This window comes from Streptomyces sp. NPDC101219 (assembly GCF_044767675.1).
Taxonomy (GTDB): Bacteria; Actinomycetota; Actinomycetes; order Streptomycetales; family Streptomycetaceae; genus Streptomyces.
On record NZ_JBIWOK010000002.1, the window covers coordinates 113,179 to 226,172 of the forward strand.

104 protein-coding genes (2 of these 104 only partly in view) are annotated in these 112,994 nt (G+C 73.1%); 49 read left to right on the forward strand and 55 right to left on the reverse strand.

What is annotated here, in order from left to right:
• The 3 genes from ACIRPP_RS03780 to ilvA all read right to left on the reverse strand — a co-directional run.
• On the reverse strand, positions 1-801 hold the 5' portion of the coding sequence (locus tag ACIRPP_RS03780) for an ABC transporter permease (RefSeq protein WP_403637749.1). 60 nt of this gene lie to the left of the window's left edge; 801 of the gene's 861 nt are visible here — the first part of the coding sequence; the start codon lies at positions 799-801; the stop codon falls past the left edge of the window.
• Positions 798-1,811 carry an ATP-binding cassette domain-containing protein gene (locus tag ACIRPP_RS03785; protein WP_403637751.1) on the reverse strand — a complete coding sequence of 338 codons (1,014 nt, stop codon included), beginning with the start codon at positions 1,809-1,811 and terminating at the stop codon, positions 798-800. Before ACIRPP_RS03785 ends, ACIRPP_RS03780 begins: the two co-directional genes overlap by 4 nt.
• Before the next feature lie 185 nt (positions 1,812-1,996).
• Positions 1,997-3,226, reverse strand: a complete 1,230-nt coding sequence (gene ilvA, locus ACIRPP_RS03790; RefSeq protein WP_403637753.1) for a threonine ammonia-lyase — start codon at positions 3,224-3,226, stop codon at positions 1,997-1,999.
• A gap of 164 nt (positions 3,227-3,390) precedes the next feature.
• Between ilvA and ACIRPP_RS03795 the strand changes: the two genes are divergently transcribed.
• The 3 genes from ACIRPP_RS03795 (at position 3,391) to ACIRPP_RS03805 (ending at position 4,848) form a co-directional block, all read left to right on the forward strand.
• Positions 3,391-3,897 carry a MarR family winged helix-turn-helix transcriptional regulator gene (locus ACIRPP_RS03795; RefSeq protein WP_403638312.1) on the forward strand — a complete coding sequence of 169 codons (507 nt, stop codon included), beginning with the start codon at positions 3,391-3,393 and terminating at the stop codon, positions 3,895-3,897.
• A gap of 158 nt (positions 3,898-4,055) precedes the next feature.
• A complete protein-coding gene (locus ACIRPP_RS03800) occupies positions 4,056-4,556 on the forward strand; it encodes a sigma factor-like helix-turn-helix DNA-binding protein (RefSeq protein WP_403637755.1) in 501 nt (166 codons plus the stop codon).
• 43 nt (positions 4,557-4,599) lie between these two features.
• Positions 4,600-4,848, forward strand: a complete 249-nt coding sequence (locus ACIRPP_RS03805; protein ID WP_192230991.1) for a hypothetical protein — start codon at positions 4,600-4,602, stop codon at positions 4,846-4,848.
• A 24-nt stretch (positions 4,849-4,872) separates the two neighbouring features.
• Here the strand turns inward: ACIRPP_RS03805 and ACIRPP_RS03810 are convergent, their stop codons facing one another.
• The gene (locus tag ACIRPP_RS03810) at positions 4,873-6,030 is read right to left on the reverse strand and encodes a cystathionine gamma-synthase (RefSeq protein ID WP_403637757.1); all 1,158 of its coding nucleotides are present in this window, start codon (positions 6,028-6,030) and stop codon (positions 4,873-4,875) included.
• A 139-nt stretch (positions 6,031-6,169) separates the two neighbouring features.
• On the opposite strand from ACIRPP_RS03810, the gene ACIRPP_RS03815 reads away from it, so the two are divergent.
• Entirely contained in the window at positions 6,170-7,288 is a 1,119-nt protein-coding gene (locus tag ACIRPP_RS03815) for a hypothetical protein (protein ID WP_403637759.1), read from the forward strand.
• A 112-nt stretch (positions 7,289-7,400) separates the two neighbouring features.
• Here ACIRPP_RS03815 and ACIRPP_RS03820 read toward each other — a convergent pair whose 3' ends face one another.
• Entirely contained in the window at positions 7,401-10,658 is a 3,258-nt protein-coding gene (locus tag ACIRPP_RS03820) for a S8 family peptidase (RefSeq protein ID WP_403638314.1), read from the reverse strand.
• A 395-nt stretch (positions 10,659-11,053) separates the two neighbouring features.
• Here ACIRPP_RS03820 and ACIRPP_RS03825 point away from each other — a divergent pair, with 395 nt between their 5' ends.
• From ACIRPP_RS03825 to ACIRPP_RS03845, 5 genes are all read left to right on the forward strand, one after another.
• Positions 11,054-11,572, forward strand: coding sequence for a hypothetical protein (locus tag ACIRPP_RS03825; RefSeq protein WP_403637761.1), 519 nt, complete (start codon positions 11,054-11,056; stop codon positions 11,570-11,572).
• Complete coding sequence (locus ACIRPP_RS03830) at positions 11,542-12,966, forward strand: hypothetical protein (protein WP_403637763.1); 1,425 nt, start codon at positions 11,542-11,544, stop codon at positions 12,964-12,966. The genes ACIRPP_RS03825 and ACIRPP_RS03830 overlap by 31 nt, the downstream gene beginning before the upstream one ends.
• A complete protein-coding gene (locus tag ACIRPP_RS03835) occupies positions 12,963-14,399 on the forward strand; it encodes a VWA domain-containing protein (RefSeq protein WP_403637764.1) in 1,437 nt (478 codons plus the stop codon). The genes ACIRPP_RS03830 and ACIRPP_RS03835 overlap by 4 nt, the downstream gene beginning before the upstream one ends.
• Positions 14,400-14,558: 159 nt before the next feature.
• Entirely contained in the window at positions 14,559-15,680 is a 1,122-nt protein-coding gene (locus tag ACIRPP_RS03840; RefSeq protein ID WP_164343232.1) for an AAA family ATPase, read from the forward strand.
• Positions 15,677-18,673 carry a hypothetical protein gene (locus tag ACIRPP_RS03845; RefSeq protein WP_403637767.1) on the forward strand — a complete coding sequence of 999 codons (2,997 nt, stop codon included), beginning with the start codon at positions 15,677-15,679 and terminating at the stop codon, positions 18,671-18,673. Before ACIRPP_RS03840 ends, ACIRPP_RS03845 begins: the two co-directional genes overlap by 4 nt.
• A gap of 126 nt (positions 18,674-18,799) precedes the next feature.
• On the opposite strand, the gene ACIRPP_RS03850 is transcribed toward ACIRPP_RS03845, so the two are convergent.
• Positions 18,800-20,047 carry an Ig-like domain-containing protein gene (locus ACIRPP_RS03850; protein ID WP_403637769.1) on the reverse strand — a complete coding sequence of 416 codons (1,248 nt, stop codon included), beginning with the start codon at positions 20,045-20,047 and terminating at the stop codon, positions 18,800-18,802.
• Between the two features lie 243 nt (positions 20,048-20,290).
• On the reverse strand, positions 20,291-20,803 hold the full coding sequence (locus ACIRPP_RS03855) for a hypothetical protein (protein WP_403637771.1): 513 nt from the start codon (positions 20,801-20,803) through the stop codon (positions 20,291-20,293).
• A gap of 109 nt (positions 20,804-20,912) precedes the next feature.
• Between ACIRPP_RS03855 and ACIRPP_RS03860 the strand changes: the two genes are divergently transcribed.
• Positions 20,913-21,239 (forward strand): LAETG motif-containing sortase-dependent surface protein, encoded by a 327-nt coding sequence (locus ACIRPP_RS03860; protein ID WP_343239607.1) that lies wholly within the window; start codon positions 20,913-20,915, stop codon positions 21,237-21,239.
• Between the two features lie 50 nt (positions 21,240-21,289).
• Here ACIRPP_RS03860 and hutH read toward each other — a convergent pair whose 3' ends face one another.
• From hutH to ACIRPP_RS03875, 3 genes are all read right to left on the reverse strand, one after another.
• Complete coding sequence (hutH, locus tag ACIRPP_RS03865; protein ID WP_403638316.1) at positions 21,290-22,843, reverse strand: histidine ammonia-lyase; 1,554 nt, start codon at positions 22,841-22,843, stop codon at positions 21,290-21,292.
• A 64-nt stretch (positions 22,844-22,907) separates the two neighbouring features.
• Positions 22,908-24,083, reverse strand: coding sequence for a diguanylate cyclase domain-containing protein (locus ACIRPP_RS03870; RefSeq protein ID WP_403637773.1), 1,176 nt, complete (start codon positions 24,081-24,083; stop codon positions 22,908-22,910).
• Between the two features lie 93 nt (positions 24,084-24,176).
• Positions 24,177-24,977, reverse strand: a complete 801-nt coding sequence (locus tag ACIRPP_RS03875; RefSeq protein ID WP_403637775.1) for an enoyl-CoA hydratase/isomerase family protein — start codon at positions 24,975-24,977, stop codon at positions 24,177-24,179.
• 215 nt (positions 24,978-25,192) lie between these two features.
• On the opposite strand from ACIRPP_RS03875, the gene ACIRPP_RS03880 reads away from it, so the two are divergent.
• A complete protein-coding gene (locus ACIRPP_RS03880) occupies positions 25,193-25,867 on the forward strand; it encodes a hypothetical protein (RefSeq protein ID WP_403637777.1) in 675 nt (224 codons plus the stop codon).
• 188 nt (positions 25,868-26,055) lie between these two features.
• Here ACIRPP_RS03880 and ACIRPP_RS03885 read toward each other — a convergent pair whose 3' ends face one another.
• Entirely contained in the window at positions 26,056-27,162 is a 1,107-nt protein-coding gene (locus ACIRPP_RS03885; protein WP_403637779.1) for an adenylate/guanylate cyclase domain-containing protein, read from the reverse strand.
• A 226-nt stretch (positions 27,163-27,388) separates the two neighbouring features.
• Positions 27,389-28,264: a biotin--[acetyl-CoA-carboxylase] ligase gene (locus ACIRPP_RS03890; protein WP_403637781.1), complete on the reverse strand. Its 876-nt coding sequence runs from the start codon at positions 28,262-28,264 to the stop codon at positions 27,389-27,391.
• Between the two features lie 110 nt (positions 28,265-28,374).
• Between ACIRPP_RS03890 and ACIRPP_RS03895 the strand changes: the two genes are divergently transcribed.
• The 4 genes from ACIRPP_RS03895 (at position 28,375) to ACIRPP_RS03910 (ending at position 31,153) form a co-directional block, all read left to right on the forward strand.
• Positions 28,375-29,964, forward strand: coding sequence for an acyl-CoA carboxylase subunit beta (locus ACIRPP_RS03895; RefSeq protein ID WP_164335253.1), 1,590 nt, complete (start codon positions 28,375-28,377; stop codon positions 29,962-29,964).
• Positions 29,965-29,993: 29 nt separating this feature from the next.
• A complete protein-coding gene (locus ACIRPP_RS03900) occupies positions 29,994-30,203 on the forward strand; it encodes an acyl-CoA carboxylase subunit epsilon (RefSeq protein WP_164438429.1) in 210 nt (69 codons plus the stop codon).
• 124 nt (positions 30,204-30,327) lie between these two features.
• Positions 30,328-30,456, forward strand: coding sequence for a morphogenic membrane protein MmpB (mmpB, locus tag ACIRPP_RS03905; protein WP_263867756.1), 129 nt, complete (start codon positions 30,328-30,330; stop codon positions 30,454-30,456).
• Between the two features lie 76 nt (positions 30,457-30,532).
• Positions 30,533-31,153: a nucleoside triphosphate pyrophosphatase gene (locus ACIRPP_RS03910; protein WP_403637784.1), complete on the forward strand. Its 621-nt coding sequence runs from the start codon at positions 30,533-30,535 to the stop codon at positions 31,151-31,153.
• A gap of 154 nt (positions 31,154-31,307) precedes the next feature.
• Here ACIRPP_RS03910 and ACIRPP_RS03915 read toward each other — a convergent pair whose 3' ends face one another.
• Complete coding sequence (locus ACIRPP_RS03915; RefSeq protein ID WP_403637786.1) at positions 31,308-31,805, reverse strand: hypothetical protein; 498 nt, start codon at positions 31,803-31,805, stop codon at positions 31,308-31,310.
• A gap of 365 nt (positions 31,806-32,170) precedes the next feature.
• Between ACIRPP_RS03915 and ACIRPP_RS03920 the strand changes: the two genes are divergently transcribed.
• Positions 32,171-33,943, forward strand: a complete 1,773-nt coding sequence (locus ACIRPP_RS03920; protein WP_403637788.1) for an acetyl/propionyl/methylcrotonyl-CoA carboxylase subunit alpha — start codon at positions 32,171-32,173, stop codon at positions 33,941-33,943.
• A 247-nt stretch (positions 33,944-34,190) separates the two neighbouring features.
• On the opposite strand, the gene ACIRPP_RS03925 is transcribed toward ACIRPP_RS03920, so the two are convergent.
• Positions 34,191-35,102: a DeoR/GlpR family DNA-binding transcription regulator gene (locus ACIRPP_RS03925; RefSeq protein ID WP_382557231.1), complete on the reverse strand. Its 912-nt coding sequence runs from the start codon at positions 35,100-35,102 to the stop codon at positions 34,191-34,193.
• A gap of 215 nt (positions 35,103-35,317) precedes the next feature.
• Positions 35,318-36,766, reverse strand: coding sequence for an NAD(P)H-quinone dehydrogenase (locus tag ACIRPP_RS03930; protein WP_403637791.1), 1,449 nt, complete (start codon positions 36,764-36,766; stop codon positions 35,318-35,320).
• Between the two features lie 97 nt (positions 36,767-36,863).
• Between ACIRPP_RS03930 and ACIRPP_RS03935 the strand changes: the two genes are divergently transcribed.
• The 3 genes from ACIRPP_RS03935 (at position 36,864) to ACIRPP_RS03945 (ending at position 40,018) form a co-directional block, all read left to right on the forward strand.
• Positions 36,864-37,301: a gamma-glutamylcyclotransferase gene (locus ACIRPP_RS03935; protein WP_164336437.1), complete on the forward strand. Its 438-nt coding sequence runs from the start codon at positions 36,864-36,866 to the stop codon at positions 37,299-37,301.
• A gap of 92 nt (positions 37,302-37,393) precedes the next feature.
• Entirely contained in the window at positions 37,394-38,218 is an 825-nt protein-coding gene (locus ACIRPP_RS03940; RefSeq protein ID WP_403637793.1) for a purine-nucleoside phosphorylase, read from the forward strand.
• Positions 38,219-38,386: 168 nt separating this feature from the next.
• The gene (locus tag ACIRPP_RS03945) at positions 38,387-40,018 is read left to right on the forward strand and encodes a phospho-sugar mutase (RefSeq protein ID WP_403637795.1); all 1,632 of its coding nucleotides are present in this window, start codon (positions 38,387-38,389) and stop codon (positions 40,016-40,018) included.
• A 150-nt stretch (positions 40,019-40,168) separates the two neighbouring features.
• On the opposite strand, the gene ACIRPP_RS03950 is transcribed toward ACIRPP_RS03945, so the two are convergent.
• Positions 40,169-40,894: a PH domain-containing protein gene (locus tag ACIRPP_RS03950; protein WP_403637797.1), complete on the reverse strand. Its 726-nt coding sequence runs from the start codon at positions 40,892-40,894 to the stop codon at positions 40,169-40,171.
• A 262-nt stretch (positions 40,895-41,156) separates the two neighbouring features.
• Here ACIRPP_RS03950 and deoC point away from each other — a divergent pair, with 262 nt between their 5' ends.
• From deoC to ACIRPP_RS03965, 3 genes are read left to right on the forward strand one after another with little or no spacing between them, the layout of a single operon-like run.
• The gene (deoC, locus tag ACIRPP_RS03955; protein ID WP_403638318.1) at positions 41,157-42,110 is read left to right on the forward strand and encodes a deoxyribose-phosphate aldolase; all 954 of its coding nucleotides are present in this window, start codon (positions 41,157-41,159) and stop codon (positions 42,108-42,110) included.
• 5 nt (positions 42,111-42,115) lie between these two features.
• A complete protein-coding gene (locus ACIRPP_RS03960) occupies positions 42,116-43,552 on the forward strand; it encodes an aldehyde dehydrogenase family protein (protein ID WP_403637799.1) in 1,437 nt (478 codons plus the stop codon).
• Positions 43,545-44,435 (forward strand): aldehyde dehydrogenase family protein, encoded by an 891-nt coding sequence (locus tag ACIRPP_RS03965; protein WP_403637801.1) that lies wholly within the window; start codon positions 43,545-43,547, stop codon positions 44,433-44,435. Before ACIRPP_RS03960 ends, ACIRPP_RS03965 begins: the two co-directional genes overlap by 8 nt.
• Before the next feature lie 89 nt (positions 44,436-44,524).
• Here ACIRPP_RS03965 and ACIRPP_RS03970 read toward each other — a convergent pair whose 3' ends face one another.
• The gene (locus ACIRPP_RS03970; RefSeq protein WP_403637803.1) at positions 44,525-44,929 is read right to left on the reverse strand and encodes a hypothetical protein; all 405 of its coding nucleotides are present in this window, start codon (positions 44,927-44,929) and stop codon (positions 44,525-44,527) included.
• Between the two features lie 70 nt (positions 44,930-44,999).
• Between ACIRPP_RS03970 and ACIRPP_RS03975 the strand changes: the two genes are divergently transcribed.
• A complete protein-coding gene (locus ACIRPP_RS03975; protein ID WP_403637805.1) occupies positions 45,000-45,728 on the forward strand; it encodes a uridine kinase in 729 nt (242 codons plus the stop codon).
• A gap of 286 nt (positions 45,729-46,014) precedes the next feature.
• Here ACIRPP_RS03975 and ACIRPP_RS03980 read toward each other — a convergent pair whose 3' ends face one another.
• Positions 46,015-46,752: a SigE family RNA polymerase sigma factor gene (locus tag ACIRPP_RS03980; protein WP_164336453.1), complete on the reverse strand. Its 738-nt coding sequence runs from the start codon at positions 46,750-46,752 to the stop codon at positions 46,015-46,017.
• Between the two features lie 241 nt (positions 46,753-46,993).
• Between ACIRPP_RS03980 and afsQ1 the strand changes: the two genes are divergently transcribed.
• The 5 genes from afsQ1 (at position 46,994) to ACIRPP_RS04005 (ending at position 50,884) form a co-directional block, all read left to right on the forward strand.
• Positions 46,994-47,671, forward strand: coding sequence for a two-component system response regulator AfsQ1 (gene afsQ1, locus ACIRPP_RS03985; protein ID WP_024883374.1), 678 nt, complete (start codon positions 46,994-46,996; stop codon positions 47,669-47,671).
• The gene (locus tag ACIRPP_RS03990; RefSeq protein WP_403637807.1) at positions 47,668-49,344 is read left to right on the forward strand and encodes an ATP-binding protein; all 1,677 of its coding nucleotides are present in this window, start codon (positions 47,668-47,670) and stop codon (positions 49,342-49,344) included. The genes afsQ1 and ACIRPP_RS03990 overlap by 4 nt, the downstream gene beginning before the upstream one ends.
• Positions 49,341-49,955: a hypothetical protein gene (locus ACIRPP_RS03995; protein WP_403637809.1), complete on the forward strand. Its 615-nt coding sequence runs from the start codon at positions 49,341-49,343 to the stop codon at positions 49,953-49,955. Before ACIRPP_RS03990 ends, ACIRPP_RS03995 begins: the two co-directional genes overlap by 4 nt.
• A 91-nt stretch (positions 49,956-50,046) precedes the next feature.
• Positions 50,047-50,625 (forward strand): VanZ family protein, encoded by a 579-nt coding sequence (locus tag ACIRPP_RS04000; RefSeq protein WP_403637811.1) that lies wholly within the window; start codon positions 50,047-50,049, stop codon positions 50,623-50,625.
• A gap of 58 nt (positions 50,626-50,683) precedes the next feature.
• Positions 50,684-50,884, forward strand: coding sequence for a PspC domain-containing protein (locus ACIRPP_RS04005; RefSeq protein WP_403637813.1), 201 nt, complete (start codon positions 50,684-50,686; stop codon positions 50,882-50,884).
• A 117-nt stretch (positions 50,885-51,001) separates the two neighbouring features.
• On the opposite strand, the gene ACIRPP_RS04010 is transcribed toward ACIRPP_RS04005, so the two are convergent.
• Positions 51,002-51,355, reverse strand: coding sequence for an ATP-binding protein (locus ACIRPP_RS04010; protein ID WP_403637815.1), 354 nt, complete (start codon positions 51,353-51,355; stop codon positions 51,002-51,004).
• 138 nt (positions 51,356-51,493) lie between these two features.
• A complete protein-coding gene (locus ACIRPP_RS04015) occupies positions 51,494-52,651 on the reverse strand; it encodes an adenosine deaminase (protein WP_403637817.1) in 1,158 nt (385 codons plus the stop codon).
• Between the two features lie 112 nt (positions 52,652-52,763).
• Here ACIRPP_RS04015 and ACIRPP_RS04020 point away from each other — a divergent pair, with 112 nt between their 5' ends.
• A complete protein-coding gene (locus ACIRPP_RS04020) occupies positions 52,764-53,525 on the forward strand; it encodes an alpha/beta hydrolase (protein ID WP_403637819.1) in 762 nt (253 codons plus the stop codon).
• 611 nt (positions 53,526-54,136) lie between these two features.
• Here the strand turns inward: ACIRPP_RS04020 and ACIRPP_RS04025 are convergent.
• On the reverse strand, positions 54,137-55,090 hold the full coding sequence (locus ACIRPP_RS04025; protein ID WP_403637821.1) for a LysR family transcriptional regulator: 954 nt from the start codon (positions 55,088-55,090) through the stop codon (positions 54,137-54,139).
• A 63-nt stretch (positions 55,091-55,153) separates the two neighbouring features.
• On the opposite strand from ACIRPP_RS04025, the gene ACIRPP_RS04030 reads away from it, so the two are divergent.
• A complete protein-coding gene (locus ACIRPP_RS04030; RefSeq protein WP_403637822.1) occupies positions 55,154-56,437 on the forward strand; it encodes an MFS transporter in 1,284 nt (427 codons plus the stop codon).
• A 139-nt stretch (positions 56,438-56,576) separates the two neighbouring features.
• The gene (locus ACIRPP_RS04035; RefSeq protein ID WP_403637824.1) at positions 56,577-57,593 is read left to right on the forward strand and encodes a sigma-70 family RNA polymerase sigma factor; all 1,017 of its coding nucleotides are present in this window, start codon (positions 56,577-56,579) and stop codon (positions 57,591-57,593) included.
• Here the strand turns inward: ACIRPP_RS04035 and ACIRPP_RS04040 are convergent.
• The gene (locus tag ACIRPP_RS04040) at positions 57,477-57,869 is read right to left on the reverse strand and encodes an STAS domain-containing protein (RefSeq protein ID WP_164333613.1); all 393 of its coding nucleotides are present in this window, start codon (positions 57,867-57,869) and stop codon (positions 57,477-57,479) included. The two genes, ACIRPP_RS04035 and ACIRPP_RS04040, sit on opposite strands and share 117 nt — an antisense overlap.
• A gap of 138 nt (positions 57,870-58,007) precedes the next feature.
• Here ACIRPP_RS04040 and ACIRPP_RS04045 point away from each other — a divergent pair, with 138 nt between their 5' ends.
• Positions 58,008-58,928 carry an AEC family transporter gene (locus ACIRPP_RS04045; RefSeq protein WP_403637826.1) on the forward strand — a complete coding sequence of 307 codons (921 nt, stop codon included), beginning with the start codon at positions 58,008-58,010 and terminating at the stop codon, positions 58,926-58,928.
• Positions 58,929-58,983: 55 nt separating this feature from the next.
• Here ACIRPP_RS04045 and ACIRPP_RS04050 read toward each other — a convergent pair whose 3' ends face one another.
• The 10 genes from ACIRPP_RS04050 to ACIRPP_RS04095 form a co-directional block, all read right to left on the reverse strand.
• Positions 58,984-61,068, reverse strand: a complete 2,085-nt coding sequence (locus ACIRPP_RS04050; protein WP_403637828.1) for a HelD family protein — start codon at positions 61,066-61,068, stop codon at positions 58,984-58,986.
• Between the two features lie 32 nt (positions 61,069-61,100).
• Positions 61,101-61,751, reverse strand: coding sequence for a TetR/AcrR family transcriptional regulator (locus ACIRPP_RS04055; RefSeq protein WP_403637830.1), 651 nt, complete (start codon positions 61,749-61,751; stop codon positions 61,101-61,103).
• A gap of 79 nt (positions 61,752-61,830) precedes the next feature.
• On the reverse strand, positions 61,831-62,415 hold the full coding sequence (locus ACIRPP_RS04060) for a Uma2 family endonuclease (RefSeq protein WP_403637832.1): 585 nt from the start codon (positions 62,413-62,415) through the stop codon (positions 61,831-61,833).
• Positions 62,416-62,509: 94 nt separating this feature from the next.
• Positions 62,510-63,787, reverse strand: coding sequence for a thymidine phosphorylase (locus tag ACIRPP_RS04065; RefSeq protein ID WP_403638320.1), 1,278 nt, complete (start codon positions 63,785-63,787; stop codon positions 62,510-62,512).
• 88 nt (positions 63,788-63,875) lie between these two features.
• Positions 63,876-64,280 (reverse strand): cytidine deaminase, encoded by a 405-nt coding sequence (locus ACIRPP_RS04070; RefSeq protein WP_164349309.1) that lies wholly within the window; start codon positions 64,278-64,280, stop codon positions 63,876-63,878.
• A complete protein-coding gene (locus ACIRPP_RS04075; protein WP_403637834.1) occupies positions 64,277-65,551 on the reverse strand; it encodes an ABC transporter permease in 1,275 nt (424 codons plus the stop codon). The genes ACIRPP_RS04070 and ACIRPP_RS04075 overlap by 4 nt, the downstream gene beginning before the upstream one ends.
• Positions 65,548-66,669 (reverse strand): ABC transporter permease, encoded by a 1,122-nt coding sequence (locus ACIRPP_RS04080; protein ID WP_403637836.1) that lies wholly within the window; start codon positions 66,667-66,669, stop codon positions 65,548-65,550. The genes ACIRPP_RS04075 and ACIRPP_RS04080 overlap by 4 nt, the downstream gene beginning before the upstream one ends.
• Entirely contained in the window at positions 66,669-68,282 is a 1,614-nt protein-coding gene (locus ACIRPP_RS04085) for an ABC transporter ATP-binding protein (RefSeq protein WP_403638322.1), read from the reverse strand. Before ACIRPP_RS04085 ends, ACIRPP_RS04080 begins: the two co-directional genes overlap by 1 nt.
• A 167-nt stretch (positions 68,283-68,449) precedes the next feature.
• Positions 68,450-69,505, reverse strand: coding sequence for a BMP family protein (locus ACIRPP_RS04090; RefSeq protein WP_403637838.1), 1,056 nt, complete (start codon positions 69,503-69,505; stop codon positions 68,450-68,452).
• Between the two features lie 333 nt (positions 69,506-69,838).
• The gene (locus tag ACIRPP_RS04095; protein WP_403637839.1) at positions 69,839-70,891 is read right to left on the reverse strand and encodes a BMP family protein; all 1,053 of its coding nucleotides are present in this window, start codon (positions 70,889-70,891) and stop codon (positions 69,839-69,841) included.
• A gap of 430 nt (positions 70,892-71,321) precedes the next feature.
• Between ACIRPP_RS04095 and ACIRPP_RS04100 the strand changes: the two genes are divergently transcribed.
• Both ACIRPP_RS04100 and ACIRPP_RS04105 read left to right on the forward strand, forming a co-directional pair.
• Complete coding sequence (locus ACIRPP_RS04100) at positions 71,322-72,266, forward strand: aldo/keto reductase (protein ID WP_403637841.1); 945 nt, start codon at positions 71,322-71,324, stop codon at positions 72,264-72,266.
• Between the two features lie 22 nt (positions 72,267-72,288).
• On the forward strand, positions 72,289-72,645 hold the full coding sequence (locus tag ACIRPP_RS04105) for a MerR family transcriptional regulator (RefSeq protein WP_403637843.1): 357 nt from the start codon (positions 72,289-72,291) through the stop codon (positions 72,643-72,645).
• A gap of 71 nt (positions 72,646-72,716) precedes the next feature.
• Here ACIRPP_RS04105 and ACIRPP_RS04110 read toward each other — a convergent pair whose 3' ends face one another.
• Entirely contained in the window at positions 72,717-73,943 is a 1,227-nt protein-coding gene (locus ACIRPP_RS04110; RefSeq protein ID WP_403638324.1) for an amidohydrolase, read from the reverse strand.
• A 359-nt stretch (positions 73,944-74,302) separates the two neighbouring features.
• Here ACIRPP_RS04110 and ACIRPP_RS04115 point away from each other — a divergent pair, with 359 nt between their 5' ends.
• Positions 74,303-75,067 (forward strand): class I SAM-dependent methyltransferase, encoded by a 765-nt coding sequence (locus ACIRPP_RS04115; RefSeq protein WP_403637845.1) that lies wholly within the window; start codon positions 74,303-74,305, stop codon positions 75,065-75,067.
• A 67-nt stretch (positions 75,068-75,134) separates the two neighbouring features.
• Here ACIRPP_RS04115 and ACIRPP_RS04120 read toward each other — a convergent pair whose 3' ends face one another.
• The 4 genes from ACIRPP_RS04120 to ACIRPP_RS04135 are packed head-to-tail and all read right to left on the reverse strand — an operon-like array spanning position 75,135 to position 79,826.
• On the reverse strand, positions 75,135-76,226 hold the full coding sequence (locus tag ACIRPP_RS04120) for a hypothetical protein (RefSeq protein ID WP_403637847.1): 1,092 nt from the start codon (positions 76,224-76,226) through the stop codon (positions 75,135-75,137).
• A 23-nt stretch (positions 76,227-76,249) separates the two neighbouring features.
• Complete coding sequence (locus tag ACIRPP_RS04125) at positions 76,250-77,188, reverse strand: N-acetylneuraminate synthase family protein (protein WP_403637849.1); 939 nt, start codon at positions 77,186-77,188, stop codon at positions 76,250-76,252.
• Between the two features lie 14 nt (positions 77,189-77,202).
• Positions 77,203-78,450: a cytidylyltransferase domain-containing protein gene (locus tag ACIRPP_RS04130; protein ID WP_403637851.1), complete on the reverse strand. Its 1,248-nt coding sequence runs from the start codon at positions 78,448-78,450 to the stop codon at positions 77,203-77,205.
• 44 nt (positions 78,451-78,494) lie between these two features.
• On the reverse strand, positions 78,495-79,826 hold the full coding sequence (locus tag ACIRPP_RS04135; protein WP_403637853.1) for a DUF6716 putative glycosyltransferase: 1,332 nt from the start codon (positions 79,824-79,826) through the stop codon (positions 78,495-78,497).
• 198 nt (positions 79,827-80,024) lie between these two features.
• Between ACIRPP_RS04135 and ACIRPP_RS04140 the strand changes: the two genes are divergently transcribed.
• Positions 80,025-81,005: a glycosyltransferase family 2 protein gene (locus ACIRPP_RS04140; RefSeq protein ID WP_403637855.1), complete on the forward strand. Its 981-nt coding sequence runs from the start codon at positions 80,025-80,027 to the stop codon at positions 81,003-81,005.
• The gene (locus ACIRPP_RS04145) at positions 81,002-82,339 is read left to right on the forward strand and encodes a polysialyltransferase family glycosyltransferase (RefSeq protein ID WP_403637857.1); all 1,338 of its coding nucleotides are present in this window, start codon (positions 81,002-81,004) and stop codon (positions 82,337-82,339) included. Before ACIRPP_RS04140 ends, ACIRPP_RS04145 begins: the two co-directional genes overlap by 4 nt.
• 41 nt (positions 82,340-82,380) lie before the next feature.
• Here ACIRPP_RS04145 and leuE read toward each other — a convergent pair whose 3' ends face one another.
• A complete protein-coding gene (leuE, locus tag ACIRPP_RS04150) occupies positions 82,381-83,034 on the reverse strand; it encodes a leucine efflux protein LeuE (RefSeq protein ID WP_403637859.1) in 654 nt (217 codons plus the stop codon).
• A 126-nt stretch (positions 83,035-83,160) separates the two neighbouring features.
• Positions 83,161-84,741 carry a methylmalonyl-CoA mutase gene (locus ACIRPP_RS04155; RefSeq protein WP_403637861.1) on the reverse strand — a complete coding sequence of 527 codons (1,581 nt, stop codon included), beginning with the start codon at positions 84,739-84,741 and terminating at the stop codon, positions 83,161-83,163.
• 381 nt (positions 84,742-85,122) lie between these two features.
• Between ACIRPP_RS04155 and ACIRPP_RS04160 the strand changes: the two genes are divergently transcribed.
• Positions 85,123-85,965, forward strand: a complete 843-nt coding sequence (locus tag ACIRPP_RS04160) for a L,D-transpeptidase family protein (protein WP_403638326.1) — start codon at positions 85,123-85,125, stop codon at positions 85,963-85,965.
• Positions 85,966-86,180: 215 nt separating this feature from the next.
• On the opposite strand, the gene ACIRPP_RS04165 is transcribed toward ACIRPP_RS04160, so the two are convergent.
• The 8 genes from ACIRPP_RS04165 to ACIRPP_RS04200 form a co-directional block, all read right to left on the reverse strand.
• On the reverse strand, positions 86,181-87,272 hold the full coding sequence (locus ACIRPP_RS04165; RefSeq protein WP_403637863.1) for a hypothetical protein: 1,092 nt from the start codon (positions 87,270-87,272) through the stop codon (positions 86,181-86,183).
• On the reverse strand, positions 87,272-87,946 hold the full coding sequence (locus tag ACIRPP_RS04170; protein WP_164335047.1) for an RNA polymerase sigma factor: 675 nt from the start codon (positions 87,944-87,946) through the stop codon (positions 87,272-87,274). Before ACIRPP_RS04170 ends, ACIRPP_RS04165 begins: the two co-directional genes overlap by 1 nt.
• Before the next feature lie 368 nt (positions 87,947-88,314).
• Positions 88,315-89,184: a hypothetical protein gene (locus ACIRPP_RS04175; protein ID WP_403637866.1), complete on the reverse strand. Its 870-nt coding sequence runs from the start codon at positions 89,182-89,184 to the stop codon at positions 88,315-88,317.
• Between the two features lie 61 nt (positions 89,185-89,245).
• Positions 89,246-89,863 (reverse strand): RNA polymerase sigma factor, encoded by a 618-nt coding sequence (locus ACIRPP_RS04180; protein ID WP_403637868.1) that lies wholly within the window; start codon positions 89,861-89,863, stop codon positions 89,246-89,248.
• 189 nt (positions 89,864-90,052) lie between these two features.
• Entirely contained in the window at positions 90,053-90,448 is a 396-nt protein-coding gene (locus tag ACIRPP_RS04185) for a hypothetical protein (protein WP_403637870.1), read from the reverse strand.
• 183 nt (positions 90,449-90,631) lie between these two features.
• Positions 90,632-91,192 (reverse strand): hypothetical protein, encoded by a 561-nt coding sequence (locus ACIRPP_RS04190; RefSeq protein WP_403637872.1) that lies wholly within the window; start codon positions 91,190-91,192, stop codon positions 90,632-90,634.
• A gap of 107 nt (positions 91,193-91,299) precedes the next feature.
• Positions 91,300-91,845 (reverse strand): hypothetical protein, encoded by a 546-nt coding sequence (locus tag ACIRPP_RS04195; RefSeq protein ID WP_403637873.1) that lies wholly within the window; start codon positions 91,843-91,845, stop codon positions 91,300-91,302.
• Between the two features lie 134 nt (positions 91,846-91,979).
• The gene (locus ACIRPP_RS04200) at positions 91,980-93,584 is read right to left on the reverse strand and encodes a glycoside hydrolase family 20 protein (RefSeq protein ID WP_403638328.1); all 1,605 of its coding nucleotides are present in this window, start codon (positions 93,582-93,584) and stop codon (positions 91,980-91,982) included.
• A gap of 182 nt (positions 93,585-93,766) precedes the next feature.
• Here ACIRPP_RS04200 and ACIRPP_RS04205 point away from each other — a divergent pair, with 182 nt between their 5' ends.
• The 5 genes from ACIRPP_RS04205 (at position 93,767) to ACIRPP_RS04225 (ending at position 98,041) form a co-directional block, all read left to right on the forward strand.
• On the forward strand, positions 93,767-94,417 hold the full coding sequence (locus ACIRPP_RS04205) for a 2-oxo-4-hydroxy-4-carboxy-5-ureidoimidazoline decarboxylase (RefSeq protein WP_403637875.1): 651 nt from the start codon (positions 93,767-93,769) through the stop codon (positions 94,415-94,417).
• Between the two features lie 202 nt (positions 94,418-94,619).
• Positions 94,620-95,000, forward strand: coding sequence for a succinate dehydrogenase, cytochrome b556 subunit (gene sdhC / locus ACIRPP_RS04210; protein ID WP_164332902.1), 381 nt, complete (start codon positions 94,620-94,622; stop codon positions 94,998-95,000).
• Positions 95,001-95,005: 5 nt separating this feature from the next.
• The gene (locus ACIRPP_RS04215) at positions 95,006-95,488 is read left to right on the forward strand and encodes a succinate dehydrogenase hydrophobic membrane anchor subunit (protein ID WP_164332901.1); all 483 of its coding nucleotides are present in this window, start codon (positions 95,006-95,008) and stop codon (positions 95,486-95,488) included.
• Positions 95,489-95,507: 19 nt separating this feature from the next.
• Positions 95,508-97,262 (forward strand): succinate dehydrogenase flavoprotein subunit, encoded by a 1,755-nt coding sequence (gene sdhA / locus ACIRPP_RS04220; RefSeq protein WP_403637877.1) that lies wholly within the window; start codon positions 95,508-95,510, stop codon positions 97,260-97,262.
• Positions 97,262-98,041, forward strand: coding sequence for a succinate dehydrogenase iron-sulfur subunit (locus ACIRPP_RS04225; protein WP_403637879.1), 780 nt, complete (start codon positions 97,262-97,264; stop codon positions 98,039-98,041). The genes sdhA and ACIRPP_RS04225 overlap by 1 nt, the downstream gene beginning before the upstream one ends.
• Positions 98,042-98,133: 92 nt before the next feature.
• On the opposite strand, the gene ACIRPP_RS04230 is transcribed toward ACIRPP_RS04225, so the two are convergent.
• The 3 genes from ACIRPP_RS04230 to ACIRPP_RS04240 form a co-directional block, all read right to left on the reverse strand.
• The gene (locus ACIRPP_RS04230; RefSeq protein WP_403637880.1) at positions 98,134-98,400 is read right to left on the reverse strand and encodes a TM2 domain-containing protein; all 267 of its coding nucleotides are present in this window, start codon (positions 98,398-98,400) and stop codon (positions 98,134-98,136) included.
• A 225-nt stretch (positions 98,401-98,625) separates the two neighbouring features.
• Positions 98,626-99,042 carry a DUF2752 domain-containing protein gene (locus ACIRPP_RS04235; protein ID WP_403637881.1) on the reverse strand — a complete coding sequence of 139 codons (417 nt, stop codon included), beginning with the start codon at positions 99,040-99,042 and terminating at the stop codon, positions 98,626-98,628.
• Positions 99,035-99,469: a TM2 domain-containing protein gene (locus tag ACIRPP_RS04240; protein ID WP_403637883.1), complete on the reverse strand. Its 435-nt coding sequence runs from the start codon at positions 99,467-99,469 to the stop codon at positions 99,035-99,037. The genes ACIRPP_RS04235 and ACIRPP_RS04240 overlap by 8 nt, the downstream gene beginning before the upstream one ends.
• A 164-nt stretch (positions 99,470-99,633) precedes the next feature.
• Between ACIRPP_RS04240 and ACIRPP_RS04245 the strand changes: the two genes are divergently transcribed.
• Complete coding sequence (locus ACIRPP_RS04245; protein WP_403637885.1) at positions 99,634-100,044, forward strand: VOC family protein; 411 nt, start codon at positions 99,634-99,636, stop codon at positions 100,042-100,044.
• Between the two features lie 94 nt (positions 100,045-100,138).
• Positions 100,139-100,906, forward strand: coding sequence for a TetR family transcriptional regulator (locus ACIRPP_RS04250; protein ID WP_403637887.1), 768 nt, complete (start codon positions 100,139-100,141; stop codon positions 100,904-100,906).
• On the opposite strand, the gene ACIRPP_RS04255 is transcribed toward ACIRPP_RS04250, so the two are convergent.
• On the reverse strand, positions 100,899-103,322 hold the full coding sequence (locus ACIRPP_RS04255) for an MMPL family transporter (RefSeq protein ID WP_403638330.1): 2,424 nt from the start codon (positions 103,320-103,322) through the stop codon (positions 100,899-100,901). The two genes, ACIRPP_RS04250 and ACIRPP_RS04255, sit on opposite strands and share 8 nt — an antisense overlap.
• 164 nt (positions 103,323-103,486) lie before the next feature.
• On the opposite strand from ACIRPP_RS04255, the gene ACIRPP_RS04260 reads away from it, so the two are divergent.
• Both ACIRPP_RS04260 and ACIRPP_RS04265 read left to right on the forward strand, forming a co-directional pair.
• The gene (locus ACIRPP_RS04260; RefSeq protein WP_164332894.1) at positions 103,487-104,176 is read left to right on the forward strand and encodes a response regulator transcription factor; all 690 of its coding nucleotides are present in this window, start codon (positions 103,487-103,489) and stop codon (positions 104,174-104,176) included.
• On the forward strand, positions 104,173-105,756 hold the full coding sequence (locus tag ACIRPP_RS04265; RefSeq protein ID WP_403637889.1) for a sensor histidine kinase: 1,584 nt from the start codon (positions 104,173-104,175) through the stop codon (positions 105,754-105,756). Before ACIRPP_RS04260 ends, ACIRPP_RS04265 begins: the two co-directional genes overlap by 4 nt.
• Before the next feature lie 267 nt (positions 105,757-106,023).
• On the opposite strand, the gene ACIRPP_RS04270 is transcribed toward ACIRPP_RS04265, so the two are convergent.
• From ACIRPP_RS04270 to ACIRPP_RS04280, 3 genes are all read right to left on the reverse strand, one after another.
• The gene (locus ACIRPP_RS04270) at positions 106,024-107,577 is read right to left on the reverse strand and encodes an ABC transporter substrate-binding protein (protein WP_403637891.1); all 1,554 of its coding nucleotides are present in this window, start codon (positions 107,575-107,577) and stop codon (positions 106,024-106,026) included.
• Between the two features lie 355 nt (positions 107,578-107,932).
• Complete coding sequence (locus tag ACIRPP_RS04275; RefSeq protein WP_403637893.1) at positions 107,933-109,312, reverse strand: metallophosphoesterase; 1,380 nt, start codon at positions 109,310-109,312, stop codon at positions 107,933-107,935.
• An 89-nt stretch (positions 109,313-109,401) separates the two neighbouring features.
• Entirely contained in the window at positions 109,402-109,650 is a 249-nt protein-coding gene (locus ACIRPP_RS04280; RefSeq protein ID WP_318653109.1) for an SCO4848 family membrane protein, read from the reverse strand.
• 169 nt (positions 109,651-109,819) lie between these two features.
• Here ACIRPP_RS04280 and ACIRPP_RS04285 point away from each other — a divergent pair, with 169 nt between their 5' ends.
• On the forward strand, positions 109,820-111,112 hold the full coding sequence (locus ACIRPP_RS04285; RefSeq protein WP_403637895.1) for a D-alanyl-D-alanine carboxypeptidase family protein: 1,293 nt from the start codon (positions 109,820-109,822) through the stop codon (positions 111,110-111,112).
• Here ACIRPP_RS04285 and ACIRPP_RS04290 read toward each other — a convergent pair.
• Entirely contained in the window at positions 111,060-111,986 is a 927-nt protein-coding gene (locus tag ACIRPP_RS04290; RefSeq protein WP_403637896.1) for a YihY/virulence factor BrkB family protein, read from the reverse strand. The two genes, ACIRPP_RS04285 and ACIRPP_RS04290, sit on opposite strands and share 53 nt — an antisense overlap.
• Positions 111,987-112,264: 278 nt before the next feature.
• Here ACIRPP_RS04290 and ACIRPP_RS04295 point away from each other — a divergent pair, with 278 nt between their 5' ends.
• Positions 112,265-112,994: the 5' portion of a decaprenylphospho-beta-D-erythro-pentofuranosid-2-ulose 2-reductase gene (locus tag ACIRPP_RS04295; protein ID WP_403637898.1), read on the forward strand. 26 nt of this gene lie beyond the right edge of the window; the window shows 730 of its 756 coding nt (coding positions 1-730); its start codon is at positions 112,265-112,267; its stop codon lies beyond the right edge, outside the window.

Here is a 112,994-nt window from a genome sequence, read left to right on the forward strand (position 1 = left end):
GACCGAGTAGATCAGCGACGCCCACACCGGGTGCTGCATGGGCCAGGCGTCCGAGGTGGAGACGCCTGGGTTGCCGAAGAGTTCGCGGCAGGCCTGCACGGTGGCGCTGAAGGGGTTCCACTCGGCGATGTGCCGCAGCCAGGGCGTCATCTGACCGGCGTCGACGAAGGCGTTCGAGATGAACGTCACCGGGAACAGCCAGATGATCCCTCCGGAGGTCGCCGCCTCGGCGGTGCGCACGGACAGGCCGATCAGCGCGCCGATCCAGGTGAAGGCGTATCCCAGCAGGAGCAGCAGGCCGAAGCCGGCCAGGACCTTGCCGAGGTTGGTCGGCTCCGCCGAGCCGGGGCGCCAGCCCACGATCAGGGCGACGACCGCCAGCACGAGCAGGGTGATCGACGTCTGCACGAGGTCGGCGACCGTGCGGCCGGTCAGCACCGCACCCCGGGCCATCGGCAGCGAGCGGAAGCGGTCGATGAGCCCCTTCTGCATGTCGTCCGCGATGCCGGCGCCCGAGCCCGCGGTGGCGAACGTGACGGTCTGGGCGAAGATGCCGGCCATCAGGAAGTTCTTGTACACGTTGGGGTCGGTGGTGTCGCCGATCTTCATCGAGCCGCCGAAGACGTACGTGAACAGCACGACGAACATCACCGGCTGGATGACCCCGAACAGGACCATCTCGGGGATGCGGGCCATGCGGATCAGGTTGCGCTTGGCGACGATCAGGGAGTCCCGGACCGACTGGCCGATCGGGTTTCCTGGTGCCGTGCTGGTCCGCACGGCGTCGGTGACGGCACTCACTTCGCGGTCTCCTTCTGCTGACGGGTGCCACCGGCGTCCCCGGTGCCGCCGTTGCCGTTGTCCTCGGTGCGCTCGGCGGCGTGTCCGGTGAGGGAGATGAAGACGTCGTCGAGGGTGGGACGACGCAGGCCGATGTCGTCGATCTCGATGCCCCGGGCGTCGAGCTCGCGGATCACCTCGGCGAGCAGCTTGGCGCCGCCGGTGACCGGGACGGTCAGCTTGCGCATGTGCTCCTCGACGGCGGTCTCCCCCTTGCCGAAGCCGCGCAGGATCTCGGAGGCGGTCGTGAGGTGTTCGCGCTCGTGCACCACGACCTCGACGCGCTCGCCGCCGGTGCGGGCCTTGAGCTGGTCGGAGGTGCCCTGGGCGATGACCCGGCCGTGGTCGACCACCGCGATGTCGTGCGCGAGGTGGTCGGCCTCCTCCAGGTACTGGGTGGTCAGCAGCAGCGTCGTCCCGCCGGAGACGAGCTGCTTGATGACCTCCCACAGCTGCTGCCGGTTGCGCGGGTCGAGGCCGGTGGTGGGTTCGTCCATGAACATCACGGGCGGCGAGACGACCAGGGCGGCGGCGAGGTCGAGGCGGCGGCGCATGCCGCCGGAGTAGGTCTTGGTGGTGCGGTCGGCGGCGTCCGCGAGGTTGAACTGCTCCAGCAGTTCGTCCGCGCGCGCCTTCGCCGCCTTGGCCTTCATCTGGTAGAGCTGCCCGACCATCTGCAGGTTCTCGCGGCCGGTCAGGTACTCGTCGACTGCCGCGAACTGACCGGACAGGCCGATGGATCGGCGCACGGCGTCGGGGTGCTTGAGCACGTCGATGCCGGCGACGAGCGCCGAGCCGCGGTCGGGCCGCAGCAGGGTGGTGAGGCAGCGGACGGTCGTCGTCTTGCCCGCGCCGTTGGGTCCGAGCAGGCCCAGGACGGTGCCCTCGGGAACATCGAGGTCGACGCCGTCCAGCGCCTTGACGTCTCCGAAGGTCTTCACCAGACCTTCGGCATGGATGGCGCCTGGCATATGAGTCTCCACGTCGTCGGGGTTCTTCGAGAAGCCTAGATTTGTGCGTTTTCTTCTGCCGGGTTTTTTTCGCGGTGCGGGCCGGATCCGGGGCCGTGAGACACACACCATAACGCGATGTATCGCGTCTCTCAACGGATTTGCCCGAACGGGTGACCGAGGGGCTGCCCGATGAGCGTCCGGGCTCAGCCGATGATCGTGTAACCGGCCTCGCGCAGGGCCCGGCCGACCTCGGCGCAGTGCTCCGGGCCCTTCGTCTCCAGGTGCAGTTCGACCTCCACCTCCGTGAGCCCCAGCCGTGGATCGGTCCGTACATGGCTCACGTCGAGGACGTTAGCGTCCACCACTGACAACGCCCGCAGAAGTGCGGCGAGGGCACCCGGCCGGTCCGGCAGCCGCAGCCGTACGGCCAGGTAGCGGCCCTGCACGGCCATGCCGTGCCGCAGCACCCGCTCCATCAGCACCGGGTCGACGTTCCCGCCGGACAGCACCGCGACGACCGGACCCTCGAAGGCACCGGGGCGGCTCAGCAGGGCCGCGACCGGACTCGCCCCGGCCGGTTCCACCACCAGCTTCGCCCGCTCCAGGCACAGCAGCAGCCCAGCGGACAGCTCGTCCTCGGTGACCGTGCGGACCTCGTCGACCAGCTCGGCGACGATCCCGAACGGCACCTCCCCGGGCCGGCCCACCTTGATGCCGTCGGCCATCGTCGCCGGCGCGCGCACCGCCACCGGGTGCCCCGCCGCCAGCGACGGCGGATACGACGCCGACCCCTCCGCCTGCACGCCGACGATCCGCACGTCCGGCCGGTACGCCTTCACGGCGACCGCGATCCCCGCGATCAGCCCGCCCCCGCCCACACCGACGACGACGGTGCGGACCTCCGGGCACTGCTCCAGGATCTCCAGCCCCACGGTGCCCTGCCCGGCGATGATGTCGGGGTGGTCGAAGGGGTGGATGAACACCGCGCCCGTGCGCCGCGCGTACTCCATGGCGGCATCCAGTGTCTCGTCGACCACCTGGCCGTGCAGACGCACCTCGGCGCCGTAGTCACGGGTGGCGCTGACCTTCGGCAGCGGCGCGCCCTTCGGCATGAACACCGTCGAGCGGACCCCGAGCAGGGAGGACGCCAGCGCGACCCCCTGGGCGTGGTTCCCGGCACTGGCGGCGACGACGCCGGCGGCCCGCTCCTCGGGCAGCAGCCCGGCGATCCGCACGTAGGCGCCGCGCAGCTTGAACGAACCGGTCCGCTGGAGGTTCTCGCACTTCAGGTGCACCGGCGCGCCCACCGCCCGGGACAGGTACCGGCTGCTCTCGAGCGCGGTCGTCCGGGACACCCCGGAGAGCATCTTCTGGGCGCCGCGCACGTCGTCGAGGGTGACGGCCCGCAGGGAGCCGGCCGTGCCGTGGTTCATGGTTCCAGCATCGCAGTCCGCGGCCCGCGGCGGGCGGTCCGCCCGATGGGCGGACTCCGCTTTGCCCGGCACCGGTACGGCGCGGGCCCCGGCCGCGTAACCTGTCCTTCCAAATGAGCAGCCCTCCACGAAGCGAGCGCCCGGCCATGGCCACATCACCTGAAATGTCGATGGACGTCCCGACCGGCGGGGACACCGGTCTTCTCGACACGTTGCAGCACGAGGTGGCGTTGTTCGCACGCCGTGCCGAACAGACCCGGCTCGGCGGGGTGGGCCAGGTCCGCAACTCCATGGACCGTGCCGCGTACCTGCTGCTCAACCGGCTGGACAAAGAGGGCCCGATGGGGGTGAAGGCCCTCGCCGCGAGCATGGGCATCGACTCCTCCACGGTCACCCGGCAGGTGGCGCCGCTGGTGGACACCGGGCTGGTCAAGCGCACCTCGCACCCCGAGGACGGCCGCGCGGTCGTGCTGCAGCTCTCCCCGCGCGGACAGGCCCGGCTGGAGGAAGTGCGCTCGTCCCGGCGGCAGTTGATGGCCGAGCTGACCGAGGACTGGGAGCCGGAGGAGCGGGAGGCGTTCTGCGCCCTGCTCACCCGGTTCAACGGCGCGCTGTCCGCGCGGATGTCCGCGCACGGCGTGACCGGTCCGGAGAGCCCCTCCGCGTCCTGAGCGCCCCCGGCGCCCGGCCGCCCGGGCATCAGAGGGGTGCGCGGCCCTTGACCGCGGGGCGTGCCCTGGACCGATGATGAAAGCGGGTCCCCGTCGTACGCGCCCGCCGAAGGCCGTACGCGGCCGGGACCGGCTCTCCGGGTCGTGCGGGAGGCGCGGTGCGAGAACGGCACGTGCTCCAGGGCGTACGCCGGGACCGCGAGTTCGCGGCGTTCGTCGCGGGCGCGGCCGGGCGGCTGCTGCACGCCGCCACGCTGCTCACCGCCGAGGACCCCGACGACAACCCCCGCGCGCGGCGTCTGCTGACCCATGCGCTGGCGCACACGTACGCCGCCTGGGACCGCCTGCGCGGGGAGGACCCCTACGACCTGGCCCGGCGGCAGCTGGCCGCCCGCTTCGCGCGGGGCGCCTGGCGGGCGGGCGGATGGCACCGTGCCCGCCCCCATCGCGGCAGCCCGCTGGCCGTGCTCGGCCCGCAGGAGCGGCTGGTCGTCGTGCTGCGGCTGTACGAGGGGGTCGCCGAGGAGCAGACGGCGGCGCTGCTCGGGCTGTCCTCGGAACGGGTCCGGGTGCTGTGCGTCCGCGCGACGGCGACCCTGCTGCGCCGCCCGGCCGCGCCGTCCGCCGCGGTCGGGGGTGTGAAGGCGGTGCCGTCGTGATCCCCGCCGCGGGAGCGCCCCGGCCCGGCGGGGGGAGGCCGCGGTGAGCCGCGTCAACCGTGAGGCGGCCGTACGGCGGATGCTGGAGCGCACACCGCCGCCGGTACCGCCCGGCCTCCACGCGGACGCCGTGCGCCGCGGGCAGCGTCTGCTGCGGCGCCGGAACGCCGCCCGACGCGTGCTGTGGGTGCTGCTGTGCGCGGCGTCGGTGGCGTTCCTGGTGTGGGCGCTGACCGCGCGGCCCTGGGTGGAGCCGCCGTCGGAGACGACTCCACCCCTGACGGGCTGGTGACCCGCCGCTCCGTGCTCGGTCCCGCTACTTGTCGAGGGCCTGCTGGAGGTCCTCCAGCAGGTCGTCCACGTTCTCGATGCCGACCGACAGGCGGACCAGGTCGCCGGGGACCTCGAGGGCGGAGCCCACCACGGAGGCGTGCGTCATCCGCCCGGGGTGCTCGATCAGCGACTCGACACCGCCGAGGGACTCGCCGAGGGTGAAGACCCGGGCCCGGTTGCAGACCTCCACGGCCGCTTCCTCGCCGCCCTCGACACGGAAGGACAGCATGCCGCCGAAGGCCCGCATCTGCTTGGCGGCGACCTCGTGACCGGGGTGGTCCGGCAGCCCGGGGTAGAGGACGCTCGTCACGCGCGGGTGGCGGGTCAGCATGTCGGCGACCTTGGTGGCGTTCTCGCTGTGCCGGTCCATGCGCACGGAGAGCGTCTTGGTGCCGCGCAGCACCAGCCAGGAGTCGAAGGGCCCGGCGACCGCGCCCATGGCGTTCTGGTGGAAGGCCAGCTCCTCGCCCAGTTCCGCGTCGCCCGTGACCAGGGCGCCGCCGACGACGTCGGAGTGGCCCCCCATGTACTTGGTCAGGGAGTGCACCACGACGTCCGCGCCGAGCGCGAGCGGCTGCTGGAGGTACGGCGTGGCGAAGGTGTTGTCGACGACGAGGCGGGCGCCCGCGTCCCGGGCGACCTGGGCGACCGCGGCGATGTCGGTGATGCCCATCAGCGGGTTGGAGGGCGTCTCCACCCACACGGCCTTGGTCTTCGGCGTGATGGCGGCCCGCACGGCGGCGGCGTCGCCGGTGTCGGCCACCGACCACTCCACGCCCCAGCGGGCGACGACCTTGGCGAACAGCCGGAAGGTGCCGCCGTAGGCGTCGTTGGGGATCACCACGTGGTCGCCGGGGCTGAGCAGGGTGCGCAGCAGGCAGTCCTCGGCCGCCAGCCCGGACGCGAACGCGAGACCACGACGGCCGCCCTCCAGGGCGGCGAGGTTCTCCTCCAGCGCGGTCCTGGTGGGGTTGGCGCTGCGGCTGTACTCGTAGCCGCCGCGCAGGCCGCCGACACCGTCCTGCTTGTAGGTGGAGACCTGGTAGATCGGCGGGACGACCGCGCCCGTCAAGGGGTCGGCGGTGTTGCCCGCGTGGATCGCGAGCGTCTCGAAGTGCTGACTGATGTGCCTGTCGCTCATGGGCCCGAGGGTAGTGCGCGCGGCGGGAAGATGCCGATCCGAGCCCCGCGCCCCACCGGGGGCGGCGGCGAACCGGGAGTTTTCCACAGGTCCGGGACCAGGTTGGCCAATTGCCGGCGTGTTCTGGTTCGCTTGAGACATGGAGATTCTCTGGGTCCTGATGGCGCTGATCATGATCAGCATCGTGCTGCTCCCCTTCCTGCGGCGCAGGAAGAGCGCGGTGGGCCTGGTCTCGCCCGACCACCCGGACGCGGCGGACCCGGCGAACTACGGCTTCGTCCGCGAGGAGGAGCTGGACATCCGCATGCCCGGCCCCGACCAGGATCTCCTCGATGTCCTGGACCTGGTGCAGCGCACCCAGGACTACCGCGCGGCGCAGCAGCTGCTGTCGGGCACGGACGCCGGCGACGAGCTGCGCTGGCAGCGCGTCCAGGCCTTCGCGGGCGCCGCCTCGCTGGAGCTGCGGGAGCGGCCCGGCGGGACGGACGAGGCGCCGGGCGGGCAGTGGCTGCGGGTGTGGCGCGCGGAGCAGCCCAAGGACGCGGGCGGCGCCGCCGTGCACGCCGAGTTCCTGGTGCAGCAGGCGTGGCGCACGGCGACCCCCGGCACGGACGAGTTCCGGATCATCATGGAGGAGGCGAGAGCGGCCTGCGGCGACGCCGCCCTGCTCGCCCCGGGCGACCCGGTCCCCTACATCGTCGAGCTGTCCGTGGCGCGCGGGCTCGGCTACTCGCAGAAGGACTTCGAGCAGGTCTGGCTGAGGATCCTGGACCGCGCTCCGGCGCACATGGGCGCCCATCTGGCGGCCCTGCAGTACTGGTGCGAGAAGTGGCACGGCTCGCGGCAGCTGGCGTACTCCTTCGCGGAGGCGGCCGCGGCCCGGGCACCGCAGGGTTCCCTGCTGGCCGCGATGCCGCTGTTCGCGGTGTTCGAGCACCTGCCCGAGGTGACCCTGGTCAGCAGCTTCTACCAGACCGAGGTCGTCACCAAGGCGGTGCACGGCGCGCTGCACGCGGTGCACTCGGCCCGTCCCGACGACCCGATGCTGGCGCACGTGCGGCATCTGCTGGTGTTCTTCCTGGTGCGCAGCGAGCGCTGGGCGGAGGCCATGAACCAGCTGGTCCACGTCGACGGGCACGTGGGCGCGCTGCCCTGGTCGCTGGCCGAGGATCCGGCCGCGGAGTTCGCGGTCTACCGGGCCCTGGCGGTCGCGGGCTACGAGGCGAACGGCGGCAGCCCGGCGACGCTGCCGCACTGACCGGAAGGGGCCAGGCGGCCCCGGTTCCGCCGGCGGACGGCGGAGGGCCCGCCGGACGGTGCGTGTCCGGCGGGCCCTCCTCACACGGCGCCGGGCGCGCCGCGCGGTGTGCTCACTTGCCGTAATAGGCGTGATGGATGGCGACCGTCGACGTGTTGCCCTTCTTGTCGGTGACCTTGGCGCGGAAGGACACGGACTTCCCCTTCGCCGGGTTCTTGACGGTGATCGCGCCCTTGGTGACCGCGGTCTTCTTCCAGGTCCGGCCGGCGTCGTAGGAGACGTACACCGCGAGGGACTTCAGGTTCTTGCCGCGTGCGGCGCCCTCGACGGTGACCGGCACCTTGGCGGTCCGGCCGGCGGCGACCTTGCTGTCGTTGCCGGTGACCGCGCCGAAGCGGACCGTGGACAGCGGCAGCGGCGCCGACCTGGTGACCTTCTTGGAGCGGAAGGTCCAGGACGCGTCGACGCGGGTCGAGACGGCGGCGACCCTGGTGCTCCGCTTCACCGAGGTCGTCAGCCGGTATGCGGCGTCGCCGGCCGGGACGGTGAAGTCCACCCCGTCGGACAGCGGGTCGCGGGTGGTGCTGATCCGCTTGCCGTTGCGGTAGAGCTGGGTGAGGGACGAGGTGATCCTCGATCCGCCCTGGTTGCGGGCACCGTCGACGAGCAGCGGCACGTAGCCGTAGAGCGTGTTGCCGTCCCGCGAGAGGCCGGAGTCGCCGTCCAGGTGCGGGCCGAAGACGGCCCGGTTGACGGTGTGGGTGTACTTCTTGCCCGCCTTGTAGGCGCGTTCTCCGCCCAGGTCGTAGGCGGCCTCGACGACGGGCCGGCCCTGTGCGTCCCGGCCGGCGTGCTGCTCGAAGCCGAAGGCCCACGTGATGCGGTCCGACGTGGACAGGTGCAGGGTGCGCGTGCCGGGCAGCTTCTGCTCGATCAGCTCGCCGAACACGGCGTCCTCGGGCAGCAGGCCGAGGGCGTGCACGCCGCCGGTGCGGCCGGGGGCCGAGGCGCCCAGGCCGATGGTCACGGTGGTGAGGTCGCGGGCGGCGAAGTGGCGGGTCTTGCCGGCCTGGATCTTCTTCACCCGGGCGCTGGTGGCCACGTGGTACTCGGTGCCGGCGCCCTTGGTCCACTGGCCGTTCCAGGTCTGCTGGACGCCGCCCGGTGCCTCGGGCCCGAGGTGGGCCATCCGCACGTCGGCGAAGGACGCCCCGGCGAAGCCGGCGACGACTCCGGCCGTGTCGTAGGTGTAGGAGACGGCCGCGGCGGCGGGCCGCGCCTTGGTGTCCGGCACGGTGATGGCGGCCGCGCGGGTGGTGCGGGCGTCCACGGTGACCGTGGTGTCCCGGGTGACGTCCAGCCGGGGCCGGACCACCCAGTCGATCCCGCCCTTGAACGTCCTCGGGTCCTTCACGGTCCAGGAGTCCAGGACGTACGTGCCCCTGGGCACGCGCACGGTGGTGGTGCCGTCGGCGTCGACGGGGACCTGGTACCGGCGGCCCTTGCCCTGGCCGGTGTAGCCGGTGAGGTCGGTGAGGTGCTCGGTGGCGGGCCTGCCGTCGGGGCCGATGTTCCTGATGGTCACGTCGTAGGACTCGGCCTCGCGCAGCACCGAGGCCGTGGTGCGCACGGTCTGACCGCCGCCGGTGGCGACGACGTACGCCCCGTAGGCGCCGTCCGCGCTGCCGCCGAGCCGGGTGTCGGCGGTCAGCGGCACGGAGGCCGTACCGCCCGCGGGGACGGTCACCGTGGTGGCGCCCAGCGTGAAGAACCCGGCGGGGGCCGCCTTGCCCTTCGGCCCGGTGGCGGTGGACGTCAGCTTCAGTGTGACGTCCTCGGTGCCGAGGTTGCGGTAGGTCACCTCCTTGGTGACCGGCTCGTCGTCGGTGTGCGGCCACTGCTGGACGCCGAAGTTCACCGACACCGGTTCGGCGATCAGGGTCTGCCCGATCGCCCGGTCGACCTGGACGCGGCCGGCCCCCTGCTCGAACGGCGTGCGGGCGCCGCCCTTGGCGGAGGCGGTGAGCGCGCCCTTCAGCTCGGCGGGGGTCCAGCGCGGGTGCTGCTGCTTCAGGAGCGCGGCGGCGCCCGCGACGTGCGGGGTCGCCATCGACGTGCCGGAGATGGTGGTGTAGCCGGCGGGCTTCTCGCCCACCTCTGCGGCGATCGCGCTGCCCTTGGCGGAGGCGGCGGTGATGTCCACGCCGGGGGCGGCCACGTCCGGCTTCACGGCGCCGTCACCGGCACGCGGGCCGGTGGAGGAGAAGTCGGCCAGGCGGTCCTTGCCGTCGACGGCGCCCACGGTGAGGGCGGCGTCCGCGCTGCCGGGTGAACCGATCGACTCGGGGCCCGAGTTGCCGGCCGCCACCGCGAACAGGACACCCTGCCGGGTCAGTTTGTCGACCGCCGCCTCCAGCGGGTCGGTCTGCGGGGTGTCCGGGCCGCCCAGGCTCATGTTGACGATGTCGGCGCCCTGGGCCACCGCCCACTCCATGCCGGCGAGGATGCCCGAGTCGTCGCCGAACCCCTGGTCGTCGAGGACCTTGCCGTTGAGGATCTTCGCGCCCGGCGCGACGCCCTTGTACCGGCCGCCGGACCTGGCCCCCGTGCCCGCGGCGGTGGAGGCGACGTGGGTGCCGTGGCCGACCTTGTCGCCGGTACCGGACGAGGCGCTGAAGTTCCGGGCCGCCACGACCTGGTTCTTCAGGTCGGGGTGGGTGGCGTCCACGCCGGTGTCCAGCACGGCGATCCGCACACCGGTGCCGTCGTAGCCCGCGGACCACGCCTTGGGCGTGCCGATCTGCGCCACGGACGTGTCCAGGGACGCCTTGCGCACACCGTCGAGCCAGACGCGGGCGATCCCGGAGGCGGTGCCGTCGCCGTCGGTGACCGCGTCCCACAGGTCGGCGGTGTTCTCGTGGGGGGTCTGCACGGCGTCGGCGTTCAGGGTGGGGAGGGTGCGGCGGAGGGTGCCGGCGTCCCGCACGTCGGCCTTGGCGGTGCGGGCGGCCCCCCGGTAGCCCACGATGACCTTCAGGCCGCGCTGCTGGGACTTCCGGGTGGCGCTCCTGCCGAGTTCGGTGATGTCGAAGAGGCGCCGGTCGAGGGTGCCGTCCGCGATCGGTCCGGCGGCGTCCGCCGGTATGACCAGCGTGTGGCCGTCGAAGGTGCTGATCCGGACGGGTATGTGGTCACGTCCCTCGGCCCGTTGGAGGCCGACGACGCGGCCCCGGGCGTCCACGGCGACGCGGTCTCCGGTGATCAGTGTGATGTGCTGTGCGGCGGTGGGCGAGGACGCCCGTGCCGCCGTCGCCGCTTTCGCGGGGCCGGCGGCGGTGCGCTCCCCGTCCGCCGCCGCCGGTCCGGTCATGCCGGCCGCCAGGGCCACGGCGGCCGCCGTGGCGACCGTGGCCGCGCATGCTCTCTTCACTTGTCCGGGCACGTGCCCCCCTGGGGTGTCAGCGGAGTCGTCCGACATCCGTCCGGCGGTGGTCGCGTGCGCGGGTGCGCACCCGCCGGCCGACGCAGTATGACGGGCCACGATCTTGGTCCTCAAGAGCCGCGCGGCCCTGTCGGGAAGCCGCCGGTCGACCGCAACAGCACTGCCGCAACTCCGTTACAGAACCGAGGGGTCGACGGGCCGGCGCGGCCGCGTCGGCAGCGAGTGGGGGGCGTCCGGTGTCCTTGCCCGAGGGCGTTGTCAGTGCCGGGGGCTACCTTCGATCTTGTTGCGCCGCAGTGGCGTGGACGTCCCCTTTCGCTTGCATGGGAGATGGTGCGTTGTCCGTCTGGGAGAGGTCGAGCACGGTACGGGTGGTGCCGCCCGCGCGACCGCGGAAGCTGTCCAAGGTGCCCTTCGTCGAGCTGGCCGACGGCCGGCTGCAGGGGGTGGTGTCCAGCGGGTCCGACATCGGCCGGGTGTACGTCTCGTCCGTCGCCGCCGGCACCTACGCCTTCGCGTGCAGCACCAACAACAACCGCCCCTGCGGCGGCGCCCGCGGGATGTTCTGCAACCACATACGGGCCCTGATCACCGAGGCGGTCCTGCAGTACGGCGCCGGCCGCGTGGCCCGCTACCTGAAGGTGGACACCGAGGACGCCGAGCCCGACGCGGCGTCCCTCACCGGCGCCATGGCGGTCACCCGGCCCGCGCAGGGAGACACCTCGGCGGCGGCCCCCGTCTTCAGCCGGTTCCTGCGGCACCTGGCCTACCTCGAGTTCGAGCCGGTCACCACACCGCTGCCGGAGATGCAGTGGTTCCCGACGACGAGGACGGTGGCCTGATGCACGCCGATGTGCTGACCGCCGGCATCGACGGACTCGACGAGGCGCTCGCCGCCGTGGACGCCTTCGACGACGTGCTCGTCGCCGGGCTGCTGCGCCCGCAGGCCGCCCAGAGCGCCGCCCTGGCCGAACTGACCGACGCCGTCGCCGGATCGCCGCTCGCCGCACGCGTCGCGGAGGCCGCCGACAAGGCGTCCGCCGGGGCCGCGGGCGAGGACCACTTCGTGGCGCTCGCCGCCGCCCGCACCGCCCTGCTCGGCTCCGTCCACGACGCGCTGACGGCCCGGATCGCCGAGGCCCTCGGCCGCCCCGCCGCCGAGGAGCCGCCCGCCCCCGCTCCGCGCGGGGAGGACCACGCGGCCAACCTGCTGTCCGCGGCCCGCACCTGGCTGTGCGACCTGGCGCGGGCGGGCTGGCGGGGCCTCGACCACGAACTGGCCGCCGGGGCCGCACCGGTCGTCTCCGCGATGCTCCAGGACCCCGCGCTGCGCCGCCAGGCCACCCTGCTCGACGGTTTCGCCGCCGAACTCGCCGCGTCCTGCCCGGGAACCGCCCTGGAGCGGGTGCCGGTGCGCCGGTGGGCGGACCTGTGGTCCCGGGCCCTGCTGCTGACGGTCCCCGGCGCGACCGGCAGCCCCGCGACGGCCGGCGCCACCGGCCGACTGCTGCCGCTCGGGGTGGACCTGCAGGAACACGCCACCGCCGTGCAGGCCCAGGTCCACGCGGTCCTCGAACCCGCCGACGGCGGCCCGTCCCGGCTGGTGCGCGCCGGGGTGTCGGTGCCCAAGCCGGACACCGTGGTCGGCGCCGGCCTGTGGCAGTTGCTCCGCCCGCACATGTCGCTGCTGGCAGCCGTCAGCGAGGGCCGCGCGATGGAACTGGACGCGATGCCGGTCACCGCCGAGGGCGACCTGATCTGGGACGACGCGCGGGCCCGCACCGGTGAGCCGGCTGACGCCCTGGTCACCGCCCGGGTGGCGCTGCCCACCGCCACCGCCCCGCCGACGGCTCCGCTGGACCGCCACCCGGCCCGCATCGCCGTGCCCGTCCTGCTGGAGGGGTACGACACGGAGCAGGACGACTCCGGGCTCGCGTTCCGGATCGCCGGACACCGGCTGGCCGTCGACGCCGACCGGGCACCGGACGCCGGACCGCTCACCCCGGAGGCCGTGGCCGGGTCGGGCACCTGCATCGCGCTGCTGCGCTGGGACGGCGGGGAGTTCCGGGTGCAGCCGCTCGCCGTGGAGAAGCTGGTGCGCAAGAAGCCCGTCGCCCTCCACGCGGGCGCCTGGGCCGGGGGGACCGCCGACAAGGCAGGGGTGCGGGCCGAGAAGGCCGCCACCACCGCCGTCGCCGTCCTGCGGGAACGAGCCGGAAAGCTGCTGCGCACATGACCCAGGACCGCCACCACGACCCGAGCGGGCCGGCCGTCGCCGACGACGCGCCCGACCCCTGCGACAACCGCCGTCAGGTCCTCTACTGGCGGCTGCTGGCCCGGCTGTTCGACCCGGAGGAGCAGGCCACGCTGGAGTCGGCGAGCCTGGCCGTCGTCGAGGACATCGGGCTGCCGTCCGCACTGCTCGACCCGGGCGCCTCGGTCGACTCCGTGGTGCAGCGCCACCCCGGACTGGCCGACGAGTTCGACGGGCTGCTGACGCCCGAGCCCGACGAGGACGGCGCGCGGGACCGGGACGCGGAGGTGCGGCGGGCCGCCCTCGCCTCCAAGGTGCTGCTCAACGTCTTCGACACCGGCTCCGGCACCGTCAGCGCCGGGCAGCTGGCGCGCTGGCAGTCCGACGCGGGCTGGCTGGAGCGGGCGTTCGGCTGCCGGCCGGGCGACCTGCGCGGCAGCCGCGGCACGGGCAGCGGAACGGGCGGCGGCGTCAGCCCCACCGGCACGGGGGGCGGGCGGACGCCCGACCTGGGACGGCTGGTCCCGCCCATCGGGCCCGAACTGGGCGCCATCGAGGCCGGACTCGTCAAGCGCATGCACCTGCGCGAGGTGCTCGCCGACTCGAAGCTGGCCTCGCGGCTCACCCCGAGCATGTCCCTCATCGAGCAGTTGCTGCGCGACAAGGACAACCTCTCCGGCGTGGCCCTGGCGAACGCGAAGTCGCTCATCCGCCGCTACGTGGACGAGGTCGCCCAGGTCCTGCGCACCCAGGTGGAGAAGGCCACGGTCGGGGAGCTCGACCGGTCGGTGCCGCCGAAGCGGGTGTTCCGCAACCTCGACCTGGACCGCACGATCTGGAAGAACCTCACCAACTGGAGCCCGGAGGAGGAGCGGCTCTACGTCGACCGCCTCTACTACCGGCACAGCAGCCGCAGGACGACGCCGCAGCGGCTGATCGTCGTCGTGGACCAGTCCGGCTCCATGGTCGACTCGATGGTCAACTGCACCATCCTGGCCTCCATCTTCGCCGGCCTGCCGAAGGTGGACGTCCACCTCGTCGCCTACGACACCCAGGCGCTGGACCTCACGCCCTGGGCGAGCGACCCGTTCGAGACGCTGCTGCGCACCAAGCTGGGCGGCGGCACCGACGGCACCGTCGCGATGGCCCTCGCCCAGCCGAAGATCGCCGAGCCGCGCAACACCGTGGTGGTGTGGATCTCCGACTTCTACGAATGGCGCACCGAGGAGCTCTTCGAGAGCATGGCCGCCATCCACCGTTCGGGCGCCAGGTTCATCCCGGTCGGCTCGGTCACCAGCTCCGGGCGCGGCAGCGTCAACCCGTGGTTCCGGGAGCGGTTCAAGGACCTCGGCACCCCGGTGATCTCCGGGCACATCAAGAAGCTGGTGCACGAGCTCAAGACGTTCCTCACCTGAGTCCCGCTGAGTCCCGCGCCGCCACGGCCCCTTCCGGTCCGTGTCCGCCACGCACCCCGGGCCGCCGCCCGGGACGACCGCCGACGCGGTCCCACGACCTTCCGTCCGGATCCCGCTCCGGACCCCCTGTCTGCTCACGTACGAAAGGCCTTCTGCCTCATGTCCGACCTGTTGCGCGCCCCCGCCGAGATCAAGTACGCCGAGGAACTCGACTGGCTCGAGTCGATCGACGACAACCCCAAGCCGTTCTCCTGGCGGCTGTCGCCCAAGATGGTCCGGCTGTTCATCCTCGGCTCGGAACGCTCCGACGGCCTCGACCGGGAGATCTCCCAGAAGTGGTTCGGCGACCGCAGCTTCGTCGAGCGCTCCATCGTCACCCTCGCCTCGGACCGCGGCCTGCTGCTGATCGGCGACCCGGGCACCGGCAAGAGCTGGCTGGCCGAACTGCTGTCCGCCGCGATCAGCCGCAACTCCACCCTGGTGGTGCAGGGCACGGCCGGGACCACCGAGGACCACATCAAGTACTCGTGGAACGTCTCCATGGTCATCGCCAAGGGCCAGTCCCGGGAGTCGATGATCCCCTCGCCGATCATGACGGCGATGGAGACCGGCGCGATCGGCCGTTTCGAGGAGTTGACCCGCTCCACCAGCGACGTCCAGGACGCGCTGATCTCCATCCTGTCCGAGAAGTACATCTCGGTCCCCGAGCTGGAGAGCGGCGGCAGCGACAACATCGTGTTCGCCAAGCCCGGCTTCTCCGTCATCGCCACGGCCAACAGCCGCGATCGCGGGGTCAACGACCTGTCCTCCGCGCTGAAGCGCCGGTTCAACTTCGTCCGCATCCCGGTCATGACCAACAAGAAGAGCGAGACCGAGATCGTCCGCTTCCGCACGGAGGAACTGCTGCGGCGCCACTCGATCGAGCTGGACGTGCCGCCGACCCTGCTCGACGTGCTGCTGCAGAGCTTCGCCGACCTGCGCGCCTCCGCCGCGGCGGCCGGCAGCGACGACGAGAAGCTGGAGTCGGCCCTGTCCACCGCCGAGCAGATCGGTGTGCTGGAGGACGCCATCCTGCACAGCAACTTCTTCGGCGAGCGCACCCTGACCGCCCGCACCCTCGCCGCCTCGCTGGTCGGCTCCCTGGCCCGCCGCGAGCCGGAGGACCTGGCGATCCTCAACAAGTACCTGCACGGCGTCGTCGAGCCGCGCAGCAAGGAGGAGGGCGGCTCGTGGCCCGAGTTCCTGGAGGGCGGCCGCGACGCGATCGCCACGCTGTCATGAGCGGCGCCCCGCAGAGCCCCGCCCCGCGGGGCACGCCCGCCCCGGCTGCGGACGCCGTCACCGCGCCCGGCAGCGCGTTCGCCGCGCTGCGCGGGCAGCTGCACGAGGCCGCCGCCGCGTTCGCCGGCGGGCCGGACGGCCTGGAGGACATCCTCCTCGGCATGGTCGACGACGTGGACCGCGCGGTCCGCGAACCGCTGGAGATCTTCCCCGTCTGCCACCACTCCCCCGCGTCCGCCCTCGCGATGGCCCGCCGGCTGCGCGAGAAGCAGCCCCGCGTGGTGTACCTGGAGCTGTGCGAGGACATGGCGCCGCTCCTGACCGAGCTGCGCAACTGCCGCCTGCCGGTGGCCGTCCAGGCGTTCGCCAGCGAGGTGAAGGGCTTCCCGGCCGAGTGGGCGCCGCTGTCGGTGGTCGCGCCGATCACCGAGGCGTCCGCCGAGTACCAGGCCATCGCCTACGCCCTCGACACCCCGGGCGTGGAACTGGTCCTGGTCGACCGGTCCTCGGACCACGTCTTCCAGTGGGACGCGCGCGGGGAGCCCGTGCCGGAGCCGGCCGCGGAGGGGGCGGCCGGCCCCGGCGGCGGGTCCGGCCCGTCGGAGCACGAGGAGGCGGCGCTGCACGGCGAGGCCGTCGGCGTGGAGATCGGGGACCTCAGGCCGCGCTTCGCCGAGCTGGAGGAGCACCTGCTGCGGCACGGCCGGGTCCGGCACTGGTCGGAGTGGTGGCACCAGTACGTCGAACTGCCCCTCGGCGACAGCGACCACGACACCTACCGCCAGGTCATGTTCCTCATCGGCAGCCTGTTCCGCCGCCTCGCCCCCGGCGACACCGCCAGGACCCGGGTGGACGAGGACCGCGAGCGGTACATGTGGACGCGGATGCGCGAGCACCTGGCCGCGACCGGGACCGACCCCGCGGACTGCCTGTACATCTGCGGCGCGTTCCACGCGGCCAGCAGGGTCGAGGAGTTCGGGGTGGCCGGTGCGGACACGTTCACCGTCTCGCCGCGCTCCGACACCACCTGGCAGTACGGCCTGATCCCGTCCAGCCACGCGGCCATCGAGGCGCAGTTCGGCCTGGCGTCGGGATCGGTGTCCATCGCGGCGGCGGAGTGGGCGAAGAACCTCCGGCGCACCCGGGTGAAGCCGTACCGCCTGGAGGGCCAGGCCGGCGCGAAGAAGTCGCGGGCGAAGCAGACCGTCGCGCCCGCCGTCCCGGCGGTGTCCGCAGCGGCGGCGGACGACCGGCTGTCGGGCTTCCTGCGCCGCCCGCCGGTCCTGGACGCCCTCGACGAGGCGGAACTCCTCGGCTGGTCGGTGGACATCGTGCGCGCGGCCCGGCGCAACGGCTACCTCGCCTCCACGGCCGACGCGATCGCCGTCTTCGAGACGTCGATCCTGCTCGCCGGGATGCGGGACCGCGCCAAGCCCACGCCGTACGACTTCCAGGACGCGGCCGTCACCTGCATCGAGAAGGACGTGGTGCCCGGGCGGCGGGACGTACGGCGGCTGGTCGAGATCATGATGGGCGGCGACCGGATCGGCCGGGTCGGCTACGACGCGCTGCCGCCCCTCGCCCGCGACGTCCACGACCGGCTGGCCCCGCTGGGGCTGAAGCTGCAGCAGCGGGGTGTGCAGCGGGCGTTGCTGGACATGGCGTCCCGGCCGGAGCTGCGGGCCTGCTCCGACGTGCTGTGGATGCTGCGGCGGCTGATGCCGCAGGGCGCGGCCCGCCCGATCATGGGTGAGCGGGCACTCGGCGAACGCTCCATCCAGGAGTCCTGGGACCTGGCGATCGGCACCCATCAGCGGGCCCTGATCGAGCTCGGCTACGAGGGCGTCAGCATCGAGCAGGTGCTGGAGCAGCGGCTGCGCCGGGCCGCGTACGCGCCGCAGGCGACGACGGCGGCGGTGCTGGCCGCCGTCGAGGACGCGACGCTGTACCTGGGCAGCCGCCGCCTCGCCGACGAGCTGGGCACCCGCGCGCTGGAGGTGCTGGCGTCGGAGCGCAGTGTGGACGGCGCACCGGAGGTGCTGCGCCGGGTGCGCCGGCTGCTGGCGTACTACCGCACGAGCGAACCGGTGCTGCCGCCGTGGATCGAGGCCTTCGCCAAGACCGGTTACGCGCACTACTGCACGCTGCTGCCGACGGCGTTCACCGACGAGGACGCGACGGTGGGTCAGGTCGCGGCCATGCTGGGCTTCCTGTTCAGCATGGAGAGCCTGGCCCTGTCGCTGGGCTGCGACCGGGCCCAGCTGGAGCTGGCGGTCGCCCAGTCCCGTCCCGAGGATCCGGCGAGGACGGCGCTGCTGTGGGCGGCACAGGTGCAGCTCGGCACGCTCACCCGCGGTGAACTGCGGGAGCGCTGCGACGCGTTGCTGGCGAACCCGCTGGTGGTGCCCGCGTACCCGCGCTATCTCAGCGGGTTCGTGCACGCGCTGGAGCCGGTGCCGGGGCTGGCGGACGTGGTCGTGGAGGCGGTGTCGAACGCGTTCGGCCGGCTGCCCGACCCGGTGCTGCTGCCGTGGCTTCCGACGCTGATCACCACGCTGCGCAACGAGGCGTCGGAGCTGGCGCCGCTGCTGATCCGCGAGGCCGGGCGGATCTTCCCGGGCCGCCTGGCGGAGCTGGACGCGTGGGTGCCGCCGTGGCGGGCCCCGGCGCCGGTGCCCGTCCGCCGCGAGCGGGCCGCGGCACCGGCCCCCGCGGGCGCGGCCCTGCTGGCGGCGCACCCGGCCGCCTGCGACGCGGTGGCCGGCCTGCTCGGCTGCACGGAGGGCTGGGCGCCCGCTTCCGGTCAGGAGGCCCCGCGGGGCGTGCCGCTACTGGCGGCACACCCGGCCGCCTGCGACGCGGTGGCCGGCCTCCTGGGGTGCACGGAGGGCTGGGCCCCGGCGGCCGGTCGGCACAACTCGCCGGGAGCTGTGCTGACGGCCCGCCATCCGGAGCCGGCGACGGCCCTGGAGACCCTGCTCGCCGGCGCCTGACCCGGGGCGCACGCTCCGAGGCGTCCCCGGAACGGCCGATGCCGTCGGCCTCCCCCGAAGGGGCGGGCGACGGCATCGGCCGGACGGCGGGTGGGACGGCGGCGTCAGAGGTGCCTCAGAAGTGCCTCAGAGGGCCGAGCCCGCCTTCCACTGCTCCCAGTTCATGTTCCAGCCGTTGAGGCCGTTGTCGGGGGCGATGGTCTTGTCGCCGGTGTTCTGGACGACGACCACGTCACCGATCATCGAGTTGTCGTAGAACCAGGCGCCCGGGGTGTTCGGGTCGTTGGCGCCCTTGGTGTCGGCCAGACCCACGCAGCCGTGGCTGGTGTTGGCGCTGCCGAAGATGGACTTGGCGCCCCAGTAGTTGCCGTGGATGAAGGTGCCGGAGGTGCTCAGGCGCATGGCGTGCGGCACGTCCTTGATGTCGTACTCGCCCTTGCCGTCGTCGTCGGTGAAGCCAACGGTCGCGCCGTTCATCCGGGTCTCCTTGAACTTCTCGGAGATCACCATCTGGCCCTCGTACGTCTTGTTGTCGGGCGAACCGGCGGAGATCGGGATGGTCCGGACGGTCTTGCCGTCCCGCGTGACCTTCATCTGCTTGGTCTTCGCGTCGACGTAGGAGACCTGGTTGCGGCCGATCTTGAAGGTGACCGTCTTCTGCTGGACGCCGTAGACGCCCTCGGCGCCCTCGACGCCGTCGAGCTCGAGCTTCAGGGTGACCGTGGAGCCGCCCTTCCAGTAGTCCTCGGGGCGGCAGTCCATGCGGTTGGCGTTGAACCAGTGGCAGGCGACCTCCTGGCCGCTGTCGGTGGAGACGGTGATGCCCTTCTGGACATCGGCCTTGTTGGTGATCGCCTTGTCGAAGTTGATGGACACCGGCATGCCGACACCCACCGTGGTGCCGTCGTCCGGGGTGAAGTTGCCGATGAAGCTGTTGGCCGGCGAGACGGTGGTGAACGAGGCGTTCTCGTGCGCCGCGCGGCCCTTGGAGTCCTCGGCGGTCGCGGTCAGCTTGTAGGTGGTCGCCCGCTCCAGCTGACCGGTGGGCTTCCAGGACTTCTTGTCCGCGGATATCTGCCCCTCGACGGCCTTGCCGTCGGCGGTCGTCATCGTCACCTCGGTGAGCGTGCCCTTGGCGACGGCGACGGCGGCGGAGTTGTTGATGGAGGCGTTGTCGGTGCCGTCCTTGGGCGTGATCTTGATCTGGGCCTCGGACGACTTCTTGGCCGCCGCCTCGTCGACCTGTGCCTGCGAGGTGTCGTTGCCCTTGTCCTCGTCGCTGTCGCCACCGCCGGAACACGCCGAGAGCACCATCACTCCGCCGAGCAGAGCGGACGCGGCCATGAGACCCTTGCGCCGCTTACCGTCCGTCATCACACGCTTCTCCATCGTCGCCGCTTCCCCGAACCCCGCGGTGCCCCCGGGCCACGGCCTGGAGGTCCCGCCAACCATTCCAACGCTACGACCGGTTGTTCCCGTTCCCTCCGGCCCACGGATGTGGGACACACCACGTCCGGCGCGGCGGGCGGTGCGGGCGCCGGTCGGCGCTTCGCGTGAGACGCAGCGACCCCGGCCGGCGGTTGCCGGCCGGGGTCACGAATTCCCCGACGGTCCGTCTCAGCCGGCCGCGCCCACTCCGCGTACCCCGCTCTCCTCGTCGAAGTCGCCGTAACCCGCCTCGCTGTCGTGCACGTGCGTCTCCGCCTCCCCGTCCGCGAAGCCGTCCACGTCGTCGTCGACCCCGTCGTCGTCCGGGTCAGTGTCGTCGTACGGGTCGTCGTACGGGTCGTCGTAGGCGTCGTCGTCGAAGGACGCGTCGCCATCATCCTCGTCGAGGTCCCAGTCGGGCGCCTCGGGGTCGTAGTCGATGCGCTCGCTGCTCCAGGACGCCTGGTGCAGTTCGAGCCCCGCCACCTCCCCGACCAGGGCCAACGGGTCCACGAGATGGGCGAGGGCCTCGGCCGTGTCCTCGGTCACAGCGCGCTCGGCGTGGACCCGTTCCGCCGGCGGCAGATCGGCGTCGGCGGCGATGCCGGCCAGCGCGGCCTCGGTGACGGCCCGCTCGTCGTCGACCTCGAGAACGAGCTCGACGCGAAGCCGCACAAACCGTGATGTCTCGGGTTGATTCATGTCCGGAGCGTACGGTGCCCGGCGCCCGTGACTTTCCTGTGACCCGCGCCTTTCACTAACATCGCACCACACGGCCAATTAGCCAGCGTTGCAAGGGGATCGATATTCCGTGTCATCCGCTCTCCGTCCGTTGCTGACCGCCACCGCGGCGGGCACGCTGCTGTGCGCTCTCTGGTTCGTCCCGTCCGCCAACGCGACGTCGGACGCCCCCGGGGGCGGCCTGACCACGGCCGTCCCGTCCCCGCAGGTCACCGAGCAGGCGAGAGTGGCGTCCGGCGCCACGAACGCGTCCCTGGACCGGTCCGCCGAGGGGGCCCGCCTGGCCGACACGGGCAGCTTCGACAGCACGCCGTACCTGGTCGGCGGCAGCGCCTGTCTGGCCCTCGGCGCCGGTTTCGTCGTGTACTCGGTGCGCCGGGAGCGCCTGGGGCTGTGAGGGCGCGCGGTGCGTGACGGGGGCCGCCCGGCACGCACCTGACGGTCCGTTCAGCGCAGCGGGCCGGTGACCTTCTCCACAGCCTCGACCAGCCGCCCGTCCCGGACGAAGGCGTCGGCCGCCTCCAGGTCGGGGGCCAGGTACCGGTCGGGTCCCGGCCCCTCCACGCCCGCCCGGCGCAGGGCGTCGAGGACCGCGCGCGTGGCGGGCGCGGGGGTGAGGCCGTCGCGCAGTTCCACCGCCCGCGCGGCGGCGTAGAGTTCGACGGCGAGGATCCGCGTGAGGTTGTCGACGGACGTGCGCAGCTTGCGGGCCGCCGACCAGCCCATGGACACGTGGTCCTCCTGCATCGCAGAGGACGGGATGGAGTCGGCGGAGGCCGGCACGGCGAGCCGCTTCAACTCGCTGACCAGGGCGGCCTGCGTGTACTGGGCGATCATCAGCCCGGAGTCGACCCCGGCGTCGTCGGCCAGGAAGGGCGGCAGTCCGTGGCTGCGGTTCTTGTCCAGCAGCCGGTCGGTGCGGCGCTCGGCGATGGAGCCCAGGTCGGCGGCGGCGATGGCGAGGAAGTCCAGGACATAGGCGACGGGGGCGCCGTGGAAGTTGCCGTTGGACTCCACCCGCGCTCCGCCGGAGGTGTCCTCGGGCAGCACGACCGGATTGTCGATGGCCGCGGCGAGTTCGCGTTCCGCGACCAGCCGGGCGTGGGCCAGGGTGTCCCGTCCGGCCCCGGCGACCTGGGGGGCGCAGCGCACCGAGTAGGCGTCCTGGACGCGGGGTGCGTCGTCCTGGTGATGTCCCGTCAGCCCCGAATCGCGCAGGACGGCCAGCATGTTGGCGGCGCTGGCGGCCTGTCCCGGGTGCGGGCGGATGGCGTGCAGCTCGGGGGCGAGCACCTTGTCGGTGCCGAGCAGGGCCTCCAGGGTGAGGGCGGCGGTGACGTCGGCGGACTTGTAGAGGGTGTCCAGATCGGCGAGCGCCATGACCAGCATGCCCAGCATGCCGTCGGTGCCGTTGAGGAGAGCGAGCCCCTCCTTCTCGCGCAGTTCGACGGCGCGGATGCCGTGTTCGGCGAGGAGCTCACCGGCGGGGCGCACGGTGCCGTCGGGGCCCTCGGCGTCGCCCTCGCCCATGAGCGCGAGGGCGCAGTGGGACAGCGGGGCGAGGTCGCCGGAGCAGCCCAGGGAGCCGTACTCGTGCACGACGGGGGTGATCCCGGCGTTGAGGACGTCGGCCATGGTCTGCGCGACCTCGGGGCGTACGCCGGTGCGGCCGGAGCACAAGGTCTTGAGCCGGAGGAACATCAGGGCGCGCACGACCTCGCGCTCCACTCGCGGACCCATCCCGGCCGCGTGGGACCGGACGATGTTCCGCTGCAGCCGCCCGCGCAGTTCCGGGCTGATGTGCCGGGTCGCCAGGGCGCCGAAGCCGGTGCTCACGCCGTAGACGGGGTCGGGCTTGGCTGCCAGGGCGTCCACGATCTCGCGGGAGGCGGCGAGGGCGGCCACGGCCTCCGCGGACAGCTCGACGCGGGCCCCGCCGCGCGCCACGGCGAGCACGTCCGACTCCGTCACGCCGGAGGGGCCCACCACCACAGTGTGCATATCCATATTCAGGAGCGTACGCAGTGAATTCCGTGATGTCACCCCCGGAATCCGCGTCCGCCCCTTACCCGCCGCCCCCCGGCCCGCCGCCCTGGGGGGAATGCCTGCCCCGGAACCTGCGCCGCTCCCCGTCGGACGGACCGGACGGCTCGTCCGCGAGCCGCACGACGGGGTCGTCGGGCCCCTCCCGGCCGGCCACCACCGGATGGGCGGCCCGCTCGGCCTTGGCCCGGTACTGCGCCGCGTCGGCCAGCCGGAACAGCCGCCGGGCGGACCGCACCGGCCCGATGGGGTCCTCGGTGGAGGCCACCCCGCAGGACACCCCGTCACCGATGCCCAGCTCCGCCGCCCGGCGGCAGACCTCGTCGGCCGCCTTGACCACCTCGTCGGCGGACGGGCCCACGGCGAGCAGGCAGAACTCGTCCCCGCCGAGCCGCGCCGCCAAAGCCCCGGGGAGCATCGCGCCGCACAGCGACAACACGGTGCCGAAACGTTCCAGCAGGCGGTCGCCGACGGCGTGCCCCAGGGTGTCGTTGACGCGCTTGAGGCCGTTCACGTCGCACACCACCAGGCTCACCACGGCACCGTCCCGGCGGTGCCGCTCGATCGCCTCGTCGAGCCGTCCGTCCACGGCCCGCCGGTTGGCCAGACCGGTGAGCGCGTCGGTGTACGCCAGCCGCCGCGCCTCCTCCAGCCGCTCGGTCTGGGCGATCCCGGCGGCCACCACCGCGGCCAGCACGGTCGCGAAGTCGGCGTCGTCCCGCGCGAACACCGGCGCCCCGACCGGGCGGGCCACGTACAGCTCCCCCCAGGCCCTGCCGTGCAGCACGATCGGCGCGACCACGCAGCAGCCGCGTCCGCGCCGGCGCAGCGCGGCGACCCGCTGGTGGCAGTAGCCGGGCCGCCCCTCCGCCGTCCCCTCGGCGGTCTCCACCCAGGCGTCGGGCTCGCCGCCGCCGGCCCACCGCTCGTGCAGGAACTCGGTGATCTCCGCGAACTGGTGCACCGGGTAGGACTCGTCCTCCGGGAACTCCTCCTCGCCCTCGGCGAGCTCCCCGACGTTGACCAGGACACGCAGCCGGCCCAGCTCCCGCTCCCACACCGACAGGGCGGCGAAGCTCCCGCCGAGGGCCCGGCAGGCCCCGCAGGCCGCGGCCCGCCACGCCTCCCGCGAGCTGTGCGCGGCGGCCATGCCCTGGGCCAGCGTCACCACGTCCGCCAGCCGGCTGTCCTCACCCATCCCCCCAGGCTAGGGAGGTTCGTGCCGAATCGGGAGATTTTCGACGCGAATGGGGATCAGTCGCCACAGATCACCACAGGTCACCGACTGTGCCTACTCCCCGGGCCAGTTCGGCCGGCGCTTCTCGTTGAAGGCGGCGACACCCTCCGCGCGGTCGCCCGAGAACGCCACCGACCGCCAGGCCGCATCCTCCACCTCAAGACCGGCGGACAGGTCCAGCCCGTGGCCGAGCCGCAGCGCCCGCTTGGCCGCGCGCAGGCCGACCGGCGAGTTGCCCGCGATCCGGGCCGCCATCGCCAGGGCCTCCTCCCGGTCGCGGCCCTCGTCCACCAGCACGTCGACGAGCCCCAGCTCACGCGCCTCGACGGCCTCCACCCGGCGCGCCGTGAAGATCAGTTCGGCGGCCCGGGCCGCCCCCACGCGCCGGGGCAGCAACTGCGTACCGCCACCGCCCGGGATCACGCCCACGGACACCTCGGGCAGCCCCAGCACCGCCGTGCCGTCGGCCACGATCACGTCGCAGGACAGCGCCAGCTCGAAACCGCCCCCCAGGGCGAAGCCGTGCACCGCAGCCACCGTGGGCACCGGGAGTTCCAGCACGCCGGTGTACGCGCGCCGCGCGACCGGACGCTGGCGCACCAGGTCGGCGTCGCTGAAGGAGTTGCGCTCCTTGAGGTCGGCGCCGACACAGAACGCGCGCTCGTGCGAGGAGGTCAGCACCACCACGCGCACCTCGCGGTCGGCGCCCAGCGCCGCGCACGCCTCGGCGACGGACCGGGCCATCCCGGTCGAGACGGCGTTCATGGCCTTCGGCCGGTCGAGGACGAGCTCCGCGACATGCCCCTGCTCGTGCCGCCGCACCAGCACGAACTCCCCGAACCGTTCCTCACTCATGACGCCCTCCGGTTAACGCGGGTTAACAATGGTCCGCCCCGATCATCGCAGCCGGAGCCCGCCCGCAAAAGGGAGTGCCGCCGGGTCCCCCGTCACGCCCCGCCCACCCGTTCGAGTGACATCCGCTCGACTCCGGCCACCCCACGAGAGGGAACGCCTAACGTGCGCTCCACTGCGGCGCGCGCGGGGGCGCGTCCGCGGGGGGAGGGATCGCGATGACGACCAGGACACCGGCCGAACCGGCACAAGGCCCGCCGGCGCCGCCCGGACCACGCCCCCGGGGCCGCCATCGCAAACCCCGCCGACGCAAGGTCCTGCTGGTGGCGGGCGGTCTGGCCCTCGCCGCCGGCGCCCTCGGCCTGGTCCGCCTGGTGTCCGGCCCGGACGGCGCGGACACCGGTGCGGTGGCGGGCCCGCGTCCTGTCCCGGACGAGGCCGGCGCCAGCGCGGCTGCCTCCGGGGCACCCGACGGCGCCACGACCGCGCCGCCCGCCCCCGACGCCGGCCCGACCTCGCCCACCACGCTCGGCGGGCAGAGCGGGACGCCGGTCGCGGTACCCAGCGGCGCCGCGACCGCCCCGGCGCGGTCGGCACCGCCGACGGCGGGCACCGGCTCCTCCGGCGCACCCGGCGCCCCGGAGGTCTCCGGGGCCGCGGACACCCCGGCGGCACCGGGCCCGTCGGCGCCCCGGCCGACGTCCGGACCGTCCCGGACCGCCCCCGCCCCGCCGCCCGAGCCGGGCCCCGGCCGCACCCGCCCGGCCGCACCCCCGCCTCCCGCACAGCAGCCCGCACCACCCCGCCCGCCGGAACGGAACACCGGCCTCTGCCTCCCGCTCCTCAACCTCTGCCTCAGCGGCCCGGACCTGGACGGCACCGCGAAGAACTGAGCCGCAGCCGACCGAACGAGCACCGCCCCGGACGGGAAACCGGGCCTCGCCCCGCCACACCCGGGGCACACACGGAGACGCGCGAGGACCGCCCGGGAACCGCGGAGTCCGGCGCCGCTCGGTCGGCCTGGGCGGCACGGCCGAGCCCGAGCCGTCCGCACTCACCGCAGACGGCGCTCAGGAACGCCTCAGGACTCCGTCGGCGCGCCCCGGCGCGTGAGCAGCCAGGGCTCGACGACACCGAGACCACGGACCGGCCGCTGCCACATCGGCTGGAGCGCGAAGCGGTACGCGGGCGGCTCCTCGCCCTCCTTCTCGGCCGTGGCCGCGGCCTCCGCGGCGGCCGCCTCGGAGGCGGGCGCGTCGCCGTTGCGGATCAGTTCCTGGGCGAACGCGGCGTCGACCAGGACGGCGTCCCGGGGAGCTATGGACGTCAGCCGGGACGCGAGGTTGACGGTCGTGCCGAAGACGTCGCCCATGCGGGTGGTCACCGTGCCGAAGGCCATGCCGACCCGCAGCTCCGGCATGGTCTCGTCGTTCGCCATGGTGTCGATCAGCCGCAGGGCGATCTCCGCCGCGGTGCCCGCGTCGTCGGCCGCGTACAGCACCTCGTCGCCGAGGGTCTTGATGAGCCGTCCGCCGCTCGCGGCGACGAGGTCGGCGGCGGTGGTCTCGAAGGCCTCGACGAGCTCGCCGAGCTCCTCCTCCTCCATCCGCCGGGTCAGACGCGTGAAGCCCACCAGGTCCGCGAAGGCGACGGCGAGCCGCCGGTCGACCATCTCCTCGTCGTCCGCCTCCTGGACCACCCGCCCGGCGGACGCGGCGAGCTGCCGCCGCCAGACGTAGACCAGGAACTCCTCCAGCTCGGGCAGGAGCAGTTCGACGATCGGATAGGTGACCTCGGTGCGGGTCATGCCGGGTTCGGGCGGCTCGGTCAGGCCTTCCAGGAAGCTGTCGATCTGCCATTCCGCCAGCCGTGCGGTGGTCTGCCCGGTGGAGCGGGCCACCTGCACGGCCATCGCCTCGCTCAGCAGTCCCGCCTCGACCAGACCGGCCAGCCGGCGCAGCGCCAGCACGTCGGCCTCGGTGAGGGCCTTGGCCTGGCCGACGTCGGCGAAGCCCATGGCCCGCCAGAAGCGGGTGGCCAGCTCCATGGTGACGCCCGCGCTGCGGGCCGCCTGGAAGGGCGTGTAGCGCCGCTCGGCACCGAGAATGAGCTGTTCGAGGCGCAGAGCGAGCGGATCCTCGCCGGAATCCTGCGCGTCCGCGCCGGAACCCGAGTCGTCGACGGTCACGCGTTGCTGCCCTTCCGATCTGCCACGGCCCTGGATCGACCGGCCTCAACTCTACGGCAGGTGTGCCCCAGCTCACTCCGTTCGGTTGCGCCAAGGGGTGCCGAACGGGAGGTCGGGGCGGTGCGCGGCGCCCCGGGAGGCGTGCGCCGCGCCCGCACGGCGCACGGCACCGGCGCCCCGCCGCACCGGGGGTCGCACGCCGCACGGAAGTGGCGGCGGGACCCGCTCACGCGCCCCCGGCGGGACGCAGGTGCACGATGTCGCCGGCCCCCACGGGCTCCTGGAGGCCCGCGCCCGTGGCCAGGACCAGCCGCCCGTCGCCGTCCACGGCCATCGCCTCGCCGACCACCGACCGGTCCCCCGGCAGTTCCGCCCGCACCATCCGGCCGAGGGTGGCGCAGCCGGCGGCGTAGGTCTCCTGCAAACCGCAGGCCGCCGCATCTCCGCCCGCGCCCCGCCAGCGCCCGTACCAGTCCTCCAGGGAACGCAGCACGCCCCGCAGCAGCGGGTCGCGGTCGGTGCTCACCGCGCCGGCCAGCGTCAGGGAGCCGGCCTGCGGCACGGGCAGTTCTCCGGCGCGCAGGGTGACGTTGACGCCGACGCCGATGACGACGGCGTCGTCCCCGGCCCGTTCGGCGAGGATCCCGCCGGCCTTGCGCTCCTGGTCGCCGACCGTGACGAGCAGGTCGTTGGGCCACTTCAGGGCCGTGTCGACGCCGGCCGCCCGGGACAGCCCGGTCGCCACCGCGACGCCGGTGAGCAGCGGCAGCCAGCCCCAGTGGTGCACGGGCACCTCGGCCGGGCGGAGCAGGACGGAGAAGAACAGGCCGGAGCGGGGCGGCGCCGTCCACTGCCGGTCCAGGCGCCCGCGCGCCGCGGTCTGCTCCTCGGCGACGAGGACGGTGCCCTCGTCCGCGGTGCCGTCGGCGGCCCGTGCGACCAGGTCGGTGTTGGTGGAGCCGGTGCGCTGCACCACGTCCACCGCGCGCCACAGCCCTCCCTCCCGCACCAGCCCGCGGCGCAGCGAGGTGGCGTTCAGGGGAGGCCGGTCCAGGTCGGACCACCGGTTGGGGGAGGAGTCGGAGTCATCGCGCGGCGTCATGCAAGCCACATTAGGTGTGGCAAACACCGCACTGCTGATGGGGAGGCACCCCACTACCCTTCGAATGAGTAACCGTCCCCCCTTTTGAGCAGGCAGGGAGCCGCATCCCGATGTCCGAGCCGGAAGAGCAGCAGCCTGACATTCGCACGACCGCGGGCAAGCTCGCGGATCTTCAGCGTCGCATCCAGGAGGCGACGCACGCCGGCTCCGCACGCGCCGTCGAGAAGCAGCACGCCAAGGGCAAGTTGACGGCCCGTGAGCGGATCGACCTCCTGCTCGACGAGGGGTCCTTCGTCGAACTGGACGAGTTCGCCCGGCACCGGTCCACCAACTTCGGCCTGGACGCCAACCGTCCCTACGGCGACGGTGTGGTCACGGGGTACGGCACGGTCGACGGCCGCCCGGTCGCCGTGTTCTCCCAGGACTTCACCGTGTTCGGCGGGGCCCTCGGCGAGGTCTACGGGCAGAAGATCGTCAAGGTGATGGACTTCGCACTGAAGACCGGCTGCCCGGTCATCGGCATCAACGACTCCGGCGGCGCCCGCATCCAGGAAGGTGTGGCCTCGCTCGGCGCCTACGGCGAGATCTTCCGCCGCAACACCCACGCCTCGGGCGTGATCCCGCAGATCAGCCTGGTCGTGGGGCCGTGCGCGGGCGGCGCGGTGTACTCGCCCGCGATCACCGACTTCACGGTCATGGTCGACCAGACCAGCCACATGTTCATCACCGGCCCGGACGTCATCAAGACGGTCACCGGCGAGGACGTGGGCTTCGAGGAGCTGGGCGGCGCCCGCACCCACAACAGCACCTCGGGCGTGGCGCACCACATGGCCGGGGACGAGAAGGACGCCATCGAGTACGTCAAGCAGCTGCTGTCGTACCTGCCGTCGAACAACCTGTCCGAGCCGCCGGTCTACCCGGAGGAGGCCGATCTCACGGTCACCGACGAGGACCGCGAGCTGGACACGATCGTCCCCGACAGCGCCAACCAGCCGTACAACATGCACACCGTCATCGAGCACGTCCTCGACGACGGCGAGTTCTTCGAGACGCAGGCGCTGTTCGCGCCGAACATCGTCACCGGGTACGGGCGGGTCGAGGGGCACCCGGTGGGCATCGTGGCCAACCAGCCGATGCAGTTCGCCGGCTGCCTGGACATCACCGCCTCCGAGAAGGCCGCCCGCTTCGTGCGGACCTGCGACGCCTTCAACATCCCGGTGCTGACCTTCGTCGACGTCCCCGGCTTCCTGCCGGGCGTGGACCAGGAGCACGACGGCATCATCCGGCGCGGCGCCAAGCTGATCTTCGCGTACGCGGAGGCCACCGTGCCGCTGATCACGGTCATCACCCGCAAGGCGTTCGGCGGCGCCTACGACGTCATGGGCTCCAAGCACCTGGGCGCCGACCTCAACCTGGCCTGGCCGACCGCGCAGATCGCGGTGATGGGCGCGCAGGGCGCCGTCAACATCCTGCACCGCCGCGCCATCGCCGAATCGGACGACACCGAGGGCACGCGCGCCCGGCTGATGCAGGAGTACGAGGACGCGCTGCTCAACCCGTACGTGGCGGCCGAGCGCGGCTACGTCGACGCGGTGATCATGCCGTCCGACACCCGCCGGCACATCGTGCGGGGCCTGCGCCAGCTGCGCACCAAGCGGGAGTCGCTGCCGCCGAAGAAGCACGGCAACATCCCGCTGTGACCACCCCCGCCGACCCCTTGGAGGCCACCGTGATGATCAAGGTCGTCCGGGGCAACCCGACCCCGGAGGAGCTGGCCGCCGCACTGGCGGTGGTGCGAGCCCGCGCCGCGGCGGCGTCCGCCACGCCGTCCGGCGCGCCCGGCCCCCGCGACTCCTGGTCCGACCCGTCCCGCATCGCCGCCCACCCGCTGCCGCAGCCCGGCCCGGCGTCCTGGACCCGCACCTACTGGCCCGGCTGAGCCGTCCCGCCCCGCTCCCGCCCGCGCGTCCCGCGCGCCGGCGGGAGGGCCCCCGGGCGTCGCCCGGCCGTACTTGAGTACCCGTACTCAGGCACCCGGACGTGCGGCGTACGACGCTGGAGGCATGCTGTGGTCCGACCCCGAGAACGAGCCGCCCGAGGAACTGCGGCACACGCAGGCGATGCTGCGGCGGCTGGGCGTTCTCATGGCGCTGGCCATGCTGCTGGCGATGCTCGTGATCGGGGTGCGCTGAGGCGCTCCGGGCTCGCCCGCCTGCCGTACGGGAGCCGTCGGGCGGGGTGCCGGGGCGGCGCCGATACGCTGACCGCATGACAGATCAGCCGCGCCGCCGACTCGTGCTCGCCTCCCGGTCCCCCGCCCGGCTCGGGCTGCTCCGCCAGGCGGGGCTGGACCCCGAGGTGGTCGTCAGCGGGGTCGACGAGGACGCCGTCAGCGCCCCCACCCCGGCCGAGCTGGCCCTCGCCCTCGCCGAGGCGAAGGCGTCCGTGGTGGCCGCGAAGCCGGAGCTGAAGGGCGCGCTGGTGATCGGCTGCGACTCCGTGCTGGACCTGGACGGCCGCGCCCTGGGCAAGCCGGCGGACGCCGAGGAGGCCACCGCGCGCTGGAAGGCGATGCGGGGCCGCGCGGGCACCCTGCAGACCGGTCACTGCGTCTACGACACCGTCAGCGGCCGCTACACCTCCGGCACCGCCTCCACGGTGGTCCGGTTCGGCGACCCCAGCGACGCGGAGATCGCCGCCTACGTCGCCTCGGGCGAGCCGCTGCACGTCGCCGGGGCGTTCACCCTGGACGGCCGTTCGGCCCCGTTCATCGACGGCATCGACGGCGACCACGGCAACGTGATCGGCATCAGCCTGCCGCTGCTGCGCCGCCTGCTGGCCGGGCTGGGCGTCGGCATCACGGAGCTGTGGGCGCCGCCGGAGGCGTGAGGGGCGTCCCGCCGTCCACGGTGCCGCCGCCTGCCGGCCGGGCTGGGCGTCGGCATCACGGAGCTGTGGGCGCCGCCGGAGGCGTGAGGGGCGTCCCGCCGTCCACGGTGCCGTCGTCGATGCCGCCGCCTGCCGGCCGGGCTCGGCGTCGGCATCACGGAGCTGTGGGCGCCGCCGGAGGCGTGAGGGGCGTCCCGCCGTCCACGGTGCCGCCGCCGGTGCCGTCCTCCGGGGCGTCGGCCCGGGACGCGGCGGGCGCGTCCGGACGGTCGTAAGTCATCAGCAGCAGCACGATCAGGCCGAGCACCACCACCAGGTACACGAACGCGGAGGGGCCGACCAGCCCCCAGGCGAACGCGGCCAGCAGGCCGTGCACCACGGCGGCGCTGATCAGCAGGATCCGGCCGAGTCCGGCGGGTGCCCGGTCACGCACCCCGACCAGCAGGGCCACCAGGGCGCAGAGCGCGAAGTACAGCCCGAAGACCACGGCGCCCACCTTCGAGGACACCGACATCATCTGCGGGTCGAGGCCCGCCAGCGACATGTCCTGCCGGTCCACGACGACGCCGAGGAACCAGTTCACGGCCGCGATGCCGAGCGCCTCCACGAGGAGTACCAACGCCACGAGCCACGCCACCGGTCTGCGGACCACCGGTCCCACCCTCTTTCGAGCACGCCTGTGCGGTTACCCCGAGTACGTTCGGGACGAGCGCAGGCTACTAACCGGTAAACCTCGGTACAAGGGGCCGGGGGCGGGCAAAGAATCATTGGGCCATTCGTAGGGACTCCACAAAGAAACGGAGTGGGGCGCAGCACGCTCTCACAGAGACCTTGACCACATACGGGGGCTAGGGTTCTACGGAGGGAGCCCTGCGTACCGCGGTGCCACAAGGGATTTCGCCTCTCGAGCGAGCCACGGGTCACGCTCCGTGTGGGGAAGCTCACCATTGGGGACGGGTCGTAGTGCCGTGTCGGCAGTCCCTAAACTCGGCTTGTTTCAAGGAGGGAGCCTCAATCGTGCGCAAGGTGCTCATCGCCAACCGTGGCGAAATCGCTGTCCGCGTGGCCCGGGCCTGCCGGGATGCCGGAATCGCGAGCGTTGCCGTCTACGCCGACCCGGACCGGGACGCTCTGCATGTCCGCGCCGCGGATGAGGCGTTCGCCCTGGGCGGTGACACTCCCGCCACCAGCTACCTCGACGTCGACAAGGTGCTGGGCGCCGCGCGCGAGTCCGGCGCGGACGCCGTCCACCCCGGGTACGGCTTCCTCTCGGAGAACGCGGACTTCGCCCAGGCGGTGCTGGACGCGGGCCTGACCTGGATCGGCCCGCCCCCGCAGGCGATCCGCGACCTCGGCGACAAGGTCGCCGCCCGGCACATCGCCCAGCGCGCCGGTGCCCCCCTGGTGGCCGGCACGCCGGACCCGGTCTCGGGTGCCGACGAGGTCGTCGCCTTCGCCGAGGAGCACGGCCTGCCGATCGCCATCAAGGCCGCGTTCGGCGGTGGCGGCCGCGGTCTGAAGGTCGCCCGCACGCTGGAGGAGGTCCCGGAGCTGTACGACTCCGCGGTGCGCGAGGCGGTGGCCGCGTTCGGCCGCGGCGAGTGCTTCGTGGAGCGCTACCTGGACAAGCCGCGGCACGTGGAGACCCAGTGCCTGGCCGACCGGCACGGCAACGTGGTCGTCGTCTCCACCCGTGACTGCTCCCTGCAGCGCCGGCACCAGAAGCTGGTCGAGGAGGCCCCGGCGCCCTTCCTGTCCGACGAGCAGGTCGCGGAGCTGTACTCGGCGTCCAAGGCCATCCTGAAGGAGGCCGGCTACGTCGGCGCCGGCACGGTGGAGTTCCTGGTCGGCGTTGACGGCACGATCTCCTTCCTGGAGGTCAACACCCGCCTGCAGGTGGAGCACCCGGTCACCGAGGAGGTCGCCGGCATCGACCTGGTGCGCGAGATGTTCCGCATCGCCGACGGCGAGGAGCTCGGCTACGACGACCCGCCGCTGCGGGGTCACTCCTTCGAGTTCCGGATCAACGGCGAGGACCCGGGCCGCGGCTTCCTCCCCGCCCCCGGCACCGTCACCACGTTCGCGCCGCCGTCGGGCCCCGGTGTCCGCCTGGACGCGGGCGTGGAGTCCGGATCGGTCATCGGCCCGGCGTGGGACTCCCTGCTGGCGAAGCTGATCGTCACCGGCCGCACCCGTGAGGAGGCGCTGCGGCGGGCCGCGCGCGCCCTGGGCGAGTTCCGGGTCGAGGGCATGGCCACCGCGATCCCGTTCCACCGCGCGGTGGTCGAGGACCCGGCGTTCGCCCCCGAGCTGACGGGCTCCGCGGAGCCGTTCACGGTCCACACCCGCTGGATCGAGACCGAGTTCGTCAACGACATCAAGCCCTTCGCCGCCGCGGTGGACGCCGAGGCCGACGAGGACGCGGGCCGGGAGACGGTCGTCGTCGAGGTCGGCGGCAAGCGCCTGGAGGTCTCCCTCCCGGCCTCGCTCGGTATGTCCCTGGCCCGTACGGGGCTGGCGGCGGGCGCCAAGCCGAAGCGCCGCGCGGCCAAGAAGTCCGGCCCCGTGGCCTCCGGTGACACCCTCGCCTCGCCGATGCAGGGCACGATCGTGAAGGTCGCCGTGGAGGAGGGCCAGGAGGTCAAGGAGGGCGACCTGGTCGTCGTCCTGGAGGCCATGAAGATGGAGCAGCCCCTCAACGCCCACCGCTCCGGCACCATCAAGGGCCTGAGCGCGGAGATCGGCGCATCGGTCACGTCCGGTGCGACCATCTGCGAGATCAAGGACTGACCGAACGGTCCACGCGTCCCACCGCCCGCGCCCGGCAGATCGTCAGGATCCGCCGGGCGCGGCCGTGTCCGGACCCGTGTGCGGCCGGGTGGCGGGCGACGGCGCCCGCGCCGGGGGCCGCCGTTCGTGCGGCGGCCGCGCGGCCCTGCCGGTCCGGTCGGCCGGTGTGCCGGTGTGCCGGTGTGCCGGTGTGCCGGTGTGCCGGTGTGCCGGTGTGCCGCGGGCGGACCCCCGGCGCCGTCGGCCCTCAGCGCCTGCGGAGGTCCGCCACCCGGGCGCGCTCCGGCTGGTCGGCGCCCAGCGGCACCGCCGAGCGGAGGCCGGGCCCCTGGCGGCGTGGCCCGGGCAGGGGCACGTCCCGGCGCTGCCGGCGCGCCGGGCCGCCGTCACCCCCCTGGGCCGTGGACCCCCCGGGGGCGCCGGCGACGGCGATCTGCACGCCCTGGTCGGCGAGCGCCTGGAGCTCGGTGGCCGCGCGGTCGTCGTGGGCGGGCGGTTCGTCCGTGACGAGGCGGGTGATGAGGTCCGTGGGCACGGTCTGGAACATGGTGTCGGTGCCCAGCTTGGTGTGGTCGGCGAGGACCACCACCTCGGCCGCGGCCTGCACCAGCGCGCGGTCCACGGACGCCGAGAGCATGTTGGACGTGGACAGCCCCCGCTCGGCGGTCAGGCCGCTCCCCGAGAGGAAGGCCCGGGACACCCGCAGCCCCTGGAGGGACTGCTCGGCACCGCTGCCCACGAGGGCGTAGTTGGAGCCGCGGAGCGTGCCGCCGGTCATCACGACCTCGACCCGGTTGGCGTGGGCCAGCGCCTGGGCGACCAGCAGGGAGTTGGTGACCACGGTGAGGCCCGGCACGCGGGCGAGCCGGCGGGCCAGCTCCTGTGTGGTGGTGCCCGCACCGACCACGACGGCCTCGCCCTCTTCCACGAAGTTCGCGGCGAGGTCGGCGATCGCGGTCTTCTCGGCGGTCGCGAGATGGGACTTCTGCGGGAAACCGGACTCTCGCGTGAAACCGCCCGGCAGTACCGCACCGCCGTGCCGGCGGTCGAGGAGTCCTTCTGCCTCCAGCGCGCGCACGTCCCGCCGTACGGTCACTTCGGAGGTCTGGACGACGCGGGCGAGTTCACGGAGCGACACGGCCCCGTTCGCTCGCACCATTTCGAGGATCAATTGGCGACGTTCTGCAGCGAACACGAAACTGACAGTAACGCCAGCGACCGTCTGCTTTCAGCAGTTTGCGCTGAATAGCAGAAGTTGTTCGCACACCACAGGGGCAAGTGGTATAAGGCCTAGGCCGCCCGCCTATGCCCCCCGCATCGGCCGCAACTCCCCGCTGTGCGCGGGGAGTCGGTTCCGGCCGTGCGGGACGGTGCTCAGCCCGCGCCGTCCGCCTTGCGGGTGTGCAGCTGCCGCGCGACCTCCGCGATCGACCCGGACAGCGACGGGTAGACGGTGAACGCCTTGGCGATCTGCTCCACCGTCAGGTTGTTGTCCACAGCGAGCGAGATGGGGTGGATCAGCTCGGAGGCGCGGGGGGCGACCACCACACCGCCGACGACGATCTCGGTGCCCGGCCGGCAGAAGATCTTGACGAAGCCGTCGCGGATGCCCTGCATCTTGGCGCGCGGGTTGCGCAGCAGCGGCAGCTTCACCACGCGCGCCTCGATCTTCCCGCCGTCGACGTCGGCCTGGGTGTAGCCGACGGTGGCGATCTCGGGATCGGTGAAGACGTTGGACGAGACGCTCTTCAGGTTCAGCGGGGCGACGGCGTCACCGAGGAAGTGGTACATCGCGATACGGCCCTGCATCGCCGCCACCGACGCCAGCGCGAACACCCCGGTGACGTCACCGGCCGCGTACACGCCCGGGGCGGTGGTCCGCGACACCTTGTCGGTCCAGATGTGCCCGGAGTCCCGCAGCCGGACGCCGGCCTCCTCCAGGCCCATGCCCGCGGAGTTCGGCACCGCGCCGACCGCCATCAGGCAGTGCGAGCCGGTGATGACCCGCCCGTCGGCGAGGGTGACCTCCACCCGGTCCCCGACCCGCTTGGCGGACGCCGCGCGCGAGCGCGCCATCACGTTCATCCCGCGGCGCCGGAAGACGTCCTCCAGCACGGCCGCCGCGTCCGGGTCCTCACCGGGCAGCACGCGGTCGCGCGAGGACACCAGGGTCACCCTCGAGCCGAGCGCCTGGTAGGCGCCGGCGAACTCGGCGCCGGTGACACCCGAGCCGACCACGATGAGCTCCTCCGGGAGCTCGGTGAGGTCGTAGACCTGGGTCCAGTTCAGGATGCGCTCGCCGTCGGGGCGGGCGTCGGGCAGCTCGCGGGGGTGCCCGCCGGTGGCGATCAGGACGGCGTCCGCGGTGAGCGTCTCCTCGGTGCCGTCGGCGGCGCGCACCACGACCTTGCGGGAGCCGTCGAGGGCCTGCATGCCCTCCAGGCGGCCCCGGCCGCGCAGCACGCGCGCGCCGGCCCGGGTCACGGACGCGGCGATGTCGTGCGACTGGGCGAGCGCCAGCCGCTTCACCCGGCGGTTGACCTTGCCCAGGTCCACGCCGACCACGCGGGCGGCCTGCTCGATGTGGGGGGTGTCGTCGGCGACGATGATGCCCAGTTCCTCGTAGGAGGAGTCGAAGGTGGTCATCACCTCCGCCGTGGCGATGAGGGTCTTGGACGGCACGCAGTCGGTCAGCACCGACGCACCGCCCAGGCCGTCGGCATCGACGACGGTCACCTCCGCGCCGAGCTGCGCGGCGACCAGCGCCGCTTCGTATCCGCCGGGTCCGCCACCGATGATCACGATCCGAGTCACGTACTCCATTGTCCCGCACACTTCACGGTGCAGCCGCCCCGGGGGCCCGGCCGTGGCTGCCCTGTTACCGCGGGGGCCCCTGGGACGGCTGCCGTACGCTCTCCTCATGTCGCTCTACGCCGCGTACGCCGGCAACCTCGACGCGCGGCTGATGTCCCGCCGCGCACCCCACTCGCCGCTGCGCGCCACCGGGTGGCTCAACGGGTGGCGGCTGACGTTCGGGGGCGAGCACATCGGCTGGGACGGCGCGCTGGCGACCCTGGTCGAGGACCCCCTGGCCCAGGTGTTCGTGGCGCTCTACGACATCGCGCCCATGGACGAGGAGTCCCTGGACCGCTGGGAGGGCTCCGGCCTGGGCATCTACCGCCGCACCCGGGTCCGCGTGCACACCCTGGACGGCGAGGAGCGGGCCTGGACCTACGTCCTGAACGCCTACGAGGGCGGCCTGCCCTCCGCCCGCTACCTGGGCGAGATCGCCGACGCGGCGGAGTCCGCCGGCGCCCCGCACGACTATGTGATGGAGCTGCGCAAGCGGCCCTGCTGACCTCTTCTCGTCGGAAACGACAAGACAACGATCGCCACCCCGTGAGCTTTCACATCTACGCGCGTAGGCGAAGACCGGCTACTCTCGTGCGGGTGAACGCTTCTCTTCTTCCGGACGACATCCAGGGCGACCCGTACGCCGCAGCCGACGCCGCCGCCGCGCGCCTGCGCGAACTGACGGGCGCCGAGACCCACGACGTCGCCCTCGTGATGGGCTCCGGCTGGGCCCCGGCCGTCGACGCCCTCGGCGAGCCCGACGCGGAGTTCCAGGTCACCGAGCTGCCCGGCTTCCCGCCCCCGGCGGTCGAGGGCCACGGAGGCAAGATCCGCTCGTACCGGGTCGGCAGCAAGCGGGCCCTGGTCTTCCTGGGCCGCACCCACTACTACGAGGGCCGCGGGGTCGCCCCCGTCGCCCACGGGGTGCGCACCGCGGTCGCGGCCGGCGCCAAGACGGTCGTCCTGACCAACGGCTGCGGCGGCCTGCGCGAGGGCATGCGCCCCGGCCAGCCGGTCCTGATCAGCGACCACATCAACCTCACGGCCACCTCCCCCATCGTCGGCGCCAACTTCGTCGACCTGACCGATCTCTACTCGCCGCGCCTGCGCGCCCTGTGCAGGGAGATCGACCCCAGCCTGGAGGAGGGCGTCTACGCCCAGTTCCCCGGCCCGCACTACGAGACCCCCGCCGAGATCCGCATGGCCCGCGTCATCGGCGCGGACCTGGTGGGCATGTCGACGGTGCTGGAGGCCATCGCCGCGCGTGAGGCGGGCGCCGAGATCCTGGGCATCTCCCTGGTGACCAACCTGGCCGCCGGGATGACCGGCGAACCCCTCAACCACGAGGAGGTCCTCCAGGCCGGCCGCGACTCCGCCACCCGCATGGGCGCCCTGCTCACCCAGGTCCTCGGCCGCCTGTAACCGGCCCCGCGGTGCCGGGCGCGGGCAGCCGTCCCGCGCCCCGGGTGGGTCCGGTGCGGATCCGCCCCGCAGCCCCGCGACGGGTGCGATCCGCACCCCGCCCCGCGGGCCCGGGCACCCGCATCCCCGTCCCGTACACCCACCCGCACGACGAGAGGCTGACCGACCGTGCACGACGCCCTCATCGCCCGCGCCCAGGCATGGCTCGCCGAGGACCCCGACGCGGACACCCGCGAGGAACTCGCCCGGCTCATCGAGGCCGGGGACCACGCCGGACTCGCCGACCGCTTCGGCGGCACCCTCCAGTTCGGCACCGCCGGTCTCCGCGGTGAGCTCGGGGCCGGTCCGATGCGGATGAACCGCGCGGTCGTGATCCGCGCCGCCGCCGGTCTCGCCGCGTACCTGCGCAAGCAGGGCCACCACGGCGGTCTCGTCGTCATCGGCTACGACGCCCGGTACAAGTCGGCGGACTTCGCGCGCGACACCGCCGCCGTGATGACCGGCGCCGGCCTGCGGGCGGCCGTCCTGCCCCGCCCGCTGCCGACGCCCGTCCTCGCCTTCGCGATCCGCCACCTCGGCGCGGTCGCCGGGGTCGAGGTCACCGCCAGCCACAACCCGCCCCGGGACAACGGCTACAAGGTGTACCTCGGCGACGGCTCCCAGATCGTGCCCCCGGCCGACGCCGAGATCGCCGCGGAGATCGAGGCCGTCACATCGCTGGCCGCGGTCCCCCGTCCCGCCGACGGCTGGGAGACCCTGGACGACGGCGTCCTGGACGCCTACCTCGCCCGCACCGACGCGGTCCTCGCCCCGGACTCCCCCCGCACCGCGCGCACCGTCTACACGGCCATGCACGGCGTCGGCAAGGACGTGCTGCTCGCCGCCTTCGCCCGGGCCGGCTTCCCCGAGCCGGTGCTGGTCGCCGAGCAGGCCGAGCCCGACCCCGATTTCCCCACCGTCGCGTTCCCCAACCCGGAGGAGCCCGGCGCGATGGACCTGGCCTTCGCGCAGGCCCGGGCGAGCGAACCGGACCTGGTCATCGCCAACGACCCGGACGCCGACCGCTGCGCCGCCGCCGTGAAGGACGGCGGCGACTGGCGGATGCTGCGCGGCGACGAGGTGGGCGCGCTGCTCGCCGCGCACCTGGTGCGGCGGGGGGCGGCCGGCACGTTCGCGGAATCGATCGTGTCGTCGTCCCTGCTCGGCCGGATCGCCGAGGCGGCCGGCCTGCCGTACGAGGAGACCCTGACCGGGTTCAAGTGGATCGCCCGCGTCGACGGCCTGCGCTACGGCTACGAGGAGGCCCTGGGCTACTGCGTCGACCCCGACGGCGTCCGCGACAAGGACGGCATCACCGCGGCGCTGCTGCTCACCGAGCTGGCCTCGGTGCTGAAGTCCGAGGGCCGCACCCTGCTCGACCTGCTGGACGACCTGGCGGTGGAGCACGGGCTGCACGCGACCGACCAGCTGTCGGTGCGGGTGGAGGACCTCTCGCTGATCGCGGACGCGATGGGCCGGCTGCGCGAGCGGCCCCCGTCCGAGCTGGCCGGGCTGCGGGTCGTGGAGGCCGAGGACCTCACCCGGGGGTCCGCGAAGCTGCCGCCGACGGACGGCCTGCGCTACACCCTGGACGGGGCCCGGGTCGTCGTCCGCCCCAGCGGCACGGAGCCGAAGCTGAAGTGCTACCTGGAGGTGGTGGTCCCGGTCGACGGCCGGGACGGCCTGCCGGCGGCCCGTGCCCGCGCGACGGAGCTGCTGGGCGCCCTCAAGCAGGACCTGTCCCGGGCCGCCGGCATCTGACCGGACGGCCCCGGCGCACCCTCCCCCCGGGCCGGGGACGCTCGCCGGGAGCGGTCCCGGCCCGCTGCCGCGTCGCCTCCGGTGGGTGCCCCGCGGCACCCACCGGTGCCGCGCGGCGCCGCGACTGCCGGCACCCGCGCGTGACGGCGGTCAGCCCGTCGCCAGCAGGACTGCCAGCAGCACCGCGCCGGCCGCCGCCGGGGCGAGGATCTCGTAGGCCCACCGCACGACGGGTGCGCCCTGGGCGGTGGCCGCGCCCTGACGGCGTTCGTGCAGCGCGCGCAGGTCGTCCATGACGCTGTCGGTGCGGCCGCGCACCGGTCCGTCGGAGACGGAGGCGGCGGAGGACCGGCCGCCGCGCCGGAAGGCGTCGCCCACACTCGGGGCCTGTCCGGCCCGGCGCACGTCGACGCCCTCGGCCCGCTCGCCCGTCGCCCGCATCTCCCGCCGGGCCGCCTTCTTGCGGGCCCGCAGCGACACGGGCAGGGCCCAGAGCTGGTACTTGGTGCCGGACTCGTCGAACACCTCGTTGGAGTAGCCGGAGCGCAGCGAGGCGACCGTCCCCCAGGGCAGCACGATCAGCCGGAAGGGGTTGCGGATCCGCAGCCGGTCGTCATTGACGTACACGGCGGGGCGCACCGTGAAGGCGACGACCAGCGGTACGGCCACGAGCAGCGAGGCGAGCGCGAGCCACGGGGTGCGGCCCTCGCCCCGGACGGCGGCGTCGATGCCGAACCACGCGCAGACGGCGAGGAGCAGGACCCCGCCGGCGATGCCCGCGTGGGACCGGTGCACCTCGTCCCCCGCCCCGGGAGCGTCGGTCCCGGAGGGCTGCGAGGGGTCGGGGGCAGGCGGCTGGGGGTCGGGTGTCGTCATACCGCGATTCTGCCCGACGGGCCGGGCGGGCTTCCCCTCGCGGTCCGGTGCGCCCGGGCAGGGAGGTGCGGGTGGGGACGGAGCTGCGAGCGAGGACTCAGGGATGGACGGGGACGGAGGTGCGGGCGGGGACGGAGCGACGGACGGGGCCGCGCCACCGCCGGGGTCCGCCGGGCGCGCGGGCACGTCGCGCGCGCGTGCACGGGAAGGAGGTCGGGGGCTGTACAGCCGCTACGCGCGTAGATATGCTCGTCTGGTGACCATGCCCACCACTGCACCCCACGCACTTGCTGACGTCACCGCGTCCGACAGCACGCTGCGCCGCTTCCTCCACGGGCTGCCCGGCGTCGACGCGGTCGGCCTGGAGGCGCGCGCCGCCTCGCTCGGCACCCGTTCGATCAAGACGACCGCGAAGGCGTACGCCATCGACCTCGCCATCTCGATGGTCGACCTGACGACGCTGGAAGGCGCGGACACCCCGGGCAAGGTCCGGGCGCTCGGCGCCAAGGCGGTCCTCCCCGACCCGACCGACCGCACCGCGCCCGCCACGGCCGCGGTCTGCGTCTACCCCGACATGGTGGCCGTGGCCAAGCAGGCCGTGGCCGGTTCCGGCGTCAAGGTGGCCTCCGTCGCCACCGCCTTCCCGGCGGGCCGCGCCCCGATCGCCGTCAAGCTGGCCGACGTCCGCGAGGCCGTCGCCGCCGGTGCGGACGAGATCGACATGGTCATCGACCGCGGGGCGTTCCTCGCGGGGAACTACCTGAAGGTGTACGACGAGATCACCGCCGTGAAGGAGGCCTGCGGGGCGAACGCCCGGCTCAAGGTCATCTTCGAGACCGGCGAGCTGTCCACGTACGACAACATCCGCCGGGCGAGCTGGCTCGGCATGCTGGCCGGGGCCGACTTCATCAAGACCTCGACCGGCAAGGTGGCGGTCAACGCCACGCCCGCCAACACCCTGCTGATGCTCCAGGCGGTGCGCGACTTCCGCGCCCAGACCGGGGTGCAGGTCGGCGTGAAGCCGGCCGGCGGCATCCGCACCAGCAAGGACGCCATCAAGTTCCTCGTCCTGGTCAACGAGACGGCGGGCGAGGACTGGCTGGACAACCACTGGTTCCGCTTCGGCGCCTCCTCGCTGCTCAACGACCTGCTGATGCAGCGGCAGAAGCTGGCCACCGGCCGTTACTCCGGCCCCGACTACGTGACGGTGGACTGATCACCATGGCATCCGCATTCGAGTACGCCCCGGCGCCCGAGTCCCGCTCGGTCGTCGACATCGCCCCCTCCTACGGCCTGTTCATCGACGGCGAGTTCGCCGAGGCCGCGGACGGCAAGGTCTTCAAGACGGTCTCCCCCGCCACCGAGGAGGTCCTCTCCGAGGTCGCCGAGGCCGGCGAGGCCGACATCGACCGCGCGGTCGGCGCCGCCCGCAAGGCGTTCGAGAAGTGGTCCGCGCTGCCCGGCTCCGAGCGGGCGAAGTACCTCTTCCGCATCGCCCGGATCATCCAGGAGCGCAGCCGCGAGCTGGCCGTCCTGGAGACCCTGGACAACGGCAAGCCGATCAAGGAGACCCGCGACGCGGACCTGCCGCTGGTCGCCGCGCACTTCTTCTACTACGCGGGCTGGGCCGACAAGCTGGACCACGCCGGTTATGGCGCCAACCCGCGCCCGCTGGGCGTGGCCGGCCAGGTCATCCCGTGGAACTTCCCGCTGCTGATGCTGGCGTGGAAGATCGCCCCGGCGCTGGCCACCGGCAACACGGTCGTGCTCAAGCCGGCCGAGACGACGCCGCTGTCCGCCCTGTTCTTCGCGGACGTCTGCCGCCAGGCGGGCCTGCCCCGGGGCGTCGTCAACATCGTCACCGGCGACGGCCGCGCCGGAGCCGCCCTGGTCGCCCACCCCGACGTGAACAAGGTGGCCTTCACCGGCTCCACCGCGGTCGGCAAGCAGATCGCGCGCACCGTCGCGGGCACCCGCAAGAAGGTCACCCTGGAACTGGGCGGCAAGGGCGCCAACATCGTCTTCGACGACGCCCCCGTCGACCAGGCCGTCGAGGGCATCGTCAACGGCATCTTCTTCAACCAGGGCCAGGTCTGCTGCGCGGGCTCCCGCCTGCTGGTGCAGGAGTCGGTCGAGGACGAGGTGCTGGACGCCCTCAAGCGCCGCCTGTCCACGCTGCGCCTCGGCGACCCGCTGGACAAGAACACCGACATCGGCGCGATCAACTCCGAGGAGCAGCTCAGCCGGATCACCTCGCTGGTCGAGCGGGGCGAGGCGGAGGGCGCCGAGCGCTGGTCCGCGCCCTGCGACCTGCCGGAGAGCGGCTACTGGTTCGCCCCGACGCTGTTCACCGGTGTCACCCAGGCGCACACCGTCGCCCGCGACGAGATCTTCGGCCCGGTGCTGTCGGTGCTCACCTTCCGCACCCCCGACGAGGCCGTCGCCAAGGCCAACAACACGCCGTACGGCCTGTCGGCGGGCATCTGGACGGAGAAGGGCTCGCGGATCCTCGCCGTGGCGAACAAGCTCCGGGCGGGTGTCGTCTGGTCCAACACGTTCAACAAGTTCGACCCGACCTCGCCGTTCGGCGGGTACAAGGAGTCGGGCTACGGCCGCGAGGGCGGCCGACACGGCCTGGAGGCGTACCTCGATGTCTGACCCGCGACTCAGTGTCTTCAAGACCTACAAGCTGTACGTCGGCGGGAAGTTCCCGCGTTCGGAGAGCGGCCGGGTGTACGAGGTGACCGACTCCAAGGGCACGTGGCTGGCGAACGCCCCGCAGGCCTCCCGCAAGGACGCCCGGGACGCGGTGTCCGCCGCGCGCAAGGCGTTCGGCGGCTGGTCCGGCGCGACCGCGTACAACCGGGGCCAGATCCTGTACCGCGTCGCCGAGATGCTGGAGGGCCGCCGCGAGCAGTACGTCCGCGAGGTCGCGGCGGCCGAGGGGCTGTCGAAGTCCAAGGCAGCCGACCAGGTGGACGCGGCGATCGACCGCTGGGTCTGGTACGCGGGCTGGACCGACAAGATCGCCCAGGTGACCGGGGGCGGCAACCCGGTCGCGGGCCCGTACTTCAACCTGTCGTCCCCCGAGCCGACGGGCGTCGTCGCCGTGCTGGCCCCGCAGGAGTCGTCCTTCCTGGGCCTGGTATCGGTCGTCGCCCCGGTGATCGCCACCGGTAACACGGCGGTCGTGGTCGCCTCGGAGCGGGCCCCGCTGCCCGCCCTGTCGCTGGGCGAGGTGCTGGCCACCTCCGACCTCCCCGGCGGTGTGGTCAACATCCTCTCCGGCCGCACGGCGGAGATCGCCGCGCCGCTGGCCGCGCACCAGGACGTCAACGCGATCGACCTCGCGGGCGCCGACGAGGTGCTGGCGAAGGAGCTGGAGACCGCGGCGGCCGACAACCTCAAGCGGGTGCTGCGTCCACAGCCTGTGGACGACTGGGCGGCGACGCCCGGCACGGACCGCATGACGGCCTTCCTGGAGACCAAGACGGTCTGGCACCCGACGGGCTCGCTGGGCGCCTCCGGCTCCGCCTACTGACCCACCCCCCACAGCCGGAGAGCCGCGCTCTTCCTCCGTCCGGGAGGGGCGCGGCTCTTCGCACACCCGGGGCTCAGCGCACCCGGGGGTCAGCCGCCGAGCAGTCCGGTCACCTGGCCGACCACGGGGATGCTGTCGACCGACGGGGCCTGCGCCACCGGGCCGGTCAGCGCCTGCGAGGTCAGCGGCTGGAAGTCGGCGAGCTGGGTGCCCACCCCGTTGTCGAGCGGGTCGACCCCGGTGCCGGCCAGCGGGTTGGGCTTCAGGCCCGCGACCGGGCCGGTGACGTACCCGACGGTGCCGGTCAGCGCCTGGAGCCCGGCCTGCGGGTCGACGTCCCCGAGCGAGGTGGGGCGGCTCTCGGCCACGCCCAGCAGCGGCTCGGTGTCCGCCGCCGCCGCGCCGGCCCCCGCGCCGAGGGCCGCGCCCGCGACGGACAGGACCGCGAGCGCGCGTCGGACGGTCGGCTTCTTCGGGGAGACGTGTCGGGCCATCGCTGCTGCCACCTCTTGCCTTCACTTGCCTGCACTGCGTAAACGGGTCGACGCGCAGCGTAGTTGAGGTGTGACGCGCGCATCAAAGCCGACCCGCGAGGTCGCCCGGGGCCCGCCCGCTGCCGCACAATGGTGTTCCGTGAGTTCCCAGTCGCCCGTATCCGCGCGTGTCGTGCTGCTCTGCGGCCCCTCAGGCTCCGGCAAGTCCCTCCTCGCGGCCCGTTCCGGCCTTCCGGTGCTGCGCCTCGACGACTTCTACAAGGAGGGCGACGACCCGACGCTCCCGCTGGTCGCGCGCAGTTCCGACATCGACTGGGACCACCCCGGCTCCTGGGACGCGGACACCGCCGTCGCCGCGATCGAACGGCTGTGCCGCACGGGCCGCACCGGCATCCCCGTCTACGACATCTCGCTGAGCGCCCGCACCGGCGAGGACACCGTCGACATCGGCGGCGCGCCGCTGTTCATCGCCGAGGGCGTATTCGCCGCGGAGATCGTCACGCGCTGCCGGGAGGCGGGCCTGCTGGCCGACGCGCTGTGCCTGAGCCGGGGCCCGGTGACGACGTTCCGCCGCCGCTTCCTGCGGGACCTGCGCGAGAGCCGCAAGTCGGTGCCGTTCCTGCTGCGCCGCGGCTGGCGCCTGATGCGCCTGGAGCGGTCCATCGTCGCCCGCCAGACGGCGCTGGGCGCCCACGCCTGCGACCGGGACGAGGCGCTGGGCCGGCTGAACGCGGCGGCGGCAGCAGGCCGTTCCAGGACGGGCACGGGCACGCCGACCGGCTCCGGCGCACCGGCGTAGCCACGGGGGCGGCCGAAGGCCCCGCACACACGGAAACGGGACTGGACGGACCCCCCGGCCCTCCAGTCCCGCTCCTTTGTGCTCCCCCGTGTTTATCCCCCGTGCTTCCCCCCTCGTGGGATCCCCCCGGATCCCCCAGGGTCCCCCGTGACCCCCTTGAGGTCCCCCCCCCCGTGTGCGGTGACGCCCCCCGGCGTCCCCGCGGTCCCCCCGGTGACCGGTCTCCCGGAACCGTCGGATCCCCCGATCCTCCGGTCCCGTGTCCCCCGCCGGTCCCCCCGGACCTTCAGGCGACCAGCTCGCCGAAGGCGCTCTCCTCGTCACGGCCGAAGCTGAGGACCTCGTCCTCGCGCAGCCGGCGGAGCGACCGCCAGATGCTGGACTTCACCGTGCCGACACTGATGCCGAGGATGTCCGCGATCTCCGGGTCCGTGCGGCCCTCGTAGTAGCGCAGGACCAGCATGGTGCGCTGGAGCTCGGGCAGCCGGGCCAGCGCCTGCCACAGGACGGCGCGCAGCTCGGTGCCGCGCATCGCGTCCGTGTCACCGGCCGTCTCCGGCAGTTCCTCGGTCGGGTACTCGTTGAGCTTGCGGCGCCGCCAGGCGCTGATGTGCAGGTTCGTCATGGTGCGGCGGAGGTATCCGCCGACCGCCGCCTTGTCGCTGATCCGGTCCCACGCCCGGTAGGTCGAGAACAGCGCGCTCTGCAGCAGGTCCTCGGCCTCGAAACGGTCACCGGTCAGGTGGTAGGCGGTGGCGTACAGGGAGGCGCGGCGCTCCTGGACGTAGGCGGTGAACTCCGCCTCCGACGGCGAGCGACGCTCCCCCGAGCCCTCCCCGTACGCGCTTCCCCCGTGTGCCTCCCCCGTCGGCGCGTCCACCACCGTCATGTAGGCGGTGTGACGCCCGGTGCCGTGCGAGCACCCCCGCTTGGACACGGCACCGGACTTCTCGGCAGCACCCCGGTGCACATCGTGCAGACGCGTGATCACTGCGCTGGTGCCAGAGCCGTGCAGCGTGTTCATCTCGCGCCCCCCGTCGTGGACTTCCGGTTCCCCGGTGCTGTTCTTGCCTGTGCCGAGTAGCTTGCCGAACCCACTTCATGGCCGTGTCCGCCGACTGTCACAGACCTGTCACAGGAGCCGGGCACCCCGCGGGCACACGATCTTCACGGGAGTCGGTGCACGTAGCCGCCTTTATGCGGGTCCAACGGGCATCTGCGTGCGCGGGTCGAACCGGAAGCCCTCCATGGGCCAGAATGAGCCCGTGCCTTCCCTGTTGCTGATCGAGGACGACGACGCCATCCGTACGGCCCTGGAGCTCTCTCTGACGCGCCAGGGACACCGGGTGGCGACTGCTGCCAGCGGTGAGGACGGTCTGAAGCTGCTGCGCGAGCAGCGCCCGGATCTGATCGTGCTGGATGTGATGCTGCCCGGCATCGACGGCTTCGAGGTGTGCCGGCGCATCCGGCGCACCGACCAGTTGCCGATCATCCTGCTCACCGCGCGCAACGACGACATCGACGTGGTGGTCGGGCTGGAGTCCGGCGCCGACGACTACGTCGTCAAGCCCGTGCAGGGCCGGGTGCTGGACGCCCGGATCCGGGCGGTGCTGCGACGCGGCGAGAGGGAGTCCAGCGACTCGGCGACCTTCGGCAGCCTCGTCATCGACCGGTCGGCGATGACCGTGACGAAGAACGGCGAGGACCTCCAGCTGACGCCGACCGAGCTGCGCCTGCTGCTCGAACTGAGCCGGCGGCCGGGCCAGGCCCTGTCCCGGCAGCAGTTGCTGCGGCTGGTGTGGGAGCACGACTACCTGGGCGACTCGCGCCTGGTGGACGCGTGTGTCCAGCGGCTGCGCGCCAAGGTCGAGGACGTGCCGTCGTCCCCGACGCTGATCCGTACCGTGCGCGGTGTCGGCTACCGGCTGGACCCGCCTCAGTGACCCAGGAACACCAGGGGGGATCCCGCCGCTGGTCCGCGGCACGCAAGGGAGTGTGGGCCCGGCTGCGCCTGACCAGCCTCCGGCTGCGCCTCGTCCTCGTCTTCGCGCTGGTCGCGCTCACCGCCGCGGTGTCCGCGTCCGGCATCGCGTACTGGCTCAACCGGGAGGCGGTGCTCACCCGCACCCAGGACGCCGTGCTCCGGGACTTCGAGCAGGCGATGCAGACCCGGGCGGGCGCCCTGCCCGAGCACCCGACGCAGGACGAACTCCAGCACACCGCCGGGCAGATGGCCAACAGCAGTCAGCGCTTCACGGTGCTGCTGGTCGCCGAGAACCCCGAGGGCCGCACGGTGTACGGCAGTTCGGGCGGGCTGAACGGCTTCTCGCTGCAGGACGTGCCCGAGTCGCTGCGCACCGCGGTGGCCGAGCAGCAGAAGATCACCTCGACCAACAAGCACCCGTACCGCATGTACTGGCAGCGGATCGTCGAGGACGACACCCCCTACCTGGTGGCGGGTGCCCGGATGATCGGCGGCGGGCCGACCGGCTACATGCTCAAGTCGCTGGAGCCGGAGGCCAAGGACCTCAACTCGCTGGCCTGGTCACTGGGGATCGCCACCGGACTGGCGCTCATCGGCTCCGCCCTGCTCGCGCAGGCCGCCGCGACCACGGTCCTCAAGCCCGTGCAGCGGCTCGGGGTGGCCGCGCGGCGGCTCGGCGAGGGACGGCTGGACACCCGGCTCAGGGTGTCCGGGACCGACGAACTGGCCGATCTGTCCCGCACGTTCAACAAGGCCGCGGAGGCGCTGGAGAAACGGGTGGCCGACATGGCGGCCCGCGACGAGGCGTCCCGCCGGTTCGTGGCCGACATGAGCCACGAGCTGCGCACCCCGCTGACCGCGATCACCGCCGTGACCGAAGTCCTCGAGGAGGAGCTGGAGTTCGAGGGCGGCGGCATCGACCCGATGATCGAGCCCGCGGTACGGCTGGTGGTCAGCGAGACGCGGCGGCTGAACGACCTGGTGGAGAACCTGATGGAGGTGACCCGCTTCGACGCGGGCACCGCCCGGCTGGTCCTCGACGACGTCGACGTCGCCGACCAGATCACCGCCTGCATCGACGCCCGGGCCTGGCTGGACGCGGTGGACCTGGACGCCGAACGCGGCATCCACGCCCGTATCGACCCCCGCCGGCTGGACGTCATCCTGGCCAACCTCATCGGCAACGCCCTCAAGCACGGCGGTTCGCCGGTGCGGGTGGCGGTCCGCGAGGAGCGCGAGGAGGGTGCCGAGGACGGCGGAGCGGTGGTCATCGAGGTACGCGACCACGGGCCGGGCATCCCCGAGGAGGTCCTGCCGCACGTGTTCGACCGCTTCTACAAGGCCAGCGCCTCCCGGCCGCGGTCCGAGGGCAGCGGTCTGGGCCTGTCCATCGCCCTGGAGAACGCCCACATCCACGGCGGCGAGATCACCGCGGTCAACGACCCGGAGGAGGGCGGCGCGGTGTTCACCCTGCGGCTGCCCCGGGACGCCACCGCGCTGACCGAGCGGGACGACGCGGACGCCCCCGGCGGCGGGGGCGAGGGCGAGGGGAAGAAGAAGAACGGGGACGTGCCGGACGGCACGCGGAAGTCCGCCGGCCGGGGCGGGGGCGCCGAGGGGAACGCCGGATGAACGTACGCCGTATGAGAGGGCTGCTCGCCGCCGCCGCGCTCGGTCTCCTGGCCACCGGCTGCGGGATCCGGGCCACGGAAGTGCCCACCGACTTCGGTCCGGCGCCCTCCCGGGTGCGCTGCTCCCTGACCGAACCGGACGTCACGACACGGGCCGGGGCGGGCCTGCCGGTGCGCATGTTCCTGCTGTGCGGCTCGTCGCTGGCGGCCGTCGACCGGACCGTACGGGTGCCGGACGGCGCGGCGGACGACGGGCGGCGCGCGCGGGTGGCCCAGGGCCTGCTGGACGCGCTGTCGGCCCCGCCGACCGCCGCCGAGAAGCAGGCCGGTTACACCACGCACGTACCGGCCGGGACGACCGTGCGCGGGCCGCGCCCCGGGGACCCGGAGGACACCCTGCGGCTCAGCACCGCCCCCGGCAGCCTCACGTCGTTCGCGCTCGCGCAGGTCGTGTGCACCTTCTCCGACTCCGCCGCGGCCGAGGGCGACGGCTCGGTGGTGCTCGCCGGGCCCGGCGAGGAGCCGCCGCGCCGTTACGAGTGCACCGAGGAGGTCCGGGCCCGCCCCGGCAGCAACGAACCGCCGTCCGCGGAGGTCTCCGGGGGCCGGTAGCGACGGTGCGGGCCGGGTGTGGCGCACGCCTCAGCCGGAGAACGGCGGGCACGGCGGAACCGATCGCGCCGGGCGCCGCGTCTAGGGGTTCGTGCAGCGTCAAGGCTCCATCGGCGGCACCGCCGCGATCCGTATCCGTGTGACGGGAGGAATCCTCCTGGCCGCGTACCTCGCGCTCGTGGCCTGGTACACGCTGCGCCCGCTCGACGTCCCCTGGGTCATGCCGGCCAACCTGCGCCCCTTCGACGGGCTGCGCGCCGACTTCGCGGCGGGCTGGACGGAGGGGGCCCGCCGGGTCGGCGAAGGGCTGGCGCTGCTCGCGCCGCTGGGGGTGCTGCTGCCCATGGCCGGGGGCCGGCTCGCGGTGTCCCCGCTGGGCTCGCTGATCCGCACGACGGCCGCCGCGGCCCTGCTGTCGCTGGGTATCGAGATGCTGCAGACGGCGGTGCCGGGACAGGTCGTGGACGTCGACTCGCTGCTGCTGAACACGGCGGGCGCGGCGCTCGCTCACCTCGCGGTGGTGCCCGCCGGACGGTCCTGGCTGCGCCGCCGGACCGGCGGCCGTGCGGTGCCGGTACCGGTCCAGGAGCCGGCTCAGGGTCGGACCCCTACGATTCCCAGGGTCGGGATCGCCCCGTGGAGCGACGCTTTGCCCCCTTCGTCTCCGTAACGTGGTAGGCAGAGAGGCACCCGGACGGGGGCCTCGGACCGCTCACGAAGGAGCCACGATGTCCAGCCTCGCCCGCCCCACCAACGACCGCATGATCGGCGGAGTGTGCGCCGCGCTGGCCCGGCGCTTCGGCACCTCCTCGACCACGATGCGGGTGCTGTTCCTGCTGTCGTGCCTGCTCCCCGGCCCTCAGTTCCTGCTCTACATCGCGCTGTGGATCCTGCTGCCGTCGGAGGACAAGCAACGGGCCGCCTGGTGAGGCCGGCGCCGGAGCGGAGCGGCCCGGCAGGGTCCTGAAGCCGGCGACAGCCTCCGGGTACGCCGACGGGGCGCCCCGTGTGCCGGGGCGCCCCGTCGCGGGTTCCGCCAGGGTGGGTCAGCCGAGCGGGAGGCCGTTGACGGGCAGGCCCTGGGTGGGCAGGCCCGCCAGCGGCAGGCCGCCGAGCAGACCGGCCACCGGCTGCGTCGGGCCCTCGGAGATGAGCTGCTGGGCGACCGGCTGCGCGGCCGTCATGCCCGTGCCGGCCACCTGCTGGCCGGTCTCCAGGGCGCGCTCGGCACCGGGCAGCACACCGGAGACGTTCTCCGCCGGGACGGCCTGGGTGACGGTGTCCAGCGCCGAACCGGCGTCGGGGAGCGCCGGGGCCGCGGTGGCGGCGCCCGCACCGGTGGCGGCGAAGGCGGCACCGAGGGCGGCGACACCGAGGGTCTTGGCAGCAGACTGCTTCATGAAAATGTGTCCTCGAATGGGATACGGGGATGTGAGCGGTGCTGTGACCGTAAACACGGCGTACCGCCCGCCGCAAACAGCGAAATGCGGACGGATTGTGAACACCGCCCGCATTCCTCGTGTGCGCACGCTCCCGCGTCAGCCCCCTTCGCCGACGGAACCGCTGGTGGAGGCGGTCTGCCGGAACAGCCATTCGGATTTCAGCTCGGCATACCCCGGCTTGATGACGTCATTGATCATGGCCAGTCGTTCATCGAAAGGAATGAAAGCTGATTTCATCGCATTGACGGAGAACCATTGGAGGTCGTCGAGCGTGTAACCGAATGCCTCGACAAGGTGCTCGAATTCCCGGCTCATACTGGTGCCCGACATGAGACGGTTGTCCGTGTTGACCGTCGCCCGGAAATGCAGCCGTCGCAGCAGCCCGATGGGGTGCTCGGCGTAGGAGTCCGCCGCCCCGGTCTGCAGGTTCGAGCTCGGGCACAGTTCGAGCGGGATCCGCTTGTCCCGGACGTAGGACGCGAGCCGGCCGAGCTCGACCGACCCGTCCTCCCGGACCTGGATGTCGTCGATGATGCGCACCCCGTGCCCGAGCCGGTCCGCACCGCACCACTGGAGCGCCTGCCAGATGGACGGCAGCCCGAACGCCTCACCGGCGTGGATGGTGAAGTGGTTGTTCTCCCGCTTCAGGTACTCGAAGGCGTCCAGGTGCCGGGTGGGCGGGTAACCGGCCTCGGCGCCCGCGATGTCGAAACCGACGACGCCCAGGTCCCGGTAGCGGTTGGCGAGTTCGGCGATCTCCAGGGCGCGGGCGGCGTGCCGCATCGCGGTGAGCAGGGCACCGACGCGGATGCGGTGGCCGTTCTCCTTCGCCCGCCGCTCGCCCTGCCGGAAGCCCTCGTTGACCGCCTCGACGACCTCCTCCAGGCTCAGCCCGCCCTCCAGGTGCTGCTCGGGGGCGTACCGGACCTCCGCGTAGACGACCCCGTCCTCGGCGAGGTCCTCGGCACACTCGGCGGCCACCCGCACCAGCGCGTCACGGGTCTGCATGACACCGACGGTGTGCGAGAAGGTCTCCAGGTACCGCTCCAGGGAACCGGAGTCGGCCGCCTCCCGGAACCACAGGCCCAGCTTGTCGGCGTCGGTCTCCGGCAGCCGGTCGTAGCCGCTGTCCCGGGCCAGGTCGACGACGGTGCCGGGGCGCAGCCCGCCGTCCAGGTGGTCGTGCAGCAGAACCTTGGGCGCCCGGCGGATCTGTTCCTCCGTCGGCGCGTTCGCGATGCTCTGGCTGGTCATCTCGGCACTGTAACCCCTACGCGCGTAGATCACCGGTGTACGAATCCGTCGATACGTAACGGTGACCGCACGGGCGGGTCGGGTTCCGCCCGGGTTCTGAGAATGTTGCGCCATGGCACAGCAAGCGACGCCGGTTCGCAGGGCCCGGCTCGGGAAGGCCCTCGGTCCCGAACCGACCGCGGTGAGCGGTGTGGTGCTCCTGCTCCCGTCCGGCGACGAGGTCTCCAGCCGCAGACCGTCCCCGATGAGGGCGACCGCCTCCGTCCGCGCCCTGGGCCGCCGGCTCGGCCGGGCGGTCCGCGACGAGGGCCTCGTCACCCATGTCGTCCACTACCGCTACCGCGGCTGGAACGGCGAGGAGGCGCACCTCGCGCAGGACGCCGCCTGGGCCGCCGACGAGGCCGTACGGCGCTACGGGGACGTCCCGGTGTGCCTCGCCGGCCTCGGCATGGGCGGCCGGGCCGCGCTGCGCGCCGGTGGCCACGACGCCGTCAACTCCGTGCTGGCGCTCGCCCCTTGGCTGCCCGCGGAAAACACCGGGACGCCACTCGAACCGGTGAAGCAGCTCGCCGGGCGGCGGGTCCTCGTCGTGCACGGCACGCACGACGCCCGGACCGACCCGGAGCTGTCCTTCCGGCTGGCCGCACGGGCCAAGAAGGCCAACCGGGACGTCTGCCGCTTCGAAGTGCACGCGGACGGGCACGGCCTGACGCAGTACCGGGACGAAATGCTCGCCCTGGCCGAGAACTTCGTGGGCGGCGCGCTGTTCGGCCGAGCCTTCTCCCGCCCGCTCCAGGACGCCTTCGCGGCCCCGCCGCCCCTGGGCCTGCGGATGCCGTTGGCGGCGGGGTTCGGGAAGTCGCTGCGCCGCTGAGCCGACGCCCGCTGCCCGGGTGCCGGGCCGGAGTCGGGAGCCGGCCCCCTGGCCGGGCGGGGCGGTCCGGTTCGGCTCGGCTCGGGCTCGGCTCGGCTCGGCTCGGCTCGGCTCGGCTCGGCATGATGGTGCGCCCGGGGATCACGGGGCACCACCGTGGTCAGGGGAACGGGGCAGGCTCGGAACGGTTGGCCGGACGCATCCGGGGGCGGGCGAGTCGGCGGGGCAGGGAGCACCTGCGCAGCCGACGCGCCGGAGGGTGACCGACGGCCCGCCGGGACACGCGGGCGGAGGCGAGGGGCGGGACCACCCTCCGGACGGACCACCCTCCGGACGGACCGGCCGCCGGACGGCCGGCTGCACGGACAGGCCGTGGGGCCCGGTCACGCCGCCGGGACAAGCATCCGGCGGGGACCACGCGCCCGACGGGTGAGGCGGGCCGCCGAGGCCGGCTCGGCCGGGTAACCCAGGCCGCTCGGCGCAGCCTTCAGCGGGCCGGTCGGTGCCGCCGGTCAGCCGGGTCAGCCGCGTCAGCCAGGCCGGCCGGACCAGTCAGCGCAGCCGGTCAGCCCGGCCAGCCGCGTCAGCCACGCCGGCCTGCCGCAGCCGGTTCAGTCCGGCAGCAGCGTGCCCCTGCGGGAGAGCAGGAACTTCTTGAAGGCGGCGACCGGGGGCGTGTCCGGGCGCCCCGCCAGCCAGGCCACGCCGATCTCCCGGGCCGCCCTCGGGGCGGTGACCGTCAGTTCGACCACGCCGGGGCGCGGGACCGCCGGCGGGGGCAGCAGCGCGACGCCCAGACCGGCGGCGACGAGCCCGCGCAGGGTCTCCGCCTCCTCGCCCTCGAAGGCCACCCGGGGCCGGAATCCGGCCCGGCTGCACAGATCGTCGGTGATGCGGCGCAGGCCGTAACCCGGTTCCAGGGTCACGAAGGTCTCGTCGGCGGCCTCCGCGAGCCGGACGCGGCGACGGCCGGCCAGCCGGTGGTCGGCGGGCACCACCAGGCGCAGCTTCTGCTCGTCCAGGCGCCGGGCCACGAGGTCGGGCGCGTCCGGGACCGGGGAGGTCAGGCACAGGTCGAGGTCCCCCGCGCGCAGGCGCTCCAGCATGGCCTCGCCGTAGTTCTGCACCAGCGCGAACCGGATGCGCGGATGGTCGGCGCGGAAGGCGTGCAGCAGCCCGGGCACGGTCTCGGCGCCCATGGTGTGCAGGAAGCCGAAGGCGACCTTGCCGGTGGCCGGGTCGGCGTCGGCGCGGACCTCCTCCGCCGCCCGTCCGACCTCGGCGAGGGCGCGTTCCACGGAGCCGAGGAAGGTGCGCCCGGCCGGGGTGAGGGAGAGGGTCCGTCCGTGGCGGGCGAACAGGTCGACGCCGAGGTCCTGTTCCAGCCGGACCATCGCCCGGGACAGAGTGGACTGCGGCACCTGCATCTCCTGCGCGGCCCGCGTGACGTGCTCGGTCCGGGCCACGCCCGCGAAGTACGCGAGGCGAGGCGCCAGCAACATCACCATGTCTTCTGTGTCACCGGACTGTGACAGGCGGGCCTCTGGCCTCTGCTGATGCACCATGGGAACGATTATGGCGAATCCATGCATTGGACGGATCAGCCGGGGCGTCCGTACGTTCGGGGCATGTCTTCCGTCAGTACCGGGGCGTCCACGCGTGTGGACGCCGGCCCGAACGTTCCCTCCTCCCCGGCCACCGTCGAGACCCGGATGTCCCCGGGCGGCCCCGGCTACCGCCGGATGAGCCTCGCCCTCTTCCTCGCGGGGGTGGCGACCTTCGCGCTGCTGTACTCGACGCAGGCCCTGCTGCCGCTGATCTCCGGCGACCTCGGGGTGAGTGCGGGCGACGCGAGCTGGACGGTGGCGGCGGCGACCGGCGGACTGGCGCTGTTCGTGCTGCCGATGAGCGCCCTCTCCGAGCGCTACGGCCGGCGGACGGTCATGACGGGCTCCCTGGCCGTCGCGGTCACCCTCGGGGTGCTGGTGCCCCTCGCCCCCTCCCTGGGCGCCCTGGTGGCGCTGCGGGCCCTCCAGGGGGCCGCGCTGGCCGGGCTGCCGGCGTCGGCGACCGCGTATCTCGCGGAGGAGGTCAGGCCCCGGGCGCTGGTCACCGCGATCGGGCTGTTCGTGGCGGGCAACAGCGTCGGCGGCATGAGCGGCCGGGTCGTCACCGGCTGGGTGGCGCAGGAATGGGGCTGGCGGGTCGCCGTCGCCGTCATCGGGGTGCTCGCGCTGGCCTGCGCGGTGGCCTTCCGGCTGCTGCTGCCCGCGCCGCGGCACTTCCGCCCGGGCTCGCTGCGCCCGGCCGTGCTGGTGCGCACGGTCCGCGGCCACCTCGCCGACCCCCTGCTGCGCCGGCTGTACGCGATCGGTGCCCTGTTCATGACGGTGTTCGGCGGTGTCTACACCGTCATCGGCTACCGCCTGACCGAGGCGCCGTTCTCCCTCCCGCAGGGCATCGTCGGGTCGATCTTCCTGGTGTACCTGGTGGGCACGGTGTCGGCGTCCGCGGCGGGCCGCCTGGTGGGCCGGCTGGGCCGCCGGGGCGCGCTCTACGCGGGCGGCGCGACGACCGCGGCGGGTCTGCTGCTGTCCCTGGCGGACTCGCTCCCCCTGGTGCTGCTGGGCCTGGTCCTGATCACGGCGGGCTTCTTCGCCGGTCACGCGGTGGCGTCCTCGGCGGTCGGCCGGACCGCCACCCACGGGCGGGCGCAGGCGTCGGCGCTCTACCAGTCCGCCTACTACGTGGGCTCCAGCGTCGGCAGCACCGTGGGGGCGCTCGCCTTCCACAGCGGCGGCTGGGCCGGGACGGTGGGCGTCGGACTGGTCGCGGTGGCGGGCGTCGGGGCGATCACCCTGCTCGGCACCCGGGCGGCACGCGTGGAACACCGTCTGGCGAAGGCCGCCTGACCTCGTCGCCGGCCCGTCACGATCAAGTCCTGGCCTGCGCGTTCACCCGCTCGGCGGGCCGTTGTCAGTGGGCTGCGGTAGCTTCCGAAGTGCTGGGTGCGACGACGCACCACGGACAGGCCACAGGGGCGGGTGGACGATGACGAACGGCACGGCGACGACGGCGGACCTGGACACCAGGCTGGAGGCCCACCGGGTCGAACTGACCGGGTACTGCTACCGGATGCTGGGCTCCTCCTTCGAGGCGGAGGACGCCGTGCAGGACACGATGGTGCGGGCCTGGCGCAGCTTCGCCACGTTCGAGGGGCGTTCCAGCCTGCGTTCCTGGCTGTACCGCATCGCCACCAACGTCTGCCTGGACATGCTCCGGGCGGGCAACAAGCGGGCCCGCCCGATGGACCTGACGGAGTCCACGCCGCTCGCCCAGGCCGCCCTGTCACCGCGCCCGGACCACACCTGGCTCGAACCGGCCCCGGACGCCCGCGTGCTGCCGACCGTCGAGGACCCGGCGGAGGCGGCCGTCGCGAAGGAGTCCGTGCGCCTGGCGTTCATGGCCGCGCTCCAGCAACTGCCGCCGAAGCAGCGGGCGGTGCTCATCCTCCGGGAGGTGCTGGCCTGGAAGGCGAGCGAGGTCGCCGAACTGCTGGACACCTCGGTCGCCTCGGTCAACAGCGCCCTCCAGCGGGCCCGGGCGACACTGGCCGAGCGGCGCCGTCCGGGCGACGAGGCGGCCGTCTCCGACCCGCTGGACGAGGAGCAGCAGAAGCTGCTGGACCGGTACATGGCCGCCTTCGAGGGCTACGACATGTCGGCCCTGACCGCGCTGCTCCACGAGGACGCCATCATGACGATGCCGCCGTTCGACCTGTGGCTGACCGGCGCCGGGGACATCACCGGCTTCATGACGACCATGGGCGCCCCCTGCGCCCACTCGCGGCTGGTGCCGGTCCAGGTCAACGGCCTGCCCGGGTTCGCCCAGTACAAGCCCGACCCGGAGGCCGGCGGGTACACGCCGTGGGCGGTGCAGGTCCTGGAGATCTCAGACGGGCGGATCACGGGATTCCACTGCTTCCTCGACACCGAGCGGTTCTTCCCGCTGTTCGGGCTGCCCCTCCACCTCGAAGCGGAGACCGACCAGGTCGAGCAGGACGCGTAGCGCGGGGTCGGGGTCGCGCAACCGGATCCGCCCGCCCGTCCTGCGGGCCAGCAGCTCCAGACGGGCGAGGAGGTTCACAGCCGCAAGCCCCGGCGGCCCCAGCCCGGCCACATCGCACACCACCACCCCGCAGGCTCCGCTCCCGCCGTCCAGCAGGGCCCGCAGCGCGTCGCAGGGGCCCGCCACCCCGTCCCGGGTCACGGGGCCCTGCAGGACGAGTACGGGCGGTGTCATGGCATCCACGACCGGTAGACCGGGCGGGGCCGCGGAACTCATCGCGCCCCCACGTCCGTGGGCCGGGCCGCCGCGAGGATCACATTGACCCGGGCACGGCCGCCCCCGGAGGGTTGCCTGCATGTGCCACAGACCCCCTCCGCCCGCGTCCGGTGCCCTGCTCCACCGTGAGGGGCCGCCGTGCAGGGGGTGCTGAGCGGTTTCGCGGTGATCGCCGTCGTCATCGGCGTCGGCTACCTCATCGGCCGCCGCGGGTACCTCGGGCCGCAGGGAGTTGAGGTCCTGACCCGGCTCGCCTTCCGGGTGGCGTCACCGGCACTGTTGTTCACGATCCTGGCCGACGCCGACCTGTCGGTCGTCTTCTCCAGCCGTCTCCTGGTCACGGCCCTGAGCGCGGTGGGCGTGGCCGGCGTCTTCGTGGCGGTGGGTGTCGCACGCCGCTGGGGCGTCGCCCGCACCACCATCGGCGCCCTGTGCTCCGGCTACGTCAACGCGGGCAACCTGGGCATCCCGATCGCCGTGTACGTCCTCGGCGACGCCTCCCTGGTCGCACCGGTCCTGCTGTTCCAGCTCGTCGGCGTCACCCCGGTCGCGCTCACCGTCCTCGACCTGTCCACCTCCGGCGCCGAGGGCTCGCCCCTCCAACGGCTCCTCACGCCACTCCGCAACCCCATCGCGCTCGGCTCCCTGGCGGGCGTGGCGGTGTCGGCCACGGGCCTGCGCATCCCCGGCCCGGTCATGGACCCCCTCACCCTCATCGGCAACATGGCCGTCCCGGCGGTCCTCCTCGCCTTCGGCATCTCGCTGCGCGGCAGCACCCTCCCCCTGCGCGGCGGCGAGCGCGGCGCGGTCCTGCTCGCCGTGACCCTGAAGTCCTTCGTCCAGCCCGCGGTCGCCTGGGCCCTGGCGGCCGGCGTCTTCGGCCTGCGCGGCGCCCTCCTCCTCGACGTGGTGGTCACCTCCGCCCTCCCGGCCGCCCAGAACCTCTTCACCTACGCGACCAGCTACCGCACGGGCGAGACCCTCGCCCGGGAGACGATCCTGGTCTCCACGGTGCTGTCGGTCCCGGTCCTGGTCGTGGTGGCGGCACTGCTGGGGTGAGCCGGCCGAGCGGGGGGCGTCCCGCCGGACGCGAGCTGTTCCGGATGGCCGGGTGTCAGGATCCCGCGGGTCCGGGAGGCTGCGGCACCGCGGGCCGCAGGGCGGGCGGCAGGGGCGCGGAGTGCACGATGTGCAGGCGGGAGACCGCCCGGGTCAGCGCCACGTACAGGCGGTTCATGCCACGGGGCTCGGCCTCGACCACGGCCGACGGCTCGACCAGGACCACGTGGTCGTACTCCAGTCCCTTGGCGGCGGACGCCGGCACCACGGTGACGCGGGCTCCCGGCGTGTCGGGTCCGGCTGCCGGAATCCCCGCCTCGGCCAGAGCGCGGCGCAGAGTCTCCGCCACGGTGTCGGCCGCGACGACGCCGATGGAACCGTCGTGTTCCCTCGCGGTGTCCACGGCAGCGACGGTGGCGGCGACCGGGTCGCGGACCGCCTCGATCCTCACGTCTCCGTCGCGGCGCCGGGAGCGGACGGGTGGTACCGGCGTGCCGAGGTGCCGCAGCAGGGCGTTGGCGAGTCCGGCGACGGCGCCCGGTACCCGGAACCCCGTGGTGAGCGGGGTGACGACGGCGTCCGGTTTCCCCAGGTGAGCGAGGAAGCCAGGCCAGTCGCGTGCGGCCCACGGGGTGGTGCCCTGGGCGAGGTCCCCGAGGACGGTGACGGACCCGAAGGACGACCTGCGGGCAATGGCACGGCACTGCATGGGGGACAGGTCCTGGGCCTCGTCGACCACGACGTGCGCGTACCCCTCGGGGCGCGCGATCAGACCGGCGAGCTCGTCGAGCAGGACGAGGTCCGCCGCCGACCAGCGGGCCGAACCCGCCGAGCGCGGGGGCGCGGGCCAGGCGACGGCCTGCTGCTCGTCCTCTCCGAGGACGCCGTCGGCGGCGGCGGCCAGCGCGTCGGGACGGCTGAGCAGGTCGGTCAGGACTTCCTCGGGCCGTGCGGCGGGCCAGACGGTGTCGAGCAGGCCGGTGACCGGGCGTGCCCGGGCCACCTTCCTGACCCAGGTGCGGGAGCGGGGGCCGCCGCGGCGCTCGGCCCGGTGCTGGACGGCCCGGACGATGCGGTCGCGGACGCGGTCCCGGCCCACGTTGTAGGCGGGCTCCTCGGCGAGCACTTCGCGGACGATCCTCTCCAGCTCCTCCGGGGGGACGCGCCACCGGTAGGAACCGTCCGGCAGGACGAGCGGCTGCGTCACCCAGGCGTTCACCCGTGCGTAGAGCGCGCGGCGCAGCACCTCCGCCATGCGGATGTCGTGCTTGACGACCGCGCCGGTGTCGCTGTCCCGCGCCGTGACCGGATGGCGGGCGATCTCGTCGTCGAGGGTGGACTGCCGGACTCCGGTCTCGCCGAGTGCGGGCAGTACTTCGGAGATGTAGGAGAGGAAGGCCCGGTTGGGGCCGAGGATGAGCATGCCGCGGCGCTGGATGCGCTCGGGATACGTGTACAGGAGGTAGGCGGCGCGGTGCAGCCCGACGGCGGTCTTGCCCGTGCCGGGGGCTCCCTGCACGCAGAGGGAGCGGGCGAGGTCCTCCCGCACCAGGTCGTCCTGTTCGGGCTGGATGGTCGCGGCGATGTCGCGCATGGGACCGATGCGTGGGCGCTCGATCTCCCGGGTGACGAGATCGCTCTCCGCCGCATCCCCCTCGCCGAGGTGTTCGTCCTCCAGACCGGTGAGATCCTCCGCGTCTCCGCGGCCCGCCGGTGACCAGCCGAAGCGCCGCCGCAGGGCAACGCCTTGGGGGTCGCGGGTGCTCGCCCGGTAGAAGGCGCGCGCCACGGGGGCGCGCCAGTCGACGACCAGCGGCGGGGCGGACGGATCGTCGGTGACCCGGAGCCGCCCGATGTGGTAGCTCTGCCCGGCATGGTCCCCCGCGCTCCCCGGATCCGGTGCGAAGTCGAGGCGGCCGAAGAACAGCGGGCCCTCGGGCAGTTCACCGAACTCCTTGGCCTGGCTGCGCAGCCGGCGGCCGAGCACTTCGGCGTCGGCGCCGGACGCGGCGGTGTCCTCACCGGCCACCACCTGCGCCCGCGCTCCCTCGGCCATCGCCTCCCATGCCGCACGGCAGACGTCGTGGTAGGCGCGTTCCCGGGCGAGGGCATCACTGAGTAAAGGGTCGGAGCGTGACATGCCCCGAGGATAATGCAACCGAGTAATGTTTTTTACTTGGTTGCATTATCTGGCCTGGCCAGGTCCGGCAGTCCGGCCTCCAGCCGGCCGAACGCCGAACGGGCCACCGCCACGGCTTCGGGATACAACGCGTCCGCCGCACCGCCCGCGGTGATGCCGCGCCAGTTCTCCTGCGCGAGGACGCGCCGGACGGCCACGATCTGACCGGCGGCCAGACGCGCCCGGACGCCACCCCCGAACTCCCGGTCCAGAACCTCGGCGAGCGCGGTCTCGTCCCGCTCCACATGCGCGTGCAGGCGCGCCACCAGGGACGGCGTGCCGTACAGCAGCCGGTGGAAGGCGAGCACGTCCGGATCGTCGTTCAGGCCGGTGACCGGGTCACGCCGGGCGAGCCCGTCCAGGAAATGGCGCCGCAGGGCCTCCAGCGGAGACTGCCCGGCCGGGCGCCCCGCGACCACCCGGCCGGCCTCCCCCACGTGGTCGGCCAGCCGGTGCAGGACGAGGTCCTCCTTGGCCGGGAAGTACCGGAAGAGCGTCGGCTTGGAGACGTCGACCGCGGCCGCGACATCGGCGACGGTCACCTGCTCGTACCCGCGTTCCAGGAAGAGACCGATGGCCGTGTCCGACAGCCGACGGTACATCTGCCGCTTCTTGCGCTCGCGCAGCCCACCCTCGTCGCCCATGCCCCGAAGCGTACGCAGCGTCCGCCGGTCCTCCGACCCGCCTCCCGGCCTGCGTCACGGCGATGTGCCGCCGGCGCACTCAGGGGGCCGGGAACTCCGCGGTGCCGATCACGAGGTCGAAGGGGGCGGGGAGCTTCAGCGGCTCACCGGACTTCGCCGTGAGCAGGGGCCGGTAGACGTCACCCTTGGGGTCGCCGTAGAGGGTCGCGGCCGGGCCGTCGGGGGCCCAGCGGTCGACCAGGAGGAACAGCGGGATGCCCGCGGCGGCGTAGGCGGCGGGCTTGCTGACACGGTCGTGGCGGGCGTTGGACCTGGAGGTGACCTCGACGACCAACTCTGCGAGCGCGGCAGGGATGTGGGACTCAGGAACGGTGTGGTCCCGTACCGGGGCGACCACGAGATCCGGGATGAACATGCCCAACCGGGACGGCACGGCGATGGCCTGTGTCTGGAAGATTTCCCAGTCCTCGGGGATCACGGAGTACAGACGGCGCTGAATGCGGGCCGCGATCAGATTGTGGCTGTACGCGGGAGCAGGTGACACGGTGACGATCCCCTCGATGATCTCCACCCTGCTGCCCTCGGGCCATTCCATCTCCTCCCAGAACCGGACGAGGTCGTCCCAGCTCTGTTCGCTGTCCTGGCTCACGGTGAGTGCGCTCATGGCGGTCTCCTTCGATGCGTCACCGAGTCCAGCATGGCGAAACGGGACCGGTGGGGTCCACCGGTCCCGTTCACCCGATCGGGGAAAGCGCAGGTCAGGCGATGCGTTCCAGCACCACGGGGGTGGCCGTGAAGGCCGTGCCGGGGGCGGCGATGTCGTAGGCGCCGTCGACCGCGGCGAGGGCGTAGTCGAAGCGGTCGGGGGTGTCGGTGTGGAGGGTGAGGAGGGGCTGGCCCTCGGTCACCTCGTCGCCGGGGCGGGCGTGGAGTTCGACGCCGGCGCCGGCCTGCACCGGGTCCTCCTTGCGGGCGCGGCCCGCGCCGAGGCGCCAGGCGGCGACGCCGATGTCGTAGGCGTCGAGGCGGGTCAGGACGCCGGAGGACGGGGCTTTGACGACGTGCTGCTCGCGGGCGACGGGGAGTTCGGCGTCCGGGTCGCCGCCCTGGGCGGTGATCATGCGGCGCCAGACGTCCATCGCGGAGCCGTCGGCCAGGGCCTTCGCCGGGTCGGCGTCCTTCAGGCCGGCCGCGTCGAGCATTTCGCGGGCCAGGGCGAGGGTCAGTTCGACGACGTCGGCGGGGCCGCCGCCGGCGAGGACCTCGACGGACTCGCGGACCTCCAGGGCGTTGCCGGCGGTCAGGCCGAGGGGGGTGGACATGTCGGTGAGCAGGGCGACCGTCCTCACCCCGGCGTCGGTGCCGAGGCCGACCATGGTGCGGGCGAGTTCGCGGGCGTCGTCGAGGGTCTTCATGAAGGCGCCGGTGCCGACCTTGACGTCCAGGACCAGGGAGCCGGTGCCCTCGGCGATCTTCTTGGACATGATGGAGGAGGCGATCAGCGGGATGGCCTCGACGGTGCCGGTGACGTCACGCAGCGCGTAGAGCTTCTTGTCGGCGGGGGCCAGGCCGTCGCCCGCCGCGCAGATGACGGCGCCGGTGGTGTCCAGGACGTCCAGCATCTCCTCGTTGGAGAGCAGGGCGCGCCAGCCCGGGATGGCCTCCAGCTTGTCGAGGGTGCCGCCGGTGTGGCCGAGGCCGCGGCCTGAGAGCTGGGGGACGGCCGCGCCGCAGGCGGCGACCAGGGGGGCCAGCGGGAGGGTGATCTTGTCGCCGACGCCGCCGGTGGAGTGCTTGTCGGCGGTGGGGCGGGACAGCGAGGAGAAGTCCATGCGCTCGCCGGAGGCGATCATCGCCGCCGTCCAGCGGGAGATCTCGCGCCGGTTCATGCCGTTGAGGAGGATCGCCATGGCGAGCGCCGACATCTGCTCGTCGGCCACCTCCCCGCGGGTGTAGGCGTCGATGACCCAGTCGATCTGCTCGTCGGTGAGTTCGGCGCGGTCCCGCTTGGTGCGGATGACGGAGATGGCGTCCATGGCCATGCTGGCGTTCCTTCCGGGGTGCGAAGGGTGCGGCCCCCTCCGGGTGACGGTACCGACCGTCGTCCGAGGGGGCCGCTGGGCGTTACTTGGTGAGGTGCTGCGGGCCGAAGGGCTGGGGCAGCATCTCCGACAGCGGCCGGATGCCCGCCGGGGTCTCCAGCAGCAGTTCCGGGCCGCCGAACTCGTACAGCAGCTGCCGGCAGCGGCCGCACGGGACGAGGATCTCGCCCCGGCCGTCCACGCAGGTGAAGTGCGTGAGCCGGCCGCCTCCGGTGCGCTGCAGCTCGGAGACCAGTCCGCACTCGGCGCACAGGCCGAGTCCGTAGCTGGCGTTCTCCACGTTGCAGCCGGAGACGGTGCGCCCGTCGTCGACCAGGGCGGCCACGCCGACCGGGTAGCCCGAGTAGGGGACGTACGCGTGGGTCATCGCCTCGCGGGCGAGTGCGCGCAGCGCCTCCCAGTCGGCGTCCGCCGCGGCCGGGGTCACTTGCCCTGTCCCTTCCGGTACGGCATGCCGTTCGCCCTGGGCATGCGCAGCCGTTGGGCGGACAGGGCGAGGACGACGAGGGTGATGACGTACGGCGTGGCGGCGACGACCTGGTTGGGGACCTCGTTGGTGCCGGCGTACCAGGCGTAGACGAGGGCGCCGATGACCAGGGTGATGACCGCGTGGACGTACTTCTTGCGGATCGCCAGCCAGATCGCGCCGATGACCAGCAGCAGCGCGCCGAGCAGCAGCAGGGCGTGCACGTTGGCGGAGCCGCCGCGCAGGTTGAGGCTGTCGGTGTAGCCGAAGAGGCCGGCGCCGATGGCGAGGCCGCCCGGCATCCAGTTGCCGAAGATCATCGCGGCGAGGCCGATGTAGCCGCGGCCGCTGGTCTGGCCCTCCAGGTAGAAGGGGTTGGCGACGATGGACAGGAAGACACCGCCGAGGCCGGCCAGGGCGCCGGAGATGATCACGGCCACGTACTTGTACTTGTAGACGTTGACGCCGAGGGACTCCGCCGCGATCGGGTTCTCACCGCAGGAGCGCAGGCGCAGGCCGAACGGGGTGCGCCACAGGATGTACCAGGTGGCCGGGACGAGCGCGACGGCGATCAGGGTCAGCCAGGACACGTTGGTGACCAGGCCGCCGAGCAGTCCGGCGATGTCCGAGACGAAGAACCAGCCCTTGGCGTTGAGGTCCCGCAACGCCTCGGAGAGTCCTGGCACCGTGAAGCTGCCGAGCGACTCGACCGCCGGGGACTGCTTGGCGGAGCCGCCCTGGTGGCCCTCGAAGGCCAGCGGGGCGAGGTAGCGGGTGGCGCCCAGCGCGAGGATGTTGATCGCCACACCGGAGACGATGTGGTTGACGTTGAAGGTGACGGTGACGAGGGCGTGCAGCAGGCCGCCGAGCGCGCCGCCGATGAGGCCGACGAGGACGCCGGTCCACGGACCCCACTGGAATCCGGCCCAGGCACCGAACCAGGTGCCGAGGATCATCATGCCCTCGAGGCCGATGTTGACGACGCCCGCGCGCTCCGCCCACAGACCGCCGAGGCCGGCGAGGCCGATCGGGACGGCGAGCTGGAGGGCGGTGGACATCTGGCTGACGTTGGTGATGCCGTTGGCGCCGGTGATCAGGCGGACGATCGAGGTCAGCGCCAGGGCTCCGGCGATGACCAGGAGCAGCACCGGCAGCGACATGCGGCGGCCGGTCGGCGCCGTGGGCTGCAGCGACGGCTGGTTGACGTCGGTCGCAGTGGTCGGAGCAGTCATCGGCCGGCCACCTCCTTCGTGTTGTTGTCGGCGCCCAGGACGTGTCCCGCGGCGAGCTCCGCGCCGACGCGGCGCTGCTGGCGGCGCAGGCCCCACTCGCGGACGGCCTCGTAGGAGACGACGACCGAGAGGACGATCAGGCCCTGCATGATGACCGCGATCTCCTTGTCGTAGCCGTGGAAGTCCAGCTCGGGGGACGCCTTGTCGAGCCAGGCCCACAGCACGGCGGCGAAGGCGATGCCGACCGGGCTGTTGCGGCCGAGCAGGGCGATGCCGATGCCGAGGAAGCCGATGCCGGTGGGGAAGTTGAGGCTGTAGGTGTGGGTGTCGCCGAGGAGGATCGGCAGACCGGCGAGTCCGGCGATGGCACCGGACAGCAGCATGGCGGTGAGGACCATGCGCTTGGGGCTGACGCCGCTGGCCGCGGCGGCGGATTCGGAGGCGCCGGAGGCGCGCAGGTCGAAGCCGAACCGGGTGCGGTTGAGGACGACCCAGTAGCCGATGCCGAGCACCACGGCGAGGAGGACCAGGCCGTAGATCTCGCCCGCGTCGCCCATGTCGAGGCCGGGAACCCAGCCGGACTCGTTCATCTCGCCGGTGGTGTTGTTGTTGCCGACCTTGACGCCGAACACGCTGGGCAGCCACAGGTAGCCGATGACGGCGGTGGCGATCGCGTTGAGCATGATCGTGGCGACGACCTCGCTGACCCCACGGGTGACCTTCAGGACACCGGCGATGCCGGACCAGAAGGCGCCGGTGCACACGGCGGTCAGGAGCAGCAGCGGGATCTGCAGGGCGGCCGGCAGGTCGGCGTGGGCGCCGACGATGGCGGCCATCATGGCGGCGAGCTGGTACTGGCCGTCGACGCCGATGTTGAACAGGTTCATCCGGAAGCCGATGGCCACCGCCAGGGCCGCGATGTAGTACATCGACGCCTGGTTGATGATCAGGACCTGGATGTCCGAGTAGGTCGCCTGCTGGAACATCAGGGCGAACGGCTCGGTTGGGTTCTTGCCGGAGGCGAGCAGCACGATCGCGCTCAGCACGAAGGCCACGGCGAGCGCGATGACCGGTCCGGCCACCGCCAGGAGCACGCGCTCCTTGTCGAACTTCTTCATCAGCGGGCCTCGTCTTCCGGAGACTCGGGGGCGTCGGCCGAGGTCTCGGGGGTCTCTTCGTGTTCGAGGTGGCCGGTGGCGGCACCGGTCATGGCGGTGCCGAGTTCCTCCGGGGTGACGGTCGCGGGGTCGGCGTCCGCGACCAGCTTGCCGTCGTAGATGACGCGGAGGGTGTCGGACAGGCCGATCAGCTCGTCGAGGTCGGCCGAGATCAGCAGGACGGCCAGTCCCTCGCGGCGGGCCTCGCGGATGTGGTCCCAGATCGCGGCCTGCGCGCCGACGTCCACACCGCGGGTGGGGTGCGCGGCGATCAGGAAGCGCGGCTTGTGGCTCATCTCGCGGCCGACGATCAGCTTCTGCTGGTTGCCGCCGGACAGGGAGGCCGCGGTGACGTCGATGCCCGGGGTGCGGACGTCGTACGTCTTGACGATGCGGCGGGTGTCCTCCTGGGCGGCCTTGGGGTCCAGCCAGATGCCCTTGGCGTTGGGCTTCTCGGTGACGTGGCCGAGGATGCGGTTCTCCCAGAGGGGGGCCTCCAGGAGCAGGCCGTGGCGGTGGCGGTCCTCGGGGATGTAGCCGATGCCCTCCTCGCGGCGCCTGCGGGTGCTCCAGGCGGTGATCTCCTCGCCGGCGAGCCGGATGACGCCGGAGTCGGCGGCCCGCAGGCCGATCAGCGCGTCGACGAGTTCGGTCTGGCCGTTGCCCTCCACGCCGGCGATGCCCAGGATCTCACCCTCGTGGATGGTGAAGGTGATGTCGTCGAGCAGGGGCTTGCCGCCCGGGGCGGTCAGGCGGAGCTTGTCGACGTCGATGACGGGACGGTCGGTGACCGTCGACTCGCCCTTCTCCGGGCTGGGCAGTTCGCTGCCGACCATCATCTCGGCGAGCTGCCGGGACGTGGTCTCGGCGGGGACCGCGGTGCCGACGGTGGTGCCGCGGCGGATGACGGTGATCTCGTCGGCGACGGAGAGGACCTCGCCCAGCTTGTGGGAGATGAAGATGACCGACAGGCCCTCGGACTTCAGCTCGCGGAGGTTCTCGAAGAGGGCGTCCACCTCCTGCGGGACCAGGACGGCGGTGGGCTCGTCGAGGATCAGGGTGGTCGCGCCGCGGTAGAGGACCTTGAGGATCTCCACGCGCTGGCGGGCGGCGACACCGAGCTCCTCGAGCAGGACGTCGGGGCGCACGTCGAGGCCGTAGCGCTCGGAGAGTTCCTTGATCTTGCGGCGGGCCCGGGCGCCGATGCCGTACAGCTTCTCGCTGCCGAGCACGACGTTCTCGAGGACGGTGAGGTTGTCGGCGAGCATGAAGTGCTGGTGCACCATGCCGATGCCGCGCGCGATGGCGTCGGCGGGGGAACCGAAGGTGACCTGCTCGCCGTCGACGGCGATGGTGCCCTCGTCCGGCTTCTGCATGCCGTAGAGGATCTTCATCAGGGTCGACTTGCCGGCGCCGTTCTCGCCCACCAGGGCGTGGACGGTGCCCTTGCGGACACTGAGGTGGATGTCGTGGTTGGCCACGACACCGGGGAATCGCTTCGTGATCCCGGCGAGTTCGACGGCGGTCTGACCGTTGACCGCCGCTCCGGCCGGAGGGCTGCTGGACGCTTTGATGGCGCACTCTCCTGGGGACGGGGGCCTTCTACGCGCGTAGCGCCCCTACGGCATACAAAGGGGTGGCGCACCGAACCGACGGGGTGCGGAGAGCCTGGCTCCCCGCACCCCGTGGCGCGGACGCAACCCCGGAGTGACACGCTGCTCAGGGTCGTTCGGAGGGGGTGTCAGCTGGACTTGACCTTGATCTCGCCGCTGATGATCTTCTCCTTGGCCTTCTCGATGGCTGCCTGGAGCTCGGCGTCGTCCGCGAACTTCGGGTTGGAGTTCGACAGGCTCACCTCACCCGTCTTCAGATCGCCCTTGACGATACCGGTCGCGGGCTTGCCGTCCTCGACCGACTGCGCCAGGTTGTACACCGCCTTGGCGACATCCTTCATCGCCGAGGTGAGGATCGAGTCCTTGTACTTGGCGAGGGCTTCCTGCTTGTACTGGTCGGAGTCGACACCGATCGCCCACACCTTGTTGGCGGCGGCGGCCTCGATGACGCCCTGGCCCGAGAGACCGGCGGCCGCGTAGACGACGTCGGCCTTCTTCTCGATCTGGCCCTCGGCGGCGCTCTTGCCCTTGTCGGGGCTGGAGAAGCCGCCCTCCTCCGCGGTCTGGGTCAGGAACTGCGAGATGACCTTGGTCTTCGGGTTGGTGTCCTTGACACCCTGCTCGAAGCCCGCGCGGAACTTGTGGATCAGCGGGATGTCCACACCGCCGATGAAGCCGACGACGTTGCTCTTGGTGGTCTCGGCGGCGGCGACGCCGGCCAGGTAGGACGCCTCCTCCTCGGAGAAGACCAGGTCCGCGACGTTGTCCGCCTCGACGGTGGCGTCGTCGACGATGCCGAAGGTGGTGTCCGGGAACTTCTCCGCGGCCCCCTTCACGGCGGCGGCGTAGGCGTAGCCCACCCCGATGACGGGGTTGTAACCCTGCTTGGCCAGCGAGGCGAGGCGCTGCTCCTTGTCCGCGTCCGTCTCGCCGTCGGTGGGCTCGACGTCGGCGGTCTTGTAGCCGAACTCGTCCTGGGCCTTCTTCAGGCCCGCGTAGGCGGCGTCGTTGAAGGACTGGTCGCCGCGGCCGCCGACGTCGTACGCGATGGCCAGGCCCTTGTCCTCCTTCGACCCGGAGGAGTCCGAGGAGGAGGACGTCGAGGTGCCGCCGCAGGCGGCGAGAGCGAGGGCCAGGGAGGCGGTCGCTGCGCCTGCGACCGTGATCCGGGAAATCCGGCGCATGGTGTGGTGCTCCTGTCGTACAAAGCGCCGGACGGTTTCAGCAACGGCGCTGGCTTCGCCGCAGATTAACGCGCGTAGACCTGCCTGAAAACCCCTTCTGTCCACCTTGTTATGCGCCCGTGCCCAAGCCGCCGTACGCCCTGGCCACGGCGTTGCCGACTGCGAAGAGGGCGTGGCCCTGGGTGATGTGAGAGGGGCCACTGCGGACACGGCGAAGCGGGCGGGCGCCTCTCGGCCACCCGCCCGCTTCGCGTGCTTTTCTCCCGGTCCCGTCGGCCGCCCGCCGGTGCCCGCCGGGCACCTCGGACCGCCGGCGACGCCCGGCTGCTGCGGCTACTCCGTCTTGACGGTGATCGTCCCGTCGACGATGCCCTTCTTGGCCTCGGCCACGGCATCGGTCAGGCCCGGGACCTCGGCCATCTTCGGGTTGCTGTCGGACAGGCCCACGCCGTCCACCTTGAGGTCGAAGACCTGGGTGCCGGTCAGCGGCTTGTCGTCCTGGACCGACTCGGCGAGGGCGAACACCGCCCCGCCGACGTCCTTCAGGGCGGAGGTGAGGATGTAGTCCCTGTAGGGCGCGAGGGCTTCCTGCTTGAACTGGTCGGAGTCGACACCGATCGCCCAGACCTTCGCCTTGGCGGCGGCCTCGATGACGCCCTGCCCGGACAGACCGGCCGCCTGGTAGATGACGTCGGCCTTCTTCTCGATCTGGCCCTCGGCGGCGGCCTTGCCCTTGTCGGGGCTGGAGAAGCCGCCCTCCTCCGCCGTCTGCGTCAGGTACTGGGCGACGACCCTGACCTTGGGGTCGGTCGCCTTGACGCCCTGCTGGAAGCCGGCCTCGAACTTGTGGATCAGCGGGATGTCCACACCGCCCACGAAGCCGACGACGTCGGTCTTGGTGGCCTTGGCGGCGGCGACGCCCGCGAGATAGGACGCCTGCTCCTCGGCGAAGACCAGGGAGGCGACGTTGTCGCCCTCGACCACGGAGTCGACGATGCCGAAGGTGGTCTTCGGGTACTTGGCGGCGACCGCCTCCATCGCCGGACCGTAGGCGAAGCCGACGCCGATCACGGGGTTGTAGCCCTGCTTGGCCAGCGAGGACAGGCGCTGCTCCTTGTCCGCGTCCGTCTCGCCCTCGGTGGGCTCGACGTCGGCGGTCTTGTAGCCGAACTCCTTCTGGGCCTTCTGCAGACCCGCGTAGGCGGCGTCGTTGAAGGACTGGTCGCCCTTTCCGCCGATGTCGTAGGCGATGGCGAGACCGAGGTCCTCCTTGGAACTGCCGCCGCTGTCGCCGTTGTCACTGCTGGTGCCGCCGCAGGCCGTGGCGGCGAGTGCGAGCGACGCGACCCCCACCGCGACGCGAGTCAGTTTCGATGTCCGACGCATCTGAAGTTCCCCATTCTCCAAAGCCCCGCAGCGGGTGCTCGGTTCGGCGCACATTAACGCGCGTAGACACTCCTGGGAACGGGGTTTCGCGGGGCCGTTATCCATTCGTGCCGCTGGCCGGTTACGCCCTTGTGAACCAGGGGGACCGCCGGGGCGGAAAAGGGGCAATCGGTGAGGCGCGCATGCCTGACGGCACGCCACCACGCTGCCCCCGCCCCGCCTGAGCCGCAACCCGGACGGGCGGACGGGGGACGGGTGGGACGGGTGGGACGGGAGAGGCGAGCGCCGGGAGGACCGGCCGGGACGGTGCATGAGTCGCGCCGGGGTCGCATGCGGCACCGCGTGTTCGTCACCGCTGTCACCCCGTTCCGCGCTCGATTTCGCGAACGGACTTGATCTGGAGCGCGCTCCAGATCCAAGGATGAAGGGCATGGACCTCAACACCACTGCTTCCCGCATCGTCCTCGGGACGATGGACTTCGGCACCCGCGTCGGCCAGGAGGAAGCCTTCGCGATCCTCGATTCCTTCATCGACGGAGGCGGCGTCTGGCTCGACACCGCGAACTGCTACTCCTTCTGGGTCGATTCCAGCGGCCTCGGCGGTGCCAGCGAGCGGGTCATCGGCGCCTGGCTCCGGTCCCGCCCCGGCGCACGCGACACGGTGCGGATCGCGACGAAGGTCCGGCAGGACCCGCTCGTCGCGCACTCCTGGCCCCAGAGCGCCGAAGGGTTGTCCGCCCCCGCGGTCCGCAGGGGTGTCGAGGGGAGCCTGGAGCGTCTCGGGGTCGACCACGTCGATCTCCTCTGGGCTCACGCCGAGGACCGGACCGTGCCGCTGGAGGAGACCGTCGGTGCGTTCGGCGAGCTGGTCACGAAGGGAACGGTGCTGCGCGTCGGGGCCGCCAATCACGCCGCCTGGCGCGTCGAGCGCGCCCGGTCGCTCGCCCGCGAGCAGGGCGTGGAGCCGTGGACGGCGCTGCAGCTGCGCCACTCGCTCGTCCAGCCGCGTCCCCTCACCCCGCTCGCGGAGAGCGGCCATCGCCTGCTCACCGAGGAGGACCTGGACCTAGCGCGGTCGGAGGGGCTCAGCGTGTGGTCGTACAGCTCGCTGATGTGGGGTTCCTACGTGCGCACCGACAAGCCGCTGCCACCGACCTATGATCACCCCGGTACCACCCGGGTGCTCGCGGTCCTGGACGAGGTGGCCGGCGAGCTGGCGGCCACTCGGAACCAGGTCGTCCTCGCCTGGCTGATGCACCGTGGGATCGACCCGATCGTCGGTGTGAGCCGGGTGGAGCAGATCGAGGAGGCACTCGCCGCACACCGTGTGCGGCTGAGCGACGAGCACCTGGCGCGCTTCGCCGAAGCCCGCTGACGACGGCCGGACAAGGAGCCCCGTGACCACGCGCCTCACCCCGGCAGCGGCGGCCGGCCGCACCGGCGTCTCCCTGGACACCCTGCGCTACTACGAACGCGAGGGGCTGATCGGACCGGTCCGGCGCTCCCCCGGTGGGCGCAGGGAGTACACCGAGGACGACATCTTCTGGATCGGCCTGGTCACGTGCCTGCGGGACGCCGGCCTCGGCATCGCGGACCTGCGGGAGTTCGTGGCCATCCTGCGCACCGACCGTTCCGCGCAGGACCGGGTCGCCTTCCTGCGCGAGCACCGAGCCACCCTGGAGCAGCGCGTGGCGGCACTGCGCCGGGCCATGGAGGTCCTCGACGACAAGATCGCCTACTACAGCCGGCCGTAGGGTCTTCCGTTTGGATCAGGCCGGATCAGGCACCGGGGCCCGCGAGCCCGTCCTGATCCGAACGAGAGGCCCTAGCGCAGCGTGTCGAGCAGCGCGGCGGCGGTGAAGAGCTCCACGCCGACGGTGATGGCGTGCTCGTCGACGTCGAAGTCGCCCTGGTGCAGGTCACGCACCGTGCGCTCGCCCGGGGGACGGACGCCGAGGCGGGCCATCGCGCCGGGGACGTGCTCCAGGTACCAGGAGAAGTCCTCGCCGCCGAGGCTCTGTTCGGTGCCCTCGACGGACTCCACCCCGCGCCGCGCGATCATGGCGTCGCGGAGCAGTTCGGTCACTCCGGCCTCGTTGACGACCGGCGGCACCCCGCGCACGTAGTTGATCTCCGACTTGGCGCGGTGCAGGTTGGCGACCTCGTCGATGGCGGCGACCACGACGTCGGCGGCCTGCCGCCAGGTCTCCAGGTCCAGGCAGCGCACGGTGCCGGAGAGTTCGGCGTGCTGCGGGATCACGTTGGGCGCGTGGCCGGATTCGATCCGGCCCCAGGTGACGGCGAGACCGCTGCGGGTGTCGACGCGCCGGCCGACCAGGGCGGGCACGTCGGTGACGACCCGGGCGGCGGCGGTGACCAGGTCGGTGGTCAGGTGCGGGCGGGCGGTGTGGCCGCCGGGGCCGTCGAGGGAGATCTCCAGACGGTCGCACGCCGAAGTGATCGGTCCCTGGCGCAGTCCGATCCGGCCCGCGTCGACCCGCGGGTCGCAGTGCACGGCGATGATCCGGCCGACGCCGTCGAGCGCGCCGTCCGCGATGACGTCGGCGGCACCGCCGGGCAGCACCTCTTCGGCGGGCTGGAAGATCAGCCGCACGGGGCGGGTCAGCAGCCCCTGCCGGTGCAGGTCGGCGAGGATCAGCCCGGCGCCCAGGACGACGGTGGTGTGCACGTCGTGACCGCAGGCGTGCGCGCGGTCGGGCACGGTGGAGCGGTACGGGCAGTCGGTCTTCATGTCGGGGATCGGCAGGCCGTCGATGTCGGCCCGCATGGCGAGCACCCGTTCCGCGCCGGGGATCTCGCCCACGCCGATGTCACAGATCAGTCCGGTCCCGCTGGAGAGCACCCGCGGCCGGAGACCGGCGCGCTCCAGCCGCTCCTTGATCGCCGCGGTGGTGCGGAACTCCTGGTGGCCGAGTTCCGGGTGCCGGTGCATGTCCCGCCGGAACAGGACGAGCTCGGCACGGAGCTCCTCGGGCAGCGCGCCGGGAAGCACGGCTCCGCCGGCGAGTTCGATCTCGGACTCCAGTGACATCAGTGGCTTCACCCTTTGAAGAGTAGGGCGCCAGCGACCTCGACCGGTGCTCGATCAAGAAAAATCAGTCCGTTAGGGGAAGAAAAACTGACTGCCCTACGCATAGCTGTGCGTGTGGCTGGGTAAACTGCCGCTCCTCCGCGGGGTTGAGGGCCCTCCACACCCGCCGGGACGTGAGATCGATCACAGTCCCGGCCTCCGGCGGCGAGAGAACAGGCCACCCCTCCACCTTCCCACGGATACCACGCATCGCCCCGGCCACGCCGGTCGGTTCGCCCCGAGGACACCCGGGGCCGTTCCCGGTCCCCTCGGCCGGATCCCCTCCGTGGTGCCGTCCGCATCCCCTAGGGTGCGGCTCCATGTCCGCCGATCAGCCGGAGTTCCTCCGGGCCACGCGTGAGTCCTACGACGCCATCGCGGCGGAGTACACCGCCCGCTTCGCCGACGGCCTGGCCGTGCTGCCGCTGGAGCGCGGCCTGCTCGCCGCGTTCGCGGAACTGGCCCGGGCGGCCGCCCCCGCGGGCGCCGCCCCGCCCCCGGTCGCCGACCTCGGCAGCGGCCCCGGGTACGTCACGGCGCGCCTGCACGACCTGGGGCTGCCCGTCTTCGGGGTGGACCTCTCGCCGCGCATGGTGGCCCTGGCCCGCCGGGCCCATCCCGGGCTGCGTTTCCACGTCGGCACGATGACCTCGCTGGACCTGCCGGACGCGACGCTGGGCGGCATCGTGGCGCTGTACTCCGTCATCCATGTGCCGGACGGCCACCTGGCCGCACTGTTCGCCGAGTTTCACCGGGTCCTGGTCCCGGGCGCCCCGGTTCTGCTCGCCTTCCAGTCCGGCGACGAGGACGAACGGGCCCACGTGGCGGAACGCTTCGGCCACGCCGTCTCCCTGGACTGCCACTGGCGCACCCCGGAGACGGTGACCGGCCACCTCCGCAAGGGCGGACTGGACGTCACGGCCCGGGTGCTGCGCGCACCGGGGCCAGGCGAGACCCGCCCCCGGGCCCTGCTGCTGGCCCGGCGCCCGCCCGCCGACCCGGACGGCGGCCCGGACGGCGGCCCGGACTGCGGCGACGGCACGGGGACGGGCAGGGCTGACGGCGCGGGGACCCACGGCGGCTGAGGACTGAGGGCCTACAGCGGCTTACGGCCCACCGCCCGACGGCGGCACCGAGGGGCGCGGCCCGGCCTCAGACCGCCGGTGCGGTGCGCACCCCCGGGACCCCTGGTACCGCCGTCAGGCGGTGGGCGTCGCGGGCCGTGCGGGTGACCCCGGCCAGGAAGCCCCCGGCCCGCGGGGAGGCGCCGTCGGTGAGCCAGGCGGGGTCGATGTCGCAGACCGCGACCCGGACCTTCGTGCCCGACAGGGCCAGGGGCAGGGTGTGCACCACGGTGGACGGGAAGCTGAGGACGGTGCGGGCGACGGGCCCGCGCCGGGCGACCAGTTCCAGGGGCAGGTCGGGCCGCACGATCTCCAGCCCCGTCACGCCCGCCATCCGGTGCAGTTTGGCCGCGCTCTCGCGCCGGTGCGCGAAGTAGCGGGTCGCGCCGTGGGTCCGGGCGAGGGAGCGGACCGCCTCCAGGTAGGCGTCGGCGTCCACCACGCCGGTCTCCACCAGCGACGTGCCCACCAGGTCGGCGCCGCCGGTGACGCGCGGCGGCCCGAAGCGGTCCCGGGTCCAGGCGAAGGTGTGCGCCCGCACCGTCACACCGGGCGGGGTGGCGTCGACCGGCATGGCGGAGAACACCTCGACGGTGCGCGTGCCGCCCGGGGTGAGCCGGCGGCGGGCGGCGGCGGACACCGGGGCGAGCAGCAGGTCCCGGGGGCCGGGCCGGCCGCCCTTGCGGTGCCAGCGGACCAGGCGTTCGCCACGGGCGAGCTGGCCGACGAACTCCATGGTCGCGGTGCCGTCGTCGACGACGACCAGGGCGGGCGCCCGGGTGAGGGTCAGCAGCAGCTGGACGTAGCGCGAGAAGGGGTCGCCGAGGACGACCCGGTCGGCGCGGCGCAGGGCGGCCGTGAGGCCCCCGACGGTGCGCAGCGGGGCGCCGGGACCGCCGCGGGCCTCCTCCCAGCGGACCTGGTGGCCCTCCTCGCGGGCCAGCCCGCACATGCGGCGCAGCTGGCCGCGCGTCATGGGGTCGACGGGGGACAGCACCACCAGGGTGAGGCCCGCGCCGGGAGCGTGCGCGTGCGCCCACTCCAGCACGTTGAGCAGTTGCACCGGACTCTCGACGAAGGCGAGCGTGTGGGGGCCGGTGCTCCCGGCGCGTGGGCTCATCGGCGTGTCACACCGTCCGTGTCTCAGACCGTCAGCGGCTCGCCCGCCGCCGCGGCGATCTCGGCGTCGGCGACCACGCCGGGGACGCGGCGCAGCTTCTTCATCGGGCCCAGCTCGGACTCGTAGACCCGCTTCACTCCGTCGCCGAGGGACGCCTCGATGGTGCGGATGTCGCGGACGAGGCGGCTCAGGCCCCCGGGCTCGACGGACGCGGCCTGGTCGGATCCCCACATGGCGCGGTCGAGGGTGATGTGGCGCTCGACGAAGGCGGCGCCGAGGGCGACGGCGGCCAGGGTGGTCTGCAGGCCGGTCTCGTGGCCGGAGTAGCCGATGGGGACGTTCGGGTACTCCTGCTGGAGGGTGTGGATCACCCGCAGGTTGAGCTCCTCGGCCTTCGCCGGGTAGGTGGAGGTGGCGTGGCAGAGCAGGATGTTGTCCGAGCCCAGGACCTCGACCGCGTGGCGGATCTGCTTCGGGGTGGACATGCCGGTGGACAGGACGATCGTGCGGCCCGTCGCCCGCAGTGCGCGCAGCAGTTCGTCGTCGGTGAGGGAGGCGGAGGCCACCTTGTGGGCGGGGACGTCGAACTTCTCCAGGAAGGCGACGGCCTCGGTGTCCCACGGGGAGGCGAACCAGTCGATGCCCTTCTTCCGGCAGTAGGCGTCGATCTGGCGGTACTCGTCCTCGCCGAACTCCACACGGTGTCGGTAGTCGATGTAGGTCATCCGGCCCCAGGGGGTGTCGCGCTCGATGTCCCACTGGTCGCGCGGCGTGCAGATCTCCGGGGTGCGCTTCTGGAACTTGACGGCGTCGCAGCCGGCCTCGGCGGCGGCATCGATCAGCTTGAACGCGTTCTCGATGTCGCCGTTGTGGTTGATGCCGATCTCGCCGGTGATGTAGACGGGGCGGCCGGGGCCGGCTTCGCGCGGACCGAGGGTGCGGATGCGGGAGTTGGTGCTCATGACCGGTGGTTTCCTTACCTGGGGAGGGAATCGAGGGAGGGGCCGAGGATCCAGCCGGCGATCTCCCGGATCGCGCCGTCACCGCCGGGGAGGGTGGTGACCGCGCGGGCGGCGCCGCGTACGGCGTCGTGGGCACTGGCGACCGCCACGGGCCAGCCGACGAGGGCGAGGCACGGGAGGTCGTTGACGTCGTTGCCGACGTAGAGCACGCGCTCGGGAGCGATGCCCTGTTCCTCGCACCACTGCTTGAGGGCGAGGTCCTTGCGGTCGACGCCGTGCAGCACGGGGACGCGCAGCTTGCGCGCGCGGGCGGCGACGACCGGGTTCTGTTCCGTGGACAGGATCAGCAGCCTCAGGCCGCTGCGGCGCAGGGCCGCGACGCCGAGCCCGTCGCCGCGGTGCACGGCGACGAACTCCCGTCCGTCGGAGTCGATCAGCACCCGGTCGTCGGTCTGGGTGCCGTCGAAGTCGAGGACGACCGCGTCGAGGTCGGCGGCCGTCGGCCGGGCGCCGGGCTCGCCCGCGTCGAGGAGCGGGGCGAGGGCGCGGGCCCGGGCGAGGTCGTGCGGGTCGTCGATCTCCAGGACACGGGCCGGGTCGGTGCGCACGGGTTCGGTGCGGCCGAAGAAGCGGTGCCGGTGGGCGCGGAAGCCGGCCGCGTCCATGGCGTAGGCGGCGCCGGTCTCCAGCAGGTCCTGCGGGCGGTCCTGGCGGCGGGGGCGGACGGACTTGTCGTGGTTGACGCCGTGACCGCCGGCGGCCCCGGCACCGGCGGCGGCGCCGCGCCCGTCCCCGCCGTCCTCGCCGTCCCGCCACAGGAAGCCGTGGAACGGGGCGACGGTGACGGCCGTGTCGGCGCGGCCGCCGACGACCGCGGCGGCCACCGCGTCGACGTCCCCGGCGCTCAGGAAGGGGCTGGTGCACTGCACGAGCAGCACCACGTCGACCGGGGCGCCGTGGGTGTCCTCGTGGGCGTCCAGGGCGTGCAGGACGGCCGCCTCGGAGGAGGCGGTGTCACCGGAGAGGGCGGCGGGCCGCACGACGACCTCCGCGCCGGCCCGCCGGGCGACGTCGGCGATGGCCGGGTCGTCGGTGGAGACGACGACGTCCGTGACGTGCCGCGCAGCCCGGCACGCGCGCACGGCGCGGGCCACCAGGGGGACCCCGCCGACGGGGGCGAGGTTCTTCGCGGGCACTCCCTTGGAGCCGCCGCGGGCGGGGATCACGGCGAGCACCCGGCGGGCCGTGGGCGGAAGGGACATGGGATCAGCTCCTGGAGCCGGGGGCGGGGTGTCCGGCGGCGGGGTCACAGCTCCCCCATCCGGCGGATCGCGGGGGCCACCCGCTGCACGCCGTGCCGGTAGGCACCGCGGGCGGCCCGGCGCACGACCTGCCGGATCGGGCCCGGGGCCCGGTCGGACGCGGGGGCGCCGGGCAGCGGGGCGCCGTCCGGGGCGAGGTGGTGGCGGGCGAGGACGCCGGGCAGGTAGCCGGGCGCGGTGGCGGCCGTGTAGTACGGGGCCAGCGGCGGGAGTCCGCCGGGGCGGCCGAGCAGGGCGCCGATGCGGGCGCGGGCCGCGGCGAAGGCGTGCTCGTACGAGTCTGTCCCGGAGGCCGTGCCGCCCGGGGCCACGCCCTGTCCCGCCACCCACTCCGGGTCGGGTTCCGGGCGGTGGCCGGCGTCGAGCCGGTCCCAGGAGGTGAGGCAGCCGGAGCCGACGAAGTGGTGGTTGCCGAGCGCCTCGCGGACACCGAGGTCGGTGAGGACGGCCGTGGGGATGCGGCGGTGCAGGGACTCCAGGGCGGCCGTGGAGCTGACGGTGACGAGCAGGTCGGTGCGGTCCAGGACCTCGCCCATGTGGCCGTGGACGAGGCGGAGGTTGGCGGGGAGGTCGAGGCGCCGGGCCAGCTTCTGGTAGGGCACTTCCTCCAGGTGCGTGGTGTGTTCGCCGGGCTTGGAGCGCAGCTTGAGCAGCACCTCGCGCTCCGGGTGACGGCGGGCGTGCCGTACCAGTCGGTCCAGCAGGTAGGCGCGGTCGCGGCGGTTGTCCGGCACGGAGGGCTGGGCGGCGAACACCACCGTGTAGGGGGTGTGTTCGCGGGTGTACGGCTCCCCGCCCAGGAAGGGCAGCGCCACCTCGGTCACCGCGGAGGCGTCGGCGCCCACGCCCTCGTACACGGCGCGGAAACGCTCCGCGTCCCGGCGGGAGTTGGCGAGGACCACGTCGGCCCCGTGGCGCAGCAGCAGGCCGTCGGCCAGCTTCTCGTAGACGATCCCGACGTAGCCGGTGACCACCACGGGCCGGTCGGGGCGGTTTTGCCAGACCCGTCCGAGCCCGTGCAGCATCGCCTGCACTCCCCCGCCGACCAGGGCAAGGACCACCAGGTCGCAGGGCTCCTCGCCCATGGCGTGCAGGAACTGTGCGGCGGTGACCTCGCTCAGGCCGTCCGCCGGGGCACCGACCTCGGTGAGCTGGCGGGCGGTGGGGGTCGCACGGCCGCGCAGGAGGTATCCGTCCAGGCGGATCTCCGTGTCCCCGGGGGCGATGCGGCGCGCGGTGAGGGCGCCCCATTTCCACCGGGTGTCGGAATCCGCGAGGACGGCCACTCGCAGGGAATTCGTCGCACTTGCTGGCACGTCGAAGACGCTAGGAAGCAATTCCGAGGAGCGGCCCAACCGGAATCCAACAAACGGTGAACAGCGGCCCGCCGCAAGGCGAATCGGCACACCGGAGCCCCGGAATTCCGCCCGCGTCACGGCATCGCCATATGCCGTTCACCGGAATGCAAGCAGCGGGTCAGAGGGAATGCCGGGGCGCCCCTTAACGTCGCCGACGTGTTCAAGCTCTCCGTCATCGTGCCGTTCTACAACGTGCGGCCCCACGCGCCCGATGCCCTGCGAAGTCTGCGGGCGAATGCCCGCGCGGACTTCGAATTCATTCTCGTCGACGACTGTTCGACCGACGGCACCGCGGAACTCCTCGCGCGTGCGGAACGCGAACTGCCGGGGGCGGTCCTCATCCGGCACGAACGGAACGGGGGCCTGGCGACCGCCCGCAACACGGGCATCGACCGGGCCCGTGGGGAGTACCTGACCTTCCTGGACGGCGACGACTGGCTCGCCCCGGGTCACTACGCCCGGCTGGTCGCCGTGATCGAGGAGCTGGGCTGCGACTTCGTGCGCACCGACCATGTGCAGTGCACGGCCCGGGCCCGCACCGTGCACCGCGTCCCGCACGGCCGCCGCAACGTGCCCGTGCGCCCGCGGGACGCGATCCTGCCCGCCCACCGGACGACGTCCGTGGACTACGCCTACGCCTGGGCGGGCGTCTACCACCGCCGGCTGGTGGAGCGCGGGCTGCTGCACTTCACCGACGGGCTGCGCACGGCGGAGGACCGGCCGTGGATCTGGCGGCTGCACCGGGAGGCGGAGTCCTTCGCCGTGTCCGGTCTGCTCGGGGTCTTCTACCGGCGCGGGCTGCCGTCGTCGCTGACGCAGATCGGTGACGCCCGGCAGCTGGACTTTATCCGCGCGTTCGACCAGGTGGTCGAGGAGACCGCCCGGGACCCGGAGGCGGCGGCGCTGTTGCCGAAGGCGGTACGCACCTACTGCGCGATCATCTCCCACCACCTGGGCAACCTGGACCGGTTCGAGCCCCCGGTCGCCCGGCGGCTGAAGACGATGAGCGCCGCGGCGCTGCACCGCCTGCCGCAGGACGTGCTCGACGGGGCGCTCGACGCGATGGACGCCGCACGCGCCGCCCGGCTGCGCAGGCTGCGCCGCCGTCCGCTCGCCGCCCTGGAGGGAGCCGCGTGACCACGCAGATCTTCATGGCGTCGACCCTGTACGGCACGGGCACGCTCGCCGCCGCCCTCGACGCGGGCTGCTTCGGGCCCGCGGACCGGCGGATCCTGCTCGTGTCCAACAACGCGACGACGCCCGAGACGACCCCGTCCGTGGACGAGATGCCCGGCTTCGAGCGGCTGCGGTCGCGCTTCGACGACGTGGTGTCGTGGAACGCGACCGTCTTCCCCTTCCACCCCGGTGCCTGGTCCCCGCGCCCGGACGACGAGCCCCTGTGGGAGCGGCACCTCCGGCTGGCGTGGGGCATCGGCGACGACGACGTGGCGCTCGTCGTGGAGTCCCTCCAGGTGGACCCGGCGCTCGGGGTGGCCCGGATCTTCACCGACGCCCCGCTGACCGTCTACGCGGACGGCCTGATGAGCTACGGGCCCACCCGCAACAAGCTGGACCCGCTGGTCGGCACCCGGGTGGAACGGCTGCTCCACCTCGACCTGGTGCCGGGGCTGCGGCCGCTGCTGCTGACCGAATTCGACGTGCCGGCGGAGGTCGTGCCGACCCGGGCGTTCACCGGGGTGCTGGACGAACTGGCCGACACCGCGCCGGTGCTGCCGCAGGCGGCCGGGGCGGCGGTGCTGCTGGGCCAGTACCTGTCGGCGCTGGGCATCCTCACCGCCGAGGAGGAGGAGCGGCTGCACGTGCGGATGCTGCGGGGCGCGGCCGGACTCGGCCACACCCGCGCGGTGTTCAAGCCGCACCCCACGGCGCCGGCCCGCTACACCCGCACCCTGGAGGAGGAGGCCGGACGGCTGGGTGTCGAACTGACGGTGCTGGACACCCCGGTGCTCGCCGAGGCCCTGTTCGCCCGCCTGCGTCCCGCGCTGGTCATCGGCTGCTTCTCCACCGCCCTGCTCACCGCGTCCGCGTTCTACGGCCTGCCGGTGGCCCGGGTCGGCACGGACACCCTGCTGGACCGGCTGACGCCGTACGAGAACAGCAACCGGATCCCGGTCACCGTGGTCGACGCGCTGCTGCCCGGGCCGGACGACGCGGCGGCGGTGGCCGGGCGGCGCGGCGCCCTGGACACCGACGCGCTCCAGGACCTGGTCCGTGCCGTGGGGTTCGCCATGCAGCCACGGATCCTGCCCGGGCTGCGGGCGGAGGCCGAGCGGTTCCTGGCGGCCCGGCTGGACGTGCGGACGCGGCCGTACTTCAAGAGGAGGCGGCTGACGTCCCTGGGCCTGCCGGGCGGGGTCCCGGCCCGGATGGGTTTCCTGCCGCGGAGCGCCGCGGTACGGCGGGCCGCCCGGACGGCGCGCCGCCTGCGGCGGACGGTGGCACGCGGCTGAACCCGCCCCGCCCGGGCCCTCCGGGGTGCCGCGGGCGGGGCCTACGCGCTCGCCAGCGACAGCTTCGCCGCGAACCCGAGGAACAGCGCGCCCGCGGCGGAGGTCGCCCCGGCCGACAGGGCCCGGCGGCGGCGGAAGGCGGCGGCGAGCCGGGTGCCGCCGAAGATCAGGGCGCTGAGGTAGAGGCCGCTGGCCACTTGCAGGCAGGCGCCGAGGACGAGGAAGGACAGGGCGGGGTAGGCGTAGCCCGGGTCGACGAACTGCACGAAGAAGGCGACGACGAACAGGATCGCCTTCGGATTGAACAGGCTGATCACCAGGGCCTGGCGGAAGGGCCGTTCGCCGGGGGCGGCGGCCCCGTCCGGAGCGTCGTCCGCGGCCCGGTCGGCACGGGTGCGCCACATCGACCACGCCGCCCGGAGCATGCCCACGGCGAGCCAGGTCAGGTACCCGGCGCCCAGGAACTTCACGATCCCGAACAGGAACGCGTTGGTCTGGAGCAGGGAGGCGGCCCCGGCGGCGGCCAGGGTCATCAGGACGGCGTCCCCGCACCAGACGCCGGCGGCCGCCGTGTACCCGGTGCGGACCCCGCGCCGGGCGGCCACGGACAGCACGTAGAGCGAGTTGGGCCCGGGGAGCAGCACGATGAGGACGAGGCCCGCCAGGTAGGTGGGCAGGTCGATGACGCCGAACATGCGCGGAGTTTCGCACAAGGGCGGGACATGTCGCACGGGTGTTCCGAGCGTCGAGACACCCTGTGGGAGTCCCTGTGGGACGCCCGGTGGGACGCCCCGGGGACGCCCCGGGGACGCCCCGGCGGGTCAGAACGCGTCGCTGGGCACGTACGTCCCCCACACCTCGCGCAGGGCGTTGCACACCTCGCCCACGGTGGCGCGGGCGCGCAGGGCGTCCTTCATCGGGTACAGGACGTTGTCCTCGCCCTCGGCGGCCTTCTTCAGGGCGGCCAGGGCCGCGTCCACGACCCCCTGGTCGCGCTCCGCGCGCAGCGTGGCGAGGCGCTCGGCCTGCTGGGCCTCGATGGCGGGGTCGACGCGCAGCGGTTCGTAGGGCTCCTCCTCGTCGAGCTGGAAGCGGTTGACGCCGACGACGACCCGCTCGCCGGAATCGGTCTCCTGGGCGATGCGGTAGGCGGAGCGCTCGATCTCGTTCTTCTGGAAGCCGTGCTCGATGGCGTTGACGGCGCCGCCGAGGTCCTCGACCTTCTGCATCAGTTCCAGGGCCGCGGCCTCCACGTCGTCGGTCATCCGCTCGATGACGTAGGAGCCCGCGAAGGGGTCGACGGTGGCCGTCACGTCGGTCTCGTAGGCGAGGACCTGCTGGGTGCGCAGGGCGAGGCGGGCGCTCTTGTCCGTCGGCAGGGCGATGGCCTCGTCGAAGGAGTTGGTGTGCAGCGACTGGGTGCCGCCGAGGACGGCCGCCAAGCCCTGGACGGCGACGCGGACCAGGTTCACCTCGGGCTGCTGCGCGGTGAGCTGCACGCCCGCGGTCTGCGTGTGGAAGCGCAGCATCAGCGACTTGGGGTTCTTCGCGCCGAACTCCTCCTTCATCACCCGGGCCCAGATCCGGCGGGCCGCGCGGAACTTGGCGACCTCCTCCAGGATCGTTGTGCGGGCGACGAAGAAGAACGACAGGCGGGGCGCGAAGTCGTCGACGTCCATGCCGGCCGCGACGGCCGTGCGCACGTACTCGATGCCGTCGGCGAGGGTGAAGGCGATCTCCTGCGCCGGGGAGGCCCCCGCCTCGGCCATGTGGTAGCCGGAGATCGAGATGGTGTTCCACTTGGGGATCTCGGCGCGGCAGTACTTGAAGATGTCGGCGATCAGCCGCAGCGACGGCTTCGGCGGGAAGATGTACGTCCCGCGCGCGATGTACTCCTTCAGCACGTCGTTCTGGATCGTGCCGGTGAGCTGGTCGGCGCTCACGCCCTGCTCCTCGGCGACCAGTTGGTAGAGCAGCAGCAGGAGGGCGGCCGGGGCGTTGATCGTCATCGACGTGGAGACCTTGTCCAGCGGGATCCCGTCGAACAGCACCCGCATGTCGTCGATGGAGTCGATGGCGACGCCCACCTTGCCGACCTCGCCGGAGGCGATGGGGGCGTCGGAGTCGTGGCCCATCTGGGTGGGCAGGTCGAAGGCGACCGACAGGCCCATGGTGCCGTTGGCGATGAGCTGCTGGTAGCGGGCGTTGGACTCCGTCGCCGTGCCGAAACCGGCGTACTGGCGCATCGTCCAGGGGCGGCCGGTGTACATCGTCGGGTACACACCGCGCGTGAAGGGGTAGCTGCCCGGCTCGCCGAGCTGCTCGGCGGGGTCCCAGCCCTCCAGGGCCTCGGGCCCGTAGACCGGCTCGATGGGCAGTCCGGACTCCGACTCGCGTGCCATGCTGTTCTGCCTCCTGCTGAGCAGGACCGCCTGGGCCTGCCCGCCCGTTCTCGTCAGTTGCTCCGCCCGCCCCGGGGATCCGAGCCTGGGACGGAGCGTAGCGGGGGGTGTGCGGCCGGGTGGAGTGCCGCACCCTGGGACCTTCCTCACAGCGCGGACGGGACCCCGTTCACCGGGCCCGCGCCGCCTCCGCCGGCGCGTCCCGCCCCCCACCACCATGCCTCCGTGTTCGCGCGGGGTCACCTCCGGGGAGGATCCGGGGGACGGTGGGCGGTTGCGGTGGGACGAGGGGGGCCTCGCGTGCGGAGCACGACGGACAGGGCGGTACGGAAACATGCCGGCGGGCCCGGCGCCGGGCGGGCGGTCGCCGTCGTGGCCGCGCTGACCGCGCTGGCCGCGCTGGCCGGGGCGGTGGCGGGCTGCACGGTGCGTCCCGTGGAGGGGGACGGCAAGGGCGGGCCACCGGTGCGCGTCGAACTGCCCGACGGCACCCCGTCCGCGTCCCGCCCGTCCGGCGGCGGGGACGGCGGAGGCGACGGGGGCGAAGGCGGGGGCACGGCGCCGGGCGGCTCCCGTGACGCCACCGTTCCGGCGCGGGTGCTGTGGTCGCGCGGCGACACCGGCCGCGACGTGCGGGAGCTCCAGGCGCGGCTGCGCCAGATCGCCTGGCTGTTCGACGGGCCGACGGGCACCTACGACGGGCCCACGGAGAAGGCGGTGCGGGGCTTCCAGGGCAAGCGCGGGCTGCCGCGCACGGGGCGGACCGACACCGTGACCTGGCAGCGGCTGAAGCGGATGACGCGTGAGCCGGGCCGGTGGGACCTCTACCAGATGGGCGGCCAGCCGGCGGACGCGCCGGACCCGCGCTGCCGGACCGGGCGGGTGCTGTGCATCAGCGAGGAGAGCCGCACCCTGCGCTGGATGGCCGACGGCCGGACTCTCGAAACCCTGCCGGTCCGCTTCGGCTCGCAGTACACACCCACCCGTGAGGGCGTCTTCAGCGTCTACTGGAAGTCCCGGGACCACTGGTCCACGCTCTACGAGTCGCCCATGCCGTACGCGATGTTCTTCAGCGGCGGCCAGGCCGTGCACTTCTCCGCCGACTTCGCGGCCCGGGGCTACGCGGGCGCCTCGCACGGCTGCGTCAACGTACGGGACGAGGCGGCCATCGCCCGGATCTTCGCGCAGGTCCGCAACGGCGACAAGGTCGTCATCCACTGGTGAGGAACCGCCGGCGGGCGGAGAGGAAGGATTCGGGGCGCGGGCGGGACCGGGGGAACGTGTCCCGCCCGCGCCGAGGTGCACGAGCCGCGGGTACGGGGGGAACCCCGGCTCAGTGCGACGGCCGATGACCAGTCGGCTCACTCATTACTGCGTCGCGGCCCCCGAAAACGTCACACCCCGGCGCGAGAAAACCCGAACGGAGGAAAAACCGCAGGTCAGCGCGTTGCGACGGCGGCGGCCACGAGCAGCGCGCCGCGGGCGTGCTTCCGGTCGGCGCGGCCGGGACGGTCGTCGCCGCCCTCTCCCTCGCCGCTCTTGCCGCCGTTGCCGCTGTTCTTGCCCTTGCCGTTGCCGTTGCCCTGCTGGGCGCCCTTGCCCCGGTCGCCGGAACCCCGGTCCCCGGTGCCGCCCTCGCCCGGGTGGCCGCCCGGCCGGTCGTCGCCGTGCCCATGGCCGCCGCGGCCCGCTCCCTTGCGCGCGGCCCCGCCGTCGGCGGCCGCGAGGACGCCCTTGCAGAAGGCGCCCACCCGGGCGGAGCCGCCCGCCATCGAGTCCAGGCGGCGCCGGTGCGGTCCGCCCTCCTTGCCGTCGCGCAGGGCGCGGCAGGCGGCGGTCACGTGCTTCCAGCCGGGGCCGCGTCCGCCGCCTGGCTGCGTGGAGTCCGGTCCGGGGGAGGCGGAGCGGCCGTCCTTGCCGGCCCGGGACCCGTCCGGTGCGCTCCCGGCGCCGTCAGGCCGCTGCCCGTCCGGGGCGCCGCCGGGTGTGGCCGCGCCCTCGGCGCCCTGCGGCGACGGGGTGACCACCAGCGGACCGGGCGGGGGGACGCTCGCGCTGACGGAGGCGCCCGGGTCGTTCACCGGGTCGCCGGACGGCCCGGTCTGCGTCCCGGTCCCGGCGAGATAGGCGGCGCCCCCGACCATGCCCGCGGTCAGCGCGGCGGCGAGCCCGAAGCGCAGGTACCGCGCCCGGCGGGGTCCGCGTGCGGTTCCGGAAGGGTGTTCCTCCGGGGCGCCGAGGCGGACCAGCCCGGCGTCGGCGACGGCCGTCACGGCGGCACCCTCGTCCTCCGCGGTGGCGCCGGCCCGCTCCGGGCGCTCCGCGCGGGCGGTGCGGAAGGCGGCCAGCGCGGCGGCCTCACCGGGGAGTTCACGGCCGGGCGGAGGGGGCGGGGCGGCGAGCGCGCCGAGCGCCGCGGCGAGCCGTTCCGCCTGTTCGCGGACGACGGGGTCGGCCGCCGCGGAGGGCTCTCCGTTCAGCAGACGCTCCGCCGTCTCACGGTCCAGCCACCCGTTCTGCTCATCGGCCATCACATGTCCTTCTGCGTCCGCGTGCGCATATGCGTCACACTCGCGGACGTCACCGCACGCCGGTGCGGTTCTCTTTGCGGCGGAAGCGCGTCGAGCACTCCGGCGGATTCCGGATGGGCCTCCGGATCGTCGCCGAGCATCTCGGCCAGCCGTTTCAGGCCACGGTGCGCCGCCGTGCGCACGGCGCCCGGGCGTTTGCCCAGGGTCTCCGCGGCGCTCTTGGCGTCGAGGCCCACCACCACCCGCAGGACGACGGCCTCGGCCTGGTCCTGCGGCAGCCGGGCGATGAGCGAGAGCGTGCCGTCGGTGGCCAGCGCCTCCATGGCCTCGCCCGCGGTGTCGGACGGCGCGGGCCGGCCGGTCAGCTCCGTCTCGTCGCCGCCGATGGCGGGACGCCGGCCCCGCATCCGGATGTGGTCCAGCGCGCGGTTGCGGGCGATCCGGGCGGCCCAGCCGCGGAACCGGTCCGCGTCGCCGCTGAACCGCTCCAGGTCGCGGGCGATCTGCAGCCACGCCTCGGACGCCACGTCCTCGGCGTCGGCGTCCCCGACGAGTGTCCGTATGTAGCCCAGCAGGCGCGGGTGCACGGTGCGGTACACAGTCCGGAACGCGGTCTCGTCCCCGTCCTGTGCCGCACGCACCGCGGCCGTCAGCTCCGCGTCGTCCCCCAGCACCGCGCGCGCCCTTCTGCGCCTGAACCGGCCCCGCCTGCGCGGACCGGATTGCTCGCTGTCGTGGTCTGCCCCATTGCCTTTGCGGTCTCCGGCCGTGGATCGGTCGTGGTCGTGCGACCGGTCACGGCCTGGCGCGAATGGAACGTTACGGCCTGAAACCACGCGCCGTCCATGTTCGTACAGGATGCAACTAACCCGTGACACAGCGGGTGTGACACAAAACGCACGCCGGGCGCTGTAGGAGGTACGGGCCGCCGCGCGGCCCGTGCCGCGCGACGGCCGGGGCCTCTCCTGTGGGGGGTGGCGGCCCCGGCCGTTGCCTTGGCCCCTCCCCTGACGCCTCCGCACCCCTGCGCGCCCGCACCGGACTACGGCCGTCCGCCGTCCCGCCGCGCGGCACCGCTCCGGCCGGGGGCGTCGTCGCCCGGGGTGCCCCAGCCCCGGGCTGCCTCCTCGCCGGGAGCGCCCGGCCTCCCGGTGGCGGTCCCTCTCCCGTTCGCGCCGTCGGCGGCTTCCGGCGGGCCGCCGCCCTGCCGTCCGGGGGGCGTGGCCGACGCCGGAGGGCCGCCCAGGAGTCCGGCACAGTACGCGGCCACCTCCGCCACACTGCCCGCCGCCTCGGCGAGGTGGCGCCGGGCCGGGGCGTCCGGCGCGTGCCCGCGCGCCCGGAGCCGTTCGTACGTCCGGCAGTGGGCCTCGGTGACCGGAGAGGTGCTGCCGGGCTTGTGGGTCTCCTGGCCGCTGCTCTCCGACGGCCGGTCCGCGGCGCCCTGGCGCAGCGCCGGGGCCGGATCCGCCGACGGGGCGGTGTCGGGGGCGGACGCGGCCGGGGCGTGCTCCGGGGCGCGCCCGGGTGAGGGCGGCGCGGTGCCGATGCCTGCCCAGGCGACGCCGCCCAGGGTGAGACCGGCGACCAGGACGGAGAGTGTGGCCTTGAGTGCCGGTCCGCCCGTGCGGGACTCGCGGGGCCGCCAGTCGTCGCGGCGGCGGGTGCGGGCGCGGTGGGCTCCCGTGTCCCGGGCGGTCCGGAAGGCGGCCACGGCCCGCTGCTGGGCCCCGGTGTCCGTGGCGTCCCCGGTCAGCGCCGCCGCGAGCAGGGCCTCGACGCGCGGCGGTTCCGGCCGGGGCCCGGCGGTGACGGGCGCGTCGGGGTGGGGTGCGTCCGGTTGCGGCGGCGTGCCCGCGGGGCGCACACGCCGGCGGCCGGCCGGCCCGCCGTCGCTCTGCCGTTCACCCATGTCCGTTCCCGTCCCTGCTCGTTCCGCCCCGCCCGCGGGTCGGGGTGCTCCCGGCCGTCGTTCATGTCGACTCACCCAGCGTCCGGGGTGCCTCATCCGTCACACCGTCGGCGCCCACCTGTTCGGCCAGCCGTTTCAGTCCCCGGTACGCGGCCGTCCGTACCGCCCCCGGCCGCTTGCCGAGCACACGCGCGGCGGCAGGCCCGTCGAGGCCGACGACCACGCGCAGCAGCACGGCCTCCGCCTGGTCCCGCGGCAGTCCGCCGACCAGGGCCAGCGCCTGCTCCGTGGAGAGCGCCTCCATGGCCTGGTCGTAGGTGCTCTGCGGGCCGGGCAGGTCCAGCAGATCCTGCTCCAGCGCCGACGCGCGGGGCCGCACCCGCATCCGCCGCAGGTGGTCCAGGGCCCGGTGCCGGGCGATCGTCGCCGTCCAGCCGCGGAAACCCGCTCCGTCGCCCTTGAACCGGCCGAGGTCGCGGGCGATCTCCAGCCAGGCGTCCGAGGTCACGTCCTCGGCGTCGTCCCCGACCAGTCCGCGGACGTAGCCGAGCAGTCCGGGCTGCACGAGCCGGTAGGCCACCGCGAACGCGGCCTCGTCCCCGTCCTGGGCGCGCGCGACCGCGGCGCCCAGTTCCCCGTCGTACGCCTGCACGGGGTGGGATTCCCCTCCGTGGCCCAAGAACCGTCCTTGTCCGTACCGAGTCGTCCGTACCGCGTGCGCAGCGCAACCGCCCAGGGCGGCGCACGTGCCCGCGCACGCCCTACGGTCCTCAGCGTCACTCGCCGCGAAAGTGTCACAGCTCGTGACGGGTCCGGCGGCGGTCTCCACGGCCCCGGCCGGAGGCCGGCGGGACCCGCGGGCCGGCGGTCAGGGGCGCCCGGTGCCGCGCACGGCGTCCCGGCACAGCAGCCGCAACGAGCCGTCCGCCGTGTAGCAGCGCCGGGCCTCCTCGAAGGGGTCCCAGAGGCGGCCGTCGGGCGTGCGGACCCAGTGGTCACCGCCGGTGGCCCACCACTCGCCGCCCGTCTGACGCACGATCACCTCGCCCGCGTAGGCGCCGAATCCGCGCAGTACGGCCTCCAGGGCGGCGATCGGTGCGCCCTCCCGGCGGATCGCGCCGATCATCCGGTCGACGCTCCACAGGCTGTGCGCGGAGTAGTCCAGCCGCAGTCGCGCCCCTTCACGCATCGCCGCCACGGTGTCCGCGGCCCACCGGACCGGCTTCGCCGCGGCCGCGGGCCGGCCACCGTGCTGAGTCGTCACAGTCGTCACACCTGGTAGAGCGCTCGGAGGCGGCCCCGTGTCACAGGGTTCCGGGCGTCTCCCGCGAGCCGGTGCACGATCGCCCCAACGCCCCGCACGACCGTCACACAACCCTCTCCGCCCGGCCGTTGACGGGCCGGCCCGGTCATGGTGGGCCGGTCACCGGACCCCCGGCCCCTGACGTCAGCCGTCCCGGCGACTGCGGCGCGACACGGCGGCGCGCAGCACCCGCCGCCCCTCCGTGGCGATCTCCAGGGCGCCGCGCAGCCCGGCCGGGCCGTGGGCGTCCAGCACCTCCAGGACGGCGATCTGCCGGCGCAGTTCGGCGGCGAGCAACGGCGACAGGCCCTCCGCGCCGCCCTGCCGGCACGTCTCGACCGGGTCGGTGGCGCCGTCCGGGCCCGCCCCGTCCAGCAGCCGGTGGATCCGCAGGGCGGCGACGGAGCAGGCGTCGGCCCACTGGCGCAATGCGCCGGTGTCCCGCCGGAGCGGGGCGGCGGCGAGCATGCCGTGGGCGAGCCGCGCGGCCTCGTCCTCGCCCGGGAGGGCGGCCAGCTTGCCGCGCACCTGCTCCAGCTGCCCGGCCCAGTCGCCGTCCGCGGCGCCCTCGGCAAGGCTCGCCCACAGGGGCCGCAGCGCCTCGTCGTCGCCGCCCAGCAACGGCACGCACCGATCCAAACAAGCCACCCCGGCCGCCGCCGCGCCGCGCTCGTCGGCCCGAGCGATCAGTTCCACCAGGCTCATCCACGCCTCCCTCAACGGGTTCCCACCGGCCCCGGACGAGGCCCTCACGGACCTCGACCTTCACGGAGCCCGCACTTCCCCTTACTGCGTGCGACGGCCCGGGATTGTCACGCAGGCACCACGCCTAGCCGGTCCAGGAGACGGAAGAGCAGGTTTTCGGCCACCTCGTCGGGCGCGGCGGGCTCGGCGGTGAGCACCTCCATCAGCTCCTCGGCGGAGGCGGTACGGCCCGCCTCGGCGGCCCAGTCGGCGGCCCGGTCGGCGGCGTCGCGCGGTTCGAGGAAGTAGTCCTCCAGCGTGAGCCCGTCCGTGCCGCCGTCCCCGGCCCCGTCCGCGCCGCCTCCGGCGCCGAGGTGGCCGGCCATCGCGGTGCGCCCCAGGCAGGTCGTCCACGCGCCGTGCTCCGGGGAGGCCGCCTCCACCACCACGCAGTCGCTGTCCATCACGTACCCGAACAGGGCGGGCGCGCCGGTCTCCCGGGCGAGGTCGTTCATGCTCCCGATGTCGCCGGAGGCGCCCGGGTACTCCCAGACCTGCCATCCGTCCGGCGCGGAGGTGCGCAGGGTCAGGCCCTGGGCGGCGCCGGCCAGCGCCTCGAGTGCGGCGAGCGGCCGCTCCCCGCGGCCCACGACGAAGTACCCCCAATAACCCATGTGCTGCGCTTCCCCCCGGTGTAGCGGTTTCGGCTCGTCAGAACACCACCACAGTCGTACGGGAGTTCGCAGGCGTATGCCGCAATCCGTCCGGTCCGGGATCAGTCCGCTCCGGGGATCCGTCCGGTCCGGGATCAGTCCAGCTCGTCGGCCAGCGCACGGAACTGCGCCCAGGTGAGGTCCGGCCGGTCCGGGTCCCACAGCTTCTGCACCAGCGCGCGCAGCGGCATACGGATGCCCGCGGCGACCTGGTCCTGGGTCTGCGAGCGGGGCAGGTCGCCCCAGATCGCGAAGGAGCCGCCGGGGATCTGGTCGTCGTACTCGGCCGGCACGGCGGTGGTGCCGCGCAGCACGCGCGGGGTCCACTGCTCGTAGATCCGCTCGCCGGTCGGGTAGACGAAGGTCAGCGGTTCGCCGAGCACGTAGTAGAGGAACTCGTCGTTGTAGTTGAGGACCGTGCGGCCCTCGCGCAGGTACTCCAGCGGCTGCCGGGCGCCGATCTCCTTGCCCGTCCAGTAGGCGACCTGGATGTCCTTGTCGGCGCTCACCGAACCGCCCCGGAAGAAGCCGTCGTTCCAGGCGCGCGGGACGCGGTCGTGGGCGCGGACGGTGGCCGCCCGGTCGTTGAGCCAGCCGGTGGTGAGGTCCTCGACGGTGGCACCGGCGCCGTACTTCTCGCGCGCCGCGGCGGCCAGGCCCGGGAACGACGCCTGCGGGTCGGACACCACCAGCGCCTGGTACTCGTCACCGCCGAGGTGCCACTCGCGGCCGGGGAACAGGCCGGCGTACTCGTCCAGCAGGTCGTCGACGATGTCCGCGGACTTCTGCTTCGAGATGTCGATCGCGCCCCGCACGGCGGCGCCGTTGACGTTGCGCAGCTGCAGGTCGGGGTGGGCGGCGATGACCGCGCCGAGGTGTCCGGGCGAGTCGATCTCGGGGACGACGGTGATGTGCCGGCTCGCCGCGAGGTCGACGATCCGCTTGACCTGCGCCTTGGTGAGGTGTTCCCGCGAGACCACCTCGGGGTGCGAGTCGGACTCGATGCGGAAGCCCTGGTCGTCGGAGAAGTGCAGGCCGATCTCGTTGAACTTCAGGTCGCCGAGCTCGCGGATCCGGTCCTCGATCCAGTCGGCGGTGTAGTGCTTGCGCGCGATGTCCAGCATCATCCCGCGCCGCTCCTTGGCGGGCTCGTCGCGCACCACGCCCTCGGGGGCGCTGCCCGCGCCGCGTATCTCCTGCTTGAGGGTGCGGGTGCCGTAGAAGACACCCGCCTCGGCGGGCGCGCTGACGGTGACCCGCCCGCCCCGCACGGTCATCGTGTACGACTCCGGGTTCGCGCCCTTGTCCTGGTTGAGCTCCAGGCGCACGTCGCCGGCCCGCTCGTCGTCCTTCTCCCCCGCGTAGGCGAGCCCGAGCTCGCCCGCGATCAGGCGCCCCTCGTCGGCGAGCGCCGGATCGTCCACCACGACCCGGTGGCCGCGCGCGGGACGCCAGCCGGGGCCGCGCTCGGCGGTGTGCTGCCGGACCGCGGGGATGGTGCGCGGCGCCTTCGACAGGGGGTAGGTGCGGGTGGGGCTCGGTTCCGGCGAGGTGCCGCGGGGCGAGGACCCGGCCCGGCTCTCCCCGGCCGCCGTGGCCGACGAACCGGCCGGTGCGCCGTCGTCACCGGAGGAGGCCCAGAGCCCGAGGCCGACCCCGGACGCCGCCACCAGCGCGCCCGCGGCGACCGCCGCCACCAGGACCGGGCGTCGCGTCACGCCGTCGATGGTGGTGCGCCGCCGGTGCTGCCTGTGCCTGTGCTGACTCACCCTGCCAACCTACGGCCCATCCGGGTGAAGGGCGTCCGCGAGCCGTTTCCAAACCGCCCCGTCCGAGTGAATTTCGAAAATCGATCGGACACGACATGGACCCAGTCGATACCGTGAGGGCACAACTCTCACACCATCCCCCACCGACACACACGCGACGCCCACGAGGACCCACGCTGCCCGCGCACCGTCTCCCAGAGCTCCCCGGGCGGGTCGCCGTCCCCGGACAGTCCCGCGGCACGCCCGGCGCCCCCAGCACGCTGGGGCACTTCAACACCGCGCCCGACGCGGACGCCGAGGCCACCCTGCTGACCTGCCTGCACAGCCTCCGGTGGGCCGTGCGCGTGGCCCGCCACCGCCCGTACCCGGACCTGCCGTCCCTGCTGGCCGCGTGCGACGAGGCGACGTACGACCTCACCCCGGCGGAGCTGTCCGCGGCCCTGGCCGCCGAGACGCTCCCTCCCCTGCCGGCGGACGCCTACTCGGCCGCCCACACCGCCCTGGACGCGGCGCACGCCGCCTACGAGGCGAAGTTCGGCCACGCGTTCGTGATCTGCCTCGACGGGGTGCCCCCAGCGGAGGGCCTGGACCGGGTCCTGGAGGGGATCCGGTCACGATTGGCGAACGATCCGGAGGAGGAGCGCGTGGTGGCGGCCGAAGAACTCCGCCGCCTGGCCGGGGAGCGCCTGACGAAGGCCCTGACGGGCGCGGCGGACCCGGCGGACCTCGCGATCGGCCACAACACCGCAGGACACGGCTGGTAGCGGGGCAAACACCCCGGATGACGCGTCGCCACGGGAGGCTCTAGCCCGTAAGCGTGCCAGTTCGATCACATCGGCAGACCCCGTCGAGGCCGCACGCCGGGGCATGGCTACGATGCTGGGGGCCGGTGGACCGTACCCGGCCGGGCCCGACCGACAAGGAAAGCCGGCGCGGCCCCGAACCCCGCTCCCGGAGGAAATTTCCGTGCCGGCTGGAACGCTGTACCGCGGCCGGGAAGGAATGTGGTCCTGGGTGGCTCACCGAGTCACCGGCGTCCTCATTTTCTTCTTCCTGTTCGTTCACGTGCTGGACACCGCCCTCGTGCGGGTGTCCCCGGAGGCCTACGACACCGTCGTGGCCACGTACAAGACGCCGATCGTCGCGCTGCTGGAGTACGGCCTCGTCGCCGCCATCCTGTTCCACGCGCTCAACGGCCTGCGTGTCATCGCCGTCGACTTCTGGATCAAGGGCGCCCGGTACCAGAAGCAGATGCTCTGGACCGTCGTCGCCGTGTGGGTCGTGCTGATGCTCGGGGCGATCTACCCCGTCCTCGGCCACGCCGCTCGTGAACTGTTCGGGAGCTGACGCGCATGTCCACCACTGAAACCTCCGCCTCGGGCACCGGCCCCGTCGAGGGCGTGTCCCTCTACTCCGCCGACAACCCGGCACCCGTCATCGAGCCGCCACGCAAGCGCACCAAGAAGACCCCGAAGACCACCCGGGGCAACTTCGAGCTGGCCGCCTGGCTGTTCATGCGGCTGTCCGGCGTCGTCCTGGTCGTCCTGGTCATCGGCCACCTGCTGATCCAGCTCGTGCTGGACGGCGGCGTGTCCAAGATCGGCTTCGCCTTCGTGGCGGGCCGCTGGGCCTCGCCGTTCTGGCAGGTCTGGGACCTGCTGATGCTGTGGCTGGCCATGCTGCACGGCGCCAACGGCCTGCGCACGGTCATCAACGACTACGCGGAGCGGCCGAACACCCGCCTGTGGCTCAAGGGCCTGCTCTACACCGCCACGGTGTTCACCATCCTGCTGGGCACGCTGGTGATCTTCACCTTCGACCCGAACATCCGCTAGGCACGGGGCTGCGAGAATCATGAAGATCCACAAGTACGACACCGTCATCGTCGGCGCCGGTGGCGCCGGTATGCGGGCCGCCATCGAGGCGACCAAGCGCAGCCGCACGGCCGTCCTGACGAAGCTCTACCCCACCCGCTCCCACACGGGCGCCGCGCAGGGCGGCATGGCCGCCGCGCTGGCCAACGTGGAGGAGGACAACTGGGAGTGGCACACCTTCGACACGGTCAAGGGCGGTGACTACCTGGTCGACCAGGACGCCGCGGAAATCCTGGCGAAGGAGGCCATCGACTCGGTCCTGGACCTGGAGAAGATGGGCCTGCCGTTCAACCGGACGCCCGACGGGACCATCGACCAGCGCCGGTTCGGCGGTCACTCCCGCAACCACGGCGAGGCCCCGGTCCGCCGCTCCTGCTACGCGGCCGACCGCACCGGCCACATGATCCTTCAGACGCTGTACCAGAACTGCGTGAAGGAGGGCGTGGAGTTCTACAACGAGTTCTACGTCCTGGACCAGCTGATCACCGAGGTCGACGGCGTCAAGAAGTCGGCCGGTGTGGTGGCGTACGAGCTGGCCACCGGGGAGATCCACATCTTCCGGGCCAAGTCCGTGATCTACGCCTCCGGCGGCAACGGCAAGTTCTTCAAGGTGACGTCCAACGCGCACACCCTCACCGGCGACGGCCAGGCGGCCGTGTTCCGGCGCGGGCTGCCGCTGGAGGACATGGAGTTCTTCCAGTTCCACCCGACCGGCATCTGGCGCATGGGCATCCTGCTGACGGAGGGCGCCCGCGGTGAGGGCGGCATCCTCCGCAACAAGGACGGCGAGCGCTTCATGGAGAAGTACGCGCCGGTCATGAAGGACCTCGCCTCGCGCGACGTCGTCTCCCGCTCCATCTACACGGAGATCCGCGAGGGCCGCGGCTGCGGTCCCGAGGGCGACCACGTCTACCTCGACCTCACCCACCTCCCGCCGGAGCAGCTGGACGCCAAGCTGCCCGACATCACCGAGTTCGCGCGGACCTACCTGGGCATCGAGCCGTACACGGACCCGATCCCGATCCAGCCGACCGCGCACTACGCCATGGGCGGCATCCCCACCAACGTCCGCGGCGAGGTGCTGGCCGACAACACCACCGTCGTCCCCGGTCTGTACGCGGCCGGCGAGGTCGCGTGCGTGTCGGTGCACGGCGCCAACCGCCTGGGCACCAACTCCCTGCTGGACATCAACGTGTTCGGCAAGCGGGCCGGCATCGCCGCCGCGGAGTACGCCCACGAGGCCGACTTCGTGGAGATGCCGGAGAACCCGGAGTCCTTCGTCCTCGGGCAGATCGAGCGGCTGCGGTCCTCCACCGGCACCGAGCGGGTGGCCACGCTGCGCCGCGAGCTGCAGGAGACCATGGACGCCAACGTCATGGTGTTCCGCACCGAGCAGACGATCAAGACGGCGGTCGAGAAGATCGCCGAGCTGCGCGAGCGCTACAAGAACGTCGCCATCCAGGACAAGGGCAAGCGGTTCAACACCGACCTGCTGGAGGCCGTCGAGCTGGGCAACCTGCTCGACCTCGCCGAGGTCATGGCCGTCTCCGCGCTGGCCCGCAAGGAGTCCCGCGGCGGTCACTACCGCGAGGACTTCCCGAACCGTGACGACGTCAACTTCATGCGCCACACCATGGCGTACCGCGAAGTCGGCGCCGACGGCTCCGAGACCGTCCGTCTGGACTACAAGCCGGTCGTCCAGACCCGCTACCAGCCGATGGAGCGTAAGTACTGATGGCTACCCCTGTTCTGGACAAGGCGGGTTCGGCCGGACAGCCCGAGCCGGGCTTCGGCGACTCCCCCTACATCACCGCCACCTTCCGGATCCGCCGGTTCAACCCGGAGGTCTCGGCGGAGGCGACCTGGGAAGACTTCCAGATCGAGATCGATCCCAAGGAGCGCGTCCTGGACGCGCTGCACAAGATCAAGTGGGATCTGGACGGCACGCTGACCTTCCGGCGTTCCTGCGCCCACGGCATCTGCGGCTCCGACGCGATGCGGATCAACGGCAAGAACCGCCTGGCGTGCAAGACGCTGATCAAGGACATCAACCCCGAGAAGCCGATCACGGTCGAGGCCATCAAGGGCCTGACGGTCCTCAAGGACCTGATCGTGGACATGGAGCCGTTCTTCCAGGCGTACCGGGACGTGATGCCCTTCCTGATCACGAAGGACACCAACGAGCCGACGCGCGAGCGGCTGCAGTCCGCCGAGGACCGCGAGCGCTTCGACGACACGACGAAGTGCATCCTGTGCGCCGCCTGCACCACGTCGTGCCCGGTGTTCTGGAACGACGGGCAGTACTTCGGCCCGGCGGCCATCGTCAACGCGCACCGGTTCATCTTCGACTCGCGTGACGAGGCCGGCGAGCAGCGCCTGGAGATCCTCAACGACCGGGACGGCGTGTGGCGCTGCCGCACCACGTTCAACTGCACGGACGCCTGCCCGCGCGGCATCGAGGTCACCAAGGCGATCGCCGAGGTGAAGCGGGCGCTGATCACGCGCCGCTACTGATCCCTTCGCGGACGACCGAGAGAGGGCCCCGATCCTGGATCGGGGCCCTCTCTCGTGTACCGGGTCCGGCCGCCGGGGCGGCCGGGACGGCGTCAGCCGCGCAGCGGGCGGCCTTCCTTGTCCGTGCGGTCGTTGCTGACCAGGAACATGATGCCGTCGATCAGGGCCCAGATGCCGAGGCCACCGCAGGTGAGCAGCTGGGCGACGCCGACGCCGACGGAACCGACGTAGAAACGGCCGATGCCCAGGGTCCCCAGGAAGAGCTGGAGGATGCCGGCGACGATCTTCGACTTGTCCGAGTAGGGACGGCCCTGCGGGTCGAGGCCGTACGGCGCCTGGGGGTTCGGGGGGACGGTCATGGTGGTGCTCCTGGAAAAAGTAAGGACAAACCTGGGCGGATTGCCCGGGTGGCCAGGAGGGACCACCGGCGGACCCCGTGACGGATCCCGCGCGACGGACCACATGCGAAAACGGGTCGTCCCCCCTGCGCGAGAGGAGCGTAGAAGGATCATGCGGACAAGCGGGAGAGGTTTCGGCCAAACGTTCCCGTTCCGTGATCAATCCGGGACGGGTTTAACGCGTCCTCAGAAGATGTTGCGCAGCACGGTCCAGGCCACGGCCGACAGCAGGATCAGGGCCTGCACGCGGGGAGAGAGCCGCGGCGCCCAGGACCGCCCGCGCAGACCCTCCAGGGTCCAGCGGCCCCACAGCGCCAGCGCGAACGGCGCGGCCAGCAACAGCGCCCGGTTGTCCAGCCAGGCAGCGGCGAACTGACCGTGCATGAGGTCGTAGACCATGCGGGTGCCGCCGCAGGCCGGGCAGAGCAGTCCGGTGACGAGCCGGAAGGGGCACTGCGGCAGGACGTGTCCGGGCTCGTGCGGATCGGTGAACCACAGGTAGCCCGCGCCCGCGGTGCCGGCCACCAGTACCGCCAGGGGGGCCGCCGCGGGATGCCACCGCGGACGCCCCCCACGGGGCACGGGACCGGCGGCGTCAGCCACGCAGGATCCGCCCCTGGGCGTCCGTGCGGTCGTTGCTGACCAGGTACATGATGCCGTCGATCAGCGCCCAGAAGCCCAGCCCGCCACAGGTGAGGAGCTGCGCGATGCCGACGCCCACGGAGCCGACGTAGAAACGGCCGATGCCGAAGCTGCCGAGGAACAGCTGCAGGACACCCGCGACGATCTTCGACTTGTCGGACAGCGGACGGCCGTACGGGTCGTACCCGTAGGGCGCGTTGGGGTCGGCGGCGTACCCGGCGTATCCGGCGGCCTGCTGGTAGCCGGGCGGCGGGTACGCGCCGGGCTGCTGGTAGCCGGCCTGCTGACCGCCCTGCGGGTAGCCGTAGGGGCCGGACTGGCCGGACGCGCCGGGGTTCGGGTAGCCGTAACCGGGCGGCTGGGACGGCTGCTGCGGCTGCTCGCTCACGGGTTTCACTCCTGAAGTACGGGATGCTGGGGGTCATATTGTCAGCACCCGGCCGGTCAGGAGAAGCCGGGCGGGGGTCGCAGGCCCCTCCCATAGGGTGACCCCCCGGTCCGCCGGGCCGCCGGATCTGCCCGGCTCGGTGCATGAGCGCCTAATGTGACGGTATGTCAGCCAATGAGTCCTACGAACTGCTCGGGTTCGACAATGTGCTGCTGCCCGTCGGGGACCTCGGGGAGGCCGTCGCCTTCTACGGGCGGGCCGGGTTCCCGGTCGGATTCCGGCTGGACGAGGCCGGGATCGCGCTGCTGACGGTCGGCGGCGAGACCCCCGGCCTGCTGCTCCGGCACGAGGACGGGCTGGGGCACCGGCCGCCGCCCTGGCCGGGCGGCAGGGTGTGGCTGGAGGTCCGGGACGCCCGAGCGGCCGCCGGGTCGCTGCGCGACGCCGGCATCGGGCTGCTCGACGAGCCCTTCCCCGTCGCCACCGGCTGGACCGTCGAGTTCGCCGACCCGTGGGGCAACGTCGTCGGCCTGACCGACTACTCCCGGCGCCCCGCGCTCGCCCGGCGGCCGTGACGGCCCTCGCGGGCACCGCCTGGGGTTCGTCGTCCGGACCGGGCCCGCTCCCCGATCCGGCCCGGTCCGGACGGGAGGCTTAGGCTCTCCTCCCGTGCCCGCGACGAACGGCGGCCCCACCGGCGGAGCCGCACCCAGCAAGTCCGAACAGACCCGTGCCCTGATCCTGGAGACGGCCATGTGGCTGTTCCGGGAACGCGGCTTCGACCGGACCACCATGCGGGCGATCGCCGCCGAGGCCGGGGTCTCCGTCGGCAACGCCTACTACTACTTCGAGGGCAAGGAACACCTGATCCAGGGCTTCTACGACCGGATCGCCGCCGAGCACCGGGTGGCCGTCCGCGAGATCCTGGCCCGGGAGAGCGGCCTGGAGGCCCGGCTGGCCGGGGTACTCACGTCCTGGCTGGACATCGCCGCGCCGTACCACGAGTTCGCGGTGCAGTTCTTCAAGAACGCCGCCGACCCGGACAGCCCGCTCAGCCCCTTCTCCCCCGAGTCGCGGTCCGCGCGGGAGGAGGCGATCGGGGTCCACCGGGCGGTGCTGGCCGGTACCCGGACCAAGGTGCCGGGAGAACTGCGGGACGCGCTGCCCGAGTTGATGTGGCTCGCCCAGATGGGCCTGTGCCTGTACTGGATCTTCGACCGCACCGAGGGCCGCGAACGCAGCTACCGCCTCGCCGAGCGCGGCGCCCGGCTCGCCGCCCGAGGGGTGACACTGGCCCGCCTGAGGGTGCTGCGCCCGGTGGTGCGCGACGCGCACACGCTGTTCACGGACTTCCTGCCCGGCCTGACCCGGGCGCTGCCGGACCCGGCGCGGAGGCGGGCGCCCGCACGGGACGGGCGCCCGGAACCGCTCAGTTGACGGCATCCACCTCCCCCGCCGCCAGCTCCACGTCGTGCACGACCGGCCCGTCACCGGACACCGTCACGTGCGCCGCCCCGGAGGAGTACGGCGTGGCGGTGGCCGCCAGCAGGTAGGTGCCCGGGCCGGGGACGGCGAGGATGTAGGAGCCGTCCGCCAGGGCCACCACCCGGTCCAGCTGCCGTCCGCCCTCGGTGAGCAGGGTGAGGACCGCGCCCTCCACGGGCTCCCCGTCGGCCGTGCGGACGAAGCCGTGGACCACGGCGGGGGAGCCGCCCGGCGTCGATCCCCCCGGCCCGGCGGTCTCCTCGGGCGCGCTCTGCGCCGGTTCGACCGCCAGGTGGGGCAGGCGCTTGTCCAGTGCGGCCGGCAGCCACCAGTTGGCGCGGCCCAGCAGGTGCATCGCCGCCGGCACCAGAGCGGTCCGCAGGATGAACGCGTCCAGCGCCACCGCCGCGGCCAGCCCCACGCCCGCCATGGCCGCCCCGTAGTCGCCGCTGAGCACGAAGGCGAGGAAGACGCACATCATGATGAGCGCGGCGGAGTTGATGACCCGGCTGGTCTCCGCGAGGCCGACGCGCACGGCGCGGGCGTTGTCGCGGGTGTGCACCCACTCCTCGTGCATGCGGCTCACCAGGAACACCTGGTAGTCCATGGAGAGGCCGAACAGCAGGGACAGCATGATGATCGGCAGGAAGGCCGGGATCGGGCTCTCGGTGCCGAGGGCGAGGAGGTCCAGGCCCCAGCCCCACTGGAAGACCGCGACCAGCACACCGAAGGAGGCCGCCGCCGCGAGCAGGTTCATCAGGGCGGCCGTCAGCGGCACCACCACGGACCGGAAGGCGAGCATCAGGAGCAGGAAGCCGAGCGCGATGATCGTGAAGACGAACAGCGGCAGCCGGTCGGCGGTGACGGACGCGAAGTCCTTGGACACCGCGGTGACGCCGCCGACGTGCGCCTCGACATCGCTCTGCGGCAGGACGTCCTCGCGCAGCCGGTCGATGAGGCGGTCCGTGGCCGCCTCCTGCGGCGAGGTGGTGGGCACGACCTGGACGACCGTGACGCCGTTCGCCGGCGGCAGGGCGGCGACCTGGGCGACCCCCTCGGTCCGCTCGACGGCCGTCACCAGGGAGGCGGGGGCCTCCCCCGCCACGACCACCTGGAGCGGACCGTTGAAGCCCGGGCCGAAGCCCTCGGCCAGCAGGTCGTAGGCCTTGCGGGTCGTGGTGGTCACGTCGTCGTTGCCCTGGTCCACGGTGCCCAGGCGCAGCGACATCAGCGGCACGGCGAGCACCGCCATCGTGACGAGGGCCAGCGCGCCGACCGCGCGGGGGCGGCGCTGCACGAACGCGGACCAGCGGGCGGCGAGCCCGTGGGACCGGTCCGGTTCCGGGCCGCGGGCGACGAGCACGCGCCGCTGACGGCGGCTGAGCACCCGGTGCCCGAGCAGGCCCAGCAGGGCCGGCAGCAGGGTGATGGCCGCCAGCACGCTCAGCACCACGGTGAGCGAGGTGCCGATGACCACCCCGTCCAGGAAGCGCAGGTTGGTCACCAGCATCCCGGCGAGCGCGATGCACACCGTGCCGCCCGCGAACAGCACCGCCCGGCCGGAGGTGTTGAGCGCCGTCACCGCGGCGTCCTCCGGATCGGCGCCGGCGAGGATGCCGCGCCGGTGCCGGGTGACGATGAACAGGGCGTAGTCGATGCCGACGCCGAGACCGATCAGGGTGGCCAGCAGCGAGGCGATGTCGGGCACGTCGGTGACGTGGCTGATCAGCTGGGTGCCGAACATGCCGGTGCCGACCCCGAAGACGGCGACCACGATCGGGAGCAGCGCCGCCAGGACCGACCCGAACGCCACGAACAGCACCACGGCGGCAGCCGCGATGCCGACGAGTTCGGCGGTGCCCGTCGGCGGCTCCTGGACCCGGGCGACGGCCTGGCCGCCGACCTCCACCTGGAGCCCGTCACCGGCCGCGCCCCGGGCGGTGTCCACGACGTCCTGCACCAGGTCCTTCGGCAGGGCGTCCGCCTGCTCGGTGAACGTGACCTGCGCGTAGGCGATCCGCCCGTCCCGCGCGATCTGCGTCCGGCCCTGCTCCTCGTACGGGCCGGTCACGTCACCGACCCCTTCCATCCCGCTGATCTCCCGCAGCGCGGGTTCGATCCGGGACCGGACCGCGTCGTCCCGCACCGAGCCCTCTTCGACCTTCCACACCACGGTGTCGGTGTCCCCGGCCCGCTCCGGGAACGCCTTCTCCAGCAGGTCGTACGCCCGCTTGGAGTCGGTGTCCGGCAGCGAGAAGACGTTCGCGTAGTTCGTCCCCGCGCTGCTCGCCGACACCGCCAGTCCGCACAGCGCCCCCACCCACAGCAGGAGGACCACCAGCCGGTGCCGATAGCACCAGCGTGCCAATGCCGCCACGTTTGAAACTCCTTCGTCGCTCGACGGGTCCCCCAGGTCCTGGCAAGCAGCATCGGCGGACGCGGCCCCGCGGGCACACGACTGGCCCGCGACTCTCAAGGAACTCCAAAGCGCCGCCCGGCCCGTGGACGGCCGGGCGCGCCGATACTGGAGGCATGACGACGGCCGAGGGAACGGTGCTGGTGGTCGAGGACGAGGAGAGCATCACGGACGTGCTCGCCATCGCCCTGCGCTACCACCGCTTCGACGTGATGACGGCGGGCACCGTCCGCGAGGCGCTCGCCCTGACCGAGCACACCCGGCCCGACGCCGCCCTCCTGGACGTCATGCTGCCGGACGGGGACGGGCGCGCGCTGGGCCGTGAACTGCGCACCCGCAGACCGGAACTGGCGCTGGTGTTCCTCACCGCGCGGGACGCGCCCGCCGAGATCGTCGGCGCGCTCGCCTTCGGCGACGACTACATCACCAAGCCGTTCAACATCGACGAGGTCGTCGCGCGCGTGACGGCGGTGCTGCGCCGCACCCGGCCCGCCGACGTGCTCCCGCAGCGGGCCCCGCTGCGCCACGGCGACCTGGAGCTGGACGAGACGACGTACTCGGTGCGCCGTGCGGGCCGCTCGGTCGAGCTGACCCCCACCGAGTACGCGCTGCTGCGCTTCCTGGTGCGCAACAGCGGCCGGATCGTGCCCAAGGAGCAACTGCTGCGGCACGTCTGGCAGTACGAGCACGCGCCCGCCGAGTCGACCGTGGTCGAGACCTACATCAGCTATCTGCGGCGCAAGCTGGACGTGCTGGGCCCGCCGGTCATCACCACCCGGCGCGGGGTCGGGTACGGCCTGACATGAGGCTGCGGATCCCACGGCCGCGCTGCGCGCGGGGCATCCACTCGCTGCGGGGCCGGCTGACGCTGGCCAACGTGGCGCTGCTGGCCGTCGGGGTCGTCGCGGCCACCGTGGTCAGCGTGATGGGCATGCGGTACTACCTGCTCGACCAGATCGACGCGGAGCTGACCGCGAACCGGGACCGGCTGGGCGGCTCCCGGCTGACGCTGCGGGAGATCGACTCGCTGAGCGTGCTGAGCTTCCTCGCCGGCCGTGTGGAGCCGGACCAGGACACGCAGGACCCCTCGAAGTCGCTGTTCGCAGCCGTGGACGCCCGGGGCACGAACGTGGGCGTCCTCGGCTTCGAACCGACCCCGGCGCAGCGGGCCCTGACCGACGCGGTGGGTGACCCGCGGCGCCTGGTCCGGGACCCGGACCCGCACGACGTCACGGTGCGCGGGGACGCCTACCGGGTCACCGCGACCCGGCTCGCGGACGGCACGTACATCCTGCTCGGCTCCTCCACGGAGGCCCTGCACGAGGGCGTCGCCAAGGCGGTGCGGCTGAACCTGGCGATCGGCTCCCTGCTGCTGGTGGGGCTCGGCTGCCTGACGATGGTCAGCGTGCGCCGGCGGATGCGGCCGCTGGAGGACATGGTCGAGACGTCGTCGGCGATCGCCGAAGGGGACCTGGCCCGGCGCGTGCCCTCCAGCCGGGACCCCATCCTGGAGGTCGAACAGCTGCGGCTGGCCCTGAACTCCATGCTCCAGCAGGTCGAGTCCGCGTACCGCACCCGGGAGCGCAGCGCGGCCCAGCTGCGCCGGTTCGTCGCCGACGCCTCCCACGAACTGCGCACCCCGCTGGCCGCGATCCGCGGCTATCTCCAGCTGTATGACCGGGGCATGCTGCGCGACCCGGCGGAGCGGCAGCGGGCCCGGGAGCGGATGCTGGCGGAGTCCGACCGCATGGCCCGGCTGGTCGACGAGCTGCTGGTGCTGGCCCGGCTGGACCAGCGGCCCGAACTGCGGCTGCGGGACGTCGACCTGTGCCGCCTGGTGCGGGACGCTGCGCAGGACCTGCGGGTGCAGCAGCCGGAGCGGCCGGTGACCGTGGACGCCGACGGCGCGGTGACGGTGCGCGCCGACGAGTCGGGGCTGCGGCAGGTGCTGGGCAACCTGCTGGGCAACGTCCGTGTCCACACGCCCGCGGACACCCCGGTGCGGCTGGCGGTGACCCGGGCGGACGGTGCGGTGCGGGTGTGCGTGGAGGACGGCGGGCCGGGGCTCGGCGCGGAGGACGCGGCCCGTGTCTTCGACCGCTTCTTCCGGGCGGGCGGCGGCGCGGGCAGCGGGCTGGGGATGGCGATCGTGCAGGGCGTGGTGCAGGCGCACGGTGGCGAGGTCGCGGTGCGGACGGCCCCGGGTGAGGGGCTGGCCGTCACGGTGACCCTGCCCGCCCGGCCGGTGCCGTCCCCGTCCCCGTCCTCCGGGGAGCGGGCCGTTCCGGCGGCCGGGCTCCCGGTGGCAGGGCTCCGCATGGCTCCCGCGGACGCCTCCGGACCGGCCGGTGAGGGTGCCGAGCGGCGCGGGGCGCCGACGGGCTGACGGGCGTCGGCCGACGGGCGGGGCCGGTCCCCCGGATGACTCCCGGGCGACCCCCGGGCGACTCCCGGCCGACCCCCGGGCGACCCCCGGCCGACTCCCGGGCGACCCCGTGGGACACCCGCCGGACCGGCCCGTCAGGCCGTGGGGCCCGTCAGGCCGCCAGACTCGTCAGGCCGCCAGACCTGTCTGGTTATCAGGCCCGTCAGACCTCGGTCCGGCGCCGGTCCGGCCCGCTCGATGACGGGCCGGACCGGGGGTCTTCGGGTGTCAGAGCCGGGTGAGGCGCCACAGGCGGAAGACGCCCGTGCCGTCCGACAGGTACTGGCCGCCGCCGATGTCCTCGCTGGTGACGACGTACTCCTTCGCCTGCCACAGCGGCAGCACCGGCACGTCCTCGGCCACGGCCGCCTGGAGGTCCCGGAAGTCGCCCCCGGCGTCGGCCCGGTTCTGGTGCTGCTGGCTGGCCTTGATCATCCGGTCCACGGCCTTGCTGCTGTAACCGGTGTTCATGGTGCCCCCGGTGCCGACCAGCGGGCCGCCGAAGGTGTCCGGGTCGGGGTAGTCCGCGACCCAGCCGACGGCGTAGGCGTCCAGCTTGCCGCCCGCCCACTGCTTCTGGAAGTCGGTCCACTCGTAGCCCTTGAGGGTCACCTCGAACAGGCCGCCGTCCTCCAGTTGCCGCTTGAGCTCCTTGGCCTCCTCGGCGGCTGCACCGCGCCCCTCGGCGTACCCGTAGGTGAAGCGGACCGGGGCCGACAGCCCGGCCTCGGTGAGCAGCCGGCGCGCCCGGTCGTCGTCCCGCTTCGGGTAGGTGTCGAAGAACGACGTGGTGTGGCCGGTGATTCCGGTCGGGATCAGGGAGTACAGCGGGTCGACGGTGCCCTGGTACACGGTGGCGGCGAGCCGCTCGCGGTCGATCAGCCACGCCAGGGCCTGCCGGACCCGGGTGTCCTCCAGCGGCTTGCCCTCACGGGTGTTGAAGTACAGGTTGCGGATCTCGGAGCTGTCCGCCTCCGACACGCGCAGGCCGGGATCGCTCGGGTTGAGGTCGGCGAGGACGTCCGGCGGCAGCTGGCGGGTGGCGACGTCGATGCTCCGGGTGCGCCAGGCGTTGTCGAGGGCACCGGGATCGCCGAAGTAGTGCAGCTCGACCGGGCGGCCGGTCTCCTTGACGGCGCCCTTGTAACGGGCGTTGGGCTTCAGGACCGCCAGCTTGTCCTTCTCGTAGGAGGCCAGCGTGTACGGGCCGGTGCCGTCGGCGCCGCCGGTGCGCAGTTCGTCGGCCGGGTAGGTACGGGAGTCGACGATGGACCCCGCCCCGGTGGCCACCTTGAACGGGAACGTCGCGTCGGGCGACGTCAGTTCGAAGGTGACGACCCGTCCCTTGGCCCGCACCGAGCCGAGGGTGTCCAGCAGCGTTCCCGGACCCACGTCGGACTTGATCTTCTTGACGCGGTCGAAGGAGAACTTCACGTCCTCGGCCGTCATCTCCCGCCCGCTCGGGAAGACCAGGCCGTCCCGCAGTTCGCACCGGTAGGTCCGCAGGTCCGTGCCGACGAACGCGCAGTGCTCCGCCGCGTCCGGCACGGGCTGTGCCCCGCCGGGCTCCACGGTCAGCAGCGACTGGTAGACGTTGCTGAACAGCGCCCAGGAACCGGCGTCGTAGGCGCCGGCCGGGTCGAGTGACGTAATGGAATCCGTCGTGCCGACCTTGATGGCCTCGCCCGACTCCTCGTTCGATGGCAGCAGTTGCCATCCGACCACTCCCACGACGGCGATTGCCAGCAACGTCGCGAGAATGCGCATACGAACCGATCGCATCGGTCCTGTCCTCCCCTGGCCCACTACGGGCCGGTTAAATATGCCACTCCCCTTAGTGGCCGGTTCACCTAATCACAGGGGTTTCGCGGGGCGGAAGGGGGGTTTGGTTCAGTGAGGAACAGCTCACGCGCCACGCGCAGGGAGCGAGAAACCGCCACGTTGCGCGCCGCCCCTCGCCGTGCCGGTGAGGGGCGGTTCGGTGTCCGGCCGCGGGTGCCCGGACGCGCCGGTGCCGACGGCTCGGCGTCGGCGGCCAAGTGCTGACGGCTCGGCGTCTGCGGCCAAGTGCTGACGGCTCGGCGTCTGCGGCATTGGGCTGACGGCTCGGCGTCTGCGGCATTGGGCTGACGGGGCCTCAGGTCCGCTTCGACGCCAGTTCGATCACCGTGATGTCGGACGGTGCGCCGACCCGGGTCGGGGGTCCCCAGGCGCCGGCGCCCTTGCTGACGTAGAGCTGGGTGTCGCCGTAGCGCTCCAGGCCCTCGAGGGTGGGGTTGGCGGCTCCGGCGAGCAGGCTGCCGGGCCAGAGCTGGCCGCCGTGGGTGTGGCCGGACAGCTGGAGGTCGACGCCGTGGTCCACGGCCTCGTGGATCTGCACCGGCTGGTGGGCGAGGAGGACGCAGGCGCGGGCCCGGTCGCGGTCGCCGAGCGCCCGGGCGTAGTCGGGGCCCTGTCCGTCGTTCTCGCCGGCCAGGTCGTTGACCCCGGCGAGGTCGAAGTGCGGCAGTTCGGTGCGGGCGTTCTCCAGGGGGTGCAGGCCGAGCCGGCGCACCTCCTCCACCCACTGCTCGGCGCCGGAGAAGTACTCGTGGTTGCCGGTGACGAAGAACGAGCCGTGGCGGGCCCGGAGCTGGGCGAGGGGGGCCGCGGCCGGGCCCAGGTCCTTCACGCTGCCGTCCACCAGGTCGCCGACGACCGCGATCAGGTCGGGCTGGGTGGAGTTGATGGTGTCGACGACCTTCTGGGCGAAGCCCCGGCCGAGGACCGGTCCGAGGTGGATGTCGCTGACCACCGCGATGCGGTAGCCGTGGGCCGCGCGGGGCAGCTTGGCGAGCGGCACCGTGACCCGCTCGACCCGCGGGCCGCGCAGCACCCCGTACGTGCCGTACCCGACGGTGCCGACGGCCGCCGCGGCGGCCGCCCCGGCGACCACCCGGGAGACGAAGAGGCGCCGGGAGGGACCGGGCGCGAAAGCGGCGGCGGCCCCCTCGGGCGCACCGGGGGTGTCCGCGTCGCCGGGGCCGGATCCGGCCGGACCGTCCGGAGCTGCGGGTGTGCCGGCGGCTCCGGCGGTGTCCGCGCGGCTGCCCGGCGCGGCGGTCGTGGCGCCGGCCGGTATCGGCGGCCGGGCGGGCTCGCCCGGGCCGTCGCCGGGAGCGTCGTCCGCGGCGGAATCCGGGGCCGAGGACTTCGCCCGTCGCGCAAGGATCCACCGCAGCAGGGGACGCAGCGGCTCGCCCGCCACCGTCGCCAGCACCAGGTAGAGCACGCAGGCCAGCCACAGGAAGCCGGGCCAGGCCAGCGTCTGCTGGAGCCAGAACGGGGCGCCGGCCCGCCCGGCGACGAACGCCCCGACGGTCACCGCCCAGCCGCCGGCGATCACCACGGCGCCGGTCCGGCGCACGGCGCCGGGGCCCCGGGTGGTGTCCCGGAAGAGGCGTCGCCACAGGTACCAGTTGGCCGTCACCAGGACGGCCAGCACCAGCACGGCGACGAGGACGAAGACGATGACCACGCTGCGGAGTTCCCGTTCTTCCCGTTGTTCCTATGTGCTCGACGTTCCGGGCGGTGCCGTTGTTCCCGTCACCGTGTCCGCCGTCCTGTTCACGGCTCCCGTGAGGTCCGGCTCAGTGCGCGCACACCGCGCAACCCGATGACCCCGATGACCGTCCCCAATACGAAGGAGACGACGGCGAGCAGCAGGTGCACCCAGAAGTACGCGGTCGGGTCGCCGTCCTCGAACGCGAGCCCGCTGCCGTCCTTGGCCAGGTTCTTGACGAAAGTGATCCAGATGACCCAGCTCCACACCCCGAAGGCGAGCAGGAACCAGGACACGGGGCGGCTGAGCTTCACGACAGCAGACCTTTCCTCACAGCGCCGGGCAGCCGCAGCCGGCCGGGACTCCGGGACCCGTCCCCAGGACGGGCACACCCGTCCAGTATCGCCACCGGCTGTCCGGATCCTTGCGCGGGGTGGGACCCGGGTAGGGACGTCACCGGCCGCGGCAGGTACGTTTCCGACCGTGCCCGCACCCCAGAAGACCGCCGTTCGTTCGCTGTTGGTCACGTCCGCCGTCCTGTTGTCCACCGCCCTGACCGCACCCGGCGCGGTCGCGGCCCCGTCGCCGTCGCCGTCGACGAGCCCGTCGGCGACGCCCCCGGCGAAGATGTCGGCGGTGGGCGGGCCCCGGCTCGGGCAGCCGGGCACCCAGGTGAACCTGGCGGGCGGCGTCCCGGTGCTGCCGAAGGGCCTGTCGGCCCGGTCCTGGATCGTCGCCGACGCGGAGTCCGGCGAGGTGCTGGCCGCGCACAACGCGCACTGGCGGCTGGCCCCGGCAAGCACCCTGAAGATGCTGTTCGCCGACACGCTGCTGCCGAAGTGGCCCCGCTCCGAGAAGCACAAGGTCGTCCCCTCCGACCTGGCCGGTGTGGGTTCCGGCTCCAGCATGGTCGGGATAAAGGAGGACGAGACCTACACCGTCCACGACCTGTGGCTGGGTGTCTTCCTGCGCTCGGGCAACGACGCGGTGCACGTGCTGTCCGCCATGAACGGCGGCGTGGAGAACACCGTCCGGCAGATGAACGAGCACGCCGAGGAGCTGCAGGCCCTCGACACCCACGCGGTGAGCCCGGACGGCTACGACGCCCCGGGCCAGGTCTCGTCCGCCTACGACCTGACCCTGATCGCCCGGTCGGGGCTGCAGAAGAAGGACTTCAGGGAGTACTGCTCGACGGTCCGCGCGAAGTTCCCCGGCGAGACGAAGAAGAACAAGAAGGGCAAGAAGGTCCGGGGCAGCTTCGAGATCCAGAACACCAACCGGCTCCTCGCCGGCGCCTCCGACGTCCCCGTCTACCAGGGCATAGCGGGCGTGAAGAACGGCAACACCACCAACGCGGGCGCCACCTTCACCGGGGTCGCGGAGCGGGACGGCAAGGTGCTGCTCGTCACCGTGATGAACCCGGAGAAGGACGAGAGCAACGAGGTCTACAAGGAGACCGCGAAGCTGTTCGACTGGGGCTTCAAGGCGGCCGGGAAGGTCGAGCCGGTGGGCGAGCTGGTCCCGCCGAAGAGCGCGGTGCAGGGCGCGGGCCGGCCGGGCGCGTCGGCCGCCCCGGGTGAGGCGGGCGGGGCCGCGGACGGCGCCGGCGCGGCCGGGTCGAAGCCGGTGGCGAGCGCGCCGGCGGGCGGCTCCGGCGGCATGGGCGTCGCCCTCGGCGTCACCGGCGGGGTGCTGGTGCTGCTGGCCGGCGGGGTGTTCCTGGTCAACCGCCGGTGGCCGCTGCCGGATCTGGTGCGCCGCCGTTCGCGTCCGTGACGGGCTTCGCGCCGTCCGTCCCGGCCTCCTCGCTCGGCGTCGCCGTCCAGGCGGCGCAGAACAGGACGAGTTTCGACGTGAAGTTGATCCACAGCAGCAGGGCGACCGGGACGCCGAACGCGCCGTACATGCTCTTCGCGGCCACGCCCTGCAGGTAGCCGCTGAGCAGCAGCTTCAGCAGTTCGAAGCCGACCGCTCCGGTGAGCGCGGCGACCAGCAGGCGGTGCCGGGCGGGCTCCACCCCGGGCAGCAGGGTGAGGACGTAGAGCAGCAGCAGGAAGTCGGCGCCCACGGCCACGGCGAAGGCGGCGGCCCGCAGCACGGCGCCGCCCCAGCCGCCCTCCGCCAGCCCGATCGCGTCGCTGATCCGGCCGACCAGGGCGGACGCGACGGTGGAGGCGACCAGGGTGATCAGCAGCGCCCCGCCGAGTCCGACGAGGATGCCCGCGTCCTTGCCCTTGCGCCAGAGCGGGTTCTCCTCCTCGTCCGGCAGTTCCCACACCGCGCGCAGGCACGCGCGCATCGACCCCGCCCAGCTGATGCCGGTGAACAGCAGCACGGCACCGGCGATGAGGCCGATGGCGCCCGAGTTCTGCACCAGGCTCTCGATGTCGAGCTGCTCGGAGATGCCGGGCACCTGGTCGGCGATCTTCTCCTGAAGGGTGTTCTGCTGCTCGGCGCTGAGGGTGGCGGCGCCGATCGCGGCGGCCACGGTGAGCAGCGGGAACAGCGCCACGAAGCTGGTGAAGGTCATCGCCGCCGCCAGCCGCGTCCAGTGCACGCGGTCCAGCCGTTCGTACGAGCGCCACGCGTGGGTGCGGTTCAGGCGCGCCACCCACGGCCCCACGAGCGGGAGTCTCTTCAGCCAGTCCATGAAGCGACTCTGCCCCGGTTCCGCCGGGCCAAGGTGCCGCATGCCCCGCCCGTCCCGCGTCCGGGTCGGGTCCGGGCCACCTGCGGCGCAATGAAGTGACATACCACTAATCACCCATACCGGGGATGGTCGTGATGTTCTTCACGCGGCCGTATATATAGGGGCGATACGGTCATCGGCATGCCTGCCCACACCGTTCCCACCCGGGGAGGGGGCCGCACCGCCCCCGCCGCCGCCCGGCCGACGCCCCCGCGGACCACGCACCCCGAGGAGCTGTCGTGAAGGTCGCCTCCGGTCCGCCCCGGTCCGTGCTCGTCCTCGGCGGCACCTCCGAGATCGCGCTCGCCGTCGTCCGGCGGCTGATCGCCCGCCGCACCCGCACCGTGTGGCTGGCGGGCCGCCCCTCCCCCGCCCTGGACGCCGCCGCGGACCATCTGCGCGGCCTCGGCGCCGAGGTCCGCACCGTCGCGTTCGACGCGCTGGACCCGGCCTCCCACGAGAGCGCGCTCGGCAAGGTGTTCGCCGAGGGCGCCGTCGACCTGGTGCTGATGGCCTTCGGCACCCTGGGCGACCAGGCCCACGACGAGCGGGACCCGCTGGCCGCGGTACGGGTGGCGCAGACCAACTACACCGGCGCGGTCTCCTCCGGCCTGGTGTGCGCGAGCGCCCTGCAGTCACAAGGCCACGGCTCTCTGGTGGTGCTGTCCTCCGTCGCGGCCGAACGCGCCCGCCGCGCGGACTTCATCTACGGCTCCAGCAAGGCGGGCCTGGACACCTTCACCCAGGGCCTGGGTGACGCCCTGTACGGCACGGGCGTGCACGTCATGGTGGTACGGCCCGGATTCGTGCGCACGCGCGCGACCGCCGGCCTGCCCGGACCGGCGCCGGCCACCACGCCGGAGGCCGTCGCCACGGCCGTCGAACTGGGCCTGCGGCGCGGCGCGGAGACCGTGTGGGTGCCCGGCGTCCTCCGCCTGGTCTCGGCGGCCCTGCGGCACCTGCCGCGCG

Bases quoted from the DNA above. Each gene is read 5' to 3' on its own strand.
- ACIRPP_RS04290 (WP_403637896.1), bottom strand. From the start codon at position 111,986: ATGGACTGGCTGAAGAGACTCCCGCTCGTGGGGCCGTGGGTGGCGCGC.
- leuE (WP_403637859.1), bottom strand. From the start codon at position 83,034: ATGTTCGGCGTCATCGACCTGCCCACCTACCTGGCGGGCCTCGTCCTC.
- ACIRPP_RS03840 (WP_164343232.1), top strand. From the start codon at position 14,559: ATGTCCGACCTGTTGCGCGCCCCCGCCGAGATCAAGTACGCCGAGGAA.
- ACIRPP_RS04190 (WP_403637872.1), bottom strand. From the start codon at position 91,192: ATGAGCCTGGTGGAACTGATCGCTCGGGCCGACGAGCGCGGCGCGGCG.
- ACIRPP_RS03825 (WP_403637761.1), top strand. From the start codon at position 11,054: ATGGGAGATGGTGCGTTGTCCGTCTGGGAGAGGTCGAGCACGGTACGG.
- ACIRPP_RS03980 (WP_164336453.1), bottom strand. From the start codon at position 46,752: ATGAACACGCTGCACGGCTCTGGCACCAGCGCAGTGATCACGCGTCTG.
- ACIRPP_RS03995 (WP_403637809.1), top strand. From the start codon at position 49,341: ATGAACGTACGCCGTATGAGAGGGCTGCTCGCCGCCGCCGCGCTCGGT.
- ACIRPP_RS04055 (WP_403637830.1), bottom strand. From the start codon at position 61,751: ATGGGCGACGAGGGTGGGCTGCGCGAGCGCAAGAAGCGGCAGATGTAC.
- ACIRPP_RS03895 (WP_164335253.1), top strand. From the start codon at position 28,375: ATGTCCGAGCCGGAAGAGCAGCAGCCTGACATTCGCACGACCGCGGGC.
- ACIRPP_RS03870 (WP_403637773.1), bottom strand. From the start codon at position 24,083: ATGGGTGAGGACAGCCGGCTGGCGGACGTGGTGACGCTGGCCCAGGGC.
- ACIRPP_RS04115 (WP_403637845.1), top strand. From the start codon at position 74,303: ATGTCCGCCGATCAGCCGGAGTTCCTCCGGGCCACGCGTGAGTCCTAC.
- ACIRPP_RS03810 (WP_403637757.1), bottom strand. From the start codon at position 6,030: ATGAGCGACAGGCACATCAGTCAGCACTTCGAGACGCTCGCGATCCAC.
- ACIRPP_RS04080 (WP_403637836.1), bottom strand. From the start codon at position 66,669: ATGAAGAAGTTCGACAAGGAGCGCGTGCTCCTGGCGGTGGCCGGACCG.
- ACIRPP_RS04195 (WP_403637873.1), bottom strand. From the start codon at position 91,845: ATGGGTTATTGGGGGTACTTCGTCGTGGGCCGCGGGGAGCGGCCGCTC.
- ACIRPP_RS03930 (WP_403637791.1), bottom strand. From the start codon at position 36,766: ATGGAGTACGTGACTCGGATCGTGATCATCGGTGGCGGACCCGGCGGA.
- ACIRPP_RS04215 (WP_164332901.1), top strand. From the start codon at position 95,006: ATGTCCACCACTGAAACCTCCGCCTCGGGCACCGGCCCCGTCGAGGGC.
- ACIRPP_RS04015 (WP_403637817.1), bottom strand. From the start codon at position 52,651: ATGACCAGCCAGAGCATCGCGAACGCGCCGACGGAGGAACAGATCCGC.
- ACIRPP_RS04060 (WP_403637832.1), bottom strand. From the start codon at position 62,415: ATGAGCGCACTCACCGTGAGCCAGGACAGCGAACAGAGCTGGGACGAC.
- ACIRPP_RS04065 (WP_403638320.1), bottom strand. From the start codon at position 63,787: ATGGACGCCATCTCCGTCATCCGCACCAAGCGGGACCGCGCCGAACTC.
- ACIRPP_RS03835 (WP_403637764.1), top strand. From the start codon at position 12,963: ATGACCCAGGACCGCCACCACGACCCGAGCGGGCCGGCCGTCGCCGAC.
- ACIRPP_RS03950 (WP_403637797.1), bottom strand. From the start codon at position 40,894: ATGACGACACCCGACCCCCAGCCGCCTGCCCCCGACCCCTCGCAGCCC.
- ACIRPP_RS03875 (WP_403637775.1), bottom strand. From the start codon at position 24,977: ATGAGTGAGGAACGGTTCGGGGAGTTCGTGCTGGTGCGGCGGCACGAG.
- ACIRPP_RS03820 (WP_403638314.1), bottom strand. From the start codon at position 10,658: ATGACCGGACCGGCGGCGGCGGACGGGGAGCGCACCGCCGCCGGCCCC.
- ACIRPP_RS04050 (WP_403637828.1), bottom strand. From the start codon at position 61,068: ATGTCACGCTCCGACCCTTTACTCAGTGATGCCCTCGCCCGGGAACGC.
- ACIRPP_RS04125 (WP_403637849.1), bottom strand. From the start codon at position 77,188: ATGAGCACCAACTCCCGCATCCGCACCCTCGGTCCGCGCGAAGCCGGC.
- ACIRPP_RS04110 (WP_403638324.1), bottom strand. From the start codon at position 73,943: ATGTCACTGGAGTCCGAGATCGAACTCGCCGGCGGAGCCGTGCTTCCC.
- ACIRPP_RS04165 (WP_403637863.1), bottom strand. From the start codon at position 87,272: ATGGCCGATGAGCAGAACGGGTGGCTGGACCGTGAGACGGCGGAGCGT.
- ACIRPP_RS03845 (WP_403637767.1), top strand. From the start codon at position 15,677: ATGAGCGGCGCCCCGCAGAGCCCCGCCCCGCGGGGCACGCCCGCCCCG.
- ACIRPP_RS04030 (WP_403637822.1), top strand. From the start codon at position 55,154: ATGTCTTCCGTCAGTACCGGGGCGTCCACGCGTGTGGACGCCGGCCCG.
- ACIRPP_RS03815 (WP_403637759.1), top strand. From the start codon at position 6,170: ATGGAGATTCTCTGGGTCCTGATGGCGCTGATCATGATCAGCATCGTG.
- ACIRPP_RS04025 (WP_403637821.1), bottom strand. From the start codon at position 55,090: ATGGTGCATCAGCAGAGGCCAGAGGCCCGCCTGTCACAGTCCGGTGAC.
- ACIRPP_RS04020 (WP_403637819.1), top strand. From the start codon at position 52,764: ATGGCACAGCAAGCGACGCCGGTTCGCAGGGCCCGGCTCGGGAAGGCC.
- ACIRPP_RS04100 (WP_403637841.1), top strand. From the start codon at position 71,322: ATGGACCTCAACACCACTGCTTCCCGCATCGTCCTCGGGACGATGGAC.
- hutH (WP_403638316.1), bottom strand. From the start codon at position 22,843: ATGCACACTGTGGTGGTGGGCCCCTCCGGCGTGACGGAGTCGGACGTG.
- ACIRPP_RS04095 (WP_403637839.1), bottom strand. From the start codon at position 70,891: ATGCGTCGGACATCGAAACTGACTCGCGTCGCGGTGGGGGTCGCGTCG.
- ACIRPP_RS04035 (WP_403637824.1), top strand. From the start codon at position 56,577: ATGACGAACGGCACGGCGACGACGGCGGACCTGGACACCAGGCTGGAG.
- ACIRPP_RS04270 (WP_403637891.1), bottom strand. From the start codon at position 107,577: ATGCGATCGGTTCGTATGCGCATTCTCGCGACGTTGCTGGCAATCGCC.
- ACIRPP_RS03935 (WP_164336437.1), top strand. From the start codon at position 36,864: ATGTCGCTCTACGCCGCGTACGCCGGCAACCTCGACGCGCGGCTGATG.
- ACIRPP_RS04265 (WP_403637889.1), top strand. From the start codon at position 104,173: ATGAGGCTGCGGATCCCACGGCCGCGCTGCGCGCGGGGCATCCACTCG.
- ACIRPP_RS03925 (WP_382557231.1), bottom strand. From the start codon at position 35,102: ATGGTGCGAGCGAACGGGGCCGTGTCGCTCCGTGAACTCGCCCGCGTC.
- sdhA (WP_403637877.1), top strand. From the start codon at position 95,508: ATGAAGATCCACAAGTACGACACCGTCATCGTCGGCGCCGGTGGCGCC.
- ACIRPP_RS04230 (WP_403637880.1), bottom strand. From the start codon at position 98,400: ATGACCGTCCCCCCGAACCCCCAGGCGCCGTACGGCCTCGACCCGCAG.
- ACIRPP_RS03880 (WP_403637777.1), top strand. From the start codon at position 25,193: ATGACGACCAGGACACCGGCCGAACCGGCACAAGGCCCGCCGGCGCCG.
- ACIRPP_RS04090 (WP_403637838.1), bottom strand. From the start codon at position 69,505: ATGCGCCGGATTTCCCGGATCACGGTCGCAGGCGCAGCGACCGCCTCC.
- ACIRPP_RS03850 (WP_403637769.1), bottom strand. From the start codon at position 20,047: ATGACGGACGGTAAGCGGCGCAAGGGTCTCATGGCCGCGTCCGCTCTG.
- ACIRPP_RS03795 (WP_403638312.1), top strand. From the start codon at position 3,391: ATGTCGATGGACGTCCCGACCGGCGGGGACACCGGTCTTCTCGACACG.
- ACIRPP_RS04225 (WP_403637879.1), top strand. From the start codon at position 97,262: ATGGCTACCCCTGTTCTGGACAAGGCGGGTTCGGCCGGACAGCCCGAG.
- deoC (WP_403638318.1), top strand. From the start codon at position 41,157: ATGCCCACCACTGCACCCCACGCACTTGCTGACGTCACCGCGTCCGAC.
- ACIRPP_RS03890 (WP_403637781.1), bottom strand. From the start codon at position 28,264: ATGACGCCGCGCGATGACTCCGACTCCTCCCCCAACCGGTGGTCCGAC.
- ACIRPP_RS04155 (WP_403637861.1), bottom strand. From the start codon at position 84,741: ATGGCACGCGAGTCGGAGTCCGGACTGCCCATCGAGCCGGTCTACGGG.
- ACIRPP_RS04040 (WP_164333613.1), bottom strand. From the start codon at position 57,869: ATGAGTTCCGCGGCCCCGCCCGGTCTACCGGTCGTGGATGCCATGACA.
- ACIRPP_RS03855 (WP_403637771.1), bottom strand. From the start codon at position 20,803: ATGAATCAACCCGAGACATCACGGTTTGTGCGGCTTCGCGTCGAGCTC.
- ACIRPP_RS04260 (WP_164332894.1), top strand. From the start codon at position 103,487: ATGACGACGGCCGAGGGAACGGTGCTGGTGGTCGAGGACGAGGAGAGC.
- ACIRPP_RS04120 (WP_403637847.1), bottom strand. From the start codon at position 76,226: ATGAGCCCACGCGCCGGGAGCACCGGCCCCCACACGCTCGCCTTCGTC.
- ACIRPP_RS04005 (WP_403637813.1), top strand. From the start codon at position 50,684: ATGTCCAGCCTCGCCCGCCCCACCAACGACCGCATGATCGGCGGAGTG.
- ACIRPP_RS04245 (WP_403637885.1), top strand. From the start codon at position 99,634: ATGTCAGCCAATGAGTCCTACGAACTGCTCGGGTTCGACAATGTGCTG.
- mmpB (WP_263867756.1), top strand. From the start codon at position 30,328: ATGCTGTGGTCCGACCCCGAGAACGAGCCGCCCGAGGAACTGCGGCAC.
- ACIRPP_RS03960 (WP_403637799.1), top strand. From the start codon at position 42,116: ATGGCATCCGCATTCGAGTACGCCCCGGCGCCCGAGTCCCGCTCGGTC.
- ACIRPP_RS04175 (WP_403637866.1), bottom strand. From the start codon at position 89,184: ATGGGTGAACGGCAGAGCGACGGCGGGCCGGCCGGCCGCCGGCGTGTG.
- ACIRPP_RS04130 (WP_403637851.1), bottom strand. From the start codon at position 78,450: ATGTCCCTTCCGCCCACGGCCCGCCGGGTGCTCGCCGTGATCCCCGCC.
- ACIRPP_RS04075 (WP_403637834.1), bottom strand. From the start codon at position 65,551: ATGACTGCTCCGACCACTGCGACCGACGTCAACCAGCCGTCGCTGCAG.
- ACIRPP_RS03785 (WP_403637751.1), bottom strand. From the start codon at position 1,811: ATGCCAGGCGCCATCCATGCCGAAGGTCTGGTGAAGACCTTCGGAGAC.
- ACIRPP_RS03910 (WP_403637784.1), top strand. From the start codon at position 30,533: ATGACAGATCAGCCGCGCCGCCGACTCGTGCTCGCCTCCCGGTCCCCC.
- ACIRPP_RS03970 (WP_403637803.1), bottom strand. From the start codon at position 44,929: ATGGCCCGACACGTCTCCCCGAAGAAGCCGACCGTCCGACGCGCGCTC.
- ilvA (WP_403637753.1), bottom strand. From the start codon at position 3,226: ATGAACCACGGCACGGCCGGCTCCCTGCGGGCCGTCACCCTCGACGAC.
- ACIRPP_RS04010 (WP_403637815.1), bottom strand. From the start codon at position 51,355: ATGAAGCAGTCTGCTGCCAAGACCCTCGGTGTCGCCGCCCTCGGTGCC.
- ACIRPP_RS03965 (WP_403637801.1), top strand. From the start codon at position 43,545: ATGTCTGACCCGCGACTCAGTGTCTTCAAGACCTACAAGCTGTACGTC.